We start from the raw sequence: 111,885 nt of genomic DNA on the forward strand, positions 1-111,885 counted from the left end.
CGCGCCGCGGGTGCGCCCCACCGGATAGGTCACCGACGGTGCGCTGTGCATGGGAGAGCGACGCTCAAGCGCGCTTGAACACCAGCGTGCCGTTGGTGCCGCCGAAGCCGAAGTTGTTCTTGACCGCGACATCGATCTTCAGATCGCGCGCCTCGTTGGCGCAGTAGTCGAGATCGCACTCCGGATCCTGATTGAAGATGTTGATCGTCGGCGGGCTCTTCTGGTGATGCAGCGCGAGCACCGTGAACACCGATTCGATGCCGCCCGCGCCGCCCAGCAGGTGGCCAGTCATGGACTTGGTCGAATTGACGACGAGCTTCTTCGCGTGATCGCCGAAAGCCAGCTTGACCGCGTTGGTCTCGTTGAGGTCACCGATCAGCGTCGAGGTGCCGTGCGCGTTCAGGTACTGGACCTCGTCGGCATTGACACCCGCATTGGCCAGTGCCATCGCCATCGAACGGCGGGGGCCGTCGACGTCGGGCGCGGTCATGTGGTACGCGTCGCCGGTCATTCCGAAGCCGGAGACTTCGGCGTAGATCTTGGCGCCGCGCGCCTTGGCGTGTTCGTACTCTTCGAGCACCAGCACGCCGGAGCCCTCGCCCAGCACGAAGCCGTCGCGGTCCTTGTCCCACGGGCGCGAGGCCGTGGCGGGATCGTCGTTGCGGGTGCTCAATGCGCGAGGCGCGGTGAAGCCGCCGATGCCCAGCGGAGAGATGGTCGATTCGGCACCGCCTGCAATCATGACGTCGGCGTCGCCGTACTCGATCATGCGTGCCGACGTGCCGATGGCATGCAGGCCGGTGGTGCAGGCGGTCACGACGGCGATGTTCGGGCCCTTGAAGCCGTACTTGATCGAGACGTGGCCCGAGATCATGTTGATGATCGACGCCGGCACGAAGAACGGCGAAATGCGACGCGGGCCGCGGCTCGCGTACTCGCCGTGCGTCTGTTCGATCATCGGCAGACCGCCGATGCCCGAGCCGATGTTGCAGCCGATGCGCACGGCCTTTTCATAGGACAGCGCGTCGCCGGTCGGCAGTCCGCTGTCCTGCACCGCCTGGATGGCGGCGGCGAGTCCCAGATGAATGAAGCGGTCCATGTGACGCGCTTCTTTCTCCGAGATGTATTGGGTGATGTCGAAACCCTTGACCTCACCGGCGAACTTGCAGGCGAAGGCGCTTGCATCGAACGCGGTGATGTTCGCAATACCCGACTTCCCGGCCAACAGGTTGGTCCAGGATTCGGTTGCGGTGTTTCCGACAGGAGCGATGCAACCGAGTCCGGTCACGACGACGCGGCGTTTGGTCATGCCGGCAAACCTTTCTGGAAGCGCTGGACAGCTGCCGAGCGGCGCGGGCGGTTGAAAAAAGAGCCGCCGGCCGTCGTTGCAGTGTCAGCTGGCCGATCAGGCCTTTTGATTCTTGGTGGCGTAGTCGACGGCGTTCTGCACCGTCGTGATCTTCTCTGCGTCTTCGTCCGGGATCTCGATGCCGAACTCGTCTTCGAGTGCCATCACGAGTTCGACCGTGTCGAGCGAGTCAGCGCCGAGGTCGGCCACGAAAGCCTTTTCGTTCGTCACTTGGGACTCTTCCACGCCGAGTTGCTCGGCGATGATTTTCTTGACACGTGCTTCGATATCGCTCATTTGATTCCCTCTAAGGGTTGTAGGTAACTGGTGGATTTTAGCCGGGCGGCCCGTGGCATTTGCCCCGCGCTCCGGTACGGAAAAAGATTGCGCCTTTCGGCTACATGTGCATGCCGCCGTTGACGTGCAGCTCCTGCCCCGTCACGTACGAGGCCTGCGGCGATGCGAGGTAGGCCACCGCATGCGCGATGTCGGCCGGCTTGCCCAGGTGGCCCAGCGGGATCTGCGAGAGCAGCGCCTGTTGCTGGGCTTCCGGCAGGCTGGCCGTCATGTCGGTTTCGATGAAGCCCGGCGCGACACAGTTGACCGTGATGTTGCGGCTGCCGAGTTCGCGGGCCAGCGCACGGGTCATGCCCGACACGCCGGCCTTGGCGGCCGCGTAGTTGGCCTGGCCGGCATTGCCGGACGCGCCCACCACGCTCGTGATGCTGATGATGCGGCCATAGCGCTGCTTCATCATCGGGCGGATCACCGCGCGCGAGAGACGGAAGACGGCCTTGAGGTTGGTGTCGAGCACCGCATCCCAGTCGTCATCCTTCATGCGCATGGCGAGCGTGTCGCGCGTGATGCCGGCGTTGTTGACCAGCACATGGATCGCGCCGTAAGCCTGCACGATCTCGTCGATCAGGGCTTCGACAGCAGCGCCGTCGTTCACGTCGAGCGCACGGCCGCGGCCGTCGAACGCGCTCAGCGCCTGGGTGATCTTGGCGGCGCCGTCATCGGTGGTGCCGGTGCCCACGACCTTGAGGCCGCGCTGCGCGAGTTCGAGCGCAATGGCGGCGCCGATGCCGCGCGTTGCGCCGGTGACCAGGGCGACCTGGCCTTCGAATTTGGGAGTGCTCATAAAAGAGAAAAAGTATCGGGGCCTGGCGGCGTTCAGCCGGCGAGCGATTGTCGGACGTCCGCGAGGGTGGCCGGGTCGTACACCGACGCGGCTTCCAGTTCGGGGGCGATGCGCTTCACCATGCCGGCCAGCACCTTGCCGGGACCGCACTCGATGATGGCGGTTGCACCGCGCAGTTTCAAGGCCTGAACGCTTTCGACCCAACGCACCGGGCCGGCAGCCTGGCGCACCAGGGCGTCGCGGATGCGGTCGGCATCGGTCTCGACGGCCACGTCGATGTTGTTGAGCACCGGAATCTGCGGCGCGGCCAGCGCCACGCTCGCGAGCTTCTCGCGCAGGGCTTCGGCCGCAGGCTTCATCAGGCTCGAATGGAACGGCGCCGACACCGGCAGCGGCAATGCGCGCTTGGCGCCGTTGGCCTTCAGCAGCTCGCAGGCCTTGTCGACCGCGGCCTTGCTGCCGGCGATCACGGTCTGCATCGGATCATTGAAGTTCACGGCCTCGACCACCTCGACGCTGCCGGGGCCGAACGTGGCGGTGGCTTCGGCGCAGCCGGCGACCACCTTGTCGGACGCCATGCCAAGGATCGCCGCCATCGCGCCGACGCCGACGGGCACGGCCTGCTGCATGGCCTGCGCACGGAAACGCACCAGCGGTGCGGCCTGCGAGAGCGTGAGCACGCCCGAAGCCACCAGCGCCGAATACTCGCCCAGCGAATGGCCGGCCACCACGGACGGCGCGGCGCCGCCTTCGGCCAGCCAGGCACGCCAGGCGGCCACGCCAGCCACCAGCATCACGGGCTGCGTGTTGGTGGTGAGCGCCAGCTCTTCCTTGGGACCGTTCTTGATCAGCGCGCCGATGTCTTCGTTCAACGCCTCAGAGGCTTCGCGCAAGGTCTCGACCACGGCCGGGTGATCGCCCCAGGCGTCGAGCATGCCGACCGCCTGCGAGCCCTGACCCGGAAAGACAAAAGCAAAGGATTTCATTGTTGTTTCTTCGTCACCGCGCCGACGCCCGCTTCGGGGCGCCGCGACGCACTACAGATTCAATAGCACCGCGCCCCAGGTGAAGCCACCGCCCACGCCTTCCAGCATGAGGGTCTCACCCTTCTTCACCTTGCCCGAGCGCACGGCTTCGTCGAGCGCCAGCGGGATCGAGGCGGCCGAGGTGTTGCCGTGCTCGTGCACCGTGACGACCAGCTTCTCACGCGGCAGCTTCAGCTTCTTGGCCGTGCCTTCCATGATGCGGATGTTGGCCTGGTGCGGGATCAGCCAGTCGATGTCGGCCTCGGTCTTGCCCGCCTTGGCGAGCGTGGCGCGTGCGGCGTCTTCGAGCACGCGGACCGCCAGCTTGAAGACGGCCTGGCCGTCCATGTGCAGCAGCGGCGTGCCGAGCACGTTGCCGCCCGACACATGGCCGGGCACGCACAGGATGCCGACGTGCTTGCCGTCCGCATGCAGGTCGCTGGCCAGGATGCCGGGCTCGTCGGAGGCTTCGAGCACCACCGCGCCCGCACCGTCGCCGAACAGCACGCAGGTGGTGCGGTCGTTGAAGTCGAGGATGCGGGAGAACACTTCGGCGCCGATCACCAGCGCGCAGCGCGCAGTGCCCGTGCGGATCATCGCGTCGGCCACCGTGAGTGCGTAGACAAAACCGCTGCAGACTGCCTGGACGTCGAAGGCCGGGCAGCCGGCAATGCCGAGCTTGTGCTGGAGGATCGCGGCCGACGACGGGAACACCATGTCCGGCGTCGAGGTCGCGACGATGATCAGGTCGACGTCGCTCGCCTTGCGGCCGGCGGCTTCCAGCGCGTGCTTCGCGGCTTCGAGGCCAAGATCGCTGCTGCTGACATCGGGCGCCGCGAAGTGGCGCGCGTGAATGCCGGTGCGCTCGACGATCCACTGATCGGAAGTTTCGATGCCGCGTGTCGCCAGATCCTTGGCAAGGTCGTCATTGGTGACGCGGCGGGGGGGCAGGTAGCTGCCGGTGCCGGTAATGCGCGAAAAAGGGGTCATCAAGCGTGAAGGGCTGTCGCGTCGGCCGGCGCCGCCGACTCCTGCCGCGCGAGCAAAGGCGCGGCGTGGGCGATGCGGGCCCGCACGCGATCGAGCAGGTTGTTGCGAGCGGCATCATAAGCGCGATCCAACGCATGGCCGAAAGCCACTTCGTCGGCCGAGCCATGGCTCTTGAACACCAGCCCGCGCAGGCCCAACAGGGCCGCGCCGTTGTAGCGACGGTGATCCAGGCGACCTTTGAACGCTTTTAGAACCGGGTAAGCAACAATAGCCGCCAGTTTCGTGAGAATGTTTCGCGAAAACTCGACGCGAATGAACTCACCGATCATCGACGCGACGCCTTCGCTGGCCTTCAGCGCCACATTGCCGACAAATCCGTCGCACACGACGATGTCGGTCGTGCCCTTGAAAATGTCGTTCCCTTCAACGTTGCCGTAGAAGTTCAGATCCTTGGAGTTGGCAGCTGCACGCAGCAGTTGACTGGCCTTCTTGATGGTTTCGCTGCCCTTGATGGCTTCTTCGCCAATATTAAGCAAGCCGACCGAAGGCGATTCGTTGCCGGTCAATGCCGAAACGAGCGCCGAGCCCAGCACGGCGAACTGGAGCAGGTCTTCGGCGTCGCAATCGACGTTCGCACCGAGATCGAGCACGGTGGTCGCCCCGCCCTTCACATTGGGCAGCTGCGGCGCGATGGCCGGACGGTCGATGCCATCGAGCGTCTTGAGGAGATAGCGTGCGATCGCCATCAATGCGCCCGTGTTGCCAGCAGATATCGCCGCTTGCGCCGCACCATCCTTGACCTGCTGGATCGCGACGCGCATCGAAGAGTCTTTCTTCTTGCGCAGGGCGATTTCGATGGGATCGTCCATGCCGACCACTTCGCTGGCCGGCACGATGCGGGCGCGCGGATGGTCGGCAAACCCCGCCAATGCGGCCGGCGCACCGACGAGCAGCAACGAGGCTTCGCTGTGCCGCTCGAGAAACGCGCGGCAGGCCGCGAGCGTGACACGCGGCCCATGGTCACCCCCCATGCAATCCACGGCGAGCGTGATTGCGGCGGGCGCAGCAGTGAGTTCGGGAGAAAAAGGCGCAGCCATCAAAACAAAGGCCCGACGCTACAGCAAAAGTAGCTTCGGGCCTTGGCCTTGGGATTCGAGATCAGGCTTCGGACTTGTTCTTGAGCACCTGACGGCCGCGGTAGAAACCGTTCGGGCTGATGTGGTGGCGCAGGTGCGTTTCGCCGGTGGTGGGCTCGACAGCGATGCCGGGCACGCCCAGGGCGTTGTGGGAACGGTGCATGCCGCGCTTGGAAGGCGACTTCTTGTTTTGCTGGACGGCCATGATGGCTCCTGGACGGTTAGGTGGGTGACTGGATGCGGGCTCAAGCGGTGGCAATGAGGCGAAAGCTCCGGCGGCATGCATGGAATGCCACGTTCTGCCTTTGCCTTGTATGCATTGCTGCTCACGGCGGCGCGCGCGAAGCCCATGATTATAGCCCAGCCACGGAGAAAGGGCTACTTTCCCTCTTCGGGCTTGCGCGGACGCAACGCGCCGAGCACGGCAAAGGGGTTCGGCTTGGCCTCCTCGGCCGCCTGGAAATCGTCGTCGCTGGAGGACAGGCGGACCGGCGTCGGGCACACGTCGTGGACCGGCATGACGGGGATTTCCATCAGCAGCTCGTCCTCGATCAGCCCGCGCAGGTCGAAATCACGGCTGACGACCAGCAAGTCTTCGTCGGATTCCTCGTCTTCCGCCTCGGCCGTGGCCTCGTCGGCCACGAAGCGGAACCAGCGGTCCACGAACAGTTCGGTGTCGACGGGCGACAGGCAGCGCTGGCAGACCAGGGGCACGGTGGTTTCGACATCCAGGTGCAGCCAGGGCGTCGCCTTACCGTCGGCGCCGGGGCGCTCTTCGCCGGTCGCTTCCCAGCGGACCACGGCGTCGGTGGCCGGCGTCGCCAGTTCGGCGACCAGGCGCGCGAAACCCGGGACCGGATCGGCACCATCCAGCGTGGCAGCCGCCGCGGTGAACGCGGGCACATTGAGCCTTTCGGGGGCAAATTCTCTCTTCATCCGCCCCAGTCTAGCGCGCCGGCCGGCCTCCCAGGCAAGCAACCCGCCGAGCCGGTCGGGTCCGGTCGCTCACGCACAATCGCTGCATGCAACGCACCGTGATCCTCGCCTCGACCTCGCGCTACCGGCGCGAACTGCTCACCCGCCTCCATCTGCCCTTCGAGGTGCACGCCCCCGACGTCGACGAAACCCCGCTCGAAGGCGAGACGCCCCGCGCGCTCGCCGAGCGCCTGGCGCTGGAAAAAGCCAACGCCGTGGCCGCGCGCTTTCCCGAGGCGGTGGTGATCGGCTCCGACCAAGTTGCCGACCTGGCGGGCGAAGCGCTCGGCAAGCCCGGCGACCACGCCCGGGCGACCGCCCAATTGCGCCGGATGCGCGGCCAGACGCTGATCTTCCAGACCGCCGTGGCCGTCGTCTGCCATGCCACGGGCTTCGTCCAGCGCGACATCGCCCCCGTGCGCGTGGTGTTCCGCGACCTCTCGGACGCCGCCATCGAGCGCTACCTATTAGCAGAGCAGCCCTACGACTGCGCCGGCAGCGCCAAGAGCGAGGGCTTCGGCATCGCCCTGCTCGACGCCATCGACAGCGACGACCCCACCGCGCTGGTCGGCCTGCCCCTGATCCGCACCTGCCGGATGCTGCGCGCCGCGGGGGTCGACCTGCTGTGACCACAAAAGGCAAGCTCTACCTCGTCCCCGCGCCGCTCGATTTCGGCTGCGACCTCCAGGCCCCGCTGCAGGACGCCCTGCCGCTGGGCACGCTGCAGGCCGCCGCCGGCCTCACGCACTGGATCTGCGAGAACGCCAAGTCGACCCGCGCCTACCTGAAGCGCATCGACGCCGTCGTGCCGCTGGCCGCGCCGCTGCAGGCGCAGAACATCCAGGAACTGCCGCGCGAGGTGCACAAGAAAGGCGACCACGCTGGCCAGTTCGACGCCCGCCCGCTGCTCGCCGCCGCACTCGAAGGCCACGACGTCGGCCTGCTGAGCGAAGCCGGCATGCCCGCCGTGGCCGACCCCGGCTCGTCGGTAGCGCGCGCCGCGCACGACCTGGGCATCACCGTCGTGCCGCTCATCGGGCCTGTGTCTTTGCTGCTGGCCCTCGCAGCAAGCGGCCTGAACGGACAGAACTTCGCCTTCGTCGGCTACCTGCCGCAGGACGGCGGCGAACGCCAGGCGCGCATCCGCGAACTCGAGGCGCTCGCGCTCAAGACCGGCCAGACGCAGCTCTTCATCGAAACGCCGTACCGCAATGCCGCCCTGCTGCAGGCGCTGGTGCAGACGCTGCAGCACAACACCCGGCTCGCCGTCGCGCGCGGCCTGACGCTGGCGACCGCGCAGGTGCGCAGCGAGACGGTGAAAGCCTGGCGCGCTGCCAAGCCGCAGGCCACGACCGACGAGCGCCTGCCCGCCGTGTTCGCCATCGGGCGCTGACGGTGGGGCCGGGCGTCACGGCCGGTACGCGCTGGGCGTCGCGCGCCCAGTTCTTCGCGTCGGGCTTCATCTTTGCGACCTGGGGCGTGCACGTGCCGACGGTCAAGGCGCACTACGCCATCGACGAGGCGCAGCTCGGGCTCGCCATGCTCGCGGCGGGCGCCGGCGCGATGGTCGGCCTGACCAGCGCCGGGCGCTGGATCGGCCGCCACGGCCCGCGCCGCATGGCCGCGCTGTGCGGCTGCGTCTACGCCCTGCTGATCGCCGGCCTGATCGCGATGCCCGGCTATGCCGCGCTGCTGGGCCTGCTGGCGGTGTTCGGCCTCGTCACCAGCGTGTTCGACGTGGCGATCAACACCGAGGCCGCACAGCTCGAGTTGCGCGGCAATCAACCGTTGATGAGCGGCATGCACGGCATGTTCAGCCTCGGCGGCATGGTCGGCGCCGCGAGCGGCAGCGCGGCGCTGGCCGCCGGCATGGCGCCGCAGACCCACCTGTGGACGGTGGCCGTGGTGATGATCGGCGTGGTCGCGATCGCGGCAACGCGCATGCTGCCCACACCGGCTGCCCCCGCCGACGGCGCGGCCGCGGCAGACCACGGCTTTCGCCTGCCGCGCGGCGTGCTCGCGGTGCTCGGCGTGCTGGCCGCGCTGGGGCTGATCGCCGAGGGCGCCATCTACGACTGGAGCGTGCTCTACATGCAGCAGGAACTGGGCAGCCCGCAGCAGCAGGCCGCGCTGGCCTATGCGAGCTTTTCCGCCGCGATGGCGGCTGCGCGTTTCGGTGGCGACGCGATGCGCGCCCGCTTCTCACCCACGGCCTTGCTGCGCGGCAGCGGCCTGCTCGCGGCGGGGGCGATGACGCTGGTATTGCTGACCGACCTGCCCTGGCTCGCGCTGCTGGGCTTCGCAGGCGTAGGCGTCGGTTTTGCGAACGTGGTGCCGATCCTGTTCGGCGCCTCAGCCCGCGTGCCGGGCGTGGCGCCCGCCAACGGCATTGCGGCCGTGTCGGCCATCGCCTATCTGGGGTTCATGGCAGGGCCCGCGGTGATCGGCCTGCTGGCGCGGGTCAGTTCGCTGACCGCCGCGCTCTATGTGGTGGTGGCCTTTGCCGCCGCGCTGGCAGCCTCGGCCCGGTTCACCGGCAGCGGCGACAGCAGCACCGCCTGAAAAAAGCCGCGCTCAGCGCAGCGCTGGCGAGGTCTTCAGCGCGCTCACCGAGGCCGCGCCCATGGCGGCGCCGAACTTCTTGGCCAGCTTCTCGGCCACGTTGTCGCGGCGCGTGTAGTCGATGACTTCCTCCGCCTTGATCACCTCGCGTGCCACGAAGTCGACGTTGCCCAGCTGGTCGGCCAGGCCGAACTCCACGGCCTGCTCGCCGCTCCAGAACAGGCCGCTGAACAGGCCCGGGGTGTCGAGCTTGAGGCGGTCGCCGCGGCCTGTCTTCACCACGTTGATGAACTGGGTGTGGATCTGGTTGAGCATCGCCTGGGCATGCGCGCGCTGCGCGTCGTTCATCGGGCTGAACGGATCGAGGAAGCCCTTGTTTTCGCCGGCCGTCAGCAGGCGGCGCTCGACGCCGACCTTTTCCATCACGCCGGTAAAGCCGAAGCCGTCCATCAGCACGCCGATGCTGCCGACGATGCTGGCCTTGTCGACGAAGATCTTGTCGGCGGCGGCGGCGATGTAGTACGCCGCCGAGGCGCAGGTTTCTTCGACCACCGCGTAGACCGGCTTCTTGTGCTTGGCCTTCAGGCGCTTGATCTCGTCGTTGATGATGCCGGCCTGCACCGGGCTGCCGCCGGGCGAGTTGATCAGCAGCACCACGCCCTTGGCGCCCTCGTCCTCGAAGGCCGTCTTCATGGCAGCGATCACGAACTCGGCACTGGCGTCGCCGCCGTTGGCGATCTCGCCCTTGATCTCGACAACGGCCGTGTGGGCCGTGGTCTTGGCGGTGCTGGGCGTGCTGCGCGAGAACGCGAACCAGGCCAGGAACACGAAGAAGGCCAGCCAGCCCAGGCGCACGAAGGTCTTCCAGCGGCGCGTGGCCTTCTGCTCATTCAGGGAGGCGAACGCGAGTTTCTCGAGCGTGGCGCGCTCCCACCCGGGGCGCTGCGTGGGGTCTTGGGCCATGGTGCGGGGGCTGTCTTGGGATGTCGTGAGGGGGACGGCCGGCTCCAGCGGTTCGAAACCCTGGGGTTCCCTGCGGTTCGGATCGGTCATGTCAGAAGGAAAGAGGTTGGAGGTTCCAGTCAGTATGCCAGTGCACCACGCCGTCTTCTTCGCTCAGCGCGATCTTCACGAGCCCGCCGCGACACGGTCCGCCCGCGCATTCGCCGGTGTCGGGCTTGTAGACGGCGCCATGGGTGGCGCACAGCAGCCACTGGCCGCTGTCGTCGAAGAAGCGGTCGGGCTGGAAGTCCATCTCCATCGCCACATGGCTGCAGCGGTTGAGGTACGCATGCGGCAAGCCCTCGAAACGCACTGCGAAGGCGCGACAGGTTTCGCCGCCGTGGACCACGTCGAAAGGCACGGCGTTGCCGCCCTCGACCAGGTCCGAGGCATTGCACAGCGGGATGCGCGAGTCGCTCATGCCTTGGCCCTCAGGCGTTGTCGAGCAGCCAGGCCTGCAGCTCGGCGATCGACTGCGCCACGTACAGCGGCTTGAATTCGTCGAAGGTGGACGACGCATGCGCGCCGAAGCCCACGCCCACGCTGGCGCAGCCGGCGTTCTGCGCCAGCTGCAGGTCGTGCGTGGTGTCGCCGATCATCAGCGTGCGCTCGGCCGGCACGTCGAGCTCTTCCATCAGTTCGAGCAGCATGCGCGGGTGCGGCTTGCCGAAGGTTTCGTCGGCGGTGCGCGAGGCGTCGAAGCGGTCGCGCAGCGCCACCGTCTTCAGGGCCTCGTTGAGGCCGCGGCGCGACTTGCCCGTGGCCACGGCCAGCTTGTGGCCGCGCGCGCGCAATGCATCGAGCATGGGCAGCACGCCGTCGAACAGCACGAGGTCGTCCTGGTGCTGCAGGAAGTGATAGCGGTAGCGGGCGCCAAGCTCGGGGTACTTTTCCTTGGGCACGTCGGGCGCCGCGCGCGCGAGCGCCTCGGCCAGGCCCAGGCCGATCACCCAGGCGGCATCGTCCTCGCTGGGCTTGGCGCCACCGACATCGACCACGGCCGCCTGGATGCAGCGCACGATCAGGCGGGTGGAGTCGTAGAGCGTGCCGTCCCAGTCGAAGGCGATCAGGTCGAAGCGAGGGGAACGTGCAGGGCTGGCGGAAGAATCAGTCATGGGCCGTGGGAGTGGGGTGTTGCGCCATCGCCTCGAGCGCCGCACGCGACATCAGCGCATGCAGCTCGGGCGGCAGCCCGGCCTGCAGCGCAATGCGCTCGCCGCTGGCCGGGTGGTTGAATTGCAGCCGCCACGCATGCAGGAACATGCGCTTGAGGCCGAGTTTGTGCAAGGCACGTTGCCGATCGGACTCGCCATATTTGTCGTCGCCGGCAATCGGATGCCCGGCCGAGGCCAGGTGCACGCGGATCTGGTGGGTGCGCCCGGTCTTGATGGTCACCGCCAGCAATGACAGCGGCGTGGCGTCGCCCGGCAGGCTGAGGCGGGCCAGCACGCGCACCAGCGTGACGGCGCGCATGGCGTCGGGGTGGTCCTTGGCGACCACGCGCACGCGGCGTTCGCCGGCACCGGCGCCCGAACCGTCGGGCAGCAGGTACTTGGCCAGCGGCGCGTCGAGCACCTTCTTGTTGGCGGGCCAGTCGCCTTCGACCAGCGCCAGGTAGGTCTTGCCGGTTTCGCGCTCGCGAAACTGGTCCTGCAACGCCACCAGCGCGCTGCGCTTCTTGGCGACCAGCAGGATGCCGGAGGTTTCGCGGTCGAGCCGGTGCACCAGCTCCAGGAACTTGGCGCCCGGACGCGCCGTGCGCAATTGCTCGATCACGCCGAAGCTCACGCCACTGCCGCCGTGCACCGCGACGCCGGCGGGCTTGTCGATGGCCAGCACGGCCTCGTCTTCGAGCAACACGGGAAACTCGCGCGCCGGCGCGGGCGGCGTGGCGCCCTCTTCGGCGCGCGGCGAGATGCGGACTGGCGGAATCCGGACCAGGTCACCGTCTTCGATGCGGGTCTCGGCCTGGGCCCGGCCCTTGTTGATGCGCACCTCGCCCGACCGGATGATCCGGTAGACGTGCGTCTTCGGCACGCCTTTCAGATGGCGAAACAGGAAATTGTCGAGTCGCTGCCCAGCGGATTCGGCGTCGACGGTCAGAAAGTGGATGGCGGCGTGCGGCGTGCCGGTATCGGCGCCCGCGGGTCGATCCGCGGGATTTGGAGCCCCCGCGGGGCTTTTCTTCGCACCTATAATGTTTTTCACCAGCGCGGTCGTGTAAGTGCTTGATTAGACAGAAGTTTAGAGCACTGACGACCATGCTGTGAGGTCGATGCCGCTTTGGCGTCCAGCCCGCAAACCCCGCGCAATCGCGCAAAGTGGCAGGCCAGGCACCCAAGTCAAGCCGACACCCACGAAACACCGATACGGAATACCCAGCCTGCAGCTTCCAAGCTGCAGGCGGATCGAAGCGAGTCCCTTGTTGTGTTGATGCTGCTGATTCAAATATGCCTGCGCTGGTCGACCTGGTTTCGACCAGTCGCCTCAGGCATTGAATCGCCCGCAGTGCGCGCCACCCTTGCGCAACCGGCTGTCAAAAAGGCAGCCACCCAACACCGAATCTGGCTCGCGCCCATCCACGCGCCCCCACCCCGGCTGTCTTCTTGAGCTGACGCTCGAGAGGCCTGCTCGCGCCTGGCGCGGCAGTCACAGCATCCGGGGCCAAGCGGCAATTCCCTGGTTTCGCGGGCGTCGTCCGTGCATCGTTGGCTCGTCATGAGCCGGTAGAACGATACATATAAGGACAACGCATCATGAAGCGGATGCTGATCAATGCCACGCAGGCCGAAGAACGCCGCCTGGCCATCGTCGACGGGCAGAAACTGCTCGACTACGAAATCGAAATCGAAGGGCGCGAACAGCGCAAGGGCAACATCTACAAGGCGGTCGTGACCCGCGTCGAGCCGTCGCTCGAAGCCTGTTTCGTCGACTACGGCGAAGACCGCCACGGCTTCCTGCCGTTCAAGGAAATCTCCAAGCAGTACTTCGCCGAAGGCGTGTCGGCCAGCCAGGCCCGCATCCAGGACGTGATCCGTGAAGGCCAGGAACTCACCGTCCAGGTCGAAAAGGAAGAACGCGGCAACAAGGGCGCGGCCCTCACCACCTTCATCTCGCTGGCCGGCCGCTATGTCGTGCTGATGCCCAACAACCCCCGTGGCGGTGGCGTGTCGCGCCGCATCGAGGGCGACGACCGCGCCGAGCTCAAGGAGGCGATGGACCAGCTCGAGTACCCGAAGGGTATGAGCATCATCGCGCGCACCGCCGGCATCGGCCGCTCGGCGCCCGAACTCCAGTGGGACCTGAACTACCTGCTCAAGCTGTGGACCGCCATCGACGGCGCGGCCAAGGGCGGCAAGGGTGCCTTCCTGATCTATCAGGAATCGTCGCTCGTCATCCGCGCGATCCGTGATTACTTCAATCACGACATCGGCGACATCCTGATCGACACCGACGACATCTACGACCAGGCGCAGCAGTTCATGGCGCACGTCATGCCCGAGCATGCCGCCCGTGTGAAGCGTTACCGCGACGACGCGGCCCTGTTCAGCCGCTTCCAGATCGAGCACCAGATCGAGTCGGCCTACGCCCGCACCGTGCAGCTGCCCTCGGGCGGCGCCATCGTGATCGACCACACCGAAGCACTGGTGTCCGTCGACGTGAACTCGGCCCGCGCCATCAAGGGCGGCGACATCGAAGAAACCGCCACCCGCACCAACCTCGAAGCCGCCGACGAAGTGGCCCGCCAGATGCGCCTGCGCGACCTGGGCGGCCTGATCGTCATCGACTTCATCGACATGGACGAGTCGAAGAACCGCCGCGAAGTCGAAAGCCGCCTGCGCGACGCGCTGCGCCAGGACCGCGCCCGCGTGCAGTTCGGTTCGATCAGCAAGTTCGGCCTGATGGAAATGAGCCGCCAGCGCCTGAAGCCGGCGCTGTCCGAAGGTTCGTCGATCCCCTGCCCCCGTTGCGGCGGCTCGGGCCACATCCGCGACACCGAATCGAGCGCGCTGCAGATCCTGCGCATCATTCAGGAAGAGTCCATGAAGGACAACACGGCCGCCGTGCATGTGCAGGTGCCCGTGGAAGTCGCTTCGTTCCTGCTGAACGAGAAGCGCCCCGAAATCGCCAAGATCGAGCTCAAGCAGCGCGTCACTGTGCTGATGGTGCCCAACAAGACGCTCGAAACGCCGAACTACAAGCTCGAGCGCCTCAAGCACGACGATCCGCGCCTGGACCACATCGAAGCCAGCTACAAGATGGCCGACGAGATCGAGGACCCGACCTCGGTCACGCGCCGTTCGCAAGAACCCACCAACAAGCAGACGCCGGTCATCAAGGGCGTGCTGCCCGACGCACCCGCACCGGTGGTCCCGCCCAAGCCCGAAGCGGTGCGCGCTGCGCCCGCTCCCGCACCGGTGGCTCCGCCCGCGGTGGTCGCTCCGGCCCCGGCACAGACCGGCTTCATGGCCTGGATCAAGAGCTTCTTCGGCGGCGCCTCGCCGGCGCCCGCACCGGCTCCGGCCCCCAGCGCCATTCCGGTCGAAGCACCGAAGCCCCGCCGCGAAGGCGGTCGCCCGGGCCGTGACGGCGAAACGCGCGGTGCACGTGGCGCCGACGGCGAACAGCGCCGCGGCGGACGCGGCGGCGAAGGCCGTGGCGAAGGCGGCGGCCGTTCGGGTGGACGCGACGGCGACCGCCGTGGCGGACGCGGCGGCGAGCGCCGTGAAGGCGGCGGCGGCGAACGCCGCGGCGAGGCTCGCAACACCGAGCAGCGCAACGACAGCACCAACCCGGCACGCGAGCAACGCGAGCCCCGTGAAGCACGCGCCCCGCGCGACGGCGAACAACGCCGTGGCGGTCGCGGCGAGCGCCGCGAAGGTGGCGAAGGCCGCAACGCGCCGGCCGAAGCCCTGCTCGACGGCAACCTGAACCTTGACGCGCAGCAACAACAGCCGGCTCCGGGCGCCGACGAGAACGGCAATGCCGCAGCGGAACGCGCACCGCGCGCCCGCGGCGAGCGCCGTGAACGTGGCGAGCGTGGTGAACGCGGTGGCGAACGCAACGAGCGCGGTGAGCGCAATGGCGACGCGCAGCAGCAACAGCCGCGCGATGAAGCCACCGCCGGCGACGGCGAGCGCCAGCCCCGCAACGGCCGTGGCGACGAGTCGCGCGGCCCGCGCGGCGAGCGCAACGACGGCCGCCGCGAGCGCCGCAACGACGCGCCTGCCGCCAACGAAGGCGACGCACGCGTGGCCGAATCGGCTGCCGCCGGCGATGCCGAGCAAGGCAACAACGAAGGCAACGAGCAGCAAGCCCCGCGCCGCGAAGGCGAGGAGCGCCGCGGCCGTTCGCGCGACCGTTACGGCCGTGACCGCCGCGAACGCGGTCCGCGTGACGACGCCGGCAACGGTGGCAACGAAGCCAACGGCGCAGACGCCGCACCGGTCGCCGAAGGCGCCGTGGCTGCCGAAGGCCAGGCCGAGCGCCAGCCGCAGCAGCAACTGCCGCTGGTGGCGGAAGCCGCTGCAGTGGCCGTGGTCGCCACCGCGGTCGAAGTGCGCGAACCCGCGCCGCAGGTGCAGGAGCAGCCGCGCTTCGAGCGCCCCGCCGCGCCCGCACCGGCACCCGTCGCAGCGCCCATCGTGGTCGAAGCCGCGGCCAAGCCCGCAGCGGCCGCAGCGCCCGCCGGCAACGGCCGCGCACTGCCCAAGGTGCAGGCCTTCGAACTGCCGCTGAACGAGCTCGCGCAGATCGCCGAAAGCTCGGGCCTGCAGTGGGTCAACTCGGACGCCGAGCGCATCGCGCAGGCGCGCGCCGCGATCGCCGCCGAGCCGAAGCCGGTGCACGTGCCGCGCGAGCGCCCGCCAGTGATCGTGCTGGACGAAGGTCCGCTGGTGCTGGTCGAAACCCGCCGCGACCTCGGTTCGATGTCGCTGCCGTTCGAACAGCAGCAACAGCAGCCGCAGGAACAGCAGCGCTCGCTCTGAGCCCTGCTCCCTCGCAAATGAAAACGGCGCCTTCGTGGCGCCGTTTTTTTGCTTCGGAGTTCAGGCCTGCTGCGGCAGCGCCTCGACGCCGGGCAGGTCCGGCATCTCCAGGATCAGTTGCCCGAAGCGGCAGGCACACGGCGTCTTGCCGTTCTCGCTCCAGATCAGCGAGAAGTTCACGCTCGGCAGCGGCGGCAGGCCGTAGCGGCCGTCGACGATCTTCATGCCCGGCTCCACCTCCTCGCGCGTGAGCACCGTCACCGCCAGCCCCGCCAGCACCGCGGCGCGAATGCCCTGCGGGCTGGCCGAGGTGAAGACCACGTGCCAGTCGAGCGACGACGTGAGGTCGAGCGCCGACCCGGCCACCTGCCGGTTGACGCACGGCTTCGGAAAGAAGGCCAGCGGCAGCGATGCGCCCTTCGGCGCCTCGAAGGCCTCGGCCGCGGCCCACACCAGTTGCGTGCGCCGCAGACAGGTGCCCTCCACCACGTCGGGCGGCGACATCACGACCGCGAGGTCGAGCTCGCCGGCGCGGATGGCCGCGCGCAAGTCGGTGTGCATGCTCACGCAGACCTCCATGCGCACCGCCGGGAACCCGCGCGCGAACTGCGAGAGCAGCGGCGGCAGGCGATCGCCCATGAAGTTGTCCGGCACGCCAAAGCGCACCACGCCCGAGATCGGCGAGGGCTGGAAGCGCCGCGTCATCGCGTCGAGCGTGTCCAGGATCTGCGTCGCGTAGCGCAGGAAGTCTTCACCGTCCTCGGTCACCGCGAGGCGGCGCGTCGTGCGGTGCAGCAGCGGCCGGCCCACCTGCTCTTCGAGCTTGCGGATCTGGTGGCTGATGGCCGACTGGGTCAGGTGCAGGCGCTCGGCGGCGCGCGTGAAGCCGCCGGTTTCCTTGACGGCCACGAAGGCGCGCAACAGCGTGGGGTCGAAGTCCATGGGGAGTTTTGATCAATGATGTTTCCTAATGAATTCTAGGAAATCAAATCATTTCCATCATGAAGAGGGTTTCACCAGAATCGGCCGCTCTGCCTTTTTGGAAACCGTCCGATGTCTCTCTCCCCTGCCGGCAAGAACCGGATCGCCCTGTCCGCGGTCTGCCTCATTGCCTTGATGTTCGGCCTGGAAATCTCCAGCGTGCCGGTCATTCTTCCCACGCTCGAAAAATCATTGCACGGCGACTTCAGCGACATGCAGTGGATCATGAACGCCTACACCATCGCCTGCACCACGGTGCTGATGGCCGCCGGCACGCTGGCCGACCGCTACGGCCGCAAGCGCGTGCTGATCGTCGGCGTGGTGCTGTTCGGCGCCACCTCACTGGCCTGCGGCATCGCGGGCAACGCGCCGGTGCTGATCGTCAGCCGCTTCCTGCAGGGCCTGGCCGGTGGCGCGATGCTGATCTGCCAGCTCGCGGTGCTGTCGCACCAGTTCCAGGAAGGCAAGGAACGCAGCAAGGCCTTCGCCATCTGGGGCGTGGTGTTCGGCATGGGGCTGGGCTTCGGGCCGATCGTCGGCGGCGCGATCGTGGCGCTGTCGAGCTGGCAATGGGTGTTCCTGGTGCATGTGCCGCTGGCCGTGGTGGCACTGGCGCTCGTGTGGGGCAGCGTGGAAGAGTCGAGTGACCCCGACGCGAAGCGGCTCGACCTGCCGGGCATCGTCACGCTGTCGCTCGCGGTGTTCGGCCTCACCTACTTCATCACGCAGGGGCCGGGCCTGGGCTTCGCGAGCCCCATGGCCGTGGGCATCCTCGTGGCGACGCTGGCCTGCTTCGCGGTCTTCGTGTGGGTCGAGAAGATCAACCCGCACCCGATGTTCGACTTCTCGGTGTTCCGCATCCGCAATTTCTCGGGCTCGATCGTCGGCTCCATCGGCATGAACTTCAGCTTCTGGCCGTTCATGATCTACCTGCCGATCTACTTCCAGAGCGGCCTGGGCTACGACGCCGTCACGGCCGGCTCGGCGTTGCTGGCCTACACGTTGCCCACGCTCGTGCTGCCGCCACTGGCCGAGCGCCTGTCGATGCGCTACCGGCCCGGCGTGGTGATCCCGGCGGGGCTGTTCGTGATCGGGCTGGGCTTCGTCGCGATGCGCTGGGGCAGCGGCTTGGCAAATGCGAGCTGGCTCACGTTGCTGCCCGGCTGCCTGCTGGCCGGCATCGGGCTGGGGCTGACGAACACGCCCGTCACCAACACCACCACCGGCTCGGTGTCGAGCGCGCGCGCGGGCATGGCCTCGGGCATGGACATGAGCGCGCGGCTGATCACGCTGGCCATCAACATCGCGCTGATGGGGTTTCTCCTGCTCGAAGGGATTCACGCGCACCTGAAGAGCGCCCTGTCCGCGTCGCTCGATGCGGTGCAGCTGCGCGCGCTGGCCGAGAAGGTCGCGGCGGGCAGCTTCGCGTCGCTGCCCGAGAGTTTTCCGGTGCTGTCACAGGCCGACCCGTCGGGCGCCGCCGTGCATGCGGCGCTGGTGAACAGCTTCGGATGGGTGATGCTCTACGGCGGAATCGGGGTGTGGGTGCTGGCCGGCTTCAGCCTGCTGATCTTCGGCAACGGCAAGCCGTCGGTGCGAACAACAGGCCTGGCGACCGCAAAGGAATCCGCGTGCTCCTGAAGCCGGCGGACCGGGACAACGCTCAGGGCGTGTTGTCGACCTGCGCCGCGCGCTTCCACGCATCGGCGGCCTGCGCGTGGTCTTCGCGCGCCTCGGCCAGCTGGGCCAGCGCGAGCCAGGCGCGCCGGTAGAGGTCAGGGTCTTGCAAACCGAGCCCGGCCTGTGTGAGCAGCTGCTGGGCCTTGCCCCACAGCTGGCGCTTCATGCAGGCCATGCCGGCGAGGTACTGCAGGTTCGGGTCGCGCGGATTGTTGCGCTGCGCGCTCTCGATGCGCGCGAGCCAGTCGGCGTCCACCGAGTCGAGCCCCGCTTCGAGCGCGCGCGTGAGCTTCACGCGCAGCCCGTCGCCGAGGCCGCGCGGGTTCGCCACCATGCGCTCCCAGGCCGGCAGCAGCCAGCCGCGCGCCAGTGCCAGGTCACCGCGCAGCGCGACCATGCGCTGGGCCGCGTGGATGGCCACCTCGGGCATCTGGCGTTCGGCGGAATCGAGTTCGGACCACGCACGCAGCAGCTGCGCCGGATCGTGCGCGCCGGTCAGCAGCTCGGTCGCGAGGCCGCGCACGATGCTCTGCGCCGCCGCATCGGAGAAGGCGCGGTGCTTGGCCAGCAGGCGCGCGGTGTCGAGCGCCTCGACCGTGCGACGGTCCTGGCGCGCGGCCTTGAGCCGCAGCCGCAGCGCCAGCGTGCGACGCTGCGCGCCCTGCGGCAGTTCTTCGAGCCGTGCGAGCGCGGCCGTCGGGTCGCGGTCGTCGAGCGCCCAGCGTGCGGCGCGCAGTTGCACGCCTTCGCGGGTTTCGGGGCTCGCGAGCACGGTGCGGTCGGCGCTTTCGTTGAGGGCCTGTTGCAGGTGCGCATCGCGCGCCGCCTTGTCCTGCAGGGCCTGCGCGCTCTCGGCGGCCAGCAGGTGCGACAGCACGCGCACCTGCTGCGCCTGCGGCAGCTCGGCGCCGAGCGCGGCCAGTGTCTTTTCCTGCGTGAGCGCGGCCTGTGCGGCCTTGCGGGCGCGCGAGAAGCGGCCGGCGATCAGCTGCACCATCGCATCGAGCAAGGCGGAGTGCAGCATGCGTTCCTTCTGCTGCAGCCGCCAGTGGCGCGCCTGCGTCGGCAGCGAGAACAGCGCCGCGAGCGCGCGCAACGCGACGTGCAGCAGCACGAAGGTCAGCAGCAGGATCACGAGCACGAGGTTCAGCGAGAGATCGACCCGCCACGGCGGCCAGAACACGGTGATCGTGCCCTGGTTGTTGCCGGCGAACAGCGCCACCGCCGCGGCGACGGCGAACAGCGCGAGGAGCCAGATTGCAGCGCGCATGGACGGATCAGCGCCCTGCGGCCGCGGTGGTCAGCGCGGCCAGCGTGTCGTCGATGCGCACCGGCTCCGTGCTGCGCACGAGCTGCTGCAGTTGCTGCAGCTGCGTGGCCGCGGCCTGCGTGCGGCGCGAGGCCGGATCGAAGTAGCGGTTGAGCGATGTGGTGACCTGGCCCAGCTCGCCGCGTGCGGCGTCCATCTGGCGCGACAGCAGCGACAGCCGCGCGTTGAGCAGCTTCAGCTTGAGGTTCTCGCGCAGGAAGTACGACTGCTCGGGCGCCAGCAGCACGGCTTCGGGGCTCTCGATGCGGCCCACGCGCACCAGCGAGCGGGCCTCGCCGCGGATGGTCAGCAGCACGCGCTGCCACCAGGGCGCATCGGCCGGAATGGGTTCGGGCCGCCAGGCGTTGACGCCGTTGCCGCGCACGGCCACCGCGTTCAGCGTGGGCAGGTCGTCCACGCTGCGCACCAGTTCGTCGAGCTTCTGCAGGGCTTCGGCGCTGTCGGTGCTGGCGCTGCTGCGCAGGCGGTCGGCATCGCGCTGCATGGCGCGCTGCACGGGCGCCAGCCGCGGTTGCGCGGCGCGTGCGATGCGCAGGTCGCCGGCCTTGAGCGCGGCGAGCAGCGGCTCGAGGCTGCCCGTGACTTGTGCCTGCTGCAGCGCGAGGCGCACGGCGGATTCGATGTCGATCACCAGGTTCTCGTCGCGCGAACGCGAGAGGCTTTGAATGAGTTCTTCCAGCTGCGAGCGCTGCAACGCGACTTCGGCCACGCGGGTCTCGATGAGGGCCACGCGGGCGGCGGCGTCGCGCACCGTGTCGCTGGCCTGGCGCGCCAGCGTGCGCGCTTCCATCGACTGGGCGGTGGCCTCGGCGCTCTGGCGCGCGAGCTGTTCCTTCATGCCGCCGACCTTCTGCCACAGCGCGATGGTCGACAGCAGCGCGATCAGCGCCACGAGGGCCACGAGGCCCATGCCGATGCGTGCCAGCAGGGTGGCCGCGGCCGCCTGGGCGGCGGGCGTCTGGTGCGGCGCCACCGTGGCGGGCACCTGCACCGGGGCGGCGGAAGGGGGAGAAAGGTCGTCGGACGGGGACGCGGCGCTCATGCGAAGGATTCTATCGACGCGATCAGCGCTTCCCGCAGGGGTGTGCAGACACGCAACGCCCCGAAACCCGCAGCCTGCGCGGCTTCGCCGATGCGTGCATGGGTGGCGATGGCACGCGCGGCCTGCCACGAAGTGCCCGGCATGGCGCGCTGCAGGTTGCCGATGGCTTCCGAGCTGCTGAAGAGCCAGATGCCGTGTCCGGCGGCGGCTTCGGTCGCGATGCGGCGCTGTGCCTCGTCGAGCGCAGGCGCCAGGCGCCGATAGGCCACGACGGTGTCGCGCACGCCGCCGGCGGCATCGATCTCGCGGGCCAGCCATTGGCGGCCGGCCGGCTGGCCGGCTTCATCGCCACCGCGCACGATGAGCACGCGCACGCCCGGCGACACCTGCCCGTGGGCCAGCGCCCACAACGCCTCGGAATCGAAGCGCGTGGCGCCGGGTGGCGGTGCGTCGATGGCGGCGGGCGGCACGCCGGCGCGCAGCAGCGCGCGCTCGGTGCCGGGGCCGGTGGCCCAGAAGCGGCAACCGGCGAGGGTCGAGCTGCCCCGGTGCTGGAAGAAGTGGTCGACGGCGGTGGCGCTCACGAACATCAGCGCCGCGTAGTCCGCGAGCCGCGCCCACGCGGCACGCAGCGGTGCCACATCGAGTGCAGGCGCGATGGCGATCAGCGGCAGCGCCACGGCCTCGAGCCCGGCCGACTGGAAATCGCGAACCCACGCCGCCGCTTCGTGCGCCGGCCGCGTGACGATGACAGGCCCCGCGCGCATCGCTCGGCGCCCACCGTGATCAGTGGGCACCGGCGTCGCGCAGCAGCCCGGCGGCGTGCTGGCCGAGGGCATCGGCCCCCGCGAAGTCGCCGGCCTCGGCCTGCGCATGCACGCGCACCAGCGGCGCATCGCCTTCCGGATCGCCCCAGGCGGCATCGATGCGCAGCGTGCCGTCGGGCTGGCGGCGCGCATGGGCCGCGAGCGGCATGGAGCAGCTGCCGCCCATCGCGCGGCTCACGGCGCGCTCGGCGGTGGTGCTGAGCCAGTCGCCGCGGTGCGCCAGCGGCGCCAGCAGGTCGATGAGGTCCTGGCGGTCGGCGCGCACCTCGATGCCGAGGGCGCCCTGCCCGGCAGCGGGCAGCATGGTGTCGGGGTCGAAGGCGACGCGGATGCGGTCTTCAAGGCCCAGCCGCTTGAGCCCGGCCGCCGCCAGCACGATGGCGTCGTAGTGACCTTCGTCGAGCTTGCGCAGGCGGGTGTCGAGGTTGCCGCGCAGCGGTTCGATGCGCAGGTCGGGCCGCTGCGCGCGCAGCAGCACCACGCGGCGCAGGCTGGAGGTGCCGACCACTGCGCCCTGCGGCAGCTCGTCGAGCGAGGCGTAGCGCGGCGACACCAGCGCGTCGCGCGGGTCTTCGCGCTCCAGCACGCAGGCCAGCGTGAAGCCCTCGGGCAGCTCCATCGGCACATCCTTGAGCGAATGCACGGCGATGTCGGCGCGCCCGTCTTCGAGCGCGGCTTCGAGTTCCTTGACGAAGAGGCCCTTGCCGCCGACCTTGCTCAGCGTGCGGTCCAGGATCTGGTCACCACGGGTCGTCATGCCCAGCAGGCTGACGCTGTGGCCTCGTTCTTGCAAAAGCGTTTGCACGTGTTCGGCCTGCCACAGGGCCAGCCGGCTTTCGCGCGTGGCGATCACGATGTTGCTCAAGATCGCTCCCAAAAAAGTACATGGTTTCTGACCTCTGGAATGCTAGCATGTTGCGCCGCAGCAACGGAGGCGGCGCGTCCATTCAAGTCCCCAGGAACAACATCGAATGAAAGCCAGCAAGACTCCTGCATCTCCCGCCAAGCGCCGCCAGACCGAAGACCAGCCATTGATCGACGACATCCGGCTGTTGGGCCGAATCCTCGGCGACGTGATCCGGGAGCAGGAGGGCGACGAAACCTACGCGCTGGTCGAGAAGATCCGCACCCTGTCGGTGTCGTTCCGACGCGACGCCGACCATGCCGCCGACCGCGCGCTGAAGAACCTGCTCAAGGGCCTGAGCGCCGCCGAAACGGTGCGCGTGATCCGCGCCTTCACCTACTTCAGCCACCTGGCCAACCTGGCCGAAGACCGCCACCAGATCCGCCGCCGCACCGAGGCCGAGCGCGAAGGCGTGCAGGCCGACGGCGACCTGCAGACCGCCCTGGCCCGCATCCGCAAGGCCGGCATCAAGCCCGACGAGATCGTCGCCTCGCTGGCCCACAGCTACGTGTCGCCCGTGCTCACGGCGCACCCGACCGAAGTGCAGCGCAAGAGCATCCTCGATGCCGAGCGCGCCATCGCCCTGCTGCTGACCACGCGCGACGAGATCAAGCTGCGCCAGAACGCCTACGCGGGCGGAAAAGACGCGCTCTCACCCATCGAGCTGGCCGACAACGAAACCCAGGTGCGCATCCGCGTCACGCAGATCTGGCAGACGCGCATCCTGCGTTTCTCCAAGCTCACGGTAGCCGACGAGATCGAGAACGCACTGAGCTACTACGAAGCCACCTTCCTGCGCGAGATCCCGCGCGTGTACGCCGACCTCGAGAAGGCGCTGGTGCAAGGCGGGCAGACGCCCTCGGTCGCGCCCTTCCTGCGCATGGGCCAGTGGATCGGCGGCGACCGCGACGGCAACCCCAACGTCACGGCCGAAACGCTCGAGTACGCGCTGAGCCGCCAGTCGGAACTCGCGCTGCGCCACTACCTCACCGAGGTGCACTACCTGGGCGGCGAGCTGTCGCTGTCGGCCACGCTGGTCGATGTGTCGGTCGAGATGCAGGCGCTGGCCGAGCGCTCGCCCGACACCAATGAGCACCGCAAGGACGAGCCCTACCGCCGTGCCCTCACCGGCGTGTACGCGCGCCTGGCGGCCACGCTGCGCGAACTCAGCGGCGGCGAGGCCGCGCGCCATGCGGTCGCGCCGCAGAACCCGTATGCGAATGCCGAAGAATTCCTGGCCGAGCTGCGCACCATCGAGGAGTCGCTGGTCGAGAAGCACGGCACCGTGCTCGCGGCGCCGCGCCTGCGTCCGCTGATCCGCGCGGTGGAAGTGTTCGGCTTCCACCTGGCCACGGTCGACCTGCGCCAGAGCTCCGACAAGCACGAGGCCGTGATCGCCGAGCTGCTGGCCACCGCGCGCATCGAGCCCTCGTATGCGTCGCTGGCCGAAGAGGCCAAGCAGACGCTGCTGCTCAAGCTGCTCGACGACGCGCGTCCGCTGCGCGTGCCCGACGCCGACTACTCGCCGCTCGCCCGAAGCGAGCTGGCCATCTTCGCGGCCGCGCGCACGGCGCGTGCGCGCTACGGCGCGGCGGCCATCCGCCACTACATCATCAGCCACACCGAAACGGTGAGCGACCTGCTCGAAGCGCTGCTGCTGCAGAAGGAAGTGGGCCTGCTGCGCGGCGCGATGGACAGCAACGCGACCTGCGACCTCATCGTGGTGCCGCTGTTCGAAACCATCGAAGACCTGCGCAACGCCGCGCCCATCGTGCGCGCCTTCTACGCGCTGCCGAACATCCAGGCGCTCATCGAACGCTCGGGCGCCGAGCAGGACGTGATGCTGGGCTACTCCGACAGCAACAAGGACGGCGGCATCTTCACCAGCAACTGGGAGCTGTACCGCGCGGGCATCGCGCTGGTGTCGCTGTTCGACGAGCTGAACAAGAAGAAAAAGAACCCGATCCGCCTGCGCATGTTCCATGGCCGCGGCGGTACGGTGGGACGCGGCGGCGGCCCGAGCTACCAGGCCATCCTGGCGCAGCCGCCGGGCACGGTGCGCGGCCAGATCCGCCTCACCGAACAGGGCGAAGTGATCGGCTCGAAGTACGCCAACCGCGAGATCGGCCGGCGCAACCTCGAGACGCTGGTGGCCGCCACGCTCGAAGCCACGCTGCTGCCGCAGGGCAAGTCGGCACCGGCGAACTTCCTGTCGGCCGCGGGCGAACTCTCGACCGCGAGCATGGCCGCGTACCGCAAGCTGGTGTACGAGACCCCGGGCTTCGGCGACTACTTCTTCGGCTCCACGCCGATCCGCGAGATCGCCGAGCTCAACATCGGCTCGCGCCCCGCTTCGCGCAACCCGAGCCACAAGATCGACGACCTGCGCGCCGTGCCCTGGAGCTTCAGCTGGGGCCAGTGCCGTCTCACGCTGCCGGGCTGGTTCGGCTTCGGCTCGGGCGTGGAGCAGTTCCTGGCCGCCGCCGGCACCGCCGCGGGCAAGAAGGAACGCCAGGCGCTGCTGCAGCGCATGTACGTGCAGTGGCCGTTCTTTCGCACGCTGCTGTCGAACATGGACATGGTGCTGGCCAAGAGCGACCTCGCGCTGGCCTCGCGCTATGCGGAGCTGGTCACCGACCGCAAGCTGCGCCAGAAGGTGTTCTCGATGATCGAGGCCGAATGGCAACGCACCTCGGACGCGCTCACGCTCATCACGGGTGCCAAGCAGCGGCTCGAGGGCAATGCCGAGATGCAGCGCTCGGTGCGCCACCGCTTCCCCTACATCGACCCGCTGCACCACCTGCAGGTCGAACTGATGCGGCGCTACCGCGCGGGCGACGGCGGCGAGCGGCTGCAGCGCGGCATCCACATCTCGATCAACGGGGTGGCGGCGGGGCTGCGCAACACGGGCTGACCTGCACACAGCCTCCATGGACAAAGGGCGCCTTGTGCGCCCTTTCCTACGTGCGCTGTCGGCAATGAGGTACCTGTAAGGTCATTTAAAAGGGTACGGTCGGGACACGTTCACAGTTCTCGCAATCGCGCGGCAGCTCGAAGTCGTTTCACAGGAGCCCGTTGCAATGTCCGTCCCGCAGTCCCTTTCCCATTCTCAGATCGATTTCGTCGGCAGCGATTTCGAGGCCCTGGCTTCCCACATGCACCACTGTGCACGTGCCCACGGGCGATGGTTCTCGCTGCGAAGCCACATGCAACGTGTGCGCGCGCTCGCTGCGGGCCGCATTGTCACGATGGCCTGCGTGGCCGTGGTGTTGGGCATCGGCCTGTTCGCGGTCACTTGAGCGCCGCTGCCGTCGTCGACCGCCTCCAAGGGCTCAGTCACTACGCCCGGACCCTTCTGCTCGGTCCGCACGACCCGGTAGCCCTCCCGATTCGCGCCGAACTCTTCGGCGCCCAACGTTTCGAACAGCACGGCCACAGCCTGGCCCGTGCCCAGGTGGTGGAAGACGAACACCACCGCGCGCGCGAAGGCGCGCCCTTCTTTCCGCGTGTCGACGAGAACCTCGAGTCGCTGCGCGCCGCCTTCGACTACATCGCGCTGATCTCGCTGAGCGGGCGCTATGTGTCGCCGGCAGCCGAATGGCTGCTCGACAACTTCCACCTCGTCGAGGCGCAGCTCCAGCAGATCCATGACGGCGTGCCGCGCAGCTACTACGCACGCTTGCCCAAGCTCGTCACGCCGCCGCTGGCAGGGCTGCCGCGCGTGTACGGCATTGCGTGGGCCTATGTGGCGCACACCGACAGCGTGCTCAACAAGACGCTGTTCACGGCCTTCCTCAACGCCTATCAAGACATCGACGAGCTCATGCTCGGCGAGCTGTGGGCGCTGCCCACCACCCTGCGCGTGGTGCTGCTCGAAAACCTGCGCCGCGTGGCCGAGCGCATCGCCGAGAACAAGGTCGCGCGCGAGATCGCCCATGCAGCCTGGGACGCGGCGCCGCACCTCTCGGTGCAGGACCTCGACGTGCTCTACCGCGCACTGCAAAGCCACGGCCTGCAGGACAGCTACCTCACGCAGCTGTGGCAGCGCCTGCCCGTCGAGCACGGCGACGACATGCCCGCGCTGGTGCGCTGGACCGAGCAGCACTGCCCCAACGGCCCGGCGCTGATCGGCGACGCGCAGAACGCGCAGGCCGCGGCCAACCTCACGGTCGGCAACATCATCACGACCTTGCGCATGATCGGCCAGGTCGAGTGGAGCGACCTCATCGAACCGGTGAGCCGCTCGCTGCGCGTGCTGCGCGAACTGCCGAGCTTTGCGAACGAGAGCGAACTCACGCGCCAGCAGATCACGCATGCGATGGAGCAGGTGGCGCGCAGCACCGAACGGCCCGAGCGCGAAGTGGCGCAGGCCGTGGTCACGCTGGCATCGGGCGCGCCGGCTGACGAAGCCGGTGCCGAAACCGACCGCGCCGACGGCACTGCGGGCTACTACCTCTTCGGCCAGGGCCGGCCCGCGCTGATCGCATCGCTGCAGGCGAACGCAGCGCCGGGCCAGGCCACACGCACCGCGCACACACGCCCCGCGCGCAGCCATCGCGGCTGGCGCCTGCCCGTCTACGTGGGGTCCGTCGCCCTCGGCACTGCGCTGCTGCTGGCCGCCGTGCTGCACAGCCTGCCGCATCGCGGCGACTGGACCACCGTCGCGGCGTTGCTGCTGCTCGCGTGGCCGCTGTCCGAAGCGCTGATTGCACTGGCGCAACGCATCATGGCGGAGTCGGTGCGCGTGCAGGCCCTGCCACGCCTCGATTTCGCGAACGGCATTCCCGAGCGGCACCGCGCGCTCGTCATCATGCCCACGATGCTGGGTTCGACCGCGAACAACGCCAAACTCGCGCACCGGCTCGAACTGCACTGGCTCGCCAACCGCGAGGCGCACGCGCAGTTCGCACTGCTGACCGACTGGGTCGACGCCTCGCAAGCGGCGATGCCCGACGACGCGCCCTTGCTCAATGACGCCCAGCAACGCATCGCCGCGCTCAACGCCAAGTACCCACCGACCGAAGGCACTGCGCCGCGCTTCCTGCTGCTGCACCGTCCGCGCAGCTGGAGCGAGACCGAGCAGCGCTGGATGGGCTGGGAGCGCAAGCGCGGCAAGCTCGAAATGCTGATGCGCCTGCTGGCCAGCGGCGACGCCAGCGGCTTTCTGCCGCTCGCACCGGGCCAGCAGCTCGCGCCCGGCCGCACGCCCTATGTGCTGACACTCGACAGCGACACGGGCCTGCCGCCCGGTGCACTGCGCGACCTCGTGTCCATTGCCGCGCATCCGCTGAACGCGCCCGAGATCGACATGCCGAGCCGGCGCGTGGTCGCGGGCTTCGGCATTCTGCAGCCGCGCATCGTCACGCCGTTCCCGATGCGCAGCGAGCGCTCCTTCTTCCACTGGGTGTTCGCCGGGCAGTGCGGGCTCGACCCCTACGGCAGCGGCGCCTCCGACATCTACCAGGACGTGTTCGGCAGCGGCTCCTTCACCGGCAAGGGCTTGCTCAACGTGCGCGCGGTGCACGCCACGCTGAACGACCGCCTGCCCGACAGCGCCGTGCTGAGCCATGACCTGCTCGAAGGCAGCGTCGCGCGCTGTGCGATGGTCAGCGACGTGGTGCTGGTCGAAGACCATCCGCACCATGCCGGCGTGGCCGCCTCGCGCGTGCACCGCTGGGTGCGCGGCGACTGGCAGCTGCTGCCGCTGATGTGGCGCGCGCGCCGCTTCGGCATCGACGCGCTGGGCCTCTGGAAAATGTGCGACAACCTGCGCCGCTCGCTGGTCGCGCCGGCGTCGTTCGCGCTGCTGGTGCTGGTGATCTTCACGCAGGCCATGCCGCTCGGCTGGGCGCTGGCGGCCGTCGGCGCGGCGCTCACGCTGGGCCCGCTGCTGGGCGCACTGGCCGGCCTGGTGCCGACACGGCGCGCCATCGAGCTGCGCCATTTCTTCGACGTGGGCGCGGTCGAGCTGCTGCGCGCCCTGGCCGGCGCGGCCTGGCAGTTCGTGCAGCTGGCGGCGCAGACGCGCCTGCTGCTCGACGCGGCTTTCCTCGCCACCTGGCGGCTGGTCGTGAGCCACAGGCACCTGCTGCAGTGGACGACGGCCGACCAGGCGCAGGCGCAATCGAGCCAGCGCCTGAAGCCCTTCGTGCGCAGCGCGGCCCTCAGCAGCGCGGTGTGCCTGGTGCTCGCCCTCCTCGCGAACTGGAGCGCCTGGCCGGTGCTCGGCCCCCTGCTCTTCGTGCTGTGGTCGCTGGCGCCCATTGCGGCCTGGTGGGGCAGCCGCGTCGACGCACACGCCGAAGACCCGCTCGTGCCCGCGCAACGCAGCTACCTCGAGACGCTGGCGCACGACACCTGGCGCTTCTTCGAGCACGTGGTCGGCCCGGACGACCACCACCTGCCGCCCGACAACCTGCAGCTCGAGCCGCAGCCGACCCTCGCGCACCGCACCTCGCCGACCAACATCGGCATGTACCTGCTGGCCACCTGCTGTGCGCGCGAGTTCGGGTGGATCGACACAGAAGCGCTGCTGGCGCGCCTCACGGCTACGCTCGACACCGTCGACCGCATGCACAAGCACAACGGCCACCTGTTCAACTGGTACGACACGCAGACGCTCAAGCCGCTGCCGCCGGACTATGTGTCCAGCGTGGACAGCGGCAACTTCGCGGGCCACCTCGTGGCCGTGGCGCAGGCCTGCCGCGCCTTCGCAGCGGACACAAGCTGCCAGCCCCACGAAGCCCCCGCACTGGAAGCACTGGCCCGACGCTGCGACGCGCTGCACGACGGCATGGACTTCAGCGGCCTCTACGACGCCAAGCGCCACCTGTTCCACATCGGCCTGCGCGTCGAAGAGAACGTGCTCGACGCCAGCTACTACGACCTGCTGGCCTCCGAGTCGCGCCTGTTGAGCTTCCTGGCAATTGCCAAGGGCGACGTGCCGCGCCGCCACTGGATGGCGCTGGGCCGCCCGTTCCTTCTGGTGGGCTTCCAGCCCAGCCTGAAATCATGGTCGGGCTCGATGTTCGAGTACCTCATGCCCGCGCTCGTGATGACCGAGCCCACCGACGGCCTGCTGCAGGTGGCCAATGCCGCGGCCATCGCCGAGCAGCAGGCTTTCGGCCGTGCGCAGAACATGCCGTGGGGCGTGTCCGAGTCGGCCTACTTCGCGCAAGACCATTCGCTGGCGTACCAGTACTCGCCCTTCGGCGTGCCGCGCCTGGCGCTGCGGCGCACGCCGCCGACCGACCGCGTGGTGGCGCCCTACGCCAGCCTCATGGCCGCGCCGTTCGCGCCCGAAGCGGCGGTGCGCAACCTCGCGCTGCTCGAATCGCTCGGCGCGCGCGGCGAGTTCGGTTTTCACGACGCGATCGACTTCACCACCTCGCGCCAGGCCGAGGGCCAGGACTTCACCGTGGTGCGCAACTTCATGGCGCACCACCAGGGCATGTCGCTGGTGGCGCTGTGCAACGTGCTGCGCGACGACGCGCCGCGCCGCTGGTTCGGCAGCGCCGCGCTGGTGCAGGCGCACGAGTCGCTGCTGCACGAGCGCACGCCGCGCCAGATCATCGGCAGCGCCGATCCGCGCACGCCGCCCGAGCCCAGCCAGGCCGAGCTGGCGCCGCTGTTCCAGCCGCGCGTGGTCGATCCGACGGGGCCGGGCTTCCAGCCCACGCACCTGCTGTCGAACGGCCGCTACACGGTGGCGCTGCGGGCCAACGGCGCGGGCGTGAGCCGCTGGCGCGCGTTCAACGTGACGCGCTGGCGCGACGATCCGCTGCGCGACAGCTACGGCACCTTCTTCTATGTACGCGACGAAGGGAAAGCCGAGCTCACCTCGCTTACCGCCCTGCCCGCGCCCGGCGCCGACTGGCACTACCGCACCCGCTTCCTGGCCGACCAGGTGCAGTTCGATGCGGCCGGCCCCGGCCTGCAGGTGCGCACCACGGTGCTGATCAGCCCCGAGGACGACACCGAGCTGCGCCACATCACGCTGCACAACTCGGGCGACGAAACACGCACGCTCGAACTCATCTCGTACTTCGAGCCGGTGCTGTCGAACCCCAAGGCCGACGAGGCGCATCCGGCCTTTGCCAACCTGTTCGTCGAATCGCGCTGGGAACCCGCATGGCGCGCGCTGCTGCTGTCGCGCAAGCCGCGCCTGCATGGCGATGCGGTGGTGGCCGCGGTGCACTTCGTGGCCTCGGTCGATGCCAACGTGCTGTCGATCGACTGCATGACCGACCGGCGCGCCTTCATCGGCCGCAACCGCACGCTGGCCGACCCTGCGCTCGACCCGCAACCGCTCACGGCCCAGGGCAAGCCGGTGAACGGCCTGGACCCCATCGCCTGCCTGCGCGTGCGCCTGTCGATCGCGCCGGGCACCACCGCGCGCCTGAGCTTCGCCACCGCCGCCGACGAGAGCATCGAAGCGCTGATGCCCTGCATCGACCGCTACCTGCAGCCCATGCACGTGGAGCGCGCCACCCGCATGGCAGCCACGCTGGCGCAGGTGCGGCTGCGCGACCTGAGCATCGCGCCCGCACAGAACCTGGCGCTGCAGGACCTGACGACCATCCTCACCTACACCACGCCGCGCGTGATGAGCGACCGCGGGCTGATCGACCTGCGCCAGATCTGGCGCTTCGGCATCTCGGGCGACAAGCCCATCGTGCTGGTCTACATCCACTCGATGAACGGCATGGGCCTCATCAACACGCTGCTGCGCGCGCAGCCGTGGTGGGGCTTCGGCGGCGTGGCCTGCGACCTCGTGGTACTCAACAGCGAACCGAATTCGTACCTGATGCCGCTGCAGCGCGAGATCGAGATGCTGCGCACGCGCGTCGCGCAGCAGACGCAGAACAGCTTTCCGCGCAACGACACCGCCGGCTTCTACCTTTTGCGCGACCAGGACGTGGTGCCCTCGGAAAAGGCCGCGCTCTCCAGCCTGGCGCGCGTGGTGTTCACGGCCGACGGCCGCGCGCTCGAAGTGCAGGTGGCGGCGTTGCATGAGGCACGCAGCCCGACGATTGCGGACGACAGCAGCGCGCCGGTGCAGCACCGCACGCCGCTGTTGACGCGGCAGGCAGCCTCATCGACCACCACCGCACTCACCGGCGACTTCGACGCCGAGAGCGGCGAGTTCCGCTTCGAGGTCGGCCCCGACCACCGCACGCCGCGCCCGTGGATCAACGTGATCGCCAACGCCACCTTCGGCTTCCAGGTGTCCGAGTGGGGCACCGGCTACACCTGGGCCGGCAACAGCCGCATGCACCAGGTCACGCCGTGGTCGAACGACCCAGTGCAGGACCCGGCCTTCGAGCACTACCTGCTGCAGGACGTGGCGACGCGCGAGATGCTGCCGCTGACACCTGCCGGCGGTGGCGACGGCACCACCCGCCACCGCGTGCGGCACGGGCAGGGCTACACCGTCTTCGAGTGCCGCCACGGCGGCCTCGCGCTCGAGACCACCTTCTTCGCGGACCGCGACGAGGCCGTCAAGCTGGTGCATGTGCGCGTGCGCAACGAAGGCGCCGGCCAGCGCCGCCTGCGCGCGCTCGCGATGGTCGAGTGGCAACTGGGCGCCGCGCGCGGCGAACGGCGCACCGTGCATTGCTGGAAGCCCGAAGACCAGCCGGCCGTGTTCGGCCAGCAGCGCGAATCGAGCGCGGGCTTCGGCGGCAGCGCGGCTTTCCTGCTGCTCGCCGGCCTGCAGGGCGCGACCACCGGGGCCACGCAATGGACCTGCGACCGCAACGAATTCTTCGCCGGCCGCGGCATCGTCGAAGTGCCCGACACGCTGGCACGGCGCGCCGGCAGCGGGCTCGATGCCTGCGCGGCGATTGGCGGTGAGTTCGTCGTGGCGGCCGGCGAAACCGCCAGCTTCAGCTTCGTGCTGGGCCACGCGGGCAATGCCGACGCGGCGCTCGCGCTTGCGCGCCGCTGGCGGCAGCGCGACGTGCCCGAGGCGCTGGCGCAGGTGCACGGCTTCTGGGACGAGCTGCTGGGTCGCCTGCAGGTGCGCACGCCCGACCCGCTGTTCGATGCGCTGGTCAACCGCTGGCTCGTGTACCAGACGCTGGCCTGCCGGCTCTGGTCGAAGGCCGGCTTCTACCAGGCCGGCGGCGCCTTCGGCTTTCGCGACCAGCTGCAGGACGCGATGGCCTTCGCGCTCACCGACCCGCCGCGCCTGCGCGCGCAGATCCTCGTGAACGCGGCGCGCCAGTTCCCCGAAGGCGACGTGCAGCACTGGTGGCACATGCCCGGCGGCGCCGGCGTGCGCACGCATTTCTCCGACGACCTGCTGTGGCTGCCGTACGCGTCGGCGCACTACGTCGAGGTGACGGGCGATGCCTCGCTGCTCGACGAGATGGTCGGCTTCATCGAAGGCCCCGGCATTCCCGAGGGCGCCGAAGACGCCTACTACGCGCCGCAGAACAGCGGCCGCATGGCCACCGTGTTCGACCATGGCGCGCGCGCCATCGACCGCAGCCTGAAGACCGGCGTGCACGGCCTGCCGCTGATGGGCACCGGCGACTGGAACGACGGCATGAACCGCGTCGGCCATGAGGGCCGTGGCGAATCGGTGTGGCTCGCGTGGTTTTTGTGCAGCGTGGTCGAGCGCTTCGCGCCCATCGCGCAGGCGCGCGGCGAACATGAACGCGCCACGCGCTGGACCGAAGCGCGCACGGGCTGGATCGCCGCGCTGCACGACGCCGGCTGGGACGGCGCCTGGTTCCGCCGCGCCTTCTTCGACAACGGCGCGCCGCTGGGCTCGTCGATCAACAGCGAGTGCCGCATCGACCTGATCGCACAGGCCTGGTCGGTGCTGTCGGGCGCCTCGGACGCGGCCCACACCGGCCCGGCCATGGCCGCCATCGGCAAGCACCTGCACGACGAACCGGCCGGCCTGCTGCGGCTGCTGGCGCCGCCGTTTGCCCAGTCGACCCACAACCCGGGCTACATCCAGGCCTACCCGCCGGGCGTGCGCGAGAACGGCGGCCAGTACTCGCACGGCGCCGTGTGGGCGCTGATGGCGCAGGCGCTGCAGGGCGACCATGAAGCGGCGTGGCAAAGCTTCGAGGGCCTGAGCCCGGCCCACCGCGCAAAGCACCCCGCGCGCGGCCCGGTCTACGAGCTGGAGCCCTATGTGATGGCGGGCGACGTCTACGGCGCTGCGCCCTATGTGGGCCGGGGCGGCTGGAGCTGGTACACCGGCTCGGCCGCGTGGCTGCACCGCGCGGCCGTCGAGACCCTGCTGGGCCTGACCGTGAAGGGCAGGCAGTTGTCGATGACGCCGCATGTGCCCGCGCACTGGCCGGGCTTCGAGCTCGCGCTGCGGCTCGGCACGCACCGGCTGACGCTGCAATGGGGCACCGTCGAAGGCGCCGTCGCGCCCACGCACCATGTGGCGGTGGGCGAATGGATCGACTGGCAGGCGCTGCCGGCGGATGCGGTGCTGCGGGTCGCTCAAGCGGCAGGCAAGGGGCAGATGACGGCGTAGGTTATGGTCCGGACCCGCTTTCACCCCGCGCATTCATGACCAAAATCCAGTTCCGCCGACGCGTCATCGTCCTGATCCTCCTGTGCGTGGCCGTGGGCGGCGGCATCGTGCGGCACTACGCGGCGCCCGGCACCACCACGCGCGACATCGCCACGCTGTTGATGGTGCTGTGGGTGCCGATCATCGGCAACGTGATCGGGTGGCTCATCGGCAAGCTGCCGCGCCGCACGCCGAAGCAGGCGCCGCCCGCGGGCTTCGACGCGCTGCCCGAGTTCACGCCGCACCTGGCCGTGGAACTCACCTTCCGCCGTCCCTCCGTGCCGGCGCAGGACGTGCCGCTGGGCCCCGGCGAATACCGGGGCGCGCTGGTGCTCGACACCGAAGGCTTCTCGGCGCGCTGGCGCGTGCCGCAGGGCACATCACTCGCGCGCGGCACACCGGTCGCGCTCGACATCGAGTTTCTCTCGCCGGCCGTCGCGCAGCCGAAGTTCGTGCAGGGCACGGCCTTCCGCGTGCTGGTCGACGAATCGTTCGTGGCCGACGGACAGGCGCTGCAGTTGCGCCACGCCCACACTTAATCTCGGCAACTCAAAAAGACGGTGATGGCGAAAGACGCCATCGCCGCATCCCCGGATGGTTTCAGACACCAAAGGGGTCGATTGTTCGCCGCAGGGAAACTGTCTACTGCTCCACCGCCCCTTGGTCGCAAGGCCACCGGCTCGCACACTCCAATGCCCCCTCACCGGCATTGGCGTCTTCATCGCCGATGCGTTCAAGGACTGCATCTCCATGATGAATTCTTCCGGCAGCACCCCCTGCATCGACGACCTGGCGGCGCCCGCGCGCGACGCCGTGGCCGCCCCCACCCGCTCCGCCTGGCTCGCGGTCGGCTCCATCGCCGTCGGCACCTTCGCGATGGTGTCGACCGAGTTCATGCCCATCGGCCTGCTCACCGACATCGCGCGCGGCCTGAACGTGTCCGACGGCACGGCCGGGCTGATGATCACCATGCCCGGCGTGCTCGCCGCCTTTGCCGGGCCGGCGCTGATCGTCGCGTCGGGCCGGCTCGACCGGCGCACGGTGCTGATCGCGCTCACGCTGCTCTTGATCGCCTCGAACCTGCTGGCCGCGTTCGCGCCCAACTTCACGACCATGCTGGTCGCACGCCTGATGCTCGGCCTGGCCGTGGGCGGCTTCTGGACCTTCGCGCCCGCCGCTGCCACGCAGCTGGTGCCCGACGCCTCGAAGGCGCGCGCCATGTCGCTGGTGCTGGCCGGCGTGTCGGCCGCCACGGTGCTCGGCGTGCCCGCGGGCTCGTGGCTGGGCACGATGTTCGGCTGGCGCGCCTCGTTCGCCGTGACCGGCGCGCTGGCCGCTGCCGTGCTGCTGGTGCAGCTGTGGCTGCTGCCCGCGATTCCGCCGCAACGCGCCATCGGCGCGCGCGACCTGCTCACGCCGCTCACGCGCCGCATGGCGCAGGTCGGCCTGCTCGCGGTGCTGTTCTTCATTGCCGGCCACTTCGCGGCCTACACCTACCTGAAGCCGCTGCTGCAGCAGGTGTTCGGCCTGCAGGCCAACGCGGTCTCGACGCTGCTGCTGGTCTACGGCGCGGTGGGCTTCATCGGCACCTTCCTGGGCGGCAGCCTGGTGGCGCGCAGCGTGCGCGGCACCACCCTGCTGGCGGCGCTGATGCTCGCCACGGCGCTGCTGCTGTCGACGCTGATCGGCACCGGCATGGTGGCCGGCGCGGTGGTGGTGGTGATCTGGGGCGTGGCCTTCGGCCTGATCCCGGTGGCGCTCACCGGCTGGATGATGGAAGCCGTGCCCGACGCGCAGGAAGCCGGCCAGGCCCTGCTGGTGACGGGCTTCCAGGTGGCGATCGCCTCGGGCGCGCTGATCGGCGGCCTGATGGTCGACAGCCGCGGCATCTCGCCCACGATGGTGCTCAGCGGCGTGCTGGTGCTGATCGCCGCGCTCATCGTCGGCACGCTGGGCCGCGCACGCGGCGGCGCGGCGCCGCTGGCGGCGATTCCGGAGTAAGTACCTTCAACGGCGGCCGGGCTTCCTGCCGGCCGCCACGATCGCCTCGAGCACCGTGCGCAGCGCCTTGTTGAGCGGCTTGTCGCGACGGATCACCACCGCCAGCGTGCGGTGCATGCGCGGGGCCAGCCGGCTGGCCTTCAGCGCCGGGTGGGCCCCGCGCCCCGCCATCGACATGCCGGGCACCAGGCCGTAACCCAGCCCCGCGGCCACCATCTCCTTCATCGCCTCGACGCTGCCCAGCTCCATCACGGGCTGCGGTTGCAGGCCTTCGGCCGCGAACCAGCGATCGACCAGCTTGCGCGTGTTGGCCGCGGGCTCGAACAGCACCAGCGGCAACGTCGCGAGGTCGGCCGGCGTGACGCGGGCCTTGAGCGGCGCGAGGTCGGCGCGGCCGATGGCGACGAACTCGTCGTCGCACACCGGCATCACGCTCAGCGAACGCCCGGCCGCGGGCAGCGTGACCAGCGCGAGGTCGATGCTGTTGTCTTCCACCTTGCGCACGTGCTCGTCGGTGTTGCCGGTGCTCACCACCACGCTCAGCGCCGGGAAGGCCTCGCGCAGCTGGCGCAGCACAGAGGGCAGGAAGTACAGGCAGGCCGTGGCGCCGGTGCCCAGCCGCACGCGGCCCGTGACGCCGCGCGCGTGGTCGGCCACCGCGTCGACGGCGTTCTCGACCGCGGCCTCGATCTGCGGCACGTGGCGCAGCAGCTCCGCACCGGCCGGCGTGGCCCGCGCGCGCTTGCCGACGCGCTCGATGAGCCGCACGGCGAGCCGGCGCTCGAGCTGGCGTACCTGCAGGCTCACGGCCGGCTGCGACAGGCCGAGCCGGTCGGCCGCGGCGGAGAAGCTGCCGGTGTCGATCACCAGGGCGAAGGTGGCGAGCTGGTCGAGGTTGAGGTTCTTTTCCAAAGTATTCCTTATGCGCTGCATAGGCAGGCCAAGCTTCACTTATCGATCTTGCCTCGTCAAGATCGAGCCATGTCCTCCCCCACCCTTGCTTTCACCGCGCTCGACATCGCCGATGCCGAGCCCCACCACATGGCCCGCGTGCAGGCCATCTACAGCCACTACGTGCTGCACGACCTGTGCTCGTTCGAAGAAGAAGTGCCCAGCGTCGCGCAGATGCAGGCACGCCGCATCGACGTGCAGGAACGCGGCCTGCCCTACCTCGTGGCCCTGAAAGATGGCGAAGTGGCCGGCTACGCCTACGCCGGCCCCTACCGCGCGCGCTCGGCCTACCGGCACACGGTGGAAGACTCGATCTACGTCGCGCCCGAGATGCACGGCCACGGCATCGGCACGGCGCTGCTGCAGGCGGTGATCCACCGCTGCACCGAAGCCGGCTTCACGCAGATGGTCGCGTGCATCGGCCACAGCGGCAACGCGGGCTCGCAGCGGCTGCATGCGCGCCTGGGCTTCGAGACGGTCGGCGTGCTGCGCCACGTCGGTTTCAAGTTCGGCCGGTGGGTCGACACCGTGCTGATGCAGCGTGCACTGCGCTGACCCCACCCCGGCGGCGCCGCAGCGCGGATGGCTCGCGCTGCTGTGCGCCAGCCGCCTGCTGCAGGGCATGATCGTCACGGCCTACTCGGGCGTGCTGCCGTTCATGCGCGACGACTGGCAGATGACGGCCGCGCAGGCCGGTTCCATCCAGAGCGCCTGGCACGTGGGCTACATGAGCTCGCTGTTCGCCGTAGGCCTGCTGGCCGACCGCTTCGGCCCGCACCGCATCTTCGCGATCGGTGGCGTGATCGGCGCAGCCGCATCGCTGGCCTTCGCCCTCTTCGCGCACGACCACCGCTCGGCGCTGCTGCTGTACGGCCTGGCGGGCCTGTGCGCGGGCGCTTCCTACACGCCGGGACTGCAGCTGCTGTCGCTCAACGCCGGGCCGGCGGTGCGCGGGCGCGCGATGGGGCTCTTCCTCGGCGCGGCGTCGATGGGCTATGCGTTGTCGCTCGCGGTGGTGGCGGGCTTCAGCGTGGTGGCGCACTGGCGCACCGGGCTGCTGGTGGCGGCGGGCTGCACGGTGATGGGCGTGCTGCTGGCCCAGCTCGCGCTGCGGCGCATGGCACCGCCTGCGCCACGGGTTGCCGGTGCCCCGCGCGAAGGCGTGCTGCAGGCGCTGAACGCGACCGTGCGCGACCGGCCCGCGATGGCCGGCAACTGGGCCTACGCCTTCCACTGCTGGGAACTCATGGCGCTGTGGGCCTGGCTGCCCGCCTACCTCATGGCCTCGTCGCGCGGTGGCGCGACCGCGTGGCCGGCCGCGGGGATCGCGCTGGCGGCGTTCGCGCACCTCGTGAGCGTGTTCGGCAGCGTGGTGGGCGGCGCCGCCTCCGACCGGCTGGGCCGCGCGCGCGTGATGATGATCGCCACCCTCGCGAGCCTGAGCCTGTCGTTCAGCTTCGGCTGGATGTGGACCTGGCCGCTGTGGGCGCTGGCCGCGATGGCGGCGCTCTACAACCTGCTCGCCATCGCCGATTCCTCGGTCTACTCGACCGCGCTGGCCGACGTGGTGGCGCCGCACCGGCTCGGCGTGGCGTTCTCGGTGCGCTCGGTGATGGGCTTCGGCGCGGGCGCGCTCAGCCCGTGGGTGTTCGGGCTGGCGCTCGACTGGGGGCAGGCGCGGTTCGGCTTCGGCAGCACCTACGCGTGGGTCGCGGCGTGGAGCTCGGTCGGGCTCGGGGCGCTGCTCGGGCCGTGGATGATCGTGCGCTTCGGGCGCCTCAGCGCGGCAGCGGTGCCGCCCCGCGATAGCCCAGCATCGCGTCGTACAGATCGGTTCGCCGGTCGCGGTGCAGGTCGTTGAGCGGCGTCCAGATCGGCGCGGAGCGCGCGGCGCCCAGGTCGACATCGGCATAAAGGATGGTTTCTTCCTCGGGCCCGGCGATGCGCCCCATCGGCCAGCCGTTGGTGCCCGCGATCAGCGAGTTGCCCATGAAGCCCGTGCCGCGCTCCTGGCCCACGCGGTCGGCAGTGGCGATGAAGACGTTGTTGGCGTGCGCGGCCGTCATCGTCAGGTAGGCCGCCATGCACACGCCGCTGGCGTCGTACAGCGGAGGCGGCGTCCAGACCCAGCCCGTGGGCACGCAAATGATGTCGGCGCCCTGCTGCGCCACGATGCGCGGCGCCTCGGGAAACCAGATGTCCCAGCACACGAGCAGGCCGATGCGGCCGATCTTCGTCTCGAACACCGGGTAGCCCTCGTTGCCGGGCGTGAACCACAGCTTCTCGTTGTTCCACAGGTGGGTCTTGCGGTAGCGGCCGATGTAGCCCTCGGGGCCGACGAGCACGGCCGTGTCGAACAGCTGCATGCCGTCCTGCTCGGCCAGGCAGCCGACGAGGTACACGCCGTGCTTTGCCGCGAACGCGACCCAGCCCTGCACCGTCGGGCCGTGCGGCACGGGCTCGGCATGGGCGAAGGCTTCGGCGCGGCCGTTGAAGCAGTAGCCGGTGGTCGCCAGTTCGGGCAACACGATGAGCTGCGCGCCGCCGGCCACCGCAGCCTCGAGCTGTTGGCGCACGGCAGCGGCGTTGCGCGCGAGGTTCTCGACGCCGACCTGCGGGTCGAACTGCACGACGGCCACGCGCACGGGGCTGGCGCGCAGGCCGGGCACGGCGTCGCCGCCGGAGGGAATGTTTACTGGGACGGTCATGGCCATTTCAGGTTTCAAATTAAAACCATGTGGATGCTAGTCGCATTGGTTTTAATTTGCAACTAATCAAGCGCTACGGTCTAATCCCGCCATCCCAGGGACGCACAGGACAAACACACGATGGCCAGGAGAAAAAGTCTGAGGTTCGACGCCTGCCCGATGGCGCGCGCCCTCGAGATCGTCGGCGACCAGTGGTCGCTGCTGATCGTGCGCGACGCCTTCGACGGCATGCGGCGCTTCGGCGAGTTCCAGCAGAGCCTGGGCGTGGCCAAGAACATCCTGGCCGACCGGCTGAAGTGGCTGGTGCAGGAAGGCGTGTTCGACCTCGTGCCGGCCTCGGACGGCTCGCTCTACCAGGAGTACGCGCTGACGGCCAAGGGCCGCGGCCTGTTTCCCGTGGTGGTCGGCCTGCGGCACTGGGGCGAGGCGAACCTGTTCGCGCCGGGCGAGCCGCATTCGGTGCTGCTGGAGCGCGAGAACGGTGAGCCGGTAGCGCCGATCGACCTGCGCACGCGCGACGGCCAGCCGCTCGACCCCGCCGCGACCTTCGTGAAGAAGCTGCCCGTCACGGCCCCCTGACAGCGCCACCCGCTCAGTCGTTGCCGATCGGGTACTCCAGCGCGACGCGGATCTGGCGCGTGTTGAGTTCGGCCTGCGCCTTGTTGTTGCGGTGCTCGCCGTAGCGCAGCAGGAAGGCCAGGCCCTTGGCGCTGCCTTGCTGGACCGTGTAGCGCAGCCAGAGGTCGCGCTCCCAATGCCGGCCGCCCTGCCCGTAGCCCAGCCATGCGTAGCCTCCGCGCGGCGGCACGCGGCTGCCGTCGATGCCACTGCCGCGGATGTAGGCCGCGCCCAGGCTCAACCCGGGCGCACCCCAACGCGCGGCATCCACTTCGTACCGCAGCTGCCACGACCGCTCATGCGGCGCATTGAAGTCGGACAGCTGCGCTGCATTGCCGAGCCAGACGGCGCCGCGCGTCACGTAGTCGAACGGCGTGTCGCCCGCGACCTTCTGCCAGCCCAGGCCCACGCGGTGGGGGCCGTGGGTGTAGCTGGTCATGAGGCTCGCGGTGGTGTTGTCCACCGGGCCGGCCAGCGCGCGGCCCGTGTCCTTGCTGCGGTACACCTGCAGGTCGAAGGACAGCGCACGCTTCTCCGGGAGCGGCACCGTGTAGTGGGCGCCCAGGTAGCCCGTGCGCCAGGTGTCCTGCAGGCGTGCGACATAGGCCGTGAGCGACAGCGAAGCGCTGCCCTTCCAGGTGCCGCCGGCAAAGTCGAACACGTCGCCGCGCGGTGACTTCGGGTCGAGGTAATTGACGATCAACGGGTGGTTCGTGCCGCGCGCATGGCGGTCGGTCGACCCGGTGAAGCGGCCGGCCTGCAGCGTGAGCGTGTCGAACTCGCGGCTCGTCAGCAGCCAGCCGCGCATGGTCTCGGGCAGCAGGCGGGAATCGGACGCGCTGAAGACCGGCGTCTTGACGCGTTGCTCGCCGACCGTCAGCACGGTGGCGGAGATGCGCGCCTTCAGCGCCACGCCGCCGCGCGCGATGCCGTCCTGCGCGTAGCCCGCGCCGTCCACCGGCAGCATGCGGATCTTGCCGACGCGCAGATCGTCGCCGTCGAGGCTGCGCGCGAGCGAGGCATGCGCGTCCACGCCGAAGCCGATCCAGCCCGGCGTGAAGCCGGACGCGAGGGTGCCCATGACGCCGTAGCCCCACTCCTGCGCGTAGTCGCTGCGCCGCGCCTTCGGCAGCGTGGCGTTGCGCCCGCCGTTGCTGCGATCGCCGTGCAGGTAGCTACGGTGCTCGTACACGCTGCGCTGGAGCACGTGCCAGCGCGTGTCCTCGACGAAGCCACCGCCTTCGGCCGCCAGGGCGGACGTGCCCAGCATGGCGAGGGCCGCGCCGCAGAACCGCCTCATCGCCAGCCGCTCACAGGTACTTGAGCCACGCGATGTCGCGGCGCCGCGCCTTCAAAGCGGCGAAGGCGCGCACCGCCGGATACAGCGCGAAGGCCAGCACCCCGGTGACCAGCCACACCATCCAGACGGCGTCGAAGCCGAACAAGCGGCCCTGGTTGGGGCCCCAGACCGCCTCGGCCCCCAGGTAGAGGAACTTGAGCACGTACAGGTGCAGCACATAGAAGAACATGGGCGCCGCGCCGAACACGGCCAGCGGTGCGAGCCAGGCCGCGCCCTGCCGGCGCTCGAACAGGCGCAGCAGCCACAGCCCCACGCCGAGCGTCAGCGCGATGAACAGCAAGGACGGCGGGTACTTCGTGACGTTGAGGAAGGCCATCACGGTCGTCAGCGCGCTGTCGCCTGCTGCCCAGGGCTTGTCGCCGTAGGCATTGAGTGCGCGCAGCGCCACGAAGCCAATGAGCAGGCCCACGGCCCACGCGAGCAGCCGCCGCTGGCGCTGCGGCGCATCGGCGCCGGGCAGGAACCACGGCCCGGCGACATAGCCCAGCGCGATCACGCCGATCCACGGCAGCAGCGGGTACGACGTGCGCAGCCTCAAGGCGTCGGACAGCTCGATCCAGCCCCGGTCGTGCAGCACCGCCCAAGGCACGTGCAGCACATGACCGACGGGAAAGTGCACGCCGTCGAGCAGGTTGTGCCCCGCCACCAGCACCACGCCCCCCACGACCAGCGCCCGGCGCGGCAGCCACACCAGCGCCGACAACGCCAGCATCGACAGCCCGATCACCCAGATCACCTGCAGGAACACGGTGGCCGGCGGGAACTGGAAGGTCCAGGCAAAGTTGACGACCGTGACCTCCAGCAGCACGAGGAACAGGCCCCGTTTCCACAGGAACGAGGACGCCGCCGCGCGGCCGTCCGCCTGCTTCGCGCCGTAGAGAAAAGCCGACAGCCCGGTCAGGAACACGAACACCGGCGCGCACAGGTGCGCCAGCAGGCGGCCGAAGAACAGCGCCGGCGGCGTCTGCGCCACGAGCATCGGGTCGGGCACCTGGTGGTGCAGGTAGAAGGTCTCGCGCACGTGGTCCAGCAGCATGAACAGGATCACGAGGCCGCGCAGCGCGTCGATGGAGAGCAGCCGGGCCGGGGCGCCGGCCCCGGGTGGCAAGGAAGCGGATGGTACGTCGGGCATTTAATTATTGCGAATTGATTCGCAATAATTTACAGCATCGGACGATGCACCCTCCTGAAGGGTCTGAAGGGCCGGTTCATTCGCCGAGCAGTTCGCCGATCGGCTGCAGGTCTTCCACCCGGTCGCAGATCGACTTGATGACCATGGTGATCGGGATGCCCAGCAGCAGCCCCCAGATGCCCCACAGCCAGCCCCAGAAGATCACGCCCACGAACACCGCCACCGGGTTCATGCGGCTGGTGCGGCTGGTGAGCCAGGGCATCAGCAGGTTGCCCACCACCGTGTGAATGGCCAGCGACACGCCGCCCACCAGCAGCGCCATCTCGATGCTGCTGAACTGCAGGAAGGCCATGAGCCCCGCCGCCACCAGCACGATCACCGAGCCGATGTAGGGAATGAGGTTGGTCACGGCCGCGATGATTCCCCACACGGCCGCGTTCTCCACGCCGAGCAGCCAGAACGCCAGGCCGGTGGTCAGCCCCACCAGCCCGCTCACCAAAATCTGCACCAGCAGGTAGCGCTCGATGTTGCGCGTGATGTCGTCCAGCACGTGCACCGTGACCTTCTTCTTCTGCAGGCTGGGCCCGGTGATCTTGATGAGCTTGCGCCGGAAGGTGTCGCCCGAGCACAGCGCGAAGTAGGTGAGGAAGGCCACCAGCGTGAGCTGCCCCAAGGCGTTGAGCAGGCCGACGGTGCCGCTGAGCAGGTAGTCGCGCACGTTGAAGCCCGGCCGTTCGATCACGACGCGCGCCACGCCCTTGCGCGAGGCGACGCGCGCGGAGTTTTCCTCGGCCGCTTTCTCCAGCTGCGCGGCGGCCTGCTGCACGCTGTCCAGCGGCGTGGCGCTGGCGTTCTTGTCGCGGCGCATGGCCTGGCCGAGTTTTTGCGCGGCGACCGGCAGCGAGTCGAGCAGCTGCGAGGCGCTGCCCGAGAGCGAGTAGCCGGTCCACCCGAGCCCGCCGAACAGGCCCAGCAGGATCGCCGCGGCGCCGATCCAGCGTGGCACGTACCAGCGGTGCAGGCGCTCGACCAACGGCGACAGCGCGTAGTTCAGCAGCAGGCTCAGCATCAGCGGCACGAACACGGCCTGGCCCCAGCGCAACGCGAAGACGCTGGCGAGCACGGCCAGCACCACCAGCGAGGCGCTGCGCACGTCGACCGGCATGTGCAGCACGAAGCGCCTGCGCAGGGCGGAGGTCGCCTCTTCGGCGGTCGCGCTCGGCTCGACCGGCGCAGCGGGCTCGACGGGTTCGACCGGCGGCGGCGCCGGAGCGGGTGCAGGCGGCGGCTCTTCGGCGGCCACCGGCCGTTCAGGCGCCGGCTTCGGGCCGGCCGGGGTGTCGTCGGTCATCGCGATTCCTTCAGCATCTCGCGCACCGCGGCCAGCTGGCGGCGCGACACCGCCACGGGCTCGGGCACCGAGTCGAGCCGCAGCGCCCAGCCTTCGGCGTCCTCGCCGTCGTCGTAGCGCTCGAGCGCGCGGATGGCCGCGCGCGCCACCAGCGCATTGCGGTGCACGCGCAGGAAGCGGTTCGGGTAGCGCTCCTCGAAATCGTTCAGCGAGCCATCGAGGATGTGGCTGCGCGTGGCGGTGCGCACCGTGAGGTACTTGTATTCGGACTTGAGGTAGAGCACCTCGGACAGCGGCACGCGCTCGGCGCGGCCCCGGTCCTGGATCAGCACGCACTCGGGCGTGGCCTCGGGGGCCGGCTGGGCGGCGCGGCGCTCCTTCAGGAAGCGCTCGACCTTCTGCAGCGCCTGCTGCAGCCGCTCGGCGCGCACGGGCTTGGTGAGGTAGTCGACCGCCTCCAGCTCGAAGGCCGTGACCGCGTGGCTGGCATGCGCCGTCACGAACACCACGGCCGGCGCGTCGGGCCGGCTGCGCAGCGCGCGCGCCACCTCGATGCCGTCGACACCGGGCATGTGCACGTCGAGCAGCACCAGGTCCAGGTCCATCGCGGCCAGGTGGGCCAGCGCCTCTTCGCCCTGCGCGGCCTCGGCCGTCACCTCGGCGGCGGGCGAAGTGCAGTCGCGCAGCAGCGTGCGCAGGCGCGAGCGGGCCAGGGCTTCGTCGTCAACGATCAGGGTCTTGAGGCTCATGATTCGGCGGGGATGGCAATGCGTACGCGGTAGTTCTTCTGGTCCATGCCGGCGCTGAACTGCATCTGCATGTCGTGCAGCAGGCGCAGCCGCTCGCGCACGTTGTCCAGGGCGATGCCGTGGCCGCGCGGCAGCGGCTCGTCGGCCCAGCGCAGCGGCGGCAGGCTGTTGACCACCTCGATCACGACCATGCCGCCGCGCCGCTCGGTGCGGATGCGCAGCTTGCCGCCGTCGGGGCTGGGCTCCACGCCATGCTTGATGGCGTTCTCGACCAGCGGCTGCAGCAGCAGCGGCGGCAGGCGCGCGTCGCTGGCGGCGGCATCGAGGTCCCAGCGGATGCGCAGGCGGTCGCCGAAGCGCACCTGCTCGATGGCCAGGTAGCGCTCGGCCAGCGCGATCTCGTCGGCCAGCGTGCCCGATTCGCCCGGCACGGTGAGCGCCTGGCGGAACAGCTCGGCCAGGTCTTCGAGCATGGTCTCGGCCTTGGCCGGCTCTTCGCGCACCAGCGCGATGGCGCTGTTGAGCGTGTTGAACAGGAAGTGCGGGCGGATGCGCGACTGCAGCTCTTCGAGCCGGGCCGTGGTCGCGGCCGGCGTCTGGCCGCGCGCGCGCAGCACCATCGCCGCCATCACCAACCCGGCGAACAGCGCGCCGGCCAGCGCGCTGGCCAGCCAGGGGGCGCTGGCGATCACGCCCGTCAGGCGCAGCAGGCCGCAGCCATAAAGAGAGGCCACGGCGCCCAGCACGGCGCCCGCGGCGTACTGGCCCGGGGGCGGCAGGCGCCGCAATTGCTTCTTGAGCCCGCAGGCCGCCACCAGCCACAGCAGCGTGGCGGGCAGCGCGCCGCCGGTGACCGTGGCCGCCTGCACCAGCCATTCGCCGAAGGTGCCGACCACGAACAGCGTGGCCACCGCCACCACCGCCTCGACGAACACCACGGTGCGCAGCACCACGCCGATCTGGCAGGCGTCGAACAGCGCCGGACCGCCGCGCACGGGCGCGCGGGCGCGTTCCGGCGACGCGGCGGACGTGGAGGGGGAGCTGGCCGATAAAATCGCCGGGTTGCGCATCGCAGACATCAGATCCATCGGGTGACCAACCCATTATTGCCTTCCTGGACGGCTCCCATGACCCAAAACCAACTCGACAAGAAATCCGAAGCCTGGTCGGCCCTGTTCTCCGAACCGATGAGCGACCTGGTGAAGCGCTACACCTCCAGCGTCTTCTTCGACAAGCGCCTGTGGCAGGCCGACATCGAGGGCTCGCTGGCGCACGCCGGCATGCTCGCGGCCCAGGGCATCATCAGCGTGCAGGACCACGCCGCCATCGAGCGCGGCATGGCGCAGATCCGCGGCGAGATCGAGGCCGGCAGCTTCGAATGGAAGCTCGACCTCGAGGACGTGCACCTGAACATCGAGGCCCGCCTGACCCAGCTCGTGGGCGACGCCGGCAAGCGCCTGCACACCGGCCGCAGCCGCAACGACCAGGTCGCCACCGACGTGCGCCTGTGGCTGCGCGGCGAAATCGACCTCATCGGCGACCTGCTGGTCGAGCTGCAGAAGGCGCTGGTCGACATCGCCGAGAAGAACGTCGAGGTGATCCTGCCCGGCTTCACCCACCTGCAGGTGGCCCAGCCCGTGAGCTTCGGCCACCACATGCTGGCCTACGTGGAAATGTTCAGCCGCGACGCCGAGCGCATGGGCGAGGTGCGCAAGCGCGTCAACCGCCTGCCGCTGGGCGCCGCCGCCCTGGCCGGCACCAGCTACCCGCTGGACCGCGAGCTCGTGGCGCGCACCCTGAAGATGGACAGCGTCTGCCAGAACAGCCTGGACGCCGTGAGCGACCGCGACTTCGCGATCGAGTTCACCGCCGCCGCCAGCCTGTGCATGGTGCACGTGAGCCGCCTGAGCGAAGAACTCATCATCTGGATGAGCCAGAACTTCGGCTTCATCAACATCGCCGACCGCTTCACCACCGGCTCGTCGATCATGCCGCAGAAGAAGAACCCCGACGTGCCCGAGCTGGCGCGCGGCAAGACCGGCCGCGTGGTCGGCCACCTGATGGCGCTCATCACGCTCATGAAGGGCCAGCCGCTGGCCTACAACAAGGACAACCAGGAAGACAAGGAGCCGCTGTTCGACACCGTCGACACGCTCAAGGACACCCTGCGCATCTTTGCCGAGATGATCGGCGGCATCACCGTGAAGCCGCAGGCCATGGAGGCCGCCGCGCTGCGCGGCTACGCCACCGCCACCGACCTGGCCGACTACCTCGTGAAGAAGGGCCTGCCCTTCCGCGACGCGCACGAAACCGTGGCCCACGCCGTGAAGGCCGCCACCTCGCACCAGGTCGACCTGTCGGAGCTGCCGCTGGCCGTGCTGCAGCAGTTCAACCCGAACATCGAAAAAGACGTGTACGACGTGCTGAGCCTGCGCGGCTCGCTCAACGCCCGCAACGTGCTGGGCGGCACCGCGCCCGTGCAGGTGAAGGCCCAAGTCGCCCGCCACCGCGCGCGCCTGGGTTGAAGCCCGCGGCCACGCCACCGAGGGCCGCGCTTCATGTTCTACGCCATCCCGCTCGAAAACAAGCCGAGCTGGCGCAACCCGCCGTGGATGACGGTGCTGCTGATCCTCCTGAACATGCTCGTGTTCTGGGGGCCGCAGCGCAGCGAAGACAACGGCCGCGAGCGCGCCGCGCAGTTCTACGTGCAGAGCGTGCTGCCCGAGCTGGAGCTGCCGCCCTTCGTCGAGTGGCTCGAAAAGACCGACCCCAAGCGCGGCAAGCTGGCGCGCCGCATGCTGGCGCATGAAGAGGCCTACCCGCAGCTGCTCGAAGGCCTGCAGAACGACCAGCCCTTCCTGAAGAAACTGCGCGCCGACCAGGTCGTGACGCCCGCGAACCCGCGCTTCGACGAATGGCAGCGCGACCGCCGCCAGTACGAGGCGATGCTGCCCGCGCCGTTCACCGCGCGCTGGTCGCAGGACTACGGCAAGGACGCCGAATTCAAGCCCTGGACCTGGCTCACCGCCGCCTTCCTGCACGGCAGCACGGGCCACCTGCTGGGCAACATGCTGTTCCTCTTTCTGTTCGGCTTCTCGGTCGAGCTGGCGCTGGGGCGCGGCACCTACCTGAGCTTCTACCTGCTGGGCGGCGTGGGCTCCGCATTGCTGGCCGGCTGGGCCTATGCGGGCAAGGGCGGCTACGGGCTGGGCGCCTCGGGTGCGATCTCGGCGCTGATGGGCATGTATGCCGTGATGTACCGGTTGCGGCGCATCCGCTTTTTCTACCAACTGTTCTTCTATTTCAATTACGTCACGGCGCCCGCCCTGCTCTTGCTGCCGGCCTGGATCGCCAACGAGCTGGTGCAGCACTGGATCGGCGGCCAGGGCATCGCCTACATGGCCCACCTGGGCGGCCTGCTGACGGGCGCGGCGCTGATGGCCGGCGCGATGTGGCTGGGCCGCGTGAAGACGCCCGAGACCGTGAAGTCGGAAATGGTGACCGACGACCACCGCTTCGACCAGCACGTGGCCGCCGCGCGCAAGCTGTCGGCGGCCATGAAGTTCGAGCCCGCGTGCGTTGAATGGCGCGCCGCCGCCGCCCTGCGCCCCGGCGACACCGACACGCTGCGCGCCTGGTTCCACACCGCGCGCCTGCAGCCCGCGAGCGACGACTTCCACCAGGCCGCGCGCCGCATCTTCCGCCTGCCCGCCACCGACGCCGACACGCTGGCGCTGCAGCACGCCAGCTTCACGACCTACCTCGACCAGGCCAGACCCGGCGTGCGCCTGAAGCCCGACGACATGGCCCGGCTGGCGCGCCGCTTCGCGCGCATCCGCCAGTTCGGCGATGCCGACAAGCTCTGCCGCATCCTGCTGAAGACCGCGCCCGACCATCCCGAACTGGCCGACACGCTCTCGGTGTGCGCCAACGGGCTGCTGCATGCGGGCGAACGCGATCGCGCCCTGGGCCTGCTGCCGCACCTGCTGCGGCTGGCGCCCAACGACATGGTCACGCGCGCGTTGCAGCGCACGTAAAAAACCCGGCGCGAGGCCGGGTTCGTTGATGAAGCGCCGCTGCGCTTACTTGTCGTTGTGCAGGTAGGTGGCCTGCTTCGGCAGCAGCAGGCTGACCAGGAAGGCCACGCCCATCATCGCCGTCACGTACCAGTAGAAGTACGACTCGTGGCCGATCGACTTCAGGCCCAGCGCCACGTACTCGGCGCTGCCACCGAAGATGGCGTTGCCCACCGCGTACGACAGGCCCACGCCCAGCGCGCGCACTTCGGGCGGGAACATCTCGGCCTTCACGATGCCGCTGATCGAGGTGTAGAAGCTCACCACCGCCAGCGCCAGCGTGATCAGCACGCCGGCCATCAGCGGGCTGCTCACGCTTTGCAGGTTGCTCAGCACGGGCACCGTCATCAGCGCGCCCAGGGCGCCGAACAGCAGCATGTTGCTGCGACGGCCAATGCGGTCCGACAGCGCGCCGAACAGCGGCTGCATGCACATGTACAGGAAGAGGCACGCCGTCATCACGTTGCTGGCGGTCTTGATCGACATGCCGGCCGAGTTCACCAGGTACTTCTGCATGTAGGTGGTGAAGGTGTAGAAGATCAGCGAGCCGCCGGCCGTGTAGCCCAGCACCACGAGGAAGGCGCGCTTGTGGTGCTTGAACAGTTCCGCGACGCTGCCGGCGCCCTTGGCGGCGCGGGTCTTGGTGCTGGCGGTCTCGGTCAGCGTACGGCGCAGCATCAGCGCCACGACGGCGGCCAGGGCACCCAGCACGAAGGGAATGCGCCAGCCCCAGGCCTTGAGTTCGGCCTCGGTGAGCAGCTGCTGCAGCACCACCACGGCCACCACGGCCAGCAGCTGGCCGCCGATCAGCGTGACGTACTGGAACGACGAGAAGAAGCCGCGCTGGCCGCGCATCGCCACTTCGCTCATGTAGGTGGCGGTGGTGCCGTACTCGCCACCTACCGACAGGCCCTGCAGCAGGCGCGCGGCCAGCAGCAGCGCGGGCGCCCAGGCGCCGATCTGCGCGTAGGTGGGCAGGCAGGCAATGACCAGCGAGCCGACGCACATCATGACGACCGAGGTCACCATCGACGTCTTGCGGCCCTTGCGGTCGGCCAGCCGGCCGAACAGCCAGCCGCCGATCGGACGCATCAGGAAGCCGGCGGCGAACACGCCGGCGGTGTTCAGCAGCTGGACCGTCGGGTCCGACTTGGGGAAGAACGAGGGCGCGAAATAGATCGCGCAGAAGGCGTAGACGTAGAAGTCGAACCACTCCACCAGGTTGCCGGACGAAGCGGCGAAGATGGCGAAGATGCGCTTGCGCTTTTCCTCGAAGGTGTAGGGAGTGGTGTCGCGGGTCGCGTCCGGGATGGAAGCGCCGGCGCTCGTGCTGCTGCTGGCAATGGCGGTCATGCGGGGGGTCCTTGTCTCTGGCTGCAGCCCCCGCGAAGCCCGCGGAAAGCCGTGCCGGGGAGTCTGGTCCGCCGGGGGCGCGCTGTCGTCCGTAGGGCCCCCGCCGCGGGACTGCGTACCGGTACGCAGGGGTAAACCCTAAGTTCTAGCCGGAGGTTCGGGCGCTTTCAGGGCGACGCTCCCGCCGACGGGGCACCTTGCTCCGCGAATGTCCCCCGGGCTTCGCCCTCCTCCTTGATTTCGCTGCGCAAGGCGCCCCATCGGCGTGAGCTTGTTCAGTGCAGTCGTTGATCGGGCCAGCACAACGGCAGCGCCCAGCGTGCCCAGGCCACCGGGTGCTTCCCGCAGCGAAATCAAGGAGGAGCCGAAGGCGGGGGACATTCGCGGAGGGAAGTACCCGGTGGCCTGGGCACGCGCCCCGAACAGACCTACAACCCGTGCTCGCGCAAGAAGCGATCCAGCTCCAGGCTGCTCGAAAAGCCCAGCTTCGCAAACATGTGCGCCCGGTGCGTTTCCACCGTGCGCAGCTCCAACGGCGCGAGTTCCTGCGCGATGCGCTTGTTGGGCAGGCCTTCGGCCACGAGCCGGGCGACCTGCATCTCGCGCGGCGTGAGCTTGGCCCACAGCGCCTGCGCGGCCTGCCGGGCCTGGCGGCGCACGGCGATCTCTTCGGCTTTCTGCAATGCCTTGGCGATGCTGTCGAGCAGGCGCTCGTCGTTGCAGGGCTTTTCCAGCCAGCCGAAGGCGCCGTTCTGCACCGCCTCGACCGCCATCGGGATGTCGCCATGCCCGGACAGGAAGATCACGACCAGCGGGCTGTCCTGCGCGCGCAGCGCATCGAACACCTGCAGGCCGCTCATGCCCTCCATGCGCAAATCGAGGATGGCGCAGCCCGGGCGCTGCAGGTCGGCGCCGGCCAGGAAAGCCTCGCCCGAGGCAAAGGCCTGCACCGCATGGCCGCGCGACAGCAGCAGCAGGCCCAGGGAGCGGCGCACGGCCTCGTCGTCGTCGACGACGCACAGGTGGTTGGCAAGCAGGGGTGCGTTCACGGGGAAGCCTCCAGTTCGAGGGTGAAGACCGTGCCGCCGCCAGGCCGATCGGTAAACGACAGCCGGCCGCGGTGGGCCTCCACGATGGTGCGGCAGATGTTCAGGCCCAGCCCGAGCCCGCCGGCCTTGGTGGTGAAGAACGGCGCGAAGACCTGCTCGGCCAGCGCGGCGTCGATGCCGGGGCCGTGGTCGGCGATGCGGATGTGCACGCGGCCTTCGCGCAGTTCCGCCTCGACCTCGACCACGCGCCGCTCGGGCGGCGTGCCCTGCTGCATCGCCTGCAGGCTGTTGGACAGCAGGTTCAACAGCACCTGCTCGAGCAGCACGCGGTCGCCGCGCACCGGCGGCAGTGCGGGCGGAATGCGCACCTCGGCGCGCACCTGCCGCTGGCGCATCTCGCCCTGCAGCAGCGCCAGCGCATTGGTCACCAGCGCGGCCACGGCGCAGTCTTCGGTGCCGGCGGTGCGCTGGCGCACGAAGCCGCGGATGCGCCGCACGATCTCGGCGCTGCGCTTGGCCTGCGCCACGGTCTCGTCGAGACTGCTGGCCAAGAGCGGCTGGTTGCCCTGCGCGGCGAAGGCCTTGGCGGCGCTGGCGAAGTTGCTCAGCGCCATCAGCGGCTGGTTGAGTTCGTGGGCCAGCGTGGAGGCCATTTCGCCCAGGCTGGCCAGGCGCTGCGCGTGCTGCAGTTGCTCGTCGTTCTGGCGCTGGCGCAGCTCGGCGCGCTTCTGTTCGGTGATGTCGACCACCGAGCTCATCCAGCCGCTGTGGCGGCCGTCGGCATCGATGAGCCGCGCGGTGTAGACCATGGTGATGACCTCGTGCCCGTCGCGGTGCCGCAGGCGCGACTCGAAGCCCGAGCGCGCGGGCTGCCCGCTCATCATGGCCTCGTAGTGGAACCAGTGCTGCGTCACGTCGTCGGGGTGCCAGTAGGGGTACGGCGGCAGCCGCCCCAGCAGCTCGTCGGCGCCGTAGCCGGTCATCTCGCAGAAGGCCGGGTTGACGTAGATGATGCGGCCCTGCAGGTCGCGCGCGCGCATGCCGACCAGCAGCGAGTCTTCCATCGCCTTGCGGAAGGCGTGGGCCTGGTCCAGCTCGTGGGTGCGCTCGCGCACGCGCAGCTCCAGGTCGCGCCGCGCGTCGCGCTGCTCGGCGAAGCGGCGCTCGCGCAGCCGCCAGTACAGCGCGCCCAGCAGCAGCACGCCGGCGCCCAGCAGGCCGAGCATCCAGGTGCGCTCGCGCGCGCGGGTGACTTCGGCGTGGTCGGCCATCACCGTCAGGGTCCAGCCCAGGTCGGGCAAGGGCTCGTCCACGGCGAGAAAACGGCGCGCCTTGCCGCCGACCGTGGTGCGCACCAGGTAGCCCGGCGCGCCCTCGATGTGTTCGACGCGCCAGGGCAGCGGCGCGAAGCGGGTGCGCGTGCCGTACTGCTGGTCGTGCTTGATGCCGGCCAGGTCGGCGGGGCTCAGCGTCCGCGTGGCCTGGTACATCCAGCCCGGCACCGAGCTCAGGAACACGATGCCGCGCGCGTCGGTCAGCAAGATCGGATCGCGCACGAAGGCCCAGGCGTCGTGCAGCTGGCGCAGGCTGACCTTGACGGTGACCACGCCCAGCACCTCGCCGCCGCCCTCGGCGCGCACCGGCGCCGACATGAACAGCCCCGGCTCGCCCGTGGTCTGGCCCACGCCGTAGAACAGGCCGCGCCGCCCGGCCCGTGCATCGAGAAAGTACGGCCGGTTGGCGTACGACTCGCCCACGAAGCTCTGCGGCGTGGCCCAGTTGCTCGCGGCCAGCGTGAGGCCCTGCGGGTCGGTGAGGTACAGCGCGTCGGAGCCCGCGAGGCGGTTCACCTCCTCGATGTGGTGGTTGGCGCGCTGCCGCGCGGCGGGGTCCTGCGGGTGGGCCAGCACGGCCAGCACGTCGGGGTGCATGCCGGCGGTGAACGGCAGGTAGCCGTACTTGCCGGCGGCGTCGCGCAGGCCGAGCACATGCACTTCCATGGCGCGGCGGATCGAGTCGGCCTGGAAGTTCGCCTCGCGCCGTGCGGCCCACTGGCCGGCCACGGCGATCAGCAGCAGCGCCAGCGCCACGGCGCCCGCCCAGGCCACCAGCGCGCGGCGGCGGGAACGCGTGGGGGCAGAAGAGGAAGCAGGAAGGGACGGTTCGGGCGAAAGGGGCGGCATGGGAGGCAGGTCCGCAGGTCCGGCCGGCGCGGCGTGCGGAATTTTGCCTTGATCCGCGGGCCGGCCCCCCTCTCAGGCCGCCGGCCGCAGCAGCCAGCGCACTTCCTGCGTCTGCTCGCTCTCGGGGTAGCGGGCCTCGAGTGTGGTGAGGATCGGCTGCGCCATGTCCGTGCGGCCCAGCCCCTGCACCAGCGCGCGGGCCGCCAGCTCGTAGGCCTGCGGGATCGCCGCGTGGCCGCGAAAGCGCTTGTCGAAGCCCGACAGCAGCGCCAGCGTGCCGTGCGCGTCGCCGCCACGCCATTCGGCGCGGGCCATGGCGATGACCATGGCCGGGTCGTCGAGCACGAAGGTCTTGTCGATCGCGCGGCAGGCCTTGAAGACCTTGAGCGCGTCCGACGTGAGGTCGCGCCGCATCAGCAGCGGGATGAAGCGGCGCGCGTGGTCGAACAGCGTGTCCTTCTTCTCGGGCATGAGCGCCAGCACGCGATGGTAGCGGCGCTGCGCTGCCAGGTCGTCGGCGTCGGCGGTGCGCTGCGCCTCGTAGGCGATGCCCAGCGCGGCGGCCAGGTCGCCGTCGGTGATGCACTGCGCCACCTCGGCGTCGGTGCGCTGCGCGGCGATCTGCGCGGGCGTGCGACGGTCGGCCGGCGCGCCGATGTCGGCACCCGCGCCGGGCACGAGGTCGATGCCGAAGGCGTCGTGGTGCTGGTACATCACGTAGCCCAGGAGGCTCGCCATCACCCAGCCAAAGTAGATGAACGCGAAGTTGACGATCGGCAGCACGATGCGCCCGTCGAACACCGGCAGCACCATCGAGATCGCCACCTGCGCGCCCGTGCTCAGCAGGAACAGGAAGAAGCACAGCAGCGCATAAGGCCAGCCGATGGTGCGCATCGCGTCCATCACGTAGCCCGGATTCATCGCCTGGAAGAAACTGCCCGACTGCACCAGGACGATCACCGCCGCCGGGAAGGTGAAGGACATGATGAAGAGGCCCACCGTGCCCAGCACCGGCTCGTACCAGGCGAGCCAGCCGATGAGCATCGTCTGCACCAGCGAGATGGCGAAGAGCTTCCACGGCAGGTAGGTCCACTCGTCGCTCGATTCGCGCCCGAAGTCGGCCGAGTCGCGGATGCCGCGCGCGCCCAGCGCAATGACCTTGAAGCCGTAGCGGCTGGCCGCCAGGATGATGCCGACCTCGATGACGACGAAGGCCAGCGCATCGGGCAGGAAGAACACGGCCTCGAACAGCAGGCTGCAGAACGACAGCACCAGGCCGTAGGCCAGCGGCCGCAGCTGCAGCGGAAAGGCGAAGAAGCTGTTCAGGCGGTGCCAGAACGGCGGGGGCGGCGGCAGGGAGTCGCGGTCGATCATGGCGGGGCCTGTGGCGTTGCTGCTGCGGCTACTTGCGGAAGAAGTCGCTCTGGCTCATGGCGCCCGCGCCGCCCAGGCGCACCACGGTGACGCCGTTGGAATGCACGAGGCGCATCTGGCCGAGTTCGCGCTCCAGGCGCTGGGTGAAACTGCTCTTGTACTGCAGCACCGACTCGCCCATCTTCAGCACGCTGGTGCCCGTGACGGTGGCGCTCTTGCGGTCGGTGGCCACCTCGATGCTGTCGATGTGGTAGTCGTACTCGATGGTGAGGATGCCGCCCATGCGGTCGCCGACGGTGCGAAACAGCTCGATGTTTTCCTTCACCGTGTCGCAGGCTTCGTCGCGGTTCTGGGTGGTCTCGAGGGTGCGGCCCATGGCCGTGACCTTGCTCTCGATCACCGCCTTGCGGCTGAGTTGCTTGCAGATCGCCTCGGCGTCGCGCGAGTACACGGCGTGGGCGTCCTTCCGGTAGTAGTCGCGCACCATCGCCTCGTCGAGCTTGCGGCCGCCGACAAAGAAGAACCACGCGCCCACGCAGAGCGCGATCACGATCGCAATTTGCTTCATTCCCGCCCCCGCGCGCACGCGGTCCCGCTCCGTTTTTGCGGCGCAGTATACGTTGCCGAATGTTTCCAAACGGCGGCGGGATGAGGGCTCTTAACGCGTCAGCCGGCGCGGTAGAAGATGTAGTCGGCCTGGTACTTCACGACCTGTTTCTGGCCCAGGTTCGTGGCGCTACAGGCGGCGGCGGGGGCCACGCCGCCCTGCGTGGCGACGCGCTGGATGTAACTCACGCCCTGCATGGCGCCCATGCCGGTGGCGGGGTTGGCCTTCACCAATTGGTGGGGAATGTTGCCGGTGCCGTTCGGCGCCACCGCCACCTGCGTGGCCGTGACCTTCGAGCCGTCCGCGTTCTCCCAGGTGGCGGGCGGGCCGTAGTACTTGCCGACCTGCTTGCCGGCGCGGTCCATCAGTTTGGCGTCGGGGCCGACGAAGACCCATTCGTGCTCGCCCGGCGTGTTGGCCTTGGCACGGCATTCGTAGGTGATGTCGCCCGCGCCCACGGTTTCCATGGCCACGCGGTGGCCGGCGGGCACCTTGACGGCATCGGGCAGGCTGGCCTGCGAGAACATCGGCAGGGGCTTGGCGCCCATGCCGGAACAGGCGGCCAGGCCAAGCGCCGCTGCGATGGTGGAAGCCAGGACGGTCAGGGTGCGGATGTGCATGGTCGTTTCCTTGGTGTCTGATCGGTGGTGAAAAAGAAAGAGCCGCCGTCTGGAGTTCTGCATGTCGACGCCCCCCTGCCCCGTGTACGCAGCCCGACGCCCGTTGGATTCAGACCAGTCGCGCTGAATCCGCCGCCCCCGCCGGGCCGTACCTCGGACATGCGCACCGATGCCCCACAATCCGCCGATGACCGCACCCAGCCCCGACGCCGAACTGATGGCGCTGATCGACCGGATCGGCCATCGCGACGAAGCCGCCCTGCGACAGCTGTACGACCGCACCGCGCCCCGCCTCATGGGGCTGGCGATGCGGGTGGTGCGCCAGCGCGAGTGGGCCGAAGACGTGCTGCAGGAGTCCTTCCTCACCATCTGGCGCGTGGCCGGCGACTACCGCGCCTCGCTGAGCCCGCCGCTGGCCTGGCTGGGGCTCATCGTGCGCAGCCGCTCGCTCGACCTGTTGCGCCGCCGCACCGCCGACCGCGCCCAGCTCACGCAGGAGTTCGACGAGCTGATGGCCGACACCTTCGAATCCGACACGCCCAACCCGGCCGACATGGCCGATGCGAGCGAGCAGGCCTGGGCGCTGCACCAGTGCCTGAGCCAGCTCGAGGGCCGCCAGCGCGAGGTGGTCAGCCTGGCCTACCTGCGCGAGATGAGCCACGGCGAACTGGCCGAACAGCTCAAGCTGCCGCTGGGCACCGTGAAGACCTGGATCCGGCGCGGGCTCGAGAAGCTGCGCACCTGCATGGGCCGCTTCGCCTGACCACGAGACCCGCCCCATGAACCTCCTTGCCCACCCCGAACTGCTCGAACTGCTGGCCGCCAGCCATGCGCTGGGCACGCTGCGCGGCGGCGCCCGCCGCCGCTTCGAAACCCTGGCGCGCGAGCAGGCGCCCGTGCGCGCCGCCGCGCTGGTCTGGCAGGGCCGGCTGGCCGGCATGACCGAGCTGCAGCAGCCCGTCACGCCCGACCCGGCCGTCTGGACCCGCATCCGCAACCTGATCGACGCCGAGCAGGCGCAGCAGGCTCTCGAGCGGCAGCGCGACAACGCCGCGCCCATTGCCTCTGCATCGACCGGCGGCTGGCTGCGCAGCCTCGCGCTGTGGCGCGGCGCCGCCGCGGCCGGTGCGCTCGTGGCCGTGCTGGCCGTGGGCGTCGGCCTGAACCTGCGCGAGCAGCTGATCAACGCGCCCGCCGTGCAGTACGTGGCCGTGCTGTCCGACGACAAGGCCGCCGCCTCCATGCTCGTGACCTTCGACCCGAAGAAGAAGCAGCTCGTGCTGCAGCGCGTGGGCAGCTTCCGCGAAGGCGCCGACAAGTCGCTGCAGCTGTGGGCCCTGCCGCCCGGCGGCGCGCCGCGCTCGCTCGGCGTGCTGGACAATGCACCGGCGCTGCGGCTGGCCGCCTCGGAATCCGATGTGCGCGTGCCGGCGCTGGCGATCAGCCTGGAGCCCAAGGGCGGCGTGCCGAGCGCAGGCGGCCCGACCGGGCCGGTGCTGTTCCATGGGCCGCTGATCGAAAAAACGCTCTGACCCTGTCCTGAATTTCTCCGCTTCCGTTCTCTTTCCGATGCCTTCGATGAAATCCGCGCTGGCGGCCACCGCCGCCCTGCTGCTGGCAACCGCCGCCTTCACCGCCCAGGCCCAGACCGCGGCCGCCGCCTTCCCCTACGAAGCCGACGGCGCCACGGCCGCCGACACCGCCTCCGCCTACCTCGCCGCCAAGGCCCGCTGGCACAACGAACTGGCCGCCTTCGCGCGCGCCGACCAGGAGCGCTTTCCGCAACCCGGCGGCGTGGTGTTCGTGGGCAGCTCCACGGTGCGCATGTGGACGCGCCTGTCGCAGGATTTTTCCCGCGTGCCGGGCGGCATCGTCAACCGCGGCTTCGGCGGCTCGACGCTGGCCGACTGCGCCCTGTTCGCGCGCGACCTGGTGGTGCGCTACAAGCCCCGGCAGGTGGTGCTCTATGCGGGCGACAACGACCTGGCCGAGGGCCGCACGCCGCTGCAGGTGCTGGACAGCTTCGCGCGCTTTGCCAACGCGGTGCGCGCCGAGCTGCCCGACGCGCGCATCAGCTTCATCTCGGTCAAGCCCAGCCCGTCGCGCGAACAGCTCATGCCGCAGATCCGCGAGACCAACCACGTGATCTCGGCCTACCTGAACCTGCTGCCCAACAGCGAGTACATCGACATCCACACGCCGATGCTCGGTGCGGACGGCCGCCCGCGCCCCGAACTGTTCCGCGGCGACCGGCTGCACCTGACGGACGAGGGCTACCGGCTGTGGCAATCGGTGGTGGCGCCGCACCTGCCGCAGCCGCCGGCGGCGCCGGCCTCGCCTTCCAACGCGCCCTGATCAGGGCGGCGGCAGCAGGTCCTGGTATTCGGGGAGCGTGAGCAGCTCCAGGTCGGGGAACTTGCGCACCGCCTCCTTGATGTTCTTCAGCGTCTGCACCATGCGCGCACGCACCGTCTTGCGCACCCAGGCCTGGTCGTCGGGCGAGAGGCTGGCCAGGTAGTAGGCGCCCGGCACGCAGCCGTGCAGGAAGTTCTCGGCCTTGGCCTTGGCTTCGTTGAGCCGCTTCGCGTGGACCTGGGCGATCACCTGCGTCAGGTCGGCGCCCGGCGAGGCCTTGCGCGCCGTGTTCAATTCGCTCATCACGGGACCATCGCTGTCGAAGGAGGCCGGGTGGCAGTGGACCCACGACAGGAACATCCGGTCGGCCGCCGATTGGCGGTCTGTCCCGTCGAAGTCGATGCTTCCGCCCAGATGTTTCGCCGCAGCGGCGTGGCCGTGCTCAGCGGCCAGCCAGCGCCATTGCAGGCTCTCGCTTCGACCGGCACCGCGCCTGAGAAAGACCGCGAGAGATTCATAGGCCGGCGTATAGCCTTCCGCTGCCGCCGAGCGAAGGTCTTCCATCGCGCGCGCACGGGTCGCGGCATCGACCTCCACGCCCATCATGAGCGCCGAGCCGCGGAACACGCGGCCGAACGGGGTGCCGCTGTCGGCCAGCGTGATTTCGCAGGCCGATGGGTTGGTGGCGCCGTAGCAATCCAGCCGCCGTTGCACGTCCTGCTGCGCTGCTTGCGGCAAGGCCGCCTGCGCCGCCGCACCCCACGCCAGCACGCAGGCTGCCAGTGCACGTTTCCAAAGCACGGAATCGATCATCGCCCTCTCCCTCGTCTCAAAAATCGAGCGGCGCACCCAGCCGCCGTCTACGCCGGTGCCGGCTCCGAAGGCACATCGTCCGCCGGCGGCGGCACGTCGGCGCCGCGCGTGAAGCGTGCCACGAAGTACATCCCCGCGAACACCGCCGCCAGCAGCAGCCCGTCGCCCCACCAGGGCCGCGCCATCTGGTTGTCGCCGTAGAAGGCCAGCACCAGCAGCACCGCCACGAGGTGCGCGCAGAAGACCGGCAGCGAGGCCGAGCCCATGGCCTCGAGCCAGTGCAGGCGCGGGATCTTGCGCATGAGCCAGGGCCCGAAGCGCACCGCCAGGATGCCCAGCGCCACCAGGTTCACGATCCGCAGCGGGCCGAGCTGCCACTTGTCGAACAGCAGGTTCATTTCCACATCGCCGCCGAACGGCGCCTGGCCGTTGATGCCGGTGTGGCGCCAGTAGAAACCGTAGAGCGCAATGCCCGCCGCCAGCACCAGCAGCCAGGCCGGAAAGCGCAGCGGCCGGGCCTCGGGCGCATTGCGGCTGGCGCCCAGGCACAGGCCGGCGAACCACAGGAACTGCCAGGCGTAGGTGTTGAAGGCGCCCATCTCGTGGAACGGCACCGGCACGCCGAGGTAGCGCACCGCCAGCCCGTAGACCCATTCGCTGAGCCCGAACTGCGCCATCGCCCAGACCATGGCGCTGGCCACCATCACGAGCGTCCAGCCGTGGCGCATGGCAAAGGCCAGCACCCACGGGCTCATGAGCATGAAGAAGATGTACATCGGCAGGATGTCCAGCAGCGGCGGCTCGTAGATCAGCAGCAGCCCGAACAGGAAGCCGTCGCGCGGCTCCGCCAGGTAATAGGAGACGAGGTTCTTGACCGCCGGCTGGTCGATGTGCACGCCGAGCGCCGCAATCACCGTGAACAAGAAGAGCAGGATCGCCGCCTGGCACAGGTAGACCTTGAGCACGCGCCGCCAGAAGGCCTGGCGCATCGAGTCGACGCCGCGCACATGGCCGATGCGGCTGTAGACCAGCCCCGCCACGAAGGCCGACAGCAACACGAAGCCCTCGGCGGCCGACACGAAGCCGAAAGGCTGGCCCAGCGGATCGGTCAGCCGCGTGGGCAGGTGGGTGACGGTCATCAGCACGAGCATCAGCCCGCGCAAGGCGTCTATTTCCCAGTAGCGTTTCATTCGGTCGGCGGCGAGGTCTTGGTGGCGGTCTGCGCAGCGCACGCACGACGTCAGCGATTGTAAGAAGACCGGCGTACGTCGACCGAACGCGCGCTTCAAACACGCACGGCCTATGACGCTTGGCACTCCCGAAGCGCCATGCAAATCGGCTACGCTGCGCGCTGCCTCAAGGTGGAGAACTCCGTGAACCGTTTCATTCCGACATTGCTACTGGCCGCCGGCGCGCTCGCGGCGGGCCCGGGCTTTGCACTTCAGATCACCAGCCTGACCCCGCAGGGCGAAGTGGCGCGCGTGCGCCAGGTCGTCGCCAAATTCGATCAGGCGGCGGTCAACTTCGGCGACCCCAAGGCGCCCGCGCCGCTGACCGTGAGCTGCTCCGACGCGCAGGCCGGCAAGGGCACCGGCCGCTGGACCGACGCCAAGGCCTGGGTCTACGACTTCGAGAACGACCTGCCGCCCGGCGTGCGCTGCTCGGTCACCCGCGTTCCCACCTTCAAGCCGGCCGGCGGCGGCGAGCTGACCGGCCCCGAACGCTATCAATTCAATAGCGGTGGCCCGTTCGTGCGCAACTACATGCCGGGCACCTACGCCCGCATCGACGAGCAGCAGATGTTCGTGCTCGAGCTCAACGGCGCGGCCACGATCGACAGCGTGCGCCAGAACGTCTGGTGCGCGGCCGACGGCGTCGGCGAACGCATTCCGGCCAAGCTGCTCGAGGGCGAGGCGCGCACCGAGCTGCTCAAGGCCTTCCACCGCGAGAAGGAAGCCGCGAAAGACCCGCTGCGCTTCATCACGATGCAGTGCAACCGCACGCTCACGCCCGGCGCCAAGGTGCAGGTCGTCTACGGCAAGGGCGTGGCCACGCCGTCGGGCGTCGCCAACAACGTGGAACGCCGTTTCGACTACCAGGTGCGCGAGCCCTTCGCCGTGTCCTTCACCTGCGAGCGCGAGAACGCCCAGGCCGCCTGCCTGCCGCTGCGCCCGATGCAGCTGCAGTTCAATGCGCCGGTGACGCGCAAGGTGGCGTCGCAGATCGTGCTCAAGGGCGACGGCAAGACGATCAAGGCCACGCTCGAAAGCGGCGGCGGCTCGCAGAACGACGACGACGTGGTCAACAGCGCGAGCTTCGGCCCGCCGCTGGCCGAGAGCACGCAGTTCAGCATCGAGCTGCCTTCCGGCTTCCAGGACGCCTCGGGCCGCGCGCTGGGCACGCCCGGCAGCTTTCCGCTGAAGGTGGCGACCGGCGCGATGCCGCCGCTGGCCAAATTCGCGGCCTCGCCCTTCGGCGTGATCGAGCGCCTGGCCGAGCCCGGCACCCCGGCGATGATGCCGGTCACCGTACGCCGCGTGGAGCCGCAACTCATGGTGCAGGCGCTCACGCCCGGCAAGGTGAGCGACCTCAACCCCAAGACCGACGCCGAGATCATCGCGTGGTACCGCAAGGTGCGCCGCTACGACAGCTACACGATCAGCCGCGACACCGCGCGCCGCGACGTGAAGGGCGCCCTACCCCCGGTGATCGACAAGAACGAACGCTCGCACGTGCAGACGCGCATGGTGTCGCTGCTTGGCGGCCAGCCGGGCGTGAAGGCCCTGGACATGCCCAAGGCCGAGAGCGGCGACCCGCGCCCCTTCGAAGTGGTCGGCATCCCGCTGACGCCGGGTTTCCACGTGCTGGAGATCGCCTCGCAGAAACTCGGCGAAGCCCTGCTCGACGAACGCTACAACGCCGGGCGCACGATGTACGTGCGCACCACCGCGCTGGCCACCAACCTGGCGGTGCACTTCAAGCTGGGCCGCGAGAACTCGATGGCCTGGGTCACCACGCTCGACAAGGGCAAGGTGGTGGCGGGCGCCGAGGTGCGCGTGTCCAGCTGCGACGGCAAGGCCGTGGCCACCGGCACCACCGACGCCAGCGGCATCGTGATGCTCAACGGCGTGTCGCCCGATGCACCGAGCTGCAACGGCCCGAACGAGTACGAGACCAGCGCCTGGTTCGTGAGCGCGCGCGCCAAGGACGACAAAGGCGTGGAAGACCTGGCCTTCACCTGGAGCGACTGGCAGCGCGGCATCGAGCCCTGGCGCTTCAACGTGCCCACCAGCCTGGACGTGCGCCCCGATGGCATCGCCCACACCATCTTCGACCGCACGCTGCTGCGCGCCGGCGAGACGGTGTCGATGAAGAGCCTGCTGCGCACGCAGACCAGCAAGGGCTTCGGCCTGCCGGCAGACCGGCCCGACACGCTGGTCGTGACCCACATGGGCAGCGGCCAGCGCTTCACCCAGCCGCTGGCCTGGCGCAAGACCGCCACCGGCGGCCTGAGCGCCGAGAACAGCTTTGCCATTCCGCCGGCCGCCAAGCTCGGCGTGTACCAGGTCGAGCTGCGCAGCGGCGACGGCACCAGCGACGAAGGCAACAACCGCACCTACTCGACCGGCATCTTCCGCGTCGAGGAGTTCCGCCTGCCGGTGCTCGAAGGCCGCATCGCGCCCACCGAGAAGAAACCGCTGGTGGCCGCCACGAGCGTGCCCACCGACGTGCAGATCAACTACGTGGCAGGCGGCGGCGCCGCCAACCTGCCGGTGCGCGTGTCGGCCATGGTGCGCGGCAAGGGCCTGAGCTTTTCCGACTACGACGCCTTCAGCTTCAACCCGCCGCGCGCCGCCGGCGACGGCAGCGAAGCCGCCACCGCCGCCGACACCAGCGCCGGCGAGGAAGACCTCAACAGCGTGAACGACACCCGCGTGATCGCCGACAAGCTGCCGCTCACGCTGAACAAGGACGGCGCCGGCAAGGTCACGATCGACAAGGTGCCCAAGGTGAAGGCGGCGCGCGAGCTGCTGCTCGAAGCCACCTACGCCGACCCGAACGGCGAGGTGCAGACCATTCGCAGCACGCAGACGCTGTGGCCCGCGTCGGTCATCGCCGGCATCAAGACCGAGGGCTGGGTCTCGACCAGCCAGAAGCTCAAGTTCCAGGCGCTCGCGCTCGACCTCACGGGCAAGCCCCAGGCCGGCGTGACGCTCAACGTGCGCGCCGTGGCGCGCATCACCACCACCAGCCGCAAGCGCATGGTGGGCGGCTTCTACACCTACGACAACAAGACCGAGACCAAGGACATCGGCACCGTCTGCTCCGGCAAGAGCGATTCGCGCGGCCTGCTGCTGTGCGAGTCGGAGCTGAAGGAGGCCGGCGAGGTCGAGCTGGTGGCCAGCGCCACCGACAGCGACGGCCGCAGCGCCAGCGCCGTGAGCTCGGTCTACGTGACCAAGCAGGGCGAATTGTGGTTCGGCGGCGAGGACAACGACCGCATCGACGTGCTGCCCGAAAAGAAGAGCTACCAGCCCGGCGAGGTCGCCAAGTTCCAGGTGCGCAGCCCGTTCCGCTTTGCGACCGCACTCGTGGCGGTGGAACGCGAAGGCATCATCGAAACGCACGTGGTGCAGCTGGACGGCAAGGACCCGACGGTCAGCCTGCAGGTCAAGCCCGAGTGGGGCCCGAACGCCTACGTGAGCGTGCTCGCGCTGCGCGGGCGCCTGCGCGAAGTGCCGTGGTACAGCTTCTTCACCTGGGGCTTCAAGGCGCCGCGCGAGTGGTGGACCGCCTTCTGGTACGAGGGCAAGGAATACGTCGCGCCCACCGCCATGGTCGACCTGAGCAAGCCCGCCTACCGCCTGGGCATGGCCGAGATCCGCGTCGGCACGCGCGCGCACCAGATCGACGTGACCGTCACCAGCGACAAGCCCAGCTACCCGATCCGCAGCAAGGCGCAGGTCACCATCACCGCCAAGCTGCCCGACGGCAAGCCGGCCGCCGGCGCCGAAGTGGCGCTGGCCGCGGTCGACCAGGCCCTGCTCGAGCTCATGCCCAACGACAGCTGGAACCTGCTCAACGCGATGCTGCAGCGGCGCAGCTGGGGCGTGAGCACCTCCACCGCGCAGATGGAAATCGTCGGCCGGCGCCACTACGGGCGCAAGGCCGTGCCCGCGGGCGGCGGCGGCGGCAAGGGCCAGACGCGCGAACTGCTCGACACCCTGCTCGTGTGGAACCCGAAGATCGTGCTCGACGCCAACGGCCAGGCCGTGGTGACCGTGCCGCTGAACGACGCGCTCACCACCTTCAAGATCGTGGCCGTGGCCGATGCGGGCACCAGCCTGTTCGGCACCGGCCAGGCCAGCATCCAGGCCACGCAAGACCTGCAGATCATCAGCGGCCTGCCGCCGCTGGTGCGCGAGGACGACCAGTTCCGCGCGCAGATCACCTTGCGCAACACCACGCAGAAGCCGATGAAGGTGGAAGCCACGCCGCGCGCCACGCTGCTCACGCTCGAGACGCAGACCGTGGACATCCCGGCCGGCGAATCGCGCGAAGTGGCCTGGAACGTGACCGCGCCCGCGCAGCTCGCGCAGACGCGCGCCGAAGCCATCCTGTGGGAGATCGAGGCGAAAGACACCGTCGGTGGCGCGCGCGACGCGCTCAAGGTGCGCCAGCGCATCGTGCCCGCCGTGCCGCTCACGGTGCAGCAGGCCACGCTGGTGCAGGTCGACGGGCCGTTCACGCTCGACGTGGCACCGCCCGCCGACGCCCTGCCCGGCCGCGGCGGCCTGAAGATGTCGCTGCAGCCCAAGCTCGCCGAAGGCCTGCCGGGCGTGCGCGACTGGTTCGCCAACTACCCCTTCAGCTGCCTCGAGCAGAAGACCAGCAAGGCGGTCGGCCTGCGCGACGCGAAGATGTGGCAGGGCGTGCTGGCCACGCTGCCCACCTACCTGGACAGCGACGGCCTGGCCAGCTACTTCCCGCCGCGCGACGGCGAAGCCAACCGCGGCAGCGACATCCTCACGTCGTACCTGCTCGCGGCCACGCACGAAGCGGCGCAGCTCAACCCGGCCTTCGCGCTCGCCGACGACGCGCGCGCACCGATGGAGTCGGGCCTGATCGCGTTCGTCGAAGGCCGCGTCACGCGCGAGTTCTGGAGCCCGCGCAAGGACCTGGACGTGCGCAAGCTCGCCGCGCTCGAAGCCTTGTCGCGCTACGGCAAGGCCAAGGGCAGCATGCTCGGCAGCATCACCATCGCGCCGAACCAGTGGCCCACCAGCGCGGTGATCGACTGGGTCAACATCCTGAAGCGCGTGAACGACGTGCCGCAGCGCCAGCAGCGCCTGGACGAGGCCAACAACGTGCTGAAGGCTCGCCTGTCCTACCAGGGCACCAAGTTGATCTTCAGCACCGAGCAGGACGACTACTGGTGGTGGCTCATGACCAACGGCGACGTCAACACCGCGCGCCTGCTGCTCACGGTGATGGATGACCCGGCCTGGAAGGACGACGTAGGCAAGCTCGCCAACGGCTTCATCGGCCGCCAGCAGAACGGCGCCTGGCACACCACCACCGCCAACCTGTGGGGCGGGCTGGCGCTGGAGAAGTTCAGCAAGGTGTTCGAGAGCACGCCGGTGGCCGGCGTCACCGCCGCCACGCTGGGCGCGGTGAAGGCGCAGGTCGACTGGAGCAAGGTGGAGCGCGTGAAGGCCAGCGACGCAACCGGCGCCCCGAACCAGACCACGATGTTCGGCGCGCCCGCCTCGCCGGGCAACCTGCGCAACAACACGATGTTCCTGCCCTGGTCCGCATCGCCCACGGGTGCACCCGTGCGCGACACGCTCCTGGTCACGCAGCAGGGCACCGGCAAGCCGTGGCTCACGCTGCAGTCGCTGGCCGCCGTGCAGCTGAAGGCGCCGTTCGCGGCGGGCTACGCGCTGAAGAAGACCATCACGCCGGTCGAGCAGGCCGTGGCCGGCAAGTACACGCGCGGCGACGTGCTGCGCGTGAGCATCGAAGTCAACGCCAGCACCGACATGACCTGGGTCGTGATCACCGACCCGGTCCCGGGCGGCGCCACCATCCTGGGCAGCGGCCTGGGCCGCGACTCGCAGATCGCCACGCAGGGCGAGAAGAAGTCGGGCAGCGGCTGGCCAGCGTTCGAGGAACGCAGCTTCGAGGCCTTCCGCAGCTACTACGAATACCTGCCCAAGGGCGTCGTGAAGATGGAATACACCGTGCGCCTGAACAACGTCGGCGACTTCGCGCTGCCGCCCAGCCGCGTGGAAGCGATGTACGCGCCCGAGATGTTCGGCGAGACGCCGAATGCGCGGGTGAAGGTGGAGGCGGCGAAGTGAGGCTCAAGAAGCAAGAAATCCAGAGGGGTCCTCAGGTCGTCCGCCAGTTCGTGTCCCTGAGGAATCAATCCTCTGTTGAAAGGTTCTGAGAATGAAAGTCCCCGTCAAATCGCTGCTCGCGCTGGCTGTTCTTTTCTCCGGCACTGCGATGGCGTTTCAATGGCCGGCGAACAAGAAGAGCGCCGTCAGCATCACGGCCGATGATGGATGGCCCAGCCAGCTCACGCAGGCAGCCATCCTCGATGCGCGGGGTCTCAAAGGCACCTTCTACCTGACCGCTGGGGGGATGCCTCCGGTCTCGACAACCAACCAGGCAGACTGGGCACAGGTCTACCAGCGTGGGCACGAGATCGGCAACCACTCGTACTCCCACTGGAGCGACCAGATCCTGGCGACGAAAACCTGGCAAGACGTGGCGGGTGACGTCGGCGCCATGGAGTGGTGGCTGCTGCAGAACATCTACGGCACGCCCGTCGACCACACCTATGCCTACCCCCAGGGCAACTACGTGATCGGTTCCCAGGCGACCAACCAAAGCAAACAGGTGGGCGCCTGTGAATACGCGGGCCTGCTGACAGCAACGGTGAGCGCCGCACGCGTCGCAGGTACAGGGGAAAACAAGCCAGCCGATGTCGCTAGGCGCCGCTTCTACATCAGCGGGCTGCCGATCTCCGGTAGCGACGCGACGGCCGTCAACGCGGCCAAGCAAGCGATCGACAACGGCATCGCCAAGGGCACTTGGACGGTCCTCGTCTTCCATTCTCTGGGCGACAACGGTGACGGTTACTCGGTCAGTCCATCCGCCTACACGCAGATCGCCGACTACCTGGTTTCACGTCAGGCCGATCTTTATGTCGCACCCGTCGTTACCGTGAAGAACTACGTCGCAGCCAACACACCGGCTGCGGATTGGACCTGCGCGCTCCAGTAAGCGTTCCAACGCTCCACTGGGGCAAAGGTCAGGTGCAAAGAATCGCCGGCGGGCACTGAAACCCGCCGGTCATCCCGCCTTCATCTGCGTTCATCACCATCGCGCGAACCCACAACCTGGAGAACCCCATGGGCCTGGCCATTTGCGTCGGCATCCTCGCCGACCTGATCGAGAACGATCCCGAAGGCGCCGAACACTTCGAGGCGGATTTCGCCGCCGCGAACCGCAAGCTCGCCGAAACCGGCCTGCCGCCGCACGTCGAGCCTCGCACGCTGCCGCCGCTCGAATCCCGCGCGCCACTCGACGGCCTGCCCTACTCGTTCATCCACTACCTGCGCCGCGCCTACGCGCACCGCGTCACGACGCCCGGGTGGATGGCCACACCGCTGCCGGAAGACACCGACCCCACGGAAGACGAGACGCTCGAAGACGTGGCCAACATGTTCGAAAGCCACCTGCTGTGCCACTCCGACGCGGAAGGCTTCTACCTGCCGGTCGACTTCGACGAAGTGATCTTTGCCGAGGAAGACGAGACCGACCTGCCCGGCGGCATGCTCGGCTCGTCGTACCGCCTGTTCGAAGAACTGGTGCTGGTCGCCCCCGCGCTCGGCATCACGCTCTCGGACGGCGAACTGTCGGACGAGGAAGCGGCCCGGCTCGCCGACAGCATGGGCGAGGACGAAGGCCTCTACCGGGAAATCGAATCGTGGCTGCTGCTGTACGAATCGGCCCGGCTGAGCATCGCGCACAAGACGGCGATCGTTTTCACCTGAGGGCGATGCGGCTGATCGATCGGCTGTAAGGTCCGCAGACCATGTTCGAGACCACCATCCACTGGGTCCGCGACATACCGCCGCATCGGCTGGGCCTGATGGCACGCCCGCGCGGCGGTGACTTGCTGCGCGCCGAGGTGGCGTCCTGGCAGCGTGCATCGCTGGACATCGTGGTCTCCCTGCTCGAGGCGCAGGAAATCAGGACACTTGAACTCCGGGAAGAGCCTGCGCTGTGCGCCGAACATGGGATCGTGTTCCGGCATTTCCCGATTCCGGACCGAGGCCTGCCGGCATCGCAGCAGGACGCGGCGGCCTTCATTGCCGAACTGGGCGCCGAACTGGCGAGCGGAAAGGCCATCGCCATCCACTGCCGCGCCGGCATCGGCCGCACGGGCCTCATCGCGGGCAGCCTGCTGCACGGGCTCGGCGTTCCGCGCCAGAACATCTTCCACCTGCTGAGCCGCTCGCGGGGCGTCGACATGCCCGACACACCGGAACAGGCGGAATGGGTCGCGCAGTACATCCTCGGCGCCCACCGCCCGCCGCCCCCATGAAGAAGTCGATCCGCATCGGCCGCGCGCCGGTCGATCCGCAGGCACCGTCGGAAGGCGGGCACGACGGATCGCTCTCGTGCCCCAAGCCCTGGGACGCACTCGAAGCCACCGCCACGCCCGGCGTCCGGTATTGCAGCGACTGCGGCAAGAACGTGTTCCAGGTGAACACCACCGAAGAGGTGCGCGAGGCCGCCCTGCTGGAGCGCTGCGTCGCGGTCGCGGTCGCGGACGACAGCGCCAGCACACACGACAGCGCAACGCAAACGCCTCCCATGACCCGCCAACTCGCCACCGTCACCCTCCTCGTCCACGACTACGACGAAGCCATCCGCTTCTTCACTGAGGCGCTGCGCTTCGAGTTGGTCGAAGACACGCCGCGCGGTCCGGGCAAGCGCTGGGTGGTGGTTGCGCCAGCACGCAACACCGGCAATGCCGGCACCGCGCTGCTGCTGGCCAAGGCCGTGACCGACGAGCAGAGCGCCAGCGTCGGCAAGCAGGCCGGCGGGCGTGTCTTCCTGTCCCTGCACACCACGGACTTCGCGTCCGACCACGAACACATGACATCCCACGGCGTGCGCTTTCTCGAAGCGCCACGCCACGAGCCGCACGGCACGGTTGCCGTCTTCCTCGATCTTTGCGGCAACAAGTGGGACCTGCTTCAGCCCACCAACACCCCCACCGCTTCAGGCCGCCTTGTTCCGTGACGCACGCGTTGCGGGCTTGCGCTTGCCGCTCGCGGGGCTCGTGCCAAGCCCGACGAGCAGGCTGCCGATCAGCCCTTCGACAAAGCCCGCACCGAGCGGCGCGTGCCCCATCAGCGGCCTGAAGAACAACGGCCCGTAAATCTGGTCGAGCTCGATCTCGAGGTCGGCATCCGGCCGGATCTCGCCCGCCTCGGCCGCTTGCTGCAACAGCACCCGCCCTTCGTCGCGGCGCGACAGGATGAAGTCGTTGCGAAAGGCCTTCGACAGCTCGGTGTCGGGGTCCGCGGCCGCAATGATCGTCGTGATGTGGCGCCCCATGTGCGACGACAGCGTGCGCACCACCGTGCTGAGCGGGTTCACTGTCTCAAGCCGACAAACATGCCTGTCCGAAGCGCCCCAACATCAGCTCTTGCGTACTCCGTACGCAACCGTCCTAGCGATGCCGAGCGCAGTTCCGATGAAGGAAGCCTGATCTGCTGCTCCACAGACACGCGCACCGCTCAACAGCCGCGGCAGCATTGTCAGCTGGACTACCGCAATGAATGGCTCTTGAGGTCTCGACAAGAGCAACAGTGATTCACGCCCCTGCCCCACTCACGATCCGATTCGCCGGAAGCTCAAAGTGCTCGTTGCCGCCGTCGGCACGTGGGTAGACTGAGCAACGTCAGAAATGCGTACTCGACGCCCTTTTCCTGGCATGAAGTACCAACGTCCAGCAATCAAGCGAAGGAACCTGTGAAACTTGCCGCCTCCCTCACCATCGTGGCCCTTTTGTCTGGCTGTACCACCGTGTCGACCGGGGAGTTCACCACGAGCGTAAACACCGTCGCGACTCCGTCAAAGTTTCGGACCATCGTGGATGGCCGCTATCGAAAGTCGGAGCAGGCAGCAATGGTGGATTGCGTCAACGATGCGATGGCCTCCCCCTCGGAGAACATCCTGCTGCCACACGTTCGGCAGACGAAACGCGCCGACGGCTACCGCGTGGACCTTGTCGTCGCCGCTTCGCAGTTTCTGGTCGCCTATGTCCGCGACGACGGTCGCTTCCAACTCGACACATCGGACTACAGTGGCGTCGTGAAGTTCAATCGCGAAGAGACGAGTATCAAGGCTTGCTTGAGCAAGCACCGCGAGGGATAGTGGTCGATATCCGCGACGAATTCCAATGCGAGAGACGGGTGCGAGCATCTACGTGAGCACATCCACACGTTTTGAAATTGCACTTGACCATGCATTGAACGGACGGGGTTTTTTCTACAAGATCAAGTCTCGAGGCGGAATTGACGTGGTGTCCTGAGGGAAGACGGTCCCGACATTCGAGCTGGAATCAGAAGTCCTGTTCTCCCGGGACATTCCGCGCGAGAGCATCGTGCGGTACTGTGTCGCTACGCACGCCGCAATGCCCGATGACTTCGTCGACCTCTGACGACCGGCTGTAGAAACCAGCGGAATACGCTCAAGCCCTCATGTTCCTCCTTCTGCCACTGCTCCTCATGGTCGTGCTCGTGGCCATCATCTTCTTCGGCGGCTATCTGCTACGTGCTGTTCTGCCTGCAGAACATGCGCTGCAGGCTCGGCTCACGGACGAGGCCATGTCACGCTACATTGATTTCGTCACGAAGAACGCCAAGGGCATCCTGGCATGTCTCCTGGTTCTGTATTTCACGGTGGTTACGTTTCTCTACGCGTAGCTCACGCTGCAGCGAAAGACGCCTCATGACCCGCCTCCTCGAAATCCGCACCTACCGCCTCCAGCCCGGCACCCTCGACGACTTCCACCGCGCGATGCATGAGCGTGCGGTGCCCATGCTGCGCAGCAAGGGCATGGACGTGGTGAGCTACGGCAAGTCGGACCACGAGGAAGAGAGCTACCACCTCGTGCGCGCCTACGCGAGCCGCGAGGCGCTGGAGGCCGAGCAGGCGGCGTTCTACGGTTCCACCGAATGGCGCGAGGGCCCGCGCAGCGCGCTGGTCGACCGCATCGAGACCTACCTGAACACGCTGCTGTGGCTCTCGCCGGAGGGCGTCGACAGCCTGCGCGCGCTCAACGAACCAGCGCGTTGAACATCTGTCGACGACGCACGGTGCGCGGGCCTACACTGCGCCTCCCGTCATCCCCCCAACTCACTGGAGAAACGCATGAACACCCAGGAAATCGCCGCCAAGCTCGTGGCGCTGTGCAAAGCAGGGACATTCGATGAAGCCCAGGCGCTCTACGCGCCCGAGGCCGTCAGCGTCGAGGCCAGCGCGCCGCCCGGCATGTCGCGCGAGTCGGTGGGCCTGTCGGCCATCCGCGCCAAGGGCGAATGGTGGGTCGCCAACCACGAGGTGCATTCGTTCCAGGTGGCCGGCCCCTGGCCGCACGACGACCGCTTCATCGTGGGCTTTCGCTTCGACGTGACCATGAAGCCCACGGGCCAGCGCTTCACGATGGAAGAGATGGCGCTGTACACCGTCAAGGACGGCAAGATCGTGCGCGAAGAGTTCTTCTACGAGGGCGACTGAGCCCAGGCCGACGCGCGGCCGGATCGCCCGTCGGCTTCACCATTGTTGACGATTGAATCGTTCTCTCCATGGCAACGCCAATGGGCACCTCCCGCCTTCTGAACTAACGTCGAAACCGACGCCTGCACGGGCTGTCCGGCAAGCGCACCGGCGTTCATTCACAGAGGGAGGAAATCATGGTCACAGGACTCCACGTCACGCAACAACGCTCGTTCACCAACCCGGCGGACTACGAGGCTTTCTCGCTGATCCGCGTGCACAACCAGCGGCTGGCGCCCCTGGGCGGGCGCAACGCCTGGGTGGTGCTGAAGACGAACGCCGGCAAGCGCTGCTGCCGCATGATCCGGGGCATCGGCCGCGACCCGGGCTTCCCCAAAGACGGCATCGAGATCGACTACGAAACCCGGCTCGCGCTGCAGATTCCCAAGAGCAGCATCAACATGCAGGGCTTTCACGGCTGCGCGATGGAAATCCGCCGGGCCACCGCGCTCGAGGTGCTGCGTGCGCACTGGGACCACCCCGATCCCGCCTACCGCATCCCGCTGCAGATCAGCCTCGTGAGCTTCGTGCTGGGGGTGATCGGGCTGGGGCTGGGTGTCCTGAGCCTGAAGTAGCCTTTGTCCGGCGGGTGCTGCGCAAGAAAACGCGATTTCGCTAGACTGGCCGCGCGGCCCTTGCGCCGCGCCTGACCGGAGCATTCGCCATGTGCCGCAGCATCAAGACCCTCTACAACTTCGAGCCCCCTGCCACCGAGCAGGAGATCCGCGCCGCCGCCCTGCAGTTCGTGCGCAAGCTCAGCGGCTTCAGCGTGCCCTCGCGCGCCAACGAACAGGCCTTCGAGTGCGCCGTGGACGAGGTGGCCGCCACGGCCACGCGGCTGATCGAATCGCTGGTGACCACGGCCGAGCCGCGCGACCGGGCCATCGAGGCCGAGCGTGCCAAGGCGCGGTCCGCGCTGCGTTTCGGCGCACCTGCTTCGACCTCGGACGCATGAAAAAGACTTCGTTCCCGCGCTGAACAGCGCACCGCCCTTCCCACCCCACCAGGAGCATCCATCCCCATGCCCATCGAACTCTGGCTCGCCTTCGTCGCCGCTTCGGCGCTGCTGTTGATCATTCCGGGGCCGACCATCCTCACGGTGATCAGCTATTCGATGTCGCACGGCCGGCGCGCCAACGTGCCGCTGGTGGCCGCCGTGGCGCTGGGCGATTCGACCGCGCTCGTGGTGTCGCTGCTGGGCCTGGGCGCGCTGCTGGCCGCGTCGGCGTTCTGGTTCACGGTGGTGAAGTGGGCCGGCGGCCTGTACCTGCTGTACCTGGGCATCAAGCTGCTGCGCGCCGGCATCTCGTCCACCGAGACCGCCGCGCCGGCGGCACCGGCCTCGCGCTGGCGCCTGTTCGCCAACACCTACCTGGTGACGGCATTGAACCCCAAGGGCATCGTGTTCTTCGTGGCCTTCCTGCCGCAGTTCATCAGCCCGGGCGCCGACGTGTCGCATCAGATGTGGGTGCTGGCCCTGACCTTCGTGGCGTTGGCCACGCTCAACGCCACGCTCTATGCGGTGTTCGCCAGCTCGGCGGGCCGGCTGCTCGCCTCGCCGCGCGCGCAGCGGCGCTTCCACCTGGCGGGCGGCTCGCTGTTGAGCGCGGCCGGCCTGTGGGCGCTGATGGCGCGTCGCGCTGCCTGAGCACATCCACACGCGCACAAGAAAAAAGACCGCGGGGCTGCGCGCCTCGCGGTCTTTTTCTTTGGGGGCCTTCGGCCCCGGTGTCAGTAGCGGTAGGGGTTGTTCGGCCGGCGGTCGTAGCGATTGGGCACGCCGTCGTTGTCGCGGTCGCGGTCGTAGCGGTTGGGCACGCCGTCACGGTCGCGGTCGTAGCCGTGGCCGCGCGGGGGCGGGCCCCGGTCGTAGGGGGCGACCACGCAACCAGCCAGGATGGCCGAGGCGGCCAGCAGAAGCGCGAGTGTTTTCGTCATGCGGAGTTCTCCTTGGGTGGGGCTGTACGGTCGGGCGCGCCTCCTGCGAGCCCGTACCGTATTGAAGCCCCGCCGCGTGCGCATCGGGTGTCCAGATGCAGGTGCTTGTGTGAAGTTCGTTACCGGATGTGGAACCTTTGCCTGCGCTTGAGCACGCCGTAGCGACGTGGCACGATCCCGCCGATGACCGCCACGCAGCCCCAGCCCTCCTTGCCCGACCTCGCACGGCTGCGCCGCGTGCGCGACCGCATCGACCGCGAGCACGCGCAGCCGCTGGACGTGGAAGCGCTCGCGCGCGACGCGAACATGTCGGCCGGGCACCTCAGCCGCCAGTTCCGCCTGGCCTATGGCGAGTCGCCCTACGCCTACCTGATGACGCGGCGCATCGAGCGCGCGATGGCGCTGCTGCGCCGTGGCGACCTGAGCGTGACCGAGGTCTGCTTCGAGGTCGGCTGCGCCTCGCTGGGCACCTTCACCACGCGCTTCACCGAGCTGGTGGGCGTGTCGCCCGGCGTCTACCGGCGCGAGGCGGCGCAGGCGACGGCGGGCATGCCGGCGTGCGTCGCCAAACAAGTGACGCGCCCGATCAGGAATCGAGAAGCGCGAAACCCCGAGTCACACCTAGCATGACGGCCCGTACACACTTCGGACCCTCGTCACCATGAACCTCAGCATCCACTCGAGCTTTCTCCCGCACACCGACGCGCAGGCCTCGCTGGCCTTCTACCGCGACACCCTCGGCTTCGAGGTGCGCAACGACGTTGCCTATGGCGGCATGCACTGGATCACGGTCGGCCCCGCCGGCCAGCCTGCCACCTCCATCGTGCTGTACCCGCCGGCCGCCACGCCCGGGCTCACCGACGACGAGCGCCGCACCATCGCCGAGATGATGGCCAAGGGCACCTTCGCCTCGCTGCTGCTGGCCACGCCCGACCTCGAGGGCACCTTCGAGCGCCTGCAGGCCCGCAGCACCGAGATCGTGCAGGAGCCCACCGACCAGCCCTACGGCGTGCGCGACTGCGCGGTGCGCGACCCGGCGGGCAACCTGATCCGCATCCAGCAGACGCGCTGAGCCGGCCTCCGGCGCCGCAGCCCCCTGACCTCCTGCACGGGCGCCGCCGCCGTGGCGGCCCCGTGCCCCTTCCAGAGAAAGACCCGATGAGCAGCAAGGCCCCGAAGAAGGAAGCAAAGAGCGCAACGCGCGCGCAGGACGCGAACGGCAGGCACGCCGCCGACCACCACGACCTCATCCGTGTGCAGGGCGCGCGCGTGAACAACCTGAAGGACATCAGCGTCGAGCTGCCCAAGCGCCGGCTCACGGTGTTCACGGGCGTCTCGGGCTCGGGCAAGAGCTCGCTGGTGTTCGGCACCATCGCGGCGGAGTCGCAGCGGCTCATCAACGAGACCTACAGCGCCTTCGTGCAGGGCTTCATGCCGACGCTGGCGCGGCCCGAGGTCGATGTGCTCGACGGCCTGACCACCGCGATCATCGTGGACCAGGAGCGCATGGGCGGCGACCCGCGCTCCACCGTCGGCACGGCCACCGACGCCAACGCGATGCTGCGCATTCTGTTCAGCCGCCTGGGCAAGCCGCACATCGGCTCGCCCAGCGCCTTCGCGTTCAACGTGCCCTCGGTGAAGGCCACCGGCGCCATCACGGTGGAGCGCGGCGCCAGCAAGACCGTGAAGCAGACCTTCAGCCGCACCGGCGGCATGTGCCCGCGCTGCGAAGGCCGGGGCGCGGTCACCGACTTCGACCTGAGCGCCTTCTACGACGACAGCAAGTCGCTCAACGAAGGTGCGCTCACCATCCCGGGCTTCAGCATGGAAGGCTGGTACGGGCGCATCTTCAACGGCTGCGGCTTCTTCGACCCCGACAAGCCGATCCGCAAGTTCACCAAGAAGGAGCTCGACGCCCTGCTCCACAAGGAGCCGACCAAGATCAAGATCGACGGCATCAACCTCACCTACCAGGGCCTCATTCCGCAGGTGCAGAAGTCGTTCCTGGCCAAGGACGTCGAGGCGATGCAGCCGCACATCCGCGCCTTCGTGGAGCGGGCCGTGACCTTCACCACCTGCCCCGAATGCGAAGGCACGCGGCTGAGCGAGGCGGCGCGTTCGTCGCGCATCAAGAAGCTCAACATCGCCGAGGCCTGCGCGATGCAGATCAGCGACCTCGCCGCGTGGGTCGACGGCCTGAACGAGCCTTCGGTGGCGCCGCTGCTGGCCAAGCTGGCGCACACGCTCGATTCTTTCGTCGAGATCGGGCTCGGGTACCTCAGCCTGGACCGTCCCTCGGGCACGCTCTCGGGCGGCGAGGCGCAGCGCGTGAAGATGATCCGCCACCTGGGCTCCTCGCTCACCGACGTGACCTACGTGTTCGACGAGCCCACCATCGGCCTGCACCCGCACGACATCCAGCGCATGAACGAGCTGCTGCTGCGCCTGCGCGACAAGGGCAACACGGTGCTGGTGGTGGAGCACAAGCCCGAGGCGATCGCCATCGCCGACCACGTCGTCGACCTCGGCCCCGGCGCGGGCTCGGCGGGCGGCACGGTCTGCTTCGAAGGCAGCGTGGCAGCGCTGCGCACCAGCGGCACGCTCACGGGCCGGCACCTGGACGACCGGGCCGCGCTCAAGAAGAAGCTGCGCCAGCCCACCGGCGCGCTGCCGATCCGCGGCGCCAAGGCGCACAACCTGCGCAACGTCGATGTCGACATTCCGCTGGGCGTGCTGGTGGTCGTGACCGGCGTGGCGGGCTCGGGCAAGAGCTCGCTGGTGCACGGCTCGATTCCCGCCGGCGCGGGCGTGGTGGCGGTCGACCAAGGCGCGATCCGCGGCTCGCGGCGCAGCAACCCGGCCACCTACACCGGCCTGCTCGACCCGATCCGCAACGCCTTCGCCAAGGCCAACGGCGTGAAGCCTGCCCTGTTCAGCGCCAACTCCGAGGGCGCCTGCCCCACCTGCAACGGCGCGGGCGTGATCTACACCGACCTGGCGATGATGGCCGGCGTGGCCACCATTTGCGAAGAGTGCGAGGGCAAGCGCTTCCACGCCTCGGTGCTCGAGCACCGCTTCGGCGGGCGCGACATCAGCGAGGTGCTCGCGATGCCGGTGACCGAGGCCACGGCCTTCTTCGGCGAGGGCCCGGCGCGCACGCCGGCCGCGCACGCCATCCTGGCGCGGCTGGCCGACGTGGGCCTGGGCTACCTGAGCCTGGGCCAGCCGCTCACCACGCTGTCGGGCGGCGAGCGCCAGCGGCTCAAGCTGGCCACGCACATGGCCGAGAAGGGCGGCGTGTACGTGCTCGACGAGCCGACCACCGGCCTGCACCTGGCCGACGTGGCGCAGCTGCTGGCCCTGCTCGACCGGCTGGTGGATGCGGGCAAGTCGGTCATCGTCATCGAGCACCACCAGGCGGTGATGGCGCACGCCGACTGGATCATCGACCTGGGCCCCGGCGCCGGTCACGACGGCGGGCGCGTGGTCTTCGAGGGCACGCCGGCCGAGCTGGTCGCCAAGCGCGCCACGCTCACAGGACAGCATCTCGCGGCGTACGTGGGCACCTGACGCGCCCGTGGGCGAGCCCCGCAAGGCATGGCGGAGAATGGGCCGTCTCCGCTTTGCCTGCCGCCCCGCGGCCCTGTCTGCTGCGATGCCTCTTGCGTTCTCGTTTTCTTCCACCGCCCGGCACACCCTGGCCGTGGTCCTGCTGACGGCAGCCGCCGCACCCTCCGCCTGGGCGCTGGCCAGCTTCGAGGAGGTGAAGCGCGACTTCCGTTCCTCCGAGACCGCCGTGCTCGACCGCCAGGGCGAGCTGCTGCAGCGCGTGCGCACCGACCCCACGGTGCGGCGCGGCCAGTGGACCGCGCTGGCCGACGTGTCGCCCGCGCTGCGCGCGGCCATGGTGCTGAGCGAGGACAAGCGCTTCTACGAACACAGCGGCGTCGACTGGCGCGCCGCCTCGGCCGCCGCCTGGGGCAACCTGTGGAACACGCGCACGCGCGGCGCCTCGACCATCACCATGCAGTTGGCGGGCCTGCTCGACGACGACCTGCGCCGCGCGGCGGGCGGGCGCAGCTTCACGCAGAAGATCGGCCAGACCGTGGCCGCCACGCAGCTGGAGCGCCGCTGGCGCAAGGACCAGATCCTCGAGGCCTACCTGAACACGGTGCCCTTCCGCGGCGAGATCGTCGGCATCGACGCGCTCTCGCGCACGCTCTTCAGCAAGGCCCCGAGCGGGCTCGACGCACGCGAGGCCGCCGTGGCCGCCGCGCTGGTGCGCGCGCCCAACGCCCGGCCCGCCCTGGTGGCGCAGCGCGCCTGCGAAGTGCTGCGCGTGATGGAGCCCGGCGCCAAGACCGATTGCGAGGCGCTCGACATGTTCACCAGTGCGGTGGTGCAGCGGCGTGCGTTCGAGCCCAACGAAGGCATCGCACCGCATGCCGCGCGGCGGGTGCTGCGCGAACTGCGTGACGCGGGGAACGACAAGTCCGCCGCGCCCACCAGCGTGCGCACCACGCTGCGCGCGCCGCTGCAGCGCTACGCGCTCGACAGCCTGCAGCGCCACCTGCGCGAACTGCGCGACCGCCACGTGGAAGACGGCGCGCTCGTGGTGCTCGACAACGCGAGCGGCGAGGTGCTGGCCTGGGTCGGCTCCTCGGGCCCGCTGAGCCAGGCCGCCGAGGTCGACGGCGTGACCGCGCTGCGCCAGCCCGGCTCCACGCTCAAGCCGCTGCTGTACGCGCAGGCCCTGGCCGAGAAGCGCATCACGGCGGCCTCTCTGATCGAGGACTCGTCGGCGCAGATCAGCACCGCGAGCGGCCTCTACATTCCGCAGAACTACGACCGCCGCTTCAAGGGCCCGGTGTCGGCGCGCACCGCGCTGGCCGCCTCGCTCAACGTGCCGGCCGTGCGCACGCTGGTGATGGTGTCGCCCGAAGCATTTGCACGCGAGCTGCGCGCCGCCGGCCTGCCGCTGCGCGAGAGCGGCGACTACTACGGCTACAGCCTGGCGCTGGGCAGCGCCGAGGTGTCGCTGCTGTCGCTGGCCAATGCCTACCGCATGATGGCCAACGACGGGCGCTTCGGGGCGACCACGCTCACGCCGCGCCCGCCTGCGCCGGCCGGCAAGGCGAAGCCTGCAGAGGCCGCGCCGCTGCTCGACCCGCGCGCCGCCTTCATCGTCAGCGACATCCTCTCCGACCCGAACGCGCGCACGCGCACCTTCGGCCTGGACAGCATCCTGTCCACCCGCTTCTGGACCGCTGTGAAGACCGGCACCAGCAAGGACATGCGCGACAACTGGGCCGTGGGCTGGTCGCAGCGCTACACGGTCGGCGTGTGGGTCGGCAACGCCAGCGGCGCCTCGATGTGGGACGTGAGCGGCACCAGCGGCGCCGCGCCCGTGTGGGCCGAGGTGATGCGCTTCCTGCACGCACGCGAACCCAGCCGCGCGCCCGCGCCGCCCGCCGGGCTGGTCGAGGCGCGCGTGAGCTTCGGCCCGGGCGCCGACGGCAACCCGCTCGAAGCGGCGCGCAGCGAATGGTTCCTGCAGGGCACCGAGCAGCCGCTGTTCGCGCTCGACACCGGCATGGCGAGCGACGCCGCCTCGGCGCGCATCACGGCGCCGGCCGACGGCACGATCCTCGCGCTCGACCCCGACATTCCGCCGCAGCGCCAGCGCGTGCGCTTCGAAGCCGAAGGACGCGGCGTGCAGTGGCGCATCGACGGCAAGTTCCACGCGCGCGGCAACAGCGCGCAGTGGCTGCCGTGGCCGGGCCGGCACCTGATCGAGCTGGTGGACGCCAGCGGCAAGGTGGTCGACCAGCGCCGGGTGGAGGTGCGCGGCGCGGGCGTGGTGGCGGCGAAGGGCGCGCGCCGATGAACGCGCCGATGCGCGCGCCGTTGTCGCTGCCCCGCTGGCTGTCGCTGTGCCTGGGCCTGCTGCTCGTGCTGTGCCTGGCGGGCCCGCGTACCGCGCAGGCCAAGCCCGTGCCGGTGCCGCCGATGAGCTCGCGCGTGGTCGACCTTGCGCAGGCGTTGCCGGCCGGCGAGGCCGAGGCGCTGCGCGCGCAGATCGCCGACATCCAGAGCCGCTCCCAGGCCCAGCTCGCGGTGCTCATCGTGCCGACCACGGGCGAGGACACCATCGAGGGCTACGCCACGCGCGTGTTCGCGAAGTGGCGGCTGGGCCGCAGCGACGCCGACGACGGCATCCTGCTGCTCGTGGCGCAGAAAGACCGCCGCATGCGCATCGAGGTCGGCACCGGGCTCGAAGGCACGGTGACCGACATCCAGGCGGCCCGCATCATCGACCGCGAGATGGCGCCGCGCTTTCGCGAGGGCGACTTCGCCGGCGGCGTGCAGGCGGCCGTGGGCGCGCTCGCGCGGCTGCTCGACGGCGAGGTGGGCGTCGTCGTGCCCGAGTCGCAGCAGATCGTCGTGGACCACGCCGCCGCACCCGACGAAGAGAAAGTCACCAGCCTGACGAGCGGCGGCCACGTCACGCCCGAGGGCTGGGGCCTGCTGGGCGTGGTGCTGTGGGGCCTGGGCCTGGGCATCTACCACGGCCGCGGCATCGAGCGCGACCCGCGGCGCGGCAGCTCGGCCTCGCGGCGTGCCGAAGAGAAAAAACGCAAGGGCCAGCGCAAGGGCAGCGCGCGCCCCGAACCCTGGGCCGACGCCCTGGCGGCGATCGAGCCCGAACCGGCGCGTGCGCGCCCTGCCCCGCGCGACCTGCGCCTGGTGCTCGGCCTGCTCGGGGCCGGCCCGCTGGCGGCCGGCGCGGCGCTGCTGAACCCGGCCATCGCGCTGGTGCTGGCGATGCCGGCGATCTTCGGCTACGGCCTGGGCTTTCTCTGCGGCATGTCGCGCACGGCCGCCATCTTCATGGGCGGCTTCGTGCTCGTGATCGCGTCGCTGGTCGCCGTCGCATTCACGGTCGGCGCCGACCGCTTCTGGTGGGGCTTCCTGTGGGCGCTGTGCATCGGCGGCGTGACGCTGTTCGTGGCGATCATCGTGCGCTGCATGGTCAACACCTTCCAGCGCAGCGTGATCAGCTTCCTCGTGCGCCTGGCCATCGTGGCGGGCATCTGCGGCTACGTGTTCCACATCACCTCGCCCGGCCCGGTGCCGGACACCTCGTGGATTCCCATCGCGCTGGCGGCGTTCTTCTCGATGCTGATCGGCTTCCTGCCGCCCGGCGTCATGGAATCGAGCGACGACGACGGGGACAGCGGCTGGAGCAGCAGCAGTTCGTCGTCCTCCTCGTCCTCTTCCTCGTCGTCTTCGTCCTCCTCGGACAGCGGCGGTTCGAGCAGCGGCGGCGGCGCCTCGGGCAGCTGGTAAAGCGGGCGGCCGGGCCCCCTTCCGCGCCGCCTCATGCCCCTCCCGCCGACCGCGTCTTTTTAACAGTGGTTAAATTCATCCAATCATTCAATGAATAAACCGCCCTGATCCCATGCTCGTCCAACCGCCCCGCACCTCCCTGGCCGACGCCGCCGCGAACAGCATCCGCACCGAAATCGCGGCGGGCCGCTGGCCCATCGGCTCGCGCATTCCGATCGAGCCCCAGCTGGCGCAGCTGCTGGGCGTGAGCCGCGGCACGGTGCGCGAGGCGGTGAAGACGCTGGTGTCGCGCGGCCTGCTCGAGGTGCGGCAGGGTTCGGGCACGTACGTGCGCTCAGGCTTCGACCCCTCGGCCAGCCTGCAGAAGCTGCGCCTGGCCAGCCTGCGCGACCAGTTCGAGGTGCGCCGCGCGCTCGAGGTCGAGGCCGCCCGGCTCGCCGCCGTACGCCACACCGCGAAAGACCTGCGCCGGCTGAACGCCCTGCTCGACAAGCGCGGCCAGCCCGACCTGGCCGACGGCGGCGCGGCCTTCATCGAGCGCGACCTGGCCTTTCACCTGGCCATCGTCGATGTGTCGGGCAACCTGGCGCTGGTCGAGACCTGCCGCTTCATCACCGGCTACATCAAGGAAACCATCGCCAGCACGCTGAGCGCCAGCCTGCCCGAGCCCGACGAGGCGGCGCACCGCGCCATCGTCGAAGGCATCGCGAGCCGCGACCCCGAGCGCGCCGCCGCCGCCGTGCGCGAGCTGATGGCGCCGACGCTCAACGCGCTCGCACTGGGCACCGCATGAACTCCATGACCTTGCCCACGGGTGTTGCTGCGCGCACCCAGGCGGCGCCATCGGGCGCCGAAGAACTGCTGATCGACGCCGAAGTCGACAGCCTCCCCGCGCCGCGCCCCACGCCGACGCCCAGCCGGGGCCGCCAGCTGCTGCTGGGCCTGACGGTGGTGCTCATCGCCTTCAACCTGCGCCCGGTGTTCGCCAGCCTGTCGGTGGTGCTGCCGGAAATCATCCGCGCCACCGGCCTGTCGGCCACCGCGGCCAGCCTGCTGACCACGCTGCCGATCGTCTGCCTGGGCGTGTTCGCGCCGATGGCGCCCTGGCTCGGGCGCCGCTTCGGCACCGAGCGCACGCTGCTGGGCTGCATGGTGCTGATCGGCGTGGGCACGGTGCTGCGCGGCACCGGCAACATCCCGCTGCTGTTCCTGGCCTCGGCCATCGCGGGCAGCGGCATCGCGGTGTCGAACGTGCTGCTCTCGGGCCTGGTGAAGCGCGACTTCGCCAAGCAGGCCGCGCTGATGATGGGCCTGTACACCATGGCCGTGTGCGGCGGCGCCGCCAGCGCCGCGGGCCTGACGGTGCCGCTGGAGCACGCACTGGGCGGCGGCTGGACGCTGGCGCTCGCCATGTGGGCCGTGCCGGCCGCGCTGGTCACGTTCATCTGGGCGCCGCAGGCGCTGCCGCTCAAGCCGGTGGCCAGCGAGTCGGGCTTCACCGTGCGCGGCCTGTGGCGCGACCGGCTGGCCTGGCAGGTGACCTTCTTCATGGGCCTGCAGTCGGCCCTGGCGTACATCGTGATGGGCTGGCTGGCGCCGATCCTGCGCGAGCGCGGGCTCAGCGGCGAAATGGCCGGCTACGTGGTGTCGCTGTCGGTCATGACGCAGGTCGTGACCTGCCTCGTGGTGCCGGCGCTGGCCGTGAAGCTGCGCAACCAGCGCGCGCTGGCGGTGGTGCTCTCGGCGATGACGGTGGCGGCCATGCTGGCCATGCTGTTCGCGCCGCTGGACGCCCCCGGCGGCATGTGGACCTGGGCCGTGGTGCTGGGCATCTCGCAGGGCGGCACCTTCGCGCTGGCGCTCACGATGATCGTGCTGCGCTCGCCCGATTCGCACATTGCCGCGCACCTGTCGGGCATGGCGCAGGGCGTGGGCTACATGGTGGCGGCCTTCGGCCCCCTGCTGGCCGGGCTGCTGCACGGCTGGACCGGCAGCTTCCGCGCCTCGGCGTGGCTGTTCGTCGGCCTGGGCGTGGTGCTGGTCATGGCAGGGCTGGGCGCGGGACGCACGCTGCACGTGGGTGCGGTGACGGTGCCGCGGCACTGATCCGCTGCTGTCCGCTTACTGCAGCCCGCCGTCGCAGGCGGTCGGTTTCCGGGCGCTGTCGTCCGTGAAGTCGACGCTGGTGCGCTTGTTGCCGGCCGGCCCCGTGTGCGCTGGCCACTCGCTCTGCAGCCAGGTGTAGCGCCACGCATAGGGACCGCCGGCCTTCGCCGGCGCGTCGTAGGCGATGCGCAGGCTGCCGCGGCTTTCGTCGTGGCAGTGCTTCGAGGTCTTGTATTCCTTCTCGCTGAAGCAGGCGCGGATCGACCGCGAACACCAGTACGGGATGCTCTCGCGCGCGGCCTTGGCGCGCTGCCCGGGCGGCGTGTCCAGCGGCACGAAGTCGGCCGTCACATAGGACGCGCCGCCGCCCGAATAGCTTTCCGATTCGTGCTGGGTCACGGCCACGGCCCAGCGGCCCTCGGCCAGCGGGTAGAGCACCGGCGCGAGGGCCAGGTGCAGCTCGGGGTCGGTGCTGGGGCGGTCGCGCTGCTGCGAGGCCACGTAGGTCGAGAAATCGTGCAGCTGCGCGAGTTGCCAGCCACCGGCGCCGGCGTCGCGCTTCAGGCGCGCCATGGCCAGGGGCTTTTCCGAGGTGAGCAGGTAGTCGTCGGGCGCGCCGCCGTCGCGCGGGCGGTGCAGCTTCAGCGCCCGCGCATCGCAGGGCTGGGGCAGCAAGGCGCACAGGTGGGCGCGCCACATGGCGTCGACGGCCTCGGGCGTCTTGACGGCCACGAAGACCTGCGCCGCGGGCGCAGCGAGCACGGGGCCGGCCGGCAGCGACGCGAGAAGACCGACGATCCCGGCAAGAGGCAGCTTTTTCATGGGGCGCAATGGTAGCCATCGCGGGAAGCCCTGGCAGAGGGGTCATCGGGGTTTCTCCGGCCGCGACGCGGCCCGACCGGGCGACAATGGGGGGCTCCGGCGAAAGTCCATTTCGCCCAATGAAATTTCAGCCCTCTCGACAACCCAGAACCTACGGAAGCAAGCGCATGAGCACGAAGCAACCCACCATCGTCTACACCCTCACCGACGAGGCGCCCCTGCTGGCGACCTACGCCTTCCTGCCCATCGTGCGCGCCTTCACGGCTCCGGCCGGCATCAACGTGACGACGAGCGACATCTCGGTGGCCGCCCGCATCCTGGGCGAGTTCCCCGAGTTCCTGAGCGACGACCAGAAGGTGCCCGACAACCTGGCCGAACTGGGCAAGCTCACGCTCAAGCCTGAAGCCAACATCATCAAGCTGCCCAACATCAGCGCCTCGGTGTCGCAGCTCAAGTCGGCCATCAAGGAACTGCAGGGCAAGGGCTACAAGATCCCCGACTACCCGGAGAACCCGACCTCGGACGAGGACAAGGACATCCGCACGCGCTACAACAAGTGCACCGGCAGCGCCGTGAACCCCGTGCTGCGCGAAGGCAACTCCGACCGCCGCGCGCCCCGCGCCGTGAAGGAATACGCCCGCAAGAACCCGCACAGCATGGCCGAGTGGAGCCAGGCCTCGCGCTCGCACGTCTCGCACATGCACGGCGGCGACTTCTATCACGGCGAAAAGTCCATGACGCTGGACCGCGCCCGCAACGTCAAGATGGAACTGCTCACCAAGAGCGGCAAGACCATCGTGCTCAAGCCCAAGGTCGCGCTGCTCGACCGCGAGATCATCGACTCCATGTTCATGAGCAAGAAGGCCCTGCTGGCCTTCTATGAAAAGGAAATCGAAGACGCGCACAAGACCGGCGTGATGTTCTCGCTGCACGTGAAGGCCACCATGATGAAGGTCTCGCACCCCATCGTGTTCGGCCACTGCGTGAAGATCTTCTACAAGGAAGCCTTCGAGAAACACGGCAAGCTGTTCGACGAGCTGGGCATCAACGTCAACAACGGCATGGTCGACCTGTACAACAAGATCGCCACGCTGCCCCAGAGCACGCAGGACGAGATCAAGCGCGACCTGCACGCCTGCCACGAAGGCCGCCCCGAGCTGGCCATGGTCGACTCGGCCAAGGGCATCACCAACTTCCACTCGCCCAACGACGTGATCGTGGACGCCTCGATGCCCGCCATGATCCGCAACGGCGGCAAGATGTGGGGCGCCGACGGCCGCCTGAAGGACGTCAAGGCCGTGATGCCCGAATCGACCTTCGCCCGCATCTACCAGGAGATCATCAACTTCTGCAAGTGGCACGGCGCCTTCGACCCCAAGACCATGGGCACCGTGCCCAACGTCGGCCTCATGGCCCAGAAGGCCGAAGAGTACGGCTCGCACGACAAGACCTTCGAGATCCCCGAAGACGGCGTGGCCAACATCACCGACCTGGACACCGGCGAAGTGCTGATGAGCGAAGACGTGGAGAAGGGCGACATCTGGCGCATGTGCCAGGTCAAGGACGCCGCGATCCGCGACTGGGTGAAGCTGGCCGTGAACCGCGCGCGCAACTCCGGCATGCCGGTGGTGTTCTGGCTCGACGCCTACCGCCCGCACGAGGCGCAGCTGATCACCAAGGTCAAGATGTACCTGCACGAGCACGACACCACGGGCCTGGACATCCAGATCATGAGCCAGGTGCGCGCCATGCGCTACACGCTGGAGCGCGTCGTGCGCGGCCTGGACACCATCAGTGCCACCGGCAACATCCTGCGCGACTACCTCACCGACCTGTTCCCCATCATGGAACTGGGCACCTCGGCCAAGATGCTGTCGATCGTGCCGCTCATGGCCGGCGGCGGCATGTACGAGACCGGCGCGGGCGGCTCGGCCCCCAAGCACGTGCAGCAGCTGGTGGAAGAAAACCACCTGCGCTGGGATTCGCTCGGTGAATTCCTCGCGCTGGCCGTGAGCCTGGAAGACCTGGGCCTGAAGACCGGCAACGCGCAGGCCAAGATCCTGGCCAAGACGCTCGACGCCGCCACCGGCCAGCTGCTGGACAACAACAAGAACCCGTCGCCCAAGACCGGTCAGCTGGACAACCGCGGCAGCCAGTTCTACCTGGCCATGTACTGGGCCCAGGAACTCGCCGCACAGACCGAGGACAAGGAGCTGCAGGCCAAGTTCAAGAAGCTGGCCGAGGCGCTCACCGCCAACGAGAAGAAGATCGTCGACGAACTCGCCGCCGTGCAGGGCAAGGCCGTGGACATCGGCGGCTACTACCTGGCCGACCCGAAGAAGTACGAAGCCGTGATGCGCCCGAGCGCCACGCTGAACGCGGTGCTGGCACCGGCGGTCTGATCCCGCTGCGTTGCGCCTCCCGGGTCTGACCAGGCCCGGAAGTGCCCACACCAACGGCCTGTCGCTCGCGCGGCGGGCCGTTGGTCTTTGTGCACGACTAGACTCCGATTTCTCCCGCCCCCACTGCAAGCAAGAAAGAAAGGCAGGCCCCTCATGAAACGCCATTGGCTTGCTGTTGCCGCCGCCTGGCCCCTGCTCATGGCCGCCGGCAGCGCCCATGCCCAGAGCCCCACTCAGAGCAACTGCGCAACGCTGCGCGCCCAGATCGAGGCGAAGATCGCCGCGTCGGGCGTGACGAACTTCAGCGTGGTCACCGTCGATGCCGCCGCCACGGCGAGCGGCCAGGTGGTGGGCAGCTGCGAGCTGGGCACCAGGAAAATCGTCTACCAGCGCGAAGGCGGCGCGGCCTTGCCGGCCCCGAGCGCCACCTCGGCGCCCGCATCGCGCGGCGAGCCCATCCTCACCGAATGCAAGGACGGCTCGGTGTCCATGGGCGGCAGCTGCAGGCCCTGAGGACCGGCATCCCATGGCCTGGTCCGCCCTGCGCCTCTTCTTCGGCCTGCTGACCCTGGTGGCGATCGGCTGGCAGCTGACGATCCATGTGCGCATGGGCTTCGACGTCGTCAACTTCTTCAGCTTTTTCACCAACCTCTCGAACCTGTTCGCGGCCATCGTGCTGGTGCTGGGGGCGCGTCGCCTCTGGCGGCCGGCGTCCACGGGACCCGACGAAGGGCTGCGCGCCCTGTCGGCCGTGAACATGGTCGTGGTCGGCATCGTCTTCTCGCTGCTGCTGCGCGACGTCGACCTCGGCGCGCTGCGGCCGTGGATCAACACGCTGCTGCACCACGTGATGCCGTGCGTCGTGCTGCTCGACTGGCTGCTGCAGCCGCCGCGCAGGCGCCTCGGCGGCCGGCAGCTGCTGTGGACGCTGGTCTTCCCGATGGCCTACCTGGTCTACACGCTGGTGCGCGGCAGCCACACGGGCTGGTACCCCTACCCTTTCCTCAACCCTGCCCACGTGGGCGGCTACGGTGGCGTGGCCCTCTACGCCGCAGGCATCGCGCTGACCTTCGGGCTGGCGGGATGGGGGCTGCTGGCGTTGGGGAATCGGCTGGGCCGGCGCGCCTGACGCGGCCCCGCGCACGACCCGCCTGTTTCTGCATTTCGCAGGATCAGGCAAAAACCTCGTTCGATCCGGATACCGCCTCCGGCCCCTTCGCCCCGAGACTCCTCTGCATGCCCGGCGCACCCTTCGCGCCGTGGCGCATCGACCCGCATGAGGAGTTTTGTATGAGTGCAATCCAGGACACAGTGGTTCTCGTCACCGGCGCCAGCAGCGGCATCGGCGAGGCGACGGCGCGGCGGCTCGCGCGGCGCGGCGCCCATGTGGTGCTCGGCGCGCGCCGCACCGAACGGCTCGCGGCGCTCGCGGCCGAGATCAATGCCACCGGCGGCTCGGCGAGCTTCCGGCGGCTGGACGTGACGCACCGGCCCGACATGGAGGCCTTTGCCGAGTTCGCCCTCGACACGCACGACCGCATCGACGTGCTGGTGAACGCCGCCGGCGTGATGCCGCTGTCGCCGCTGTGGCAGCGCAAGATCGAAGAGTGGGAGCTGATGATCGACGTCAACCTGCGCGGCATGCTGCTGGGCGTAGCGGCCGTGCTGCCCACGATGCAGGAGCAGGGCTGGGGCCACATCGTCAACGTCGCGCCGGTGGCCATGGGCGGCGCCACGCCCGACTCGGCCGTGTACCACGGCACGCAGTACGCGGTGCAGGCGATTTCCGAAGGGCTGCGGCGGGAACACGCGGGGCGCGTGCACGTCTCGCTGGTGAGCCCCGACGTGGCCGAGGCCGCCGACCCGCTGGCCGAGCGCATCGCCGACAGCTACGCCTTCGAGCGCATGCGCACGCGGCGGCGGCTGACGACACCGGTCGACGGCGTGGCGCGTGCCATTGGCGGCGCGATCGAGGGCGCACGCTACGGCATGGCGGGCCCCGGCTGGCGCCCGGCCCCGACGCCGCGGCCGAAGCCGGCGGCACCGGTGTACTGACTGAGCGCCGAACGTCAGTAGCTCTTGTACGGCAGGAACTTGCCCGACAGCACCACGTTGACGCGGTCGCCCTTCGGGTCGGGCTGGCGCTGGATGTCCATGCTGAAGTCGATGGCACTCATGATGCCGTCGCCGAACTCTTCATGGATCAGCTCCTTGATGGTGGTGCCGTACACGCTCACCACCTCGTACCAGCGGTAGATCAGCGGGTCGGTCGGCACCGGCGTGGGCAGCGAGCCCTTGTAGGGCACGACCTGGAGCCACTTCTGCTCCTCGGGCGTGAGGCCGAAGATCTTGCCGAGGACCTTGGCCTGCTTGTCGTCGAGCGTCATCTGGCCGAGGCAGGCCGCGGTGGTCCACTCTTTCGACAAGCCGACCTTTTTGGCCACGTCGGCCCACTGGATGCCCTTGGACACCTTCACGGTGATGATCTTCTCGGTGACGTCGTTGCGGTTCATGCGGCTTGGCTCCTGGGTATGAAGGGATGCGACAGGGCAAGCAACAGGCATGCCCGTTGCCGCACCCTCCGCCTCAGCGCTCCCAGCGGAACTTGCGCTCCGACTCCGCAATGGACTGGTCGTTGATGCTGGCGTAGCGCTTGCGCATCAACCCGTTCTCCGCAAACTCCCAGTTCTCATTGCCGTGGCTGCGGAACCACTGGCCCGCGGCGTCGTGCCATTCGTACTCGAAGCGCACCGCGATGCGGTTGTCCATGAAGGCCCATAGCTGCTTCCTCAGGCGGTAGTCGTGCTCGCGCTCCCACTTGCGGGTGAGGAATTCCACCACCTGCTCGCGGCCATTGACGAAGTCGGCGCGGTTGCGCCATTCGGTGTCGGGCGTGTAGGCCAGGCTCACGCGCGCGGGGTCGCGCGAGTTCCAGGCGTCTTCCGCGGCCTGGACTTTCTGGAGGGCGGATTCAAGGGTGAAGGGCGGCAGCGGCGGGCGGGATTCCATGGCGGTCTTTCAGTCAAGAAATGAAGTGATGAAGGCCCGCAATGTGCCACGAGTAGACAGACCTGTCTACATGCCTACAATCGCCGCATGGACATCTCTGCACTGCCCGCGCGCGAGCGCATCCTGCTCACGGCGCACGAGCTCTTCTATGCCGACGGCATCCGCGCCACCGGCATCGACCGCGTGATCGCCGCGTCGGGCGTCACCAAGGTCACCTTCTACCGGCACTTCCCCTCGAAGGACGACCTGGTGCGCGCCTTTCTCGACCACCGGCATGGCGTGTGGATGGCCTGGTTCGTCGATGCGCTGGGCCGGCGCGACGCGCAGCAACGCATCGCGCTGGGGCAGGCGCTGCCGGTGCTGGCCGACGTGATGGCCGAGTGGTTCGCCGACCCGCTGTTTCGGGGCTGTGCCTTCATCAACTCGGTGGTGGAGGTGGGCGCCAGCGTGGCCGGCGCCGCCGACATCGCGCGCGAGCACAAGCGCGAGATGGTCGAGGTGATCGCCGGCCTGCTGCCCGACGGCCCGCAGCGCATGGCCGTTGCGCAGGCGGCCGCGCTCGGGGTCGACGGCGCCATCGTCAAGGCGCAGATGGGCGATGCGGCGCTGGCGCGCGAGGCGGTCGACGACCTGCGGCGGCTGCTCGATGCGCTGGTCGCCCTTCGATAACATCGCATCGCTCACTCCCTTTCAAAAACACATGGCATCGACGCGACTCCCCTCGACCCAGGGCCTGCAGGCCTTCGAGGCCGTCGCGCGGCTACGCAGCGTGAACGTGGCGGCCGAGGAGCTCAGCGTCACGCCCAGCGCGGTCAGCCACCGCATCCGCCAGCTCGAGACGCAGCTCGAGCTCAAGCTCTTCACGGGCAACGACTTCGGCCTGAGCGCCGACGGCGTGGCCTACCTAGCGCGCGTGCGCGAGGCCATCGCGGCGCTGCAGCAGGTGCCGGGGCGCGAGCCCGCGTCGCAGGTGCGGCGGCTGCGCGTGGCGGTCACGCCCACCTTCTCGCGCCAGATGCTGCTGCCCCGGCTGGCCGAGTTCCGCGACGCCTACCCGACCATCGAGCTGATGCTGCAGGTGACCATGCCGGTGCGCAACTTCACGGCCGAGGACGCCGACATCGAGCTGCGCTTCGGCACCGGCCCGTTCCACGACCGCGAGTTCTGCCAGCTGCTGGCCGACGACGTCTCGCCGGTGTGCAGCCCGGCCTACCTGGCGCGCCACGGCCCCTTCGAGCAGCACTTCTCGACCGACGCCGAGGTGGCGCGCGTGCAGATGCTGCGCACGCCGCTGGAGTCGTGGCGCATCTGGTTCAAGGCCTGCGGCATCGGCCTGCCCGAGCCGGCCGTGGGCCACCAGTTCAACGACCTGGGGCTGGCGCTCGATGCGGCCGCCGAAGACTTCGGCGTGGTGCTCATGCACCTGCGGCTGGGCCGCGCCTGGCTGGACAACGGCCGGCTGGTGCGCCTGTCGCCGCACAGCGCGCCCTCGCCCAACGCCTACTTCCTGTGCTGGCGCCCCGGCACCATGGAGCGCTGGGAATGCGCCACCTTCGTCGAATGGCTGCGCCAGGCGCTGCGCGAGCCGGGCTGAATAATTTTCAGACGGGGTGCGGGCTTTTTTCAGGTCGCCGGCGCATTTCCCCTGCAGACTCGACCCCCGGCGCTGCCGTGGCCCGTACAGGCTGCAGCCCGCCGCGACCCCCATAACACCAGCCAGGAGACTCCCCCGTGCCCGACCTTTCCAAGATCACCTGCATCGAAGACCTGCGGGCGATCGCCCAGCGGCGCGTGCCGAAGATGTTCTACGACTACGCCGACTCCGGCGCCTGGACCGAGGGCACCTACCGCGCCAACGAGAGCGACTTCCAGAAGATCAAGCTGCGCCAGCGCGTGGCCGTGAACATGGAGGGCCGCTCCACCCGCACCACCATGATCGGCCAGGAAGTGGCCATGCCCGTGGCCATCGCGCCCACGGGCCTGACCGGCATGCAGCACGCCGACGGCGAAATTTTGGGCGCGCGCGCGGCCAAGGCCTTCGGCATTCCGTTCACGCTCTCGACCATGAGCATCTGCTCGCTGGAAGACATTGCCGAGAACACCGACCGCCACCCCTTCTGGTTCCAGCTCTACGTGATGAAGGACCGTGACTTCATCGAACGCCTGATCGACCGCGCCAAGGCCGCCAACGTGTCGGCGCTACAGCTCACGCTCGACCTGCAGATCCTCGGCCAGCGCCACAAGGACATCAAGAACGGCCTGTCGACGCCGCCCAAGCCCACCATCAAGAACCTCATCAACCTGGCCACCAAGCCGCGCTGGTGCATGGGCATGCTTGGCACGAAGCGCCGCACCTTCGGCAACATCGCCGGCCACGCCAAGGGCGTGAAAGACCTGTCGTCGCTGTCGTCGTGGACCGCCGAACAGTTCGACCCTGCCCTGAGCTGGGCGGACGTCGAATGGATCAAGAAGCGCTGGGGCGGCAAGCTGATCCTCAAGGGCATCATGGACGAGGAAGATGCACGCCTGGCCGTGGCCAGCGGCGCCGACGCGCTCATCGTCTCGAACCATGGCGGGCGCCAGCTCGATGGTGCGCCCTCCTCCATCGCCGCGCTGCCGGCCATCGCCGATGCCGTGGGCAGCCAGATCGAGGTGTGGATGGACGGCGGCGTGCGCAGCGGCCAGGACGTGCTCAAGGCCCGCGCCCTGGGCGCGCGCGGCACGCTGATCGGCCGCAGCTTCCTGTACGGCCTGGGCGCCTACGGCCAGGAAGGCGTGACGCGCGCGCTGCAGATCATCCACAAGGAACTGGACATCACGATGGCCTTCTGCGGTCGCACGCAGATCGACGATGTGAAGTCGGACATCCTGTTGCCTGGCACGTTCTGAGGGGCGGCTGAAGACCTTGCCGGGGGCGGGCCGCCCCGCATGGCGGCACTGAAGGCTCAGCGCGAGGCCAGGCTGTCCATGTAGACGCAGAACATGTCGGCCATCGCGCCCGCCCAGGCCTCGATCTCGGCGTCGGTGCGGGGGCGCTCCGAAAACTCTTTCCCCACGGCGCTGAGCGTCGCCACGATCAGGTCGCCTGCCATCGCGCGCGTGGCGTCGGAGGCCGCTGGCAGCGCCTCCTGCATGAACACGCGGACGATCTCGTCGCCGGCGGCGCGCACCTCCTGTGCCTCGGGTGCGTCGCGGTAGAACGGCGCGGCGTCGCCGAGCGCCGTTCGCACATCGGCCTCTTCGCATTCGGAGCGGACGAACGCGTGCGTCAGCAGGCGCAGGCGCTCCAGCGCGGGACGCTGCGTGTCCCCGAGGATGCCGCGCATCAACTCTGTGGTCTGCCGCCATTCATCGCTCTGCAAGCGGAACAGGATCGACGCCTTGTTCGGGAAGTACTGGTACACCGACCCCACGCTCACGCCCGCGCGCTCGGCGACGCGCGTCGTCGTGAAGCGGCGCACGCCCTCTTTCGCCAAAACCTGAATGGCTGCCTGAAGAATGGCCCCAAGAAGGTCGGCCGAGCGCGCCTGCTTGGGCTGCCTGCGAGAGGAGATCGAGGGGCTAGGGCGGTCGGTCATGGGAGCGTGGCGGAACGCGAATGGAAAACATGAAGGGTTCTTCATAGTATTTCCCATCTGCTTTTCACACGAAAGAACCCCGTGACCACCTTGACCACCGCACCCCTCGCGCCCTTGCTGGACCGCCTGTTCCAGGAGGCCAGCGCGGCCACCAGCCCGGCCATTGCCGACGTGAGTCCGGAGGAACGCCATCGGCTGATGCACAGCAAGACCGGGTACATCGCGCTCTACAGCCGGCTCAAGGATGTGTGGCTGCCGGTGTCGCGCGAGACCGGCGTGCTGCTGTACCAGCTGGCGCGCAGCACGAACGCGCGTCACATCGTGGAGTTCGGCACCTCCTTCGGCCTGTCCACCCTGTACATGGCCGCGGCGCTGCGCGACAACGGCGGCGGCCGCCTGATCGGCAGCGAGTTCGAACCCTCGAAGGTCGCCAGGGCCCGCGCGCACCTGGCCGAAGGCGGCGTGGCCGACCTGGTCGATATCCGCGAAGGCGATGCGCTGCAGACGCTGGCCGTCGACCTGCCCGTCTCTATCGACCTGCTGCTGCTCGATGGCGCGAAGGCGCTCTACCCCGACGTGCTGGCGCTGCTCGAGTCACGCCTGCGGCCGGGCGCGCTGATCGTGGCGGACAACGCCGACCACAGCCCGGAGTACCTGGCGCGCGTGCGCTCGGCTGACAGCGGGTATCTGTCGGTGCCGTTCGGCGGTGACGTGGAGTTGTCGATGCGGTTGGGGTGAGGGCTCGCGATCAGTTTGCGATTGCAGCGGCGCGCGAGTTACTTGCGTCACGGTCATTGCTGATTTCCGCGTGACCTGCTGCGTGTGCATGAGACATGCGCTCCCTATGATTTTGAGGAGGCCACAACGGTCCGACAGGGAGAGAAAAAAATGACAGCACAGAACTCAGCCAACACAGCAAGCATGGCGATCCGATTCATGCTGAGCGTGCTCACGTGGGCCGTTTCGATCCCGGTCCTCAACGTCCTTCTCACCGGCCTGGCGCGACGCCAGGTCCTGGCATTGACGGGGACCGGTGTAGCCCTCGTCGCCTGCGCCCTGCTGTTGTGGGCTGGCTTGATCTACTGGTGGCGGGTTCCAGCCACCCCCAGCATCGCAAGGCGCGTGACGTACTTCATCGCCTACGTCACCGTCATGGCGCTGCTGGGGCTGATCGGCGTGTGGGTCGCCTTCTGGGCCACCGTTGCCATCCACGGGCTCTGAGCGCGATGCGCGCGGCCGACAAACTCAGTCCGCGTACACCCCCGCCGCCTTGATGATCGGGCTCCACTTCGCAATCTCCGCCGCCACGAACTTCTTGTGGCCCTCGGGCTCGATGCGGCCGTCGGTGGCGACCACGGCGCCCAGCGCTTCTTCGCGCTTGATGAAGTCCGCATCTTTCAGTGCCGCCTTCAGCGCATCGCTGATCTTCTTGAGCACCGGTGCGGGCGTGCCCTTGGGCGCGTACAGGCCGTGCCAAATCGTCACCTGGAAGTTCTTCAGGCCGGCCTCGTCGAGCGTGGGCAGGTCTTTCAAGAGCGGCGTGGTCAGGCGCTTGGGCGTGGTCACGGCGTAGGCCTTGACCTTCTTCGCTTCGATCTGCGGCGAGGTGTTGGTGCTCTGGTCGCACAGCAGATCGATCTGGCCGCCGATCAGGTCGGTGATGGCAGGCGCCGTGCCCTTGTAGGGCACGGGCGTCATCTCGGTCTTCGTGGCGCTCTGGTAGAGCAGGCCGCACAGGTGCGAGGCCGAGCCGATGCCCGCGTTGCCCAGGTTGATCTTTCCCTTGTTGGCGGCGATCCAGGCGGTCAGTTCCTTGTAGTTGGTGGCCGGAAGGCTGGGTTTGGCGATGAGCGTCATGGGCACGTCGTTGACGATGCCCAGGTACTCGAAGTCGGTCTCGACCTTGAACGGCACGTTGCGCACCAGCGTCGGCACGGTCGCCATCGCGATGTGGTTGAGCAGCAGCGTGTAGCCATCGGGGTTGGCGCGCGCCACCTTGGCCGCGCCGATGGAGCTGCCCGCGCCGGGCACGTTGTCGATGATGACGCTGGCGCCGCCCAGCGGCTTGCGCAGTGCCTCGGCGAGGTCGCGCGCGACGCGGTCGGTCGGGCCGCCGGCCGCGAAGGGAACGACGATGGTCACGGGTTTGCCCGCGGGAAAGTCCTGCGCGTGGGCGCACACAGCCAGGGCCATCGCCGCGAGGGCGAACATTTTTTTCATGGAAGTCTCCGTCAAGGTCAAAAGAAAAATCAGGGCGCGCGTGAAGGCACGCGGCTTTCGAGCGTCGGGGGTTGCCACTCAGGCTGGATGTGGCAGCCGTTCTTTCCGTCGGTGTCGTAGCGCGGCATGAGCGAAGCACAGCGCTGCGCCAGGCTCTGCGGCGTGGGCTTCTCGCCCTTGTCGATCCAGTCGAGCAGCGCGCCGAAGAGTGCGGGGTATTCCGAGTCGCTGAGGTAGCTGTGCTCGCGCTCGGCGCTGAAGCTCTGCACCAGGTTCCCGCCGGTGCCGGCCGCGTCGCGGATGCGGCGGTAGGCGTTCTCGAGTTCGACGAACGCCGTCGGGTCGTCGATGGCATGCAGGCCCACGGTGGGCAGCGAAGTGCGGCCGGTGGGCTGGCTGTCGGCCGCGAGCGCGCCCCGGGCCTGCGGGTCGGCCGCGTAGCGCAGCACGCCGGCATTGAGCGCCGCATCGTCGCTCGAGCCGCTGTAGACCACGCCGATGTTGCCGAAGGGGTTGCGGCCCTGCAGGCGCTGCTGCACGAGGTCCTGGAACAGCCACGTCGCCCAGTTGAGGTGGCCGACGAGCGAGCGTTCGGGAATCTTCACGACCGAGAGAATCGTCTTCAGCCGCGCCGCCTGCTCGGGCGTGCGCTGCGCGGCCGGCGTGCCGACGCCGGTGCAGTCCTTGACGCGCGCCGCGAGGTCCGCGCGCGTGAGCTTCGCGTCCATCGGCAGACCCATCCACAGCGGGTACTGCGGCTCGTCGGGCTTGGGGTGGTTGCGGCAGACGTACTGGTACACCACGCGCAGGTCGAGCCGGAAGTCGTAGGCGCTGTTGCCGCCACCGAGCACGCCGCTGGTGAGCAGCAGGCCGTCGTACGGCGACTTCGCATCGCCCACCGGCGCATAGAGTTCGGCCGCCTTCGCCGCCACGCCCGCGCCGTAGCTCTGCCCATGCAGCAGCGTGCGTTGGGGCGTGCCGAAGTGGCGCACGACGATCTGGCGCAGCCGCTCGGTGTCTTCGGCTGCCATCGTCACGCCGTAGCCACCGCGCCGGTAGGTGGAGCCGGCCCAGGCATAGCCGGCTTTCACGGTGACGGCCCAGCGCTTGAGGTCTTCCTCGCTGCGCGCGAGCTTGGGCGCGCCGGTTTCAGGGCCGCCGTGCGCGTGCATCACGAGCACGCCGCGCTGCCAGTCTTTCGGAATGGCGATCCAGTAGAACGACCCCGCGCCGTCTTCACCGGTGTAGCAGCGCGCGCTCTCCGGCACGGGCGACGGGCAGGCCGTGGGCTTCGGCGCGGTGGCGGGTGCCGCGTGCGCGGACAGCAGCGGCGCGGCACCCAGCCAAGCGAAGGCGGCGAGTTGCGAGAGGTATTTTTTCAATGGCGTACTCCGAGGTCCAGCGTCGCGTTCGCCCCGTCGGTGGAGACGAAGGCCACGACGCCGCTGTTGAAGATGAGGTGGCCCGGCCGGCCGGCGCCGGCCTGCGCCACGCCGAGCACCGGCGTGTCGTAGCCCAGCGTGGTGGCCGCGCCGCCGAGGTTGAAGGCCGTGCCGACCACGGTGGCCTCGCGGCTCTCGCCCTTCACGCTGGCCATGGCGTAGCTGCCATCGGCCGCGCCGGGCATCAGCGTCTGCTGCACCGCGAGCAAGCGCAGGCCCGGCTGGATGACGGTGGCCGCGCCGCTGGAGGTGTCGGCCGCCGGCACGGCAGTGGCCACGCGGCGCAGGTACAGCGGCGTGGACACGCCGTTGACCAGCCCGATCACCACCGAGCCGGTGAGCGTGCCGCCGGTGGTCTCGGCGGTGCCGCTCGACGAAGTCGAGGTCGTGTACATGTCGAAGGCACCGCGCGCCGTGCTGTAGCTGAGGTAGCCCTTCTCGGTGTTCTTGCAGGTCTGGTCGTAGGTCATGAAGCTGTTCGACGCCGGGCTGCGGCAGAACTGGAAGGTGCCCGCATTGCGCAGCCGCCCTGCCGACGAGAACGCCGCTGTGGTGCCCGCGCCGAGCTGTTCCACGCCGGCCGCATTGAAGATCAGCGAGACCGAGCGGAAGTCCGTCGACGGCGACACATTCTGGAAGGTGTTCTGGAACGCCACCAACGGCGAGAAGCCGCTGCCGCTCGGCGGGTTCACGCCGCCCAGCAGCACGCCGCCGGCGCCGAAGCTGAACACCGCCCCGCTCTCGCCGCTCGCGTAGCTGCAGCTGCCCTGCGACACCAACGAGCCGCTGCGCTGCGTGCCGACCCGCGTGGGTTCGTGGCTCGCATCGATGGTCACGGTGTAGGCCATGGTGGCCGGATCGATCTGCACCTGCAGTTCCTCGCCGAAGCTGTTGCCGCCTTTGTAGCGCGTCGCGCTCGCCGGCAGGTTCGGGCAAGCGAGCGGGTCGCCGACCTCGGTCACGCAGCTGTAGTTGACGGCCGCATCGAGGCTGCCGCTGCCGCGGTACTTGGGCCACGACGGAAACTGGCACAGCGGGCGCGTGCGGCCGTAGCTGCCGGGCACGGCGTCCACCGCGACCGGCGTGGCGGGCGCGAGGCCGCTCTCGACCCAGCCTTCGAGCGCCGCGAGCGAGTCCCAGTTGGGAATGAAGCTGCCGGTGCCGTGGCCCATGCCGGGCACGGTGTAGAAGCGCACGTTCTGCGTGACCGCGGCCTGGCCCAGCGTGGCGACGAGCTGCCGGTAGTAGTCGATGGTCGAGTTGGGGCTGATCACCTCGTCGGCCAGGCCGTGCAACATGATCAGCTTGCCGCCGCGCGCGAAGAAGGGCGCGAGGTTCGGGTCGGTCGCGTCGGTGAGCTTCGAGACCTCGGTCACGCGCGCCGTGTACGCACCGGGGTTCTGCGGATCGAAGGTGAGCGTGTTGAAACCGGCATCGCGCGTGACGAAGAACTTCACCCACTGGTCGCCCGTGACGTACATGTTGGCGTCGGCCGAGGTGGCGGGGTTGCCCGGCGCCTTGCGCGTGCCGAGGTCGCGCGTGGTGTACGGGCCGGCCACCAGCGCGCCTTCGAGGAGGTTGTAGCCACCCGCGCGCTTCACGCCGTTGGCCAGCGAGTACGTCGTGAACTCCAGCGGCGATTCGATGGCGTGCACCGTGTCGATCTGCGCGTCCGACAGGCAGGTGTCCGCCGTGTCCGCGCCGTTGGGGCAGCGCAGCGACGCGAGGATCTGCGTGTTGAGCTGGCGGCAGCTCTCCACATTGCTCACGATGTTGTCGATCGCGCCGTCGAGCTTGTCGCAGGCCTGCATCGCGGCCTTCTGCACCAGCAGCGTCTCCGTCAGGTTGAGCCAGCCCTTGCCGCCGTCGTTGTACAGCGCGCGGCCTACCGCCACGTTCGACAGGCGCGTGCCGGTGTAGTTGAGCGCCGGCTCGTTGGCGATCACGCCGTCGTAGTCCTGCGGCCAGCGCTGGATGTAGCTCAGCGCGTCGCGCCCGCCGGTCGAGGTGCCGAGGAAGTAGGCGTGCCTGGGCTTGACTGCGTAACGCGCGAACACCAGCGCCTGCGCCACGTCGCGCGTCTTCTTGAGCGACTGGCCGCCGTAGTTGGCCAGTTGTTCGTCGTTGGCCGCGAACTTGCCGTCGGTGATGCTGCTCGACTGGTGGCCCGAGTCGTCGCCGTAGGTGGCGTAGCCCAGCGCCAGCGGCGCGGGCTTGCCGGCGGGGCCGAAGCGGATGACCTCGGTGCCGTCGATGAGCACGCCGTCGAAGCCACCGCCGCCAAAGTGGATGGTCTTCTGGTTCCACTGCTCGGGCAGGTTGACCGCGAAGTGGATGAGCTGCGAGGCCGGGTCCACCGGCGCGATGGTGCCGCGCACGCGGCAGTAATCGCCCAGCGTGTTGCCCGCGTCGCCCGCGGCCACGGGCGTGGCGCTGGTGACGGTGGCGCCCTGCGTGGGCAGGCTGATGAGCGCGGCGGGCAGGCTCTTGCCAGCCAGGTCGGCGCAGGCCACGACGGGCAGCACGGGCGGGGGCACTGTGCCTGGCGGCTCCTCGGCCGGCGGGGTGTTGCCGCTGGCGGGCGGCGGGGTCGGCAGGAAGAAGCCGGGGCTTCCCCCTCCCCCGCTCCCGCCACCGCAGGCGGCCAGGACCAGCGAGATACCGATCAACGAAACGACGACACGAAACTTCGAGGCAGGGCGCGGTGTGCGCATGGATTTGTCTCCGGCATGCAGCCTCGGTGGACTGCTTTTTGAATAGGCGGCCGGACGATAGATTCCGTGTGACCTAGGGTCAAATAAAATAACAAGGCCTATTCAATACAAAAAACATATGGACATACGCGCCCTGAGGTACTTCGTGGCCGTGGCCGGCACCGGCCACATGACGCGCGCCGCCGAGCAGCTGGGCATCCAGCAGCCGCCGCTGAGCCTGCAGATCAAGGCGCTGGAGCGCGAGCTGGGTGTGCTGCTGTTCAAGCGCCATCCGCGCGGCGTGGCGCTCACCGACGCCGGCCGGCTGTTCCAGGCCGAGGCGCTGCGCATGCTGCAGGACATGGAGGCCATGAAGCAGCGCATGGCGCGCGTGGCCCAGGGCCAGACCGGCACGCTGGCCGTCGGCTTCACCAGCTCGGCCGCCGCGCACCGCTTCATGCCCGAGGCGCTGCGCGCCTTTCGCCGCGCACACCCCGGCGTGGAGCTGCAGCTGCGCGAGGACAACGCCGCCGAGCTCACCGAGGCGCTGGCCGCGGGCCGGCTGCACTGCGGCCTGCTGCGCGTGCCGGTGGCACGGCCCGAGGGGCTGGTGTTCGAGACGCTGCTGCGCGAGCCCGTGTGGGTCGCGATGCCGAGCGACCACCGCTTCGCGCCTGCCGCAAATGGAAAGAAGCCGGCGAAGCCGCTGCCGCTGTCGAAACTCTGCGAAGAAGGCATCATCCTCGTGCGCCGCCCGGGCGCGCCCGGCCTCTATGCCGAGCTGCTCGCGCTGTGCCACGCGCAGGGCCTGCGCCCGCGCGTGGTGGCCGAAGTCGATCGCATGATGACCAACCTGAACCTCGTGGCCGCGGGCGTCGGCCTGTCGGTGGTGCCGACCTCGATGACCGGCGTGCACGCGCACGCCATCGCCTACACGCGGCTGGCCGACGGCGGCCAGCTCGACGCGCCGCTCACGCTGGTGTCGCGCGCCGACGAAGACAACCTGCCGGCGCGGCACTTCGCGGCGCTGCTGCGCGGGCTGGCCGAGGGGAAGCCCGCCGCATGACCGTGCCGCTGCTGCGCCGCCATTTCCTGCAACGCATCGGCTTCGCGGCTGCGTGCGCATTGCCGCATCTGTCGCACGCGGCCTCGTCGCCCTGGCCCAGCCGCCCGGTGCGCCTGATCGTGGTCTACCCACCGGGCGGCGTGAGCGACGGCATGGCGCGCGCGCTGGCCGAGCCGCTGGCGCAGTCGCTGGGCGTGCCGGTGCTCATCGAACACCGCGCCGGCGCGGGCGGCAGCCTGGGCATGGATGCGCTCGCACGCGCCACGCCCGACGGCCACACGCTGGCCTTTTCGGCCATCAGCCCGCTCACCCTGCACCCGCTGCTCGCGCGCGCGCCCTACGACCCGCTGCGCGCCTTCGTGCCCGTGGCCAGCGTGATGCGCACGCCGGTGCTGGTCGTGGGCACGCCGGCCTTCGCGGGCCGCGGCTTTGCAGAGTTGATCGCGCTGGCGCGCCGCCAGCCCGGCGCGGTGCGCTGGGCCACCTCGGGCGTGGCGACCATCGGCCACATGGTGCTGGCACAGGTGCGCCTGCAAAGCCGCACCGACATCACCCACATCCCCTACCAGGGCGGCGGCCCGCAGCTCAACGACGCGCTGGGCGGGCAGTTCGAGGTGCTGTCGACCAACATCGCGGCGCAGCAGCTGCAGTACATCGAGAGCGGCCGGCTGCAGGCGCTGGCGGTCGGCGCACCCGCGCGCATCGAAGCCTTGCCGGCGGTGCCCACGCTCGCGGAGCTGGGCTACGAGAAGGCGAACCGCGATTCGCTCTTCGGCATCTTCGCGCCGGCGCGCACGCCGACGGCGGTGGTGCAGCGCCTCAACGCCGAGATCAACCGCCTGCTGCAAGGCGACCCGCTGCGCGCGCGCCTGCGCGAGGCCTACAACCTGCCGGCCGGCGGGAGCCTCGAGGACTTCGCGCAGGAGATCGCGGCCGACCGGCGGCGCAACCGCGCGCTGGTGGCCGGGGCGCGGGCGCAGTTCGACTGACGGTCAGCCTTGCGCGGCCCACAGCCGCGGATAGTCGCTCACGAACCCATCCGCCGTGACGCCCAACACCTCCGCGTAATCGAAGCGCTTGGCCTCGTACGCGTACGAGCTGTCGCTGCGCCGTTCATAGCGCTGCATCAGCTCGCTGAGCCCGCCGTCTTCGATGTCAACCCAGGCCGCCGGTGCATCGGCGCTTTCGCCGGGCGCGAGGTTCAGGCGGCGCAGTTGCAGCAGGTTGGTGGCGGGGGTGAAGCCCAGGTCGAGGTCGACGCAGTGCGACATGTCGGACACGGCTTCGTCGTTGAGCTTCCAGTGGCCGCGCGCGTCGCGCGTGATCGACAGGTCGATGGCCGACTCGCCGAGCCAGCCGCGCACCGTGCCCCATTGCGTGTGCCAGAGCAGGTCGCAGCGCACGCGGTAGTGCAGCTGGGCGATGCGTCCGCCCTCGGTGCGGAACACCGCCGCGCCGTCGAGCTGCCAGGCCGAGGCGTTGCGTTCGAGGCGACAGGCATCGTGGCCCGGTGCATCGAGCCTGCGCCAGAGGATGGAGGCGACGGTTTGCATATGGCGCGGATCATGGCACCGGCATGCCGCGGGGCGCAAGCGGCATCCCGCAAAATGCCCTGCATGTCGAAAGCCCTTTACATGTCGTTGTCTGCCCTTTTCACCCTCCTGGCAGCCGGCGCCGGCCACGCGGCCACCCCGCTGAAAGACGGCGACATCATCTTCCACACCTCGCGCTCGGCGCAAAGCTTGGCCGTGCAGCGCGCCACCGGCTCGCGCTACAGCCACATGGGCATCGTGCTGCTGCGAGAGGGCAAACCCTACGTGTTCGAGGCGGTCTCGACGGTGCGCTACACGCCGCTGGCGCAATGGACGGCGCGCGGCAACGGCGGGCGCTACGTGGTGAAGCGGCTGCGCGATGCCGACACGCGGCTCACGCCCGGCGCCGTGGCGCGCCTGCATGCGCGCACCTCGGACTTCGCGGGCCGCCCGTACGACCTGACCTTCGAATGGTCGGATTCGCGCATCTACTGCTCGGAACTGGTGTGGAAGCTCTACGACCGCGCACTGGGCGTGCGCATCGGCGAGCTGCAGAAGATTCGCAGCTTCAACCTCGGCGACCCGGCCGTGCGCGCCAAGATGCGCGAGCGCTATGGCGACGCCGTGCCCATGGACGAGCCGGTGATCTCGCCGGTGGCGATGTTCGACTCGCCGCTGCTGGTGACGGTCGAATCGCGCTGACGGCCCGCTACCGCACCGCAGCCAGCACGCTGTCGAGAAACTGCCTGGCCGGCGTGCCGAAATCTTCAGGGATGTAGTCGCGCGAGAAGTCGCGTGCAAACGCCGCTTCGAGGTCGTCGTGCGAACCGAGGTAGTCGGCGATCTCGGCGCGCAGCGCGGCCAGCTCGGCCTCGGTGCTCGACTCGCGGTACGAGGCCATGATCTCGGCGCCGGTTTCGCCGAAGAGGATGTCGGCGTCCTGGCCGAAGTAGACCTTGGTGAGGTGGTCGATCAGTTCGAATCGCATCGTGGGGTCGTGAGGAAAAATCAGAACGGATGGGCGGTGAGGATGTAGAACGGCTTGCCGTTGTACGTGCGCATGTTCAGCGTCACGCGCACCTTGGTGAGCTGGCTCACGGCGGTGCTGCCGCGTTGCACGCCGATGCCGACCACGGTGCCGATGTCGTGCTCGAAGGCCACGGGCTTGGAGCCCACCGCCGCGGAGCGCGACCACGCGCGAATCGCCCGTGCGTTGGCGCGCACGGTCTGGCTGATGGCCGACTCGGCGGTGGCCAGGTCGAAGAACGACGACGAGCGCTGCAGGCTGGGCTTCTTCGCGAAGCGGTCGAACAGCTCCTGCGCCGACTTGCCCACGTGCTCGCGGATGGTGTGGCCGCCCGCCTTCGAGCCCGCAATGCCCTCGTGCTCGATGAGCCGCACGGGCTCGAGCTTGAAGCGGCTCGCGCGCACCGCGATCACGCGCGACGCGGCCAGCCCGCCGGCCACGAAGAGCGGCACCGCCACGTCGACCGCGAGGCCCACCTGCGCGCCGGTTTCGGGCGAGGCGCCCAGCGCCTGCGCGGTGGCGTCGGCGGTGAGCGCGGTGGCGGTGCGCTGCGTCTGGCCGGTCCAGATCTGGCGCGCGGCCGTGGCGGTGACGTCGCTGCCGTGCGCGCCCAGCACCACGCAGCCGACCTTGCTGGCCATGGTGGGCTCGGGGGCCACGCACAGCACGCCGGCGCCGACCAGTTCGATCACGCCGCCGATCAGCGCCGCCGTGCCCCAGAGCCGGTTGCTGAGGCTGGCCGACTCGGGCACGTCTTCGCCGCCGAGCACCGCCGCCATCTGCACCGGCGTCAGCGCGACCGACAGGCCGCCTTCCACCTCGTCGTCACCCATCGTGCATTCCTTTCCGTTCACCACCTGCGTGGGGATTGAAATTCCGCCGCATTCTTGCACGCGACACCGGGGCGGGCGAACATGCCTGGAGAGCGAGACAATTGTCACCGTGAGTTTCCAGCCCGTGCCGCCCCCGGCCCCTCCGATCCGCCGCATTGCCCACCTCGACATGGACGCGTTCTACGCGTCCGTCGAGCTGCTGCGCTACCCGCAGCTCAAGGGGCTGCCGGTGGTCATCGGCGGCGGGCGGCGCCGCGTCGACGAGGCGATCCGCGAACTGCCCGAGGGCGCCACGCTGGCCGACATTCCGATCGAGGCCTTTCCGCGCCTGAAGGACTACACGGGGCGCGGCGTGATCACCACCGCCACCTACCCCGCGCGGCAGTTCGGCATCGGCTCGGCCATGGGGCTCATGAAGGCCGCCAAGCTGTGTCCGCAGGCGCTGATCCTGCCGGTCGACTTCGACGAGTACCGGCGCTTCTCGCGCACCTTCAAGCAGGTCATCCTGGACATCGCGCCGCTCATGGAAGACCGCGGCGTGGACGAGGTGTACATCGACTTCACCGACGTGCCCGGCGGCCAGCGCGACGGCGGGCGCTCGCTGGCGCGGCTGATCCAGAAATCGATCTTCGACGCCACGGGCCTGACCTGCTCGATCGGCGTGGCGCCCAACAAGCTCATCGCCAAGATGGCCAGCGAGTTCGAGAAGCCCAACGGCATCTCGGTGGTCTACGAGCACGACCTCGAAAGTCGCATCTGGCCCCTGCCCTGCCGCAAGGTGAACGGCATCGGCCCGAAGGCCGACGAGAAGCTCAAGCGCTTCGGCATCGAGACCGTGGGCCAACTGGCGGCGCGCGAGCGCGGCTGGCTCATCGACACCTTCGGCAAGGCCACCGGCGCGTGGATGCACGAGGTGGCCTGGGGCCGCGACAACCGCCCCGTGGTGACCGAGAGCGAGCCCGTGTCGATGAGCCGCGAGACCACCTTCGAGCGCGACCTGCACGCCGTGCGCGACCGCGCCGAGCTGGGCGCGATCTTCACGCACCTGTGCGAGAAGCTGGCCGAAGACCTGCAGCGCAAGGGCTACGTGGGCAAGACCATCGGCATCAAGCTGCGCTACGACGACTTCAAGATCGCCACGCGCGACCAGACCATCGACCGCTTCACCGACGACGGCAAGACCATCCGCCAGGTCGGCGGCCAGTGCTTGAAGCGCGTGCCGCTGGAGCGGCCGCTGCGCCTCTTGGGCGTGCGCGTGGGCGCGCTGGCCAAGGCCGGCAGCCCCGAGGCGCTGGCGCCCGCTGGCAACGCCCGCAGCGCGGCGCCGGTGGCGACCACGGCTTCGCTCTTCTGACACCACCATGATCCGACGCTGGCTGCTGCGCATCGCCTTCACGCTGCTGGGGCTGCTGCTGGCCATCACGCTGTACGTGGCGGTGGCTTGCGCGCTGGTCTTCCTGCCGGCCAACGCGAAACCGCCGGTCGAGCCTGCGACGGTCGAGGCCTGGGTGCTGAGCAACGGCGTGCACACCGACCTGGTGTTTCCGGTCCGCTCGGCCGCCATCGACTGGTTGCAGCTCTTTCCGCTGTCCGACTTCAAGGCGCCGCCGCCCGATGCCGAGTTCGTCGCCATCGGCTGGGGCGACCGCGAGTTCTACCTGCACACGCCGACCTGGGGCGACCTGACGGCCGCGCGCGCCTTCGGGGCGCTGTCGGGTGGCAATCGCTCGCTGCTGCACGTGACCTACCTGCAGCGCGCGCAGTTGCGGCGCGGGGCCTACAAGCTGCCGCTCTCGCAGGCGCAGTACGCGCAGCTCGTGGCCTACGTGCGCGCCACGCTGCCTTCAGGCCGCGCGACGCCGATCGCGGGTGCGCATTACGCGAACGACGATGCCTTCTACGAAGCCCAGGGCAGCTACCACCTGTTCGAGACCTGCAACACCTGGACCGGCCGCGGCCTGCGCCAGGCGGGCGTCACCGTGAGCCGCTGGACGCCCTTCGACTTCAACGTGACGTGGCATCTGCAGCCGGTGCTGCCACGCTGAATCCGCTCAGGGCTTGGGCACGCCCGCCGACCACTGCGGCCAGTTCTTCACGATGTGGTCGACCACGCGCGTACCGACCAGCGCGATGTTCTCCACCGTCTCGGCAAAGCCGCCCGCCGTCTCGCCCGGTGCCGGGTCCAGGTGCTGCAGCGTGCTTTCCTTCGGGTTGCCCTGGTCGAAGTTGACCGCGCCGCGCAGGCTCATCACGCGGTCGGTGCCGTGGGTGCGCTTGATCACGAGGGTGATGGCGGCGGCCTCCATCTCGGTGATCACGTAGTCGTCGGCGCCGTAGAGCTTGGCGATGTACTGCGCCTGCTTCGACATGCCGGGGCCGTGGAAGAAGGTGTCGCCCGTCATGTGCGTGCCGGTGCCCACGAAGGGGGCGCGGCGCGCGGCGGCGTCGGGGTAGCGCAGGCGGTACTTGCGCGCCGATTCCGCGTCCTTGAGCGGCGTGTCGGCCGACAGCTTCATGGCCCAGCCGACGAGGTCGGGGTTGAGCTTGAAGCGGCGGTACTCCTCGTAGCCCTTGCGCGGCATGAAGGTGGGTTCGCCGGGCTTGTTCTCTTCGGGGGCCCAGCGGTGGCCGAGGTCGTAGTCGACCAGCCAGGTGGCCCAACTCACCTCGCCGATGGTGCCGCGCTGGGGCGGCGTGCCGGCCACGCCGGAGATCACGTAGTAGGCCTGCGAGAAGTCGAACTTCGGGTTCAGCAGGATGGCCTGCATCGACGACGACGAGTTGACCTTGCCCATGCCCAGCACCGCGCCGCACACGCCGTCGGCGTTGCAGTACACGGGCTGCAGCGCGCCGGGCACGGCCACGGGCGTCGCGCCCTTCCAGTAGCGCTCGTACCAGTGCTGGAACTCGCCGGCGCGGTCGCCGGTGTTCTGGCCGATCTCGAACATGGCGGCCACGAACACCTTCACCTTGACGGGGGCGCCGGCGGGGGCGGCGGCAGCGGCAGCGCGGGTGTCGGCCGTGGGCGAGGTGGAGGCACAGGCCGTGGCGAGCAGCACGGCACCGCACAGCGCCAGGCCGCGGCTGCCCAGGGAGAAGCGACGGGAGTTCAGGAGGGACATGGGTGGAATCCGAAGAGAAGGAAGGAAAGGAAAGCGCGCCTCGGCAACAGCGTGCGGCGTCCTACACCGCACGATTGTCGATGCTGGCACAAGCGCGATGTCATGCCTTCGATGCAAACCCCATGCCGGCCCGCACCGGCGGCCACCTCAGCGCTGGCCGGCGGGCTGGTCTACGTGAACCCCGGCATGCCGGGCATCCGCCGGCTGAAGTGGGGCGACGGCTTTCGCTACCGCGACGCGCACGGCCGCTGGCTGCGCGATGCCGACGCGCTCGCGCGCATCCGCAGCCTGGCCATTCCGCCGGCCTACACCGAGGTGTGGATCTGCCCGCTGCCGCAGGGCCACCTGCAGGCCACGGGCCTGGACGCGCGCGGGCGCACGCAGTACCGCTACCACCCCGACTGGCGCGCACTGCAGGACGGCACCAAGTTCGAGCGCCTGGCGGCCTTCGGGCGCGCCCTGCCCCGTTTGCGCGCCCGCGTGGCGCGCGACCTGCGCGCCGGCACCCGGACACCCGGTCGCGCGCAGGTGATCGCCACGCTGGTGCGCCTGCTCGACACCACGCTGCTGCGCGTGGGCAACGAGGCCTACGCCAGCAGCAACGGCTCGTTCGGCCTCACCACGCTGCGCAACCGCCACGCGGCGGTGCAGGGCTCGGCGCTGCGGCTGCGCTTTCGCGGCAAGAGCGGCGTGACGCACGAGGCCCGCATCGACGACCCGCGCGTGGCCCGCGTGGTACGCCAGTGCCAGCAGCTGCCGGGGCAGGCGCTGTTCCAGTACACGGACGAAGCGGGCGAGGTGCGCGGCGTGTCGTCCAACGACGTGAACGACTACATCGCCGACGCCACCGACACAGGCAAGGGCGAGGGCGAACGCTTCACCGCCAAGGACTTCCGCACCTGGCACGGCACGGCGCAGGCGCTGGAGCTCACGCGGCTGGCCTGTGCCTGGGAGGGCGAGCGCCGGCCTGGCGCCAGGGACATCCTCGTGGCCGTGGCGCGGCAGCTCGGCAACACGCCGGCGGTCTGCAAGAAAGCCTACGTGCACCCGGCCGTGCTGGCGCTGGGCGAGGCGCTGGCGCGCGAGGACGACACGGCGGCGACGGGCACCTTGCTGGAGAAGATCGCGGCCCGCGCCGCCACGGCCGGCCCGGCGCGCGGCCTGGTGGCGGCGGAGCGGCGATTGCTCGCCTTCCTGCGGACGCCTCAGCCTGCGGCGAGGGCGAAGCGCACGGTGTCGGCGTCGAGCAGCACGGCGTAGCCGAGGTCTTCGGCCAGGTTCTGCAGCGCCACGGTGTCGATGGCCAGCGCGCGCGGCGCGCGGTGGGCGTCGAGCACCGCGTTCGCGCCGCCGGCCTCGCGCACCCGGGCGTGCAGGCGCAGCGCGTCGGTGCCGTCGGGCTCGATGCGGATGGTGCCGGCCTCGTCCGCGCCGTCGTGCAGGTAGCCCAGCGCGCCCAGGAACAGGTAGCGCAGCGCGGCGGCATTGGGCCAGCGCGGCTCGTCGTCCTGCGGGGCGGCCAGCGCCTCGTCGACCTCGAGCGCCACGCCGTGCAGGTCGAAGGCCGAGCGCATCAGCGTCATGCACTGCGCCACCAGCGCACTGCGCGTGATGCCGTCGTCGGTGGTGGCCAGTTCCCAGTCGCGCAGCGAGCGGATCGCGGCCACCAGCTCCGACACCTGGCTGTCGATGAGGTTCACCCGCTCCTCGCAGGCGGCGGGGTCGACGGGGTCGGCCGCCACCTGGCGCTTGAGCATCAGCACCGCCATGCGGATCACCGAGACGGGCGCCGTCATGTCGTGCCGCAACGCCGGCAGGGCGCGCGTGAGCAGCTCGTGGCGCACGCCGGCCGCAATCCAGCTGCGGGCGCTGGGAGACGACTTCATCGCGACGCAGCGGCCCGCAAGGGCGCGCGGCCCGTGGGACGAGAGGCGGCAGGGAGCACGGTCAAGGCAGGATTCCTGAAGGCGGGAACAAGGCCACGAGTATCGGCCCCGCTCCGCGCCGCGGCTGTAGGAGCCTGCCTACGCGCGCCCTGCCCGCCGGGCCGCACCTTCAGCGCGCGCTCAGGGTTTGCCGAGGTAGGTGCGCACGTCCTTCACCTCGACCCCGGCGGCCGCGACGGCCGAGCGCAGCTGCGCCTCGGTCACGCCCAGCGTCTGGGTCCAGTAGCGAACCTCGTGCAGTTCGTTGACATTGATGCGGGCCGCATCCTGCGGTCCGCGCTTGCTCAGGTCATCGGCCATGGCGTGGATTCCTTGTTGAAGGCTCCCACGATGCGGCCTGCACGGCGCATCGGCTGGCGGACAGCAGCGCGGCTCCTTGCAGGATAAGTCCGAGAGCGCGTTGCAGATGTCCGGAAGCAGCGGGCCGGCGCAACGCGGCGCCCCTATCGTCGCCGCTCCTTCACTTCATCCGCCGCACCCCATGACCCCCGAGCAGAACAAGCGCGCCGTCGTCGACGCCTGGAAGGCCTTCGCCAGCCGCGACCCGCAGCGCGTGCGCGCCGCCTTCACCGACGACGCCGAATGGCTGGCGCCCAAGGACAACGCCACCGGCGTGGCCCTGGGCTTCACCGACCACATGATCGGGCCGGACACGATCGTTCGCTTCCTGGTCGAGGAGTTTCCGAAGCTGTTCGTGGCCGAGGTGTCGGTGGACTTCACCCACCTGCTCTGCGAAGGCGACACCGTGGTGCTGGAAATGCGCCTGCAGGCCACGCTCGCCAGCGGCCGGCACTACGACAACGACTACTGCTTCATCCTCGAACTGCGCGAGGGCCGCATCGCCCGCATGCGCGAGTACATGGACACGCAGAAGGGGCGCCGCAGTGTCATCGGCGACCTTCCTGCGAATCTCAGGGCAGCCGGGCCCGCGCTTGCAGTTCCCGCTTGAGCAGCTTGCCGTTGGCCGTCGTCGGCATCGCGTCGATCACCTCGATGCGCGCCGGCCGCTTGTAGGGCGACAGGTGCTCGGCCAGGTGGGCGCGCAGTGCCGCCTCGTCGAGCGATGCCCCCGGGTTCAGCTCGACGAAGGCGACGATCTGCTCGTTGCCGTCGGCCTCGGGCACGCCGACCACGGCGCACAGGTGCACGCCCGCGAAACGGCCGATCACCGCCTCGACCTCGGCCGGGTACACGTTGAAGCCCGAGCGGATGATCATTTCCTTGAGCCGCCCCACCACGAACAGCGCGCCGTCGGCGTCGAAGCGGCCGAGGTCGCCGGTGGCGTACCAGCCGCCCGGGCGCATCACCTGCGCGGTGGCGGCCGCGTCGCGGAAGTAGCCCAGCATCAGGCCCGGGCCGCGCAGCCAGATCTCGCCGGTGTCGCCGGATGCAGCCTCCGTGCCCTCGGGCGTCACGATGAGCCCCTCGCCGCCCTCGACCACATAACCGGCCGAGGTGTCGGCGCGCGGCGCCTCGGTGCGCGTGAGGAACACCGAGCCCGCGTACTCCGACAGGCCGTAGCCGTAGTGCAGCGGCTGGCCGAACAGGTGCTCCACGCGCTGCTTGAGCGCGGGGTCGAGCGGCGCGGAGCCGGTGTAGACGTAGCGCAGCTGCGGAAAGCGCGGCACGAGTTGCTGCGCCTCGATGTGCGCCAGCAGCCGCGCGTACATGGTCGGCGGCCCGAGCAGGTTCGACACCTGCCCGTGCGCCAGCGCCTCGAGCATGTCGGCCGGCGAGAAGCTGCCGCGCAGCACCAGCGCGGCCCCGCCCGTGAGTGCGGCCATCAGCACGGTGCCGATGCCGAAGATGTGGGTCATCGGCAGGAAGGCGTAGACGCGGTCGCGCGTGTCGAGCGCACGCACCGCCGCCGACACGCGGCCGAAGTGCAGCAGCCCGCGGTGCGACACCATCACGCCCTTGGGCGTGCCCGAGGTGCCCGAGGTGAAGATGATCGCGGCGGCATCGGCCAGCGCCGCATCGGGCTCGGGGCGGGCGTCGGCGCGCGCGGCGGTCAACATCACGCCGGGCAGCGTGGCCGGCACGGCCGACGCGCGCTGCGCGTGCGTGCGCGCCGCGTCGGACGCATCGGTGGTGAAGCCACACAGCCGCGCGTCGGCGCGCTCGGCGATGGCGGCGATCTCGCCCGGCGAC

Annotated in this window: 102 protein-coding genes (2 of these 102 running past the window's edge); 53 read left to right on the forward strand and 49 right to left on the reverse strand. The window is 69.4% G+C overall.

The genetic code is table 11. The features are described from left to right. From AC1RAA_RS15580 to AC1RAA_RS15620, 9 genes are all read right to left on the reverse strand, one after another. Positions 1–51: the start of a hypothetical protein gene (locus AC1RAA_RS15580; RefSeq protein WP_492732031.1), read on the reverse strand. 432 nt of this gene lie to the left of the window's left edge; only the first 51 of its 483 coding nucleotides appear in the window; it begins with the start codon at positions 49–51; the stop codon falls past the left edge of the window. 13 nt (positions 52–64) lie between these two features. Then, entirely contained in the window at positions 65–1,309 is a 1,245-nt protein-coding gene (gene fabF, locus AC1RAA_RS15585; RefSeq protein ID WP_153282466.1) for a beta-ketoacyl-ACP synthase II, read from the reverse strand. Positions 1,310–1,405: 96 nt separating this feature from the next. Further along, a complete protein-coding gene (acpP, locus tag AC1RAA_RS15590; protein WP_007830471.1) occupies positions 1,406–1,645 on the reverse strand; it encodes an acyl carrier protein in 240 nt (79 codons plus the stop codon). Between the two features lie 100 nt (positions 1,646–1,745). Next, complete coding sequence (gene fabG, locus AC1RAA_RS15595) at positions 1,746–2,489, reverse strand: 3-oxoacyl-ACP reductase FabG (protein WP_062475549.1); 744 nt, start codon at positions 2,487–2,489, stop codon at positions 1,746–1,748. A gap of 32 nt (positions 2,490–2,521) precedes the next feature. Further along, entirely contained in the window at positions 2,522–3,475 is a 954-nt protein-coding gene (gene fabD / locus AC1RAA_RS15600) for an ACP S-malonyltransferase (RefSeq protein ID WP_492732030.1), read from the reverse strand. A gap of 51 nt (positions 3,476–3,526) precedes the next feature. Then, the gene (locus tag AC1RAA_RS15605; RefSeq protein ID WP_070062242.1) at positions 3,527–4,504 is read right to left on the reverse strand and encodes a beta-ketoacyl-ACP synthase III; all 978 of its coding nucleotides are present in this window, start codon (positions 4,502–4,504) and stop codon (positions 3,527–3,529) included. Then, a complete protein-coding gene (gene plsX, locus AC1RAA_RS15610) occupies positions 4,504–5,601 on the reverse strand; it encodes a phosphate acyltransferase PlsX (RefSeq protein WP_139702424.1) in 1,098 nt (365 codons plus the stop codon). Before plsX ends, AC1RAA_RS15605 begins: the two co-directional genes overlap by 1 nt. A gap of 61 nt (positions 5,602–5,662) precedes the next feature. Then, a complete protein-coding gene (gene rpmF / locus AC1RAA_RS15615; RefSeq protein ID WP_057592299.1) occupies positions 5,663–5,845 on the reverse strand; it encodes a 50S ribosomal protein L32 in 183 nt (60 codons plus the stop codon). 173 nt (positions 5,846–6,018) lie between these two features. Further along, a complete protein-coding gene (locus AC1RAA_RS15620) occupies positions 6,019–6,576 on the reverse strand; it encodes a YceD family protein (protein WP_095746469.1) in 558 nt (185 codons plus the stop codon). Positions 6,577–6,662: 86 nt separating this feature from the next. Between AC1RAA_RS15620 and AC1RAA_RS15625 the strand changes: the two genes are divergently transcribed. From AC1RAA_RS15625 to AC1RAA_RS15635, 3 genes are read left to right on the forward strand one after another with little or no spacing between them, the layout of a single operon-like run. After that, positions 6,663–7,244, forward strand: coding sequence for a Maf family protein (locus AC1RAA_RS15625; RefSeq protein ID WP_492732028.1), 582 nt, complete (start codon positions 6,663–6,665; stop codon positions 7,242–7,244). Next, the gene (locus AC1RAA_RS15630) at positions 7,241–8,008 is read left to right on the forward strand and encodes an SAM-dependent methyltransferase (protein WP_492732026.1); all 768 of its coding nucleotides are present in this window, start codon (positions 7,241–7,243) and stop codon (positions 8,006–8,008) included. Before AC1RAA_RS15625 ends, AC1RAA_RS15630 begins: the two co-directional genes overlap by 4 nt. Before the next feature lie 2 nt (positions 8,009–8,010). Next, on the forward strand, positions 8,011–9,177 hold the full coding sequence (locus AC1RAA_RS15635) for an MFS transporter (protein WP_492732024.1): 1,167 nt from the start codon (positions 8,011–8,013) through the stop codon (positions 9,175–9,177). A gap of 12 nt (positions 9,178–9,189) precedes the next feature. Here the strand turns inward: AC1RAA_RS15635 and AC1RAA_RS15640 are convergent, their stop codons facing one another. From AC1RAA_RS15640 to AC1RAA_RS15655, 4 genes are read right to left on the reverse strand one after another with little or no spacing between them, the layout of a single operon-like run. Continuing rightward, a complete protein-coding gene (locus tag AC1RAA_RS15640) occupies positions 9,190–10,230 on the reverse strand; it encodes a S49 family peptidase (protein ID WP_095949576.1) in 1,041 nt (346 codons plus the stop codon). A gap of 1 nt (position 10,231) precedes the next feature. Then, entirely contained in the window at positions 10,232–10,600 is a 369-nt protein-coding gene (locus AC1RAA_RS15645; protein WP_070062237.1) for a Rieske (2Fe-2S) protein, read from the reverse strand. 10 nt (positions 10,601–10,610) lie between these two features. Then, positions 10,611–11,294, reverse strand: coding sequence for an HAD family hydrolase (locus tag AC1RAA_RS15650; RefSeq protein ID WP_095949578.1), 684 nt, complete (start codon positions 11,292–11,294; stop codon positions 10,611–10,613). Further along, a complete protein-coding gene (locus AC1RAA_RS15655; RefSeq protein WP_062475576.1) occupies positions 11,287–12,387 on the reverse strand; it encodes an RluA family pseudouridine synthase in 1,101 nt (366 codons plus the stop codon). Before AC1RAA_RS15655 ends, AC1RAA_RS15650 begins: the two co-directional genes overlap by 8 nt. Positions 12,388–12,935: 548 nt before the next feature. On the opposite strand from AC1RAA_RS15655, the gene AC1RAA_RS15660 reads away from it, so the two are divergent. Beyond that, positions 12,936–16,169: an Rne/Rng family ribonuclease gene (locus AC1RAA_RS15660; protein WP_492732021.1), complete on the forward strand. Its 3,234-nt coding sequence runs from the start codon at positions 12,936–12,938 to the stop codon at positions 16,167–16,169. A gap of 60 nt (positions 16,170–16,229) precedes the next feature. Here AC1RAA_RS15660 and AC1RAA_RS15665 read toward each other — a convergent pair whose 3' ends face one another. Next, positions 16,230–17,111, reverse strand: coding sequence for a LysR family transcriptional regulator (locus tag AC1RAA_RS15665; protein ID WP_492732019.1), 882 nt, complete (start codon positions 17,109–17,111; stop codon positions 16,230–16,232). 111 nt (positions 17,112–17,222) lie between these two features. Between AC1RAA_RS15665 and AC1RAA_RS15670 the strand changes: the two genes are divergently transcribed. After that, a complete protein-coding gene (locus AC1RAA_RS15670; protein ID WP_492732017.1) occupies positions 17,223–18,791 on the forward strand; it encodes an MFS transporter in 1,569 nt (522 codons plus the stop codon). A gap of 22 nt (positions 18,792–18,813) precedes the next feature. On the opposite strand, the gene AC1RAA_RS15675 is transcribed toward AC1RAA_RS15670, so the two are convergent. Genes AC1RAA_RS15675 through hemC form a run of 4 tightly spaced genes read right to left on the reverse strand, consistent with a single transcriptional unit; the run spans position 18,814 to position 22,894 of the window. Further along, positions 18,814–20,100 (reverse strand): heme biosynthesis protein HemY, encoded by a 1,287-nt coding sequence (locus AC1RAA_RS15675; RefSeq protein WP_070062231.1) that lies wholly within the window; start codon positions 20,098–20,100, stop codon positions 18,814–18,816. Positions 20,101–20,107: 7 nt separating this feature from the next. Further along, positions 20,108–21,202: a uroporphyrinogen-III C-methyltransferase gene (locus tag AC1RAA_RS15680; protein ID WP_062482753.1), complete on the reverse strand. Its 1,095-nt coding sequence runs from the start codon at positions 21,200–21,202 to the stop codon at positions 20,108–20,110. Then, positions 21,199–21,969 (reverse strand): uroporphyrinogen-III synthase, encoded by a 771-nt coding sequence (locus AC1RAA_RS15685; RefSeq protein ID WP_492732015.1) that lies wholly within the window; start codon positions 21,967–21,969, stop codon positions 21,199–21,201. The genes AC1RAA_RS15680 and AC1RAA_RS15685 overlap by 4 nt, the downstream gene beginning before the upstream one ends. A 19-nt stretch (positions 21,970–21,988) precedes the next feature. Continuing rightward, entirely contained in the window at positions 21,989–22,894 is a 906-nt protein-coding gene (gene hemC, locus AC1RAA_RS15690; RefSeq protein WP_492732013.1) for a hydroxymethylbilane synthase, read from the reverse strand. Positions 22,895–23,000: 106 nt separating this feature from the next. Here hemC and ppc point away from each other — a divergent pair, with 106 nt between their 5' ends. The 5 genes from ppc (at position 23,001) to AC1RAA_RS15715 (ending at position 36,479) form a co-directional block, all read left to right on the forward strand. Beyond that, positions 23,001–25,847: a phosphoenolpyruvate carboxylase gene (ppc, locus tag AC1RAA_RS15695; protein WP_307586635.1), complete on the forward strand. Its 2,847-nt coding sequence runs from the start codon at positions 23,001–23,003 to the stop codon at positions 25,845–25,847. A gap of 166 nt (positions 25,848–26,013) precedes the next feature. Then, positions 26,014–26,232, forward strand: a complete 219-nt coding sequence (locus AC1RAA_RS15700; protein ID WP_062474298.1) for a hypothetical protein — start codon at positions 26,014–26,016, stop codon at positions 26,230–26,232. After that, positions 26,229–34,439, forward strand: a complete 8,211-nt coding sequence (locus AC1RAA_RS15705) for a glycoside hydrolase family 94 protein (protein ID WP_492732010.1) — start codon at positions 26,229–26,231, stop codon at positions 34,437–34,439. The genes AC1RAA_RS15700 and AC1RAA_RS15705 overlap by 4 nt, the downstream gene beginning before the upstream one ends. Positions 34,440–34,474: 35 nt before the next feature. Next, positions 34,475–35,017, forward strand: coding sequence for a hypothetical protein (locus tag AC1RAA_RS15710; RefSeq protein WP_492732008.1), 543 nt, complete (start codon positions 34,475–34,477; stop codon positions 35,015–35,017). Positions 35,018–35,228: 211 nt separating this feature from the next. Then, positions 35,229–36,479 carry an MFS transporter gene (locus AC1RAA_RS15715; RefSeq protein ID WP_095949588.1) on the forward strand — a complete coding sequence of 417 codons (1,251 nt, stop codon included), beginning with the start codon at positions 35,229–35,231 and terminating at the stop codon, positions 36,477–36,479. 6 nt (positions 36,480–36,485) lie between these two features. On the opposite strand, the gene AC1RAA_RS15720 is transcribed toward AC1RAA_RS15715, so the two are convergent. After that, on the reverse strand, positions 36,486–37,412 hold the full coding sequence (locus AC1RAA_RS15720; protein WP_492732006.1) for a LysR family transcriptional regulator: 927 nt from the start codon (positions 37,410–37,412) through the stop codon (positions 36,486–36,488). Positions 37,413–37,460: 48 nt separating this feature from the next. On the opposite strand from AC1RAA_RS15720, the gene AC1RAA_RS15725 reads away from it, so the two are divergent. Continuing rightward, a complete protein-coding gene (locus AC1RAA_RS15725; protein WP_492732004.1) occupies positions 37,461–37,985 on the forward strand; it encodes a GNAT family N-acetyltransferase in 525 nt (174 codons plus the stop codon). Next, entirely contained in the window at positions 37,972–39,291 is a 1,320-nt protein-coding gene (locus AC1RAA_RS15730) for an MFS transporter (protein ID WP_492732002.1), read from the forward strand. The genes AC1RAA_RS15725 and AC1RAA_RS15730 overlap by 14 nt, the downstream gene beginning before the upstream one ends. Here the strand turns inward: AC1RAA_RS15730 and AC1RAA_RS15735 are convergent. After that, positions 39,209–40,138, reverse strand: a complete 930-nt coding sequence (locus AC1RAA_RS15735; protein WP_492732000.1) for a nitrilase family protein — start codon at positions 40,136–40,138, stop codon at positions 39,209–39,211. The two genes, AC1RAA_RS15730 and AC1RAA_RS15735, sit on opposite strands and share 83 nt — an antisense overlap. 120 nt (positions 40,139–40,258) lie before the next feature. On the opposite strand from AC1RAA_RS15735, the gene AC1RAA_RS15740 reads away from it, so the two are divergent. Beyond that, positions 40,259–40,717, forward strand: coding sequence for a winged helix-turn-helix transcriptional regulator (locus AC1RAA_RS15740; RefSeq protein ID WP_095746483.1), 459 nt, complete (start codon positions 40,259–40,261; stop codon positions 40,715–40,717). Between the two features lie 13 nt (positions 40,718–40,730). Here AC1RAA_RS15740 and AC1RAA_RS15745 read toward each other — a convergent pair whose 3' ends face one another. The 5 genes from AC1RAA_RS15745 to AC1RAA_RS15765 form a co-directional block, all read right to left on the reverse strand. Next, complete coding sequence (locus AC1RAA_RS15745) at positions 40,731–42,026, reverse strand: OprD family outer membrane porin (RefSeq protein WP_492731998.1); 1,296 nt, start codon at positions 42,024–42,026, stop codon at positions 40,731–40,733. A gap of 40 nt (positions 42,027–42,066) precedes the next feature. Further along, positions 42,067–43,248: an acetyltransferase domain-containing protein gene (locus tag AC1RAA_RS15750; protein ID WP_492731996.1), complete on the reverse strand. Its 1,182-nt coding sequence runs from the start codon at positions 43,246–43,248 to the stop codon at positions 42,067–42,069. Positions 43,249–43,324: 76 nt separating this feature from the next. After that, entirely contained in the window at positions 43,325–44,599 is a 1,275-nt protein-coding gene (locus AC1RAA_RS15755; protein WP_492731994.1) for an AI-2E family transporter, read from the reverse strand. Next, on the reverse strand, positions 44,596–45,348 hold the full coding sequence (locus tag AC1RAA_RS15760) for a LytR/AlgR family response regulator transcription factor (protein WP_492731992.1): 753 nt from the start codon (positions 45,346–45,348) through the stop codon (positions 44,596–44,598). The genes AC1RAA_RS15755 and AC1RAA_RS15760 overlap by 4 nt, the downstream gene beginning before the upstream one ends. After that, a complete protein-coding gene (locus AC1RAA_RS15765) occupies positions 45,345–46,418 on the reverse strand; it encodes a sensor histidine kinase (RefSeq protein WP_492732069.1) in 1,074 nt (357 codons plus the stop codon). The genes AC1RAA_RS15760 and AC1RAA_RS15765 overlap by 4 nt, the downstream gene beginning before the upstream one ends. Before the next feature lie 57 nt (positions 46,419–46,475). On the opposite strand from AC1RAA_RS15765, the gene argH reads away from it, so the two are divergent. Together argH and AC1RAA_RS15775 are read left to right on the forward strand one after the other, a co-directional pair. Then, positions 46,476–47,873: an argininosuccinate lyase gene (gene argH, locus AC1RAA_RS15770; protein ID WP_095746486.1), complete on the forward strand. Its 1,398-nt coding sequence runs from the start codon at positions 46,476–46,478 to the stop codon at positions 47,871–47,873. 33 nt (positions 47,874–47,906) lie between these two features. Next, the gene (locus AC1RAA_RS15775) at positions 47,907–49,385 is read left to right on the forward strand and encodes a rhomboid family intramembrane serine protease (RefSeq protein ID WP_159275606.1); all 1,479 of its coding nucleotides are present in this window, start codon (positions 47,907–47,909) and stop codon (positions 49,383–49,385) included. 45 nt (positions 49,386–49,430) lie between these two features. Here AC1RAA_RS15775 and AC1RAA_RS15780 read toward each other — a convergent pair whose 3' ends face one another. From AC1RAA_RS15780 to AC1RAA_RS15805, 6 genes are all read right to left on the reverse strand, one after another. After that, positions 49,431–50,777 (reverse strand): MFS family transporter, encoded by a 1,347-nt coding sequence (locus tag AC1RAA_RS15780; RefSeq protein WP_159275605.1) that lies wholly within the window; start codon positions 50,775–50,777, stop codon positions 49,431–49,433. A 428-nt stretch (positions 50,778–51,205) separates the two neighbouring features. Next, on the reverse strand, positions 51,206–51,826 hold the full coding sequence (locus tag AC1RAA_RS15785; RefSeq protein WP_056572153.1) for a response regulator transcription factor: 621 nt from the start codon (positions 51,824–51,826) through the stop codon (positions 51,206–51,208). Beyond that, the gene (locus tag AC1RAA_RS15790; RefSeq protein ID WP_492731989.1) at positions 51,823–54,009 is read right to left on the reverse strand and encodes an ATP-binding protein; all 2,187 of its coding nucleotides are present in this window, start codon (positions 54,007–54,009) and stop codon (positions 51,823–51,825) included. Before AC1RAA_RS15790 ends, AC1RAA_RS15785 begins: the two co-directional genes overlap by 4 nt. A 72-nt stretch (positions 54,010–54,081) precedes the next feature. Further along, positions 54,082–55,383, reverse strand: coding sequence for a hypothetical protein (locus tag AC1RAA_RS15795; protein WP_492731987.1), 1,302 nt, complete (start codon positions 55,381–55,383; stop codon positions 54,082–54,084). Positions 55,384–55,411: 28 nt separating this feature from the next. Next, positions 55,412–55,951 carry a hypothetical protein gene (locus AC1RAA_RS15800; protein ID WP_070062213.1) on the reverse strand — a complete coding sequence of 180 codons (540 nt, stop codon included), beginning with the start codon at positions 55,949–55,951 and terminating at the stop codon, positions 55,412–55,414. 98 nt (positions 55,952–56,049) lie between these two features. Beyond that, on the reverse strand, positions 56,050–56,610 hold the full coding sequence (locus tag AC1RAA_RS15805) for a DUF3455 domain-containing protein (RefSeq protein ID WP_492731985.1): 561 nt from the start codon (positions 56,608–56,610) through the stop codon (positions 56,050–56,052). A gap of 187 nt (positions 56,611–56,797) precedes the next feature. Between AC1RAA_RS15805 and AC1RAA_RS15810 the strand changes: the two genes are divergently transcribed. From AC1RAA_RS15810 to AC1RAA_RS15820, 3 genes are read left to right on the forward strand one after another with little or no spacing between them, the layout of a single operon-like run. Then, a complete protein-coding gene (locus AC1RAA_RS15810; RefSeq protein ID WP_235944176.1) occupies positions 56,798–57,373 on the forward strand; it encodes an RNA polymerase sigma factor in 576 nt (191 codons plus the stop codon). 16 nt (positions 57,374–57,389) lie between these two features. After that, positions 57,390–58,142: an anti-sigma factor gene (locus AC1RAA_RS15815; protein ID WP_070062210.1), complete on the forward strand. Its 753-nt coding sequence runs from the start codon at positions 57,390–57,392 to the stop codon at positions 58,140–58,142. A 46-nt stretch (positions 58,143–58,188) separates the two neighbouring features. Continuing rightward, positions 58,189–58,965: an SGNH/GDSL hydrolase family protein gene (locus AC1RAA_RS15820; RefSeq protein WP_492731982.1), complete on the forward strand. Its 777-nt coding sequence runs from the start codon at positions 58,189–58,191 to the stop codon at positions 58,963–58,965. On the opposite strand, the gene AC1RAA_RS15825 is transcribed toward AC1RAA_RS15820, so the two are convergent. Together AC1RAA_RS15825 and opgC are read right to left on the reverse strand one after the other, a co-directional pair. Continuing rightward, complete coding sequence (locus AC1RAA_RS15825; RefSeq protein ID WP_492731980.1) at positions 58,966–59,778, reverse strand: hypothetical protein; 813 nt, start codon at positions 59,776–59,778, stop codon at positions 58,966–58,968. 47 nt (positions 59,779–59,825) lie between these two features. After that, complete coding sequence (gene opgC / locus AC1RAA_RS15830) at positions 59,826–60,968, reverse strand: OpgC domain-containing protein (RefSeq protein ID WP_492731979.1); 1,143 nt, start codon at positions 60,966–60,968, stop codon at positions 59,826–59,828. 183 nt (positions 60,969–61,151) lie between these two features. On the opposite strand from opgC, the gene AC1RAA_RS15835 reads away from it, so the two are divergent. The 5 genes from AC1RAA_RS15835 to AC1RAA_RS15855 all read left to right on the forward strand — a co-directional run bounded on the left by AC1RAA_RS15835 (position 61,152) and on the right by AC1RAA_RS15855 (position 70,104). Further along, positions 61,152–67,142 (forward strand): alpha-2-macroglobulin family protein, encoded by a 5,991-nt coding sequence (locus AC1RAA_RS15835; protein ID WP_492732067.1) that lies wholly within the window; start codon positions 61,152–61,154, stop codon positions 67,140–67,142. A 91-nt stretch (positions 67,143–67,233) separates the two neighbouring features. Then, positions 67,234–68,073: a polysaccharide deacetylase family protein gene (locus AC1RAA_RS15840; protein WP_307694852.1), complete on the forward strand. Its 840-nt coding sequence runs from the start codon at positions 67,234–67,236 to the stop codon at positions 68,071–68,073. Between the two features lie 128 nt (positions 68,074–68,201). After that, positions 68,202–68,846 (forward strand): putative DNA-mimic protein, encoded by a 645-nt coding sequence (locus AC1RAA_RS15845; RefSeq protein WP_159275598.1) that lies wholly within the window; start codon positions 68,202–68,204, stop codon positions 68,844–68,846. Between the two features lie 41 nt (positions 68,847–68,887). Continuing rightward, the gene (locus tag AC1RAA_RS15850; protein WP_492731976.1) at positions 68,888–69,400 is read left to right on the forward strand and encodes a phosphatase domain-containing putative toxin; all 513 of its coding nucleotides are present in this window, start codon (positions 68,888–68,890) and stop codon (positions 69,398–69,400) included. Continuing rightward, positions 69,397–70,104 (forward strand): VOC family protein, encoded by a 708-nt coding sequence (locus tag AC1RAA_RS15855; protein WP_492731974.1) that lies wholly within the window; start codon positions 69,397–69,399, stop codon positions 70,102–70,104. The genes AC1RAA_RS15850 and AC1RAA_RS15855 overlap by 4 nt, the downstream gene beginning before the upstream one ends. Here the strand turns inward: AC1RAA_RS15855 and AC1RAA_RS15860 are convergent. After that, a complete protein-coding gene (locus tag AC1RAA_RS15860; RefSeq protein WP_492731972.1) occupies positions 70,084–70,464 on the reverse strand; it encodes a TetR-like C-terminal domain-containing protein in 381 nt (126 codons plus the stop codon). The genes AC1RAA_RS15855 and AC1RAA_RS15860 overlap by 21 nt on opposite strands. 375 nt (positions 70,465–70,839) lie before the next feature. Between AC1RAA_RS15860 and AC1RAA_RS15865 the strand changes: the two genes are divergently transcribed. The 7 genes from AC1RAA_RS15865 (at position 70,840) to AC1RAA_RS15895 (ending at position 74,296) form a co-directional block, all read left to right on the forward strand. Continuing rightward, entirely contained in the window at positions 70,840–71,244 is a 405-nt protein-coding gene (locus tag AC1RAA_RS15865; protein WP_390341839.1) for a hypothetical protein, read from the forward strand. Positions 71,245–71,570: 326 nt separating this feature from the next. Next, entirely contained in the window at positions 71,571–71,795 is a 225-nt protein-coding gene (locus AC1RAA_RS15870) for a hypothetical protein (RefSeq protein WP_492740603.1), read from the forward strand. 25 nt (positions 71,796–71,820) lie between these two features. Further along, a complete protein-coding gene (locus tag AC1RAA_RS15875; RefSeq protein WP_492731970.1) occupies positions 71,821–72,168 on the forward strand; it encodes an NIPSNAP family protein in 348 nt (115 codons plus the stop codon). A 75-nt stretch (positions 72,169–72,243) separates the two neighbouring features. Further along, the gene (locus AC1RAA_RS15880) at positions 72,244–72,609 is read left to right on the forward strand and encodes a nuclear transport factor 2 family protein (RefSeq protein ID WP_095746497.1); all 366 of its coding nucleotides are present in this window, start codon (positions 72,244–72,246) and stop codon (positions 72,607–72,609) included. A 176-nt stretch (positions 72,610–72,785) separates the two neighbouring features. Next, on the forward strand, positions 72,786–73,223 hold the full coding sequence (locus AC1RAA_RS15885; RefSeq protein WP_492731968.1) for a hypothetical protein: 438 nt from the start codon (positions 72,786–72,788) through the stop codon (positions 73,221–73,223). Positions 73,224–73,312: 89 nt separating this feature from the next. Then, entirely contained in the window at positions 73,313–73,603 is a 291-nt protein-coding gene (locus AC1RAA_RS15890) for a DUF2277 domain-containing protein (RefSeq protein ID WP_492731966.1), read from the forward strand. Positions 73,604–73,669: 66 nt separating this feature from the next. Beyond that, positions 73,670–74,296 (forward strand): LysE family translocator, encoded by a 627-nt coding sequence (locus AC1RAA_RS15895; RefSeq protein WP_492731964.1) that lies wholly within the window; start codon positions 73,670–73,672, stop codon positions 74,294–74,296. Positions 74,297–74,379: 83 nt separating this feature from the next. Here the strand turns inward: AC1RAA_RS15895 and AC1RAA_RS15900 are convergent, their stop codons facing one another. Continuing rightward, positions 74,380–74,586: a hypothetical protein gene (locus AC1RAA_RS15900; protein WP_062474353.1), complete on the reverse strand. Its 207-nt coding sequence runs from the start codon at positions 74,584–74,586 to the stop codon at positions 74,380–74,382. A 183-nt stretch (positions 74,587–74,769) separates the two neighbouring features. Between AC1RAA_RS15900 and AC1RAA_RS15905 the strand changes: the two genes are divergently transcribed. The 7 genes from AC1RAA_RS15905 to AC1RAA_RS15935 all read left to right on the forward strand — a co-directional run bounded on the left by AC1RAA_RS15905 (position 74,770) and on the right by AC1RAA_RS15935 (position 84,042). Continuing rightward, positions 74,770–75,216: a helix-turn-helix transcriptional regulator gene (locus AC1RAA_RS15905; RefSeq protein WP_095746499.1), complete on the forward strand. Its 447-nt coding sequence runs from the start codon at positions 74,770–74,772 to the stop codon at positions 75,214–75,216. A 31-nt stretch (positions 75,217–75,247) separates the two neighbouring features. Continuing rightward, entirely contained in the window at positions 75,248–75,658 is a 411-nt protein-coding gene (locus tag AC1RAA_RS15910; protein ID WP_095949610.1) for a VOC family protein, read from the forward strand. Between the two features lie 86 nt (positions 75,659–75,744). Beyond that, a complete protein-coding gene (locus AC1RAA_RS15915; protein WP_492731962.1) occupies positions 75,745–78,156 on the forward strand; it encodes an ATP-binding cassette domain-containing protein in 2,412 nt (803 codons plus the stop codon). Positions 78,157–78,241: 85 nt separating this feature from the next. Beyond that, positions 78,242–80,473, forward strand: coding sequence for a penicillin-binding protein 1C (gene pbpC / locus AC1RAA_RS15920; protein ID WP_492731960.1), 2,232 nt, complete (start codon positions 78,242–78,244; stop codon positions 80,471–80,473). Next, a complete protein-coding gene (locus tag AC1RAA_RS15925; RefSeq protein WP_492731958.1) occupies positions 80,470–81,936 on the forward strand; it encodes a TPM domain-containing protein in 1,467 nt (488 codons plus the stop codon). The genes pbpC and AC1RAA_RS15925 overlap by 4 nt, the downstream gene beginning before the upstream one ends. A gap of 112 nt (positions 81,937–82,048) precedes the next feature. Then, complete coding sequence (locus tag AC1RAA_RS15930) at positions 82,049–82,729, forward strand: FadR/GntR family transcriptional regulator (RefSeq protein WP_095949614.1); 681 nt, start codon at positions 82,049–82,051, stop codon at positions 82,727–82,729. Further along, the gene (locus AC1RAA_RS15935; RefSeq protein WP_492731956.1) at positions 82,726–84,042 is read left to right on the forward strand and encodes a CynX/NimT family MFS transporter; all 1,317 of its coding nucleotides are present in this window, start codon (positions 82,726–82,728) and stop codon (positions 84,040–84,042) included. The genes AC1RAA_RS15930 and AC1RAA_RS15935 overlap by 4 nt, the downstream gene beginning before the upstream one ends. A gap of 15 nt (positions 84,043–84,057) precedes the next feature. Here the strand turns inward: AC1RAA_RS15935 and AC1RAA_RS15940 are convergent, their stop codons facing one another. Beyond that, the gene (locus AC1RAA_RS15940) at positions 84,058–84,864 is read right to left on the reverse strand and encodes a hypothetical protein (RefSeq protein ID WP_492731954.1); all 807 of its coding nucleotides are present in this window, start codon (positions 84,862–84,864) and stop codon (positions 84,058–84,060) included. A gap of 167 nt (positions 84,865–85,031) precedes the next feature. Here AC1RAA_RS15940 and AC1RAA_RS15945 point away from each other — a divergent pair, with 167 nt between their 5' ends. The 4 genes from AC1RAA_RS15945 to AC1RAA_RS15960 all read left to right on the forward strand — a co-directional run bounded on the left by AC1RAA_RS15945 (position 85,032) and on the right by AC1RAA_RS15960 (position 89,321). Further along, positions 85,032–87,266, forward strand: coding sequence for an NADP-dependent isocitrate dehydrogenase (locus AC1RAA_RS15945; RefSeq protein ID WP_095949616.1), 2,235 nt, complete (start codon positions 85,032–85,034; stop codon positions 87,264–87,266). Positions 87,267–87,419: 153 nt separating this feature from the next. Next, positions 87,420–87,779, forward strand: coding sequence for a DUF1161 domain-containing protein (locus AC1RAA_RS15950; RefSeq protein WP_492731952.1), 360 nt, complete (start codon positions 87,420–87,422; stop codon positions 87,777–87,779). A 13-nt stretch (positions 87,780–87,792) separates the two neighbouring features. Next, entirely contained in the window at positions 87,793–88,395 is a 603-nt protein-coding gene (locus AC1RAA_RS15955; RefSeq protein ID WP_492731951.1) for a Pr6Pr family membrane protein, read from the forward strand. Positions 88,396–88,556: 161 nt separating this feature from the next. Further along, complete coding sequence (locus AC1RAA_RS15960; RefSeq protein WP_492731949.1) at positions 88,557–89,321, forward strand: SDR family oxidoreductase; 765 nt, start codon at positions 88,557–88,559, stop codon at positions 89,319–89,321. Positions 89,322–89,335: 14 nt separating this feature from the next. Here AC1RAA_RS15960 and cynS read toward each other — a convergent pair whose 3' ends face one another. Then, positions 89,336–89,779, reverse strand: coding sequence for a cyanase (gene cynS / locus AC1RAA_RS15965; protein ID WP_492731948.1), 444 nt, complete (start codon positions 89,777–89,779; stop codon positions 89,336–89,338). Positions 89,780–89,852: 73 nt separating this feature from the next. Continuing rightward, on the reverse strand, positions 89,853–90,275 hold the full coding sequence (locus tag AC1RAA_RS15970; protein WP_492731946.1) for a nuclear transport factor 2 family protein: 423 nt from the start codon (positions 90,273–90,275) through the stop codon (positions 89,853–89,855). Between the two features lie 87 nt (positions 90,276–90,362). Here AC1RAA_RS15970 and AC1RAA_RS15975 point away from each other — a divergent pair, with 87 nt between their 5' ends. The 3 genes from AC1RAA_RS15975 to AC1RAA_RS15985 all read left to right on the forward strand — a co-directional run bounded on the left by AC1RAA_RS15975 (position 90,363) and on the right by AC1RAA_RS15985 (position 93,164). Next, the gene (locus AC1RAA_RS15975; RefSeq protein WP_492731944.1) at positions 90,363–90,944 is read left to right on the forward strand and encodes a TetR/AcrR family transcriptional regulator; all 582 of its coding nucleotides are present in this window, start codon (positions 90,363–90,365) and stop codon (positions 90,942–90,944) included. A gap of 31 nt (positions 90,945–90,975) precedes the next feature. Continuing rightward, positions 90,976–91,869 carry a LysR substrate-binding domain-containing protein gene (locus tag AC1RAA_RS15980; RefSeq protein WP_492731942.1) on the forward strand — a complete coding sequence of 298 codons (894 nt, stop codon included), beginning with the start codon at positions 90,976–90,978 and terminating at the stop codon, positions 91,867–91,869. A gap of 137 nt (positions 91,870–92,006) precedes the next feature. After that, positions 92,007–93,164 carry an alpha-hydroxy acid oxidase gene (locus AC1RAA_RS15985; RefSeq protein ID WP_062478017.1) on the forward strand — a complete coding sequence of 386 codons (1,158 nt, stop codon included), beginning with the start codon at positions 92,007–92,009 and terminating at the stop codon, positions 93,162–93,164. A 56-nt stretch (positions 93,165–93,220) separates the two neighbouring features. Here the strand turns inward: AC1RAA_RS15985 and AC1RAA_RS15990 are convergent, their stop codons facing one another. Next, positions 93,221–93,853 carry a TetR/AcrR family transcriptional regulator gene (locus AC1RAA_RS15990; RefSeq protein WP_492731940.1) on the reverse strand — a complete coding sequence of 211 codons (633 nt, stop codon included), beginning with the start codon at positions 93,851–93,853 and terminating at the stop codon, positions 93,221–93,223. Positions 93,854–93,934: 81 nt separating this feature from the next. On the opposite strand from AC1RAA_RS15990, the gene AC1RAA_RS15995 reads away from it, so the two are divergent. Then, positions 93,935–94,591 (forward strand): O-methyltransferase, encoded by a 657-nt coding sequence (locus tag AC1RAA_RS15995; RefSeq protein WP_492731938.1) that lies wholly within the window; start codon positions 93,935–93,937, stop codon positions 94,589–94,591. 150 nt (positions 94,592–94,741) lie between these two features. After that, entirely contained in the window at positions 94,742–95,074 is a 333-nt protein-coding gene (locus AC1RAA_RS16000) for a hypothetical protein (protein ID WP_492731936.1), read from the forward strand. Between the two features lie 24 nt (positions 95,075–95,098). Here the strand turns inward: AC1RAA_RS16000 and AC1RAA_RS16005 are convergent, their stop codons facing one another. The 3 genes from AC1RAA_RS16005 to AC1RAA_RS16015 are packed head-to-tail and all read right to left on the reverse strand — an operon-like array spanning position 95,099 to position 100,229. Continuing rightward, the gene (locus AC1RAA_RS16005) at positions 95,099–96,073 is read right to left on the reverse strand and encodes a tripartite tricarboxylate transporter substrate-binding protein (RefSeq protein WP_492731934.1); all 975 of its coding nucleotides are present in this window, start codon (positions 96,071–96,073) and stop codon (positions 95,099–95,101) included. 29 nt (positions 96,074–96,102) lie between these two features. Next, positions 96,103–97,455 carry an alpha/beta hydrolase family protein gene (locus AC1RAA_RS16010; RefSeq protein WP_492731932.1) on the reverse strand — a complete coding sequence of 451 codons (1,353 nt, stop codon included), beginning with the start codon at positions 97,453–97,455 and terminating at the stop codon, positions 96,103–96,105. Then, a complete protein-coding gene (locus AC1RAA_RS16015) occupies positions 97,452–100,229 on the reverse strand; it encodes a tannase/feruloyl esterase family alpha/beta hydrolase (RefSeq protein WP_492731930.1) in 2,778 nt (925 codons plus the stop codon). The genes AC1RAA_RS16010 and AC1RAA_RS16015 overlap by 4 nt, the downstream gene beginning before the upstream one ends. Before the next feature lie 118 nt (positions 100,230–100,347). On the opposite strand from AC1RAA_RS16015, the gene AC1RAA_RS16020 reads away from it, so the two are divergent. Both AC1RAA_RS16020 and AC1RAA_RS16025 read left to right on the forward strand, forming a co-directional pair. Continuing rightward, complete coding sequence (locus AC1RAA_RS16020) at positions 100,348–101,274, forward strand: LysR family transcriptional regulator (protein WP_492731928.1); 927 nt, start codon at positions 100,348–100,350, stop codon at positions 101,272–101,274. Beyond that, positions 101,271–102,263, forward strand: a complete 993-nt coding sequence (locus AC1RAA_RS16025; protein ID WP_492731926.1) for a Bug family tripartite tricarboxylate transporter substrate binding protein — start codon at positions 101,271–101,273, stop codon at positions 102,261–102,263. Before AC1RAA_RS16020 ends, AC1RAA_RS16025 begins: the two co-directional genes overlap by 4 nt. Before the next feature lie 3 nt (positions 102,264–102,266). On the opposite strand, the gene AC1RAA_RS16030 is transcribed toward AC1RAA_RS16025, so the two are convergent. After that, a complete protein-coding gene (locus AC1RAA_RS16030; protein ID WP_492731924.1) occupies positions 102,267–102,827 on the reverse strand; it encodes a putative glycolipid-binding domain-containing protein in 561 nt (186 codons plus the stop codon). A gap of 63 nt (positions 102,828–102,890) precedes the next feature. On the opposite strand from AC1RAA_RS16030, the gene AC1RAA_RS16035 reads away from it, so the two are divergent. After that, positions 102,891–103,508, forward strand: coding sequence for a YiiX family permuted papain-like enzyme (locus tag AC1RAA_RS16035; RefSeq protein ID WP_492731922.1), 618 nt, complete (start codon positions 102,891–102,893; stop codon positions 103,506–103,508). A gap of 7 nt (positions 103,509–103,515) precedes the next feature. Here the strand turns inward: AC1RAA_RS16035 and AC1RAA_RS16040 are convergent, their stop codons facing one another. Continuing rightward, positions 103,516–103,794: a contact-dependent growth inhibition system immunity protein gene (locus tag AC1RAA_RS16040; protein ID WP_492731921.1), complete on the reverse strand. Its 279-nt coding sequence runs from the start codon at positions 103,792–103,794 to the stop codon at positions 103,516–103,518. A gap of 20 nt (positions 103,795–103,814) precedes the next feature. Next, positions 103,815–104,666 carry an RNase A-like domain-containing protein gene (locus AC1RAA_RS16045; protein WP_307694881.1) on the reverse strand — a complete coding sequence of 284 codons (852 nt, stop codon included), beginning with the start codon at positions 104,664–104,666 and terminating at the stop codon, positions 103,815–103,817. 169 nt (positions 104,667–104,835) lie between these two features. Here AC1RAA_RS16045 and dinB point away from each other — a divergent pair, with 169 nt between their 5' ends. Further along, complete coding sequence (dinB, locus tag AC1RAA_RS16050; RefSeq protein WP_159273409.1) at positions 104,836–106,020, forward strand: DNA polymerase IV; 1,185 nt, start codon at positions 104,836–104,838, stop codon at positions 106,018–106,020. Between the two features lie 7 nt (positions 106,021–106,027). Next, positions 106,028–106,711: a TIGR02117 family protein gene (locus AC1RAA_RS16055; protein ID WP_492731919.1), complete on the forward strand. Its 684-nt coding sequence runs from the start codon at positions 106,028–106,030 to the stop codon at positions 106,709–106,711. 6 nt (positions 106,712–106,717) lie between these two features. Here AC1RAA_RS16055 and AC1RAA_RS16060 read toward each other — a convergent pair whose 3' ends face one another. Then, the gene (locus AC1RAA_RS16060; protein WP_492731917.1) at positions 106,718–107,788 is read right to left on the reverse strand and encodes a purine-nucleoside phosphorylase; all 1,071 of its coding nucleotides are present in this window, start codon (positions 107,786–107,788) and stop codon (positions 106,718–106,720) included. A 102-nt stretch (positions 107,789–107,890) separates the two neighbouring features. Between AC1RAA_RS16060 and AC1RAA_RS16065 the strand changes: the two genes are divergently transcribed. Next, positions 107,891–109,048: a DNA topoisomerase IB gene (locus AC1RAA_RS16065; RefSeq protein WP_492731916.1), complete on the forward strand. Its 1,158-nt coding sequence runs from the start codon at positions 107,891–107,893 to the stop codon at positions 109,046–109,048. On the opposite strand, the gene AC1RAA_RS16070 is transcribed toward AC1RAA_RS16065, so the two are convergent. Continuing rightward, a complete protein-coding gene (locus AC1RAA_RS16070) occupies positions 108,994–109,674 on the reverse strand; it encodes a hypothetical protein (RefSeq protein ID WP_095746526.1) in 681 nt (226 codons plus the stop codon). The genes AC1RAA_RS16065 and AC1RAA_RS16070 overlap by 55 nt on opposite strands. Positions 109,675–109,854: 180 nt before the next feature. After that, on the reverse strand, positions 109,855–110,034 hold the full coding sequence (locus tag AC1RAA_RS16075) for a DUF3606 domain-containing protein (protein ID WP_062477985.1): 180 nt from the start codon (positions 110,032–110,034) through the stop codon (positions 109,855–109,857). 181 nt (positions 110,035–110,215) lie between these two features. Here AC1RAA_RS16075 and AC1RAA_RS16080 point away from each other — a divergent pair, with 181 nt between their 5' ends. Continuing rightward, positions 110,216–110,683: a nuclear transport factor 2 family protein gene (locus AC1RAA_RS16080; RefSeq protein ID WP_492731914.1), complete on the forward strand. Its 468-nt coding sequence runs from the start codon at positions 110,216–110,218 to the stop codon at positions 110,681–110,683. On the opposite strand, the gene AC1RAA_RS16085 is transcribed toward AC1RAA_RS16080, so the two are convergent. Then, positions 110,646–111,885: the 3' portion of a class I adenylate-forming enzyme family protein gene (locus AC1RAA_RS16085; protein ID WP_492731913.1), read on the reverse strand. Its footprint extends 260 nt past the window's final position; only the last 1,240 of its 1,500 coding nucleotides appear in the window; the start codon falls outside the window, past its right edge; its stop codon occupies positions 110,646–110,648. The genes AC1RAA_RS16080 and AC1RAA_RS16085 overlap by 38 nt on opposite strands.

The sequence above is a fragment of the Variovorax sp. GW823-FHT04F07 genome (assembly GCF_058795995.1).

Bases quoted from the DNA above. Each gene is read 5' to 3' on its own strand.
- fabF (WP_153282466.1), bottom strand. From the start codon at position 1,309: ATGACCAAACGCCGCGTCGTCGTGACCGGACTCGGTTGCATCGCTCCT.
- acpP (WP_007830471.1), bottom strand. From the start codon at position 1,645: ATGAGCGATATCGAAGCACGTGTCAAGAAAATCATCGCCGAGCAACTC.
- fabG (WP_062475549.1), bottom strand. From the start codon at position 2,489: ATGAGCACTCCCAAATTCGAAGGCCAGGTCGCCCTGGTCACCGGCGCA.
- fabD (WP_492732030.1), bottom strand. From the start codon at position 3,475: ATGAAATCCTTTGCTTTTGTCTTTCCGGGTCAGGGCTCGCAGGCGGTC.
- AC1RAA_RS15605 (WP_070062242.1), bottom strand. From the start codon at position 4,504: ATGACCCCTTTTTCGCGCATTACCGGCACCGGCAGCTACCTGCCCCCC.
- plsX (WP_139702424.1), bottom strand. From the start codon at position 5,601: ATGGCTGCGCCTTTTTCTCCCGAACTCACTGCTGCGCCCGCCGCAATC.
- rpmF (WP_057592299.1), bottom strand. From the start codon at position 5,845: ATGGCCGTCCAGCAAAACAAGAAGTCGCCTTCCAAGCGCGGCATGCAC.
- AC1RAA_RS15620 (WP_095746469.1), bottom strand. From the start codon at position 6,576: ATGAAGAGAGAATTTGCCCCCGAAAGGCTCAATGTGCCCGCGTTCACC.
- AC1RAA_RS15625 (WP_492732028.1), top strand. From the start codon at position 6,663: ATGCAACGCACCGTGATCCTCGCCTCGACCTCGCGCTACCGGCGCGAA.
- AC1RAA_RS15640 (WP_095949576.1), bottom strand. From the start codon at position 10,230: ATGACCGATCCGAACCGCAGGGAACCCCAGGGTTTCGAACCGCTGGAG.
- AC1RAA_RS15645 (WP_070062237.1), bottom strand. From the start codon at position 10,600: ATGAGCGACTCGCGCATCCCGCTGTGCAATGCCTCGGACCTGGTCGAG.
- AC1RAA_RS15650 (WP_095949578.1), bottom strand. From the start codon at position 11,294: ATGACTGATTCTTCCGCCAGCCCTGCACGTTCCCCTCGCTTCGACCTG.
- AC1RAA_RS15660 (WP_492732021.1), top strand. From the start codon at position 12,936: ATGAAGCGGATGCTGATCAATGCCACGCAGGCCGAAGAACGCCGCCTG.
- AC1RAA_RS15665 (WP_492732019.1), bottom strand. From the start codon at position 17,111: ATGGACTTCGACCCCACGCTGTTGCGCGCCTTCGTGGCCGTCAAGGAA.
- AC1RAA_RS15670 (WP_492732017.1), top strand. From the start codon at position 17,223: ATGTCTCTCTCCCCTGCCGGCAAGAACCGGATCGCCCTGTCCGCGGTC.
- AC1RAA_RS15675 (WP_070062231.1), bottom strand. From the start codon at position 20,100: ATGCGCGCTGCAATCTGGCTCCTCGCGCTGTTCGCCGTCGCCGCGGCG.
- AC1RAA_RS15680 (WP_062482753.1), bottom strand. From the start codon at position 21,202: ATGAGCGCCGCGTCCCCGTCCGACGACCTTTCTCCCCCTTCCGCCGCC.
- AC1RAA_RS15685 (WP_492732015.1), bottom strand. From the start codon at position 21,969: ATGCGCGCGGGGCCTGTCATCGTCACGCGGCCGGCGCACGAAGCGGCG.
- ppc (WP_307586635.1), top strand. From the start codon at position 23,001: ATGAAAGCCAGCAAGACTCCTGCATCTCCCGCCAAGCGCCGCCAGACC.
- AC1RAA_RS15700 (WP_062474298.1), top strand. From the start codon at position 26,014: ATGTCCGTCCCGCAGTCCCTTTCCCATTCTCAGATCGATTTCGTCGGC.
- AC1RAA_RS15710 (WP_492732008.1), top strand. From the start codon at position 34,475: ATGACCAAAATCCAGTTCCGCCGACGCGTCATCGTCCTGATCCTCCTG.
- AC1RAA_RS15715 (WP_095949588.1), top strand. From the start codon at position 35,229: ATGATGAATTCTTCCGGCAGCACCCCCTGCATCGACGACCTGGCGGCG.
- AC1RAA_RS15720 (WP_492732006.1), bottom strand. From the start codon at position 37,412: ATGCAGCGCATAAGGAATACTTTGGAAAAGAACCTCAACCTCGACCAG.
- AC1RAA_RS15725 (WP_492732004.1), top strand. From the start codon at position 37,461: ATGTCCTCCCCCACCCTTGCTTTCACCGCGCTCGACATCGCCGATGCC.
- AC1RAA_RS15735 (WP_492732000.1), bottom strand. From the start codon at position 40,138: ATGACCGTCCCAGTAAACATTCCCTCCGGCGGCGACGCCGTGCCCGGC.
- AC1RAA_RS15740 (WP_095746483.1), top strand. From the start codon at position 40,259: ATGGCCAGGAGAAAAAGTCTGAGGTTCGACGCCTGCCCGATGGCGCGC.
- AC1RAA_RS15745 (WP_492731998.1), bottom strand. From the start codon at position 42,026: ATGCTGGGCACGTCCGCCCTGGCGGCCGAAGGCGGTGGCTTCGTCGAG.
- AC1RAA_RS15750 (WP_492731996.1), bottom strand. From the start codon at position 43,248: ATGCCCGACGTACCATCCGCTTCCTTGCCACCCGGGGCCGGCGCCCCG.
- AC1RAA_RS15755 (WP_492731994.1), bottom strand. From the start codon at position 44,599: ATGACCGACGACACCCCGGCCGGCCCGAAGCCGGCGCCTGAACGGCCG.
- AC1RAA_RS15760 (WP_492731992.1), bottom strand. From the start codon at position 45,348: ATGAGCCTCAAGACCCTGATCGTTGACGACGAAGCCCTGGCCCGCTCG.
- AC1RAA_RS15765 (WP_492732069.1), bottom strand. From the start codon at position 46,418: ATGCGCAACCCGGCGATTTTATCGGCCAGCTCCCCCTCCACGTCCGCC.
- argH (WP_095746486.1), top strand. From the start codon at position 46,476: ATGACCCAAAACCAACTCGACAAGAAATCCGAAGCCTGGTCGGCCCTG.
- AC1RAA_RS15775 (WP_159275606.1), top strand. From the start codon at position 47,907: ATGTTCTACGCCATCCCGCTCGAAAACAAGCCGAGCTGGCGCAACCCG.
- AC1RAA_RS15780 (WP_159275605.1), bottom strand. From the start codon at position 50,777: ATGACCGCCATTGCCAGCAGCAGCACGAGCGCCGGCGCTTCCATCCCG.
- AC1RAA_RS15790 (WP_492731989.1), bottom strand. From the start codon at position 54,009: ATGCCGCCCCTTTCGCCCGAACCGTCCCTTCCTGCTTCCTCTTCTGCC.
- AC1RAA_RS15795 (WP_492731987.1), bottom strand. From the start codon at position 55,383: ATGATCGACCGCGACTCCCTGCCGCCGCCCCCGCCGTTCTGGCACCGC.
- AC1RAA_RS15800 (WP_070062213.1), bottom strand. From the start codon at position 55,951: ATGAAGCAAATTGCGATCGTGATCGCGCTCTGCGTGGGCGCGTGGTTC.
- AC1RAA_RS15805 (WP_492731985.1), bottom strand. From the start codon at position 56,610: ATGCACATCCGCACCCTGACCGTCCTGGCTTCCACCATCGCAGCGGCG.
- AC1RAA_RS15810 (WP_235944176.1), top strand. From the start codon at position 56,798: ATGACCGCACCCAGCCCCGACGCCGAACTGATGGCGCTGATCGACCGG.
- AC1RAA_RS15815 (WP_070062210.1), top strand. From the start codon at position 57,390: ATGAACCTCCTTGCCCACCCCGAACTGCTCGAACTGCTGGCCGCCAGC.
- AC1RAA_RS15820 (WP_492731982.1), top strand. From the start codon at position 58,189: ATGAAATCCGCGCTGGCGGCCACCGCCGCCCTGCTGCTGGCAACCGCC.
- AC1RAA_RS15825 (WP_492731980.1), bottom strand. From the start codon at position 59,778: ATGATCGATTCCGTGCTTTGGAAACGTGCACTGGCAGCCTGCGTGCTG.
- opgC (WP_492731979.1), bottom strand. From the start codon at position 60,968: ATGAAACGCTACTGGGAAATAGACGCCTTGCGCGGGCTGATGCTCGTG.
- AC1RAA_RS15840 (WP_307694852.1), top strand. From the start codon at position 67,234: ATGAAAGTCCCCGTCAAATCGCTGCTCGCGCTGGCTGTTCTTTTCTCC.
- AC1RAA_RS15845 (WP_159275598.1), top strand. From the start codon at position 68,202: ATGGGCCTGGCCATTTGCGTCGGCATCCTCGCCGACCTGATCGAGAAC.
- AC1RAA_RS15850 (WP_492731976.1), top strand. From the start codon at position 68,888: ATGTTCGAGACCACCATCCACTGGGTCCGCGACATACCGCCGCATCGG.
- AC1RAA_RS15855 (WP_492731974.1), top strand. From the start codon at position 69,397: ATGAAGAAGTCGATCCGCATCGGCCGCGCGCCGGTCGATCCGCAGGCA.
- AC1RAA_RS15870 (WP_492740603.1), top strand. From the start codon at position 71,571: ATGTTCCTCCTTCTGCCACTGCTCCTCATGGTCGTGCTCGTGGCCATC.
- AC1RAA_RS15875 (WP_492731970.1), top strand. From the start codon at position 71,821: ATGACCCGCCTCCTCGAAATCCGCACCTACCGCCTCCAGCCCGGCACC.
- AC1RAA_RS15880 (WP_095746497.1), top strand. From the start codon at position 72,244: ATGAACACCCAGGAAATCGCCGCCAAGCTCGTGGCGCTGTGCAAAGCA.
- AC1RAA_RS15885 (WP_492731968.1), top strand. From the start codon at position 72,786: ATGGTCACAGGACTCCACGTCACGCAACAACGCTCGTTCACCAACCCG.
- AC1RAA_RS15890 (WP_492731966.1), top strand. From the start codon at position 73,313: ATGTGCCGCAGCATCAAGACCCTCTACAACTTCGAGCCCCCTGCCACC.
- AC1RAA_RS15895 (WP_492731964.1), top strand. From the start codon at position 73,670: ATGCCCATCGAACTCTGGCTCGCCTTCGTCGCCGCTTCGGCGCTGCTG.
- AC1RAA_RS15900 (WP_062474353.1), bottom strand. From the start codon at position 74,586: ATGACGAAAACACTCGCGCTTCTGCTGGCCGCCTCGGCCATCCTGGCT.
- AC1RAA_RS15905 (WP_095746499.1), top strand. From the start codon at position 74,770: ATGACCGCCACGCAGCCCCAGCCCTCCTTGCCCGACCTCGCACGGCTG.
- AC1RAA_RS15910 (WP_095949610.1), top strand. From the start codon at position 75,248: ATGAACCTCAGCATCCACTCGAGCTTTCTCCCGCACACCGACGCGCAG.
- AC1RAA_RS15915 (WP_492731962.1), top strand. From the start codon at position 75,745: ATGAGCAGCAAGGCCCCGAAGAAGGAAGCAAAGAGCGCAACGCGCGCG.
- pbpC (WP_492731960.1), top strand. From the start codon at position 78,242: ATGCCTCTTGCGTTCTCGTTTTCTTCCACCGCCCGGCACACCCTGGCC.
- AC1RAA_RS15925 (WP_492731958.1), top strand. From the start codon at position 80,470: ATGAACGCGCCGATGCGCGCGCCGTTGTCGCTGCCCCGCTGGCTGTCG.
- AC1RAA_RS15930 (WP_095949614.1), top strand. From the start codon at position 82,049: ATGCTCGTCCAACCGCCCCGCACCTCCCTGGCCGACGCCGCCGCGAAC.
- AC1RAA_RS15935 (WP_492731956.1), top strand. From the start codon at position 82,726: ATGAACTCCATGACCTTGCCCACGGGTGTTGCTGCGCGCACCCAGGCG.
- AC1RAA_RS15940 (WP_492731954.1), bottom strand. From the start codon at position 84,864: ATGAAAAAGCTGCCTCTTGCCGGGATCGTCGGTCTTCTCGCGTCGCTG.
- AC1RAA_RS15945 (WP_095949616.1), top strand. From the start codon at position 85,032: ATGAGCACGAAGCAACCCACCATCGTCTACACCCTCACCGACGAGGCG.
- AC1RAA_RS15950 (WP_492731952.1), top strand. From the start codon at position 87,420: ATGAAACGCCATTGGCTTGCTGTTGCCGCCGCCTGGCCCCTGCTCATG.
- AC1RAA_RS15955 (WP_492731951.1), top strand. From the start codon at position 87,793: ATGGCCTGGTCCGCCCTGCGCCTCTTCTTCGGCCTGCTGACCCTGGTG.
- AC1RAA_RS15960 (WP_492731949.1), top strand. From the start codon at position 88,557: ATGAGTGCAATCCAGGACACAGTGGTTCTCGTCACCGGCGCCAGCAGC.
- cynS (WP_492731948.1), bottom strand. From the start codon at position 89,779: ATGAACCGCAACGACGTCACCGAGAAGATCATCACCGTGAAGGTGTCC.
- AC1RAA_RS15970 (WP_492731946.1), bottom strand. From the start codon at position 90,275: ATGGAATCCCGCCCGCCGCTGCCGCCCTTCACCCTTGAATCCGCCCTC.
- AC1RAA_RS15975 (WP_492731944.1), top strand. From the start codon at position 90,363: ATGGACATCTCTGCACTGCCCGCGCGCGAGCGCATCCTGCTCACGGCG.
- AC1RAA_RS15980 (WP_492731942.1), top strand. From the start codon at position 90,976: ATGGCATCGACGCGACTCCCCTCGACCCAGGGCCTGCAGGCCTTCGAG.
- AC1RAA_RS15990 (WP_492731940.1), bottom strand. From the start codon at position 93,853: ATGACCGACCGCCCTAGCCCCTCGATCTCCTCTCGCAGGCAGCCCAAG.
- AC1RAA_RS16000 (WP_492731936.1), top strand. From the start codon at position 94,742: ATGACAGCACAGAACTCAGCCAACACAGCAAGCATGGCGATCCGATTC.
- AC1RAA_RS16005 (WP_492731934.1), bottom strand. From the start codon at position 96,073: ATGAAAAAAATGTTCGCCCTCGCGGCGATGGCCCTGGCTGTGTGCGCC.
- AC1RAA_RS16015 (WP_492731930.1), bottom strand. From the start codon at position 100,229: ATGCGCACACCGCGCCCTGCCTCGAAGTTTCGTGTCGTCGTTTCGTTG.
- AC1RAA_RS16020 (WP_492731928.1), top strand. From the start codon at position 100,348: ATGGACATACGCGCCCTGAGGTACTTCGTGGCCGTGGCCGGCACCGGC.
- AC1RAA_RS16025 (WP_492731926.1), top strand. From the start codon at position 101,271: ATGACCGTGCCGCTGCTGCGCCGCCATTTCCTGCAACGCATCGGCTTC.
- AC1RAA_RS16030 (WP_492731924.1), bottom strand. From the start codon at position 102,827: ATGCAAACCGTCGCCTCCATCCTCTGGCGCAGGCTCGATGCACCGGGC.
- AC1RAA_RS16035 (WP_492731922.1), top strand. From the start codon at position 102,891: ATGTCGAAAGCCCTTTACATGTCGTTGTCTGCCCTTTTCACCCTCCTG.
- AC1RAA_RS16040 (WP_492731921.1), bottom strand. From the start codon at position 103,794: ATGCGATTCGAACTGATCGACCACCTCACCAAGGTCTACTTCGGCCAG.
- AC1RAA_RS16045 (WP_307694881.1), bottom strand. From the start codon at position 104,666: ATGGGTGACGACGAGGTGGAAGGCGGCCTGTCGGTCGCGCTGACGCCG.
- dinB (WP_159273409.1), top strand. From the start codon at position 104,836: ATGGACGCGTTCTACGCGTCCGTCGAGCTGCTGCGCTACCCGCAGCTC.
- AC1RAA_RS16055 (WP_492731919.1), top strand. From the start codon at position 106,028: ATGATCCGACGCTGGCTGCTGCGCATCGCCTTCACGCTGCTGGGGCTG.
- AC1RAA_RS16060 (WP_492731917.1), bottom strand. From the start codon at position 107,788: ATGTCCCTCCTGAACTCCCGTCGCTTCTCCCTGGGCAGCCGCGGCCTG.
- AC1RAA_RS16065 (WP_492731916.1), top strand. From the start codon at position 107,891: ATGCCTTCGATGCAAACCCCATGCCGGCCCGCACCGGCGGCCACCTCA.
- AC1RAA_RS16070 (WP_095746526.1), bottom strand. From the start codon at position 109,674: ATGAAGTCGTCTCCCAGCGCCCGCAGCTGGATTGCGGCCGGCGTGCGC.
- AC1RAA_RS16075 (WP_062477985.1), bottom strand. From the start codon at position 110,034: ATGGCCGATGACCTGAGCAAGCGCGGACCGCAGGATGCGGCCCGCATC.
- AC1RAA_RS16080 (WP_492731914.1), top strand. From the start codon at position 110,216: ATGACCCCCGAGCAGAACAAGCGCGCCGTCGTCGACGCCTGGAAGGCC.